This window comes from Heyndrickxia sp. FSL W8-0496 (assembly GCF_038007825.1).
GTDB lineage: Bacteria > Bacillota > Bacilli > Bacillales > Bacillaceae_C > Heyndrickxia > Heyndrickxia oleronia.
This window is the reverse complement of sequence record NZ_JBBOXX010000001.1, coordinates 4,767,501-4,857,500: the sequence shown is the minus strand read 5'-3', so window position 1 is coordinate 4,857,500 and position 90,000 is coordinate 4,767,501. Positions and strand designations below refer to the sequence as shown.

Sequence of the window (90,000 nt, the reverse complement as noted above, 5' to 3'; positions counted from 1 at the left end):
GCGGGGTGGAGCAGTCTGGTAGCTCGTCGGGCTCATAACCCGAAGGTCGCAGGTTCAAATCCTGCCTCCGCAATAAGTGCCTAAAACGAAACTATGTTTCGTTTTTTTGTTTTTCTTATAGAAAATTTTTTGTTCCTGCAATGTTTTAGCTCTATTTGTTAATAAGGTTCTTATGCTTTTGCTCATTTTAATAAAATGATGTAAACTACCATTAGATAGATTTTCCTTAGGATTGTTATCCTAGGGTTTTTTTGTATAGAACATGGAGCATTGTTGTGAATACTATTTATGTATGAAATTGTTGATAGAGGAGATTGTTATGAAAGTATATGAGTGGGTTTCAAATGGGACTGAGGAAACCTCTTCTTTTGCTCAAGCAATAGCTCGGAAATTACAAGCAAAAGATGTTCTCCTTTTAGAAGGAGACCTAGGTGCTGGGAAAACTACCTTTACAAAAGGAATTGCATTAGGATTAGGAATAAAAAGAACGGTTAGTAGCCCTACTTTTACCATAATTAAAGAATATCATGGAAGACTGCCTTTATATCATATGGATGTGTATCGTTTACAGGATTCAAGTGAGGATTTGGGCTTTGATGAGTATTTTGAAGGTGAGGGTGTAACCATTGTAGAGTGGGCACACTTAATTGAGGATCAATTGCCATATGAATATTTATCTATTTCCATTTATCGAATTGGAGATGAAGAACGGAAGTTTGAATTAAAGCCATTTGGTAAACGCTATGAATTATTGTGTGAGGAGCTATTTGTATGAAAGTACTAGCAATTGATACATCTAATAATCCTCTAGGGATTGCTTTATTAGATGAAAATAAAGTAATAGGAGAATATATTACTAATTTAAAGAAAAATCACAGCATCCGGGTGATGCCAGCGATTCAACAACTGATGACTGACTGTGAAATAGAACCATCACAATTAGATAAAATCGTTGTTGCAAAAGGTCCAGGCTCCTATACGGGAGTAAGAATTGGTGTAACCATTGCAAAAACATTGGCATGGAGTTTAAATATCCCATTGGTGGGAGTATCAAGTCTTAAACTCTTAGCTGCTAGTGTTCGTTATTTCCCTGGGGTTGTGTCTCCTCTATTCGATGCACGTAGAGGACAAATTTATACTGGTCTTTATCATTATAATGGTTCAACTCTTGAAACGGAAATAGATGATTGCAACGTATTAACAGTTGATTGGGTTGACAGGCTTGTAAAACTAGACTCTCCAATATTATTTATTGGAAATGATGTTTCTTTACATAAAGAGATATTAAGCGATAAGCTAGGAGATAAAGCAGTCTTTGCTGAATTTACAGAAAATAACCCTAGACCAAGTGAACTAGGTTTATTAGGGATGAACATAGCTGGAGAAGAAATTCATACCTTTGTTCCTAATTACATCCGTTTAGTGGAAGCTGAAGCAAAATGGTTAGATTCCCAAAAAAGTGATGGGAAAAAAGAATGAGAAAAAGTATGATGGATATTCAATTAAGAAAAGCGACATTAGCAGATTTAGATGGAATTATGGAAGTAGAGGTACAATCATTTACCTTACCTTGGTCAAGAGAAGCTTTTTATAATGAATTTGTAAAAAACCATTTTGCTGTTTATTTTGTACTTGAGGATAAAGAAAGAATTATAGGCTATTGTGGAGTCTGGCTGGTTGTTGATGAAGCCCATATAACAAATATAGCTGTTCTACCGGAGTATCGGGGGCAACAATTAGGAGAATTATTATTAAGAAGTATGATGGAATTCGCTAGTGAATCTGGAGCAAAGTCAATGACATTAGAAGTAAGGGTAAGTAATACAATTGCTCAATCCTTATATAAGAAATTGGGATTCTTCGAGGGTGGAATAAGAAAGAACTACTACTCTGACAACCAAGAGGATGCCTTAGTAATGTGGGTGAATTTATAATGAAAAAAGACTTAATTATTTTAGGTATAGAAACAAGTTGTGATGAAACAGCGGCGGCAGTAGTAAAGAATGGACGGGAAATTGTATCAAATGTTATTGCCTCACAAATAGAAAGTCATAAGAGATTTGGGGGAGTTGTTCCTGAACTAGCTTCACGACATCATGTGGAGCAAATTACTCTTGTAATTGAAGAAGCTTTGAAAAAGGCTGAACTATCCTTTGAGGATATTGATGCAATTGCAGTGACAGAAGGACCTGGGCTGGTTGGTGCACTGCTTGTTGGTGTGAATGCTGCTAAGGCTATTGCCTTTTCGAGAAATATTCCGTTGGTTGGTGTGCACCATATTGCAGGTCATATATATGCAAACAGACTGGTAAAGGAAATGAGTTTCCCACTGCTATCACTCGTCGTGTCTGGTGGTCATACGGAATTGGTGCTGATGAAGGAGCATGGAGATTTTAAAGTCATTGGTGAAACAAGGGATGATGCAGCAGGAGAAGCATACGATAAAGTGGCAAGAACACTTCATCTTCCTTATCCTGGTGGCCCACATATTGATCGCCTTGCGCATGAGGGGGCAGCAACAATTGATTTACCAAGAGCATGGTTAGAAGATGATTCATATGACTTTAGTTTTAGCGGTTTGAAATCTGCCGTCATAAACACGTTGCATAATGCAGAACAAAAAGGGATATCTATCGATCCAAAAAATATGGCGGCTAGCTTTCAGGCGAGTGTGATTGATGTACTAGTGACAAAAACCTTAAAAGCTGCAAAGGAATTTAAGGTGAAGCAAGTTTTATTATCGGGCGGCGTAGCGGCAAATAAAGGTTTAAGAGAAGAATTAGAAAAAGCGTTCGCTACAATAATGGATATTGAATTAGTTATTCCTCCTCTAGTCTTATGTACTGATAATGCAGCCATGATTGCTGCAGCCGGAAGTATACTTTTTGAAAAAGGAAAACGAAGCCAGTATTCTTTAAATGCAAATCCAAGTTTAGATATAGAACATTTTTGAGGCATGTGACCACATGCTTCTTTTTTTAGTTCTTTTCTCAAATTTGTTGCTGTTAACTGCAGGTGACCAAAAGCCAGTTGTTCTTTTATAAAAGGAACAGTACGAAAACAGCCTTTTTAAATAATGTATAAGTAAATATGGTAAAAATTATCCACATGTGAATAAGTGGGATGCGAACAGTTGTTGTTGTGCACATTATGTGGATATCTTGTGTATAAGTTAATTGGCATGTGAATAAATAATTAACAAAATAGTATGTTTTCTGTGGATAATGTGTATAAGTCTGTTGATAATCTGATGAAACTACAAATAATAACACTTTTATATAAGAATAAATAATAAAAACCTGTGGACAATCATGTGGAAAAAGATATAGAGACGAGTTGTTAAGGAGAAATAATCGTTAATCTTTTTAGGAACTATGGTTCAATTTTAAGTAGTATGTATGATTGTTTAATTGTTAAAGATAGGGTATAAAACAAGGATGTCTATATGGAATAAGTTCCTTTAGACACCCTTTGTTTTATGTCTCCTCAATATCTATTCATTACTTTCTTCTATTTCGGCCCACTCAGACATTAATTCATCAATGTCGGTTTTGAGTTTTTCAATTTCATCGTTTATCTCAGTAACTTTTTCATGATCCTGATATATGTTAGGATCACATAATAATTCCTCTTTTTGTTGCAACTCATTTTCATATTGTTCAATCGTAGATTCGATTTCTTCAATTCTTCTTTTACGTTGTCTTTCTAGTTTTTTAGCTTCTTTATCTAGCTGATAGGATTGCCTTGCAGTATTCGGTTTATCTTCTACCAGTTTCTGACCTTCGTATTTAAGTCTCTTTAATTCCAATAATTCCAGTTGCTTTTCAATATAGTAATCATAATCTCCAAGAAACTCTGTTGTACCTTCCTTAGAAAGCTCAATCACTTTGGTTGCTAATCTGTTAATAAAATAGCGGTCATGAGATACGAATAGGATGGTTCCAGGGTAATCAATTAAGGCATTTTCGAGTACTTCTTTACTATCTAAATCCAGATGGTTGGTCGGTTCATCAAGAATGAGGAAGTTTGCTCTTTGCATTAAAAGCTTGGATAATGCAAGTCTAGCTTTTTCTCCACCACTTAAGCTGGAAACCGTTTTAAGTACATCGTCTCCTGTAAATAAAAAGTTGCCTAATACAGTACGTATTTCTTTTTCATCTTTCAATGGATAGTCATCCCAAAGTTCATTTAACACTGTTTTATTGGATGTCAGATTCGCTTGTTCCTGATCATAATAACCAATTGTTACATTGGAACCATAAGAAATATTCCCCGATAATAGCGTTAGTTTTTTAATGATACTTTTTAGAAGAGTTGATTTCCCGACACCGTTAGGACCAACTAATGCAATACTATCGCCTTTTTTGATTGCAAGCTGGATCCCTTTAGCGATAATGTTGTCTTCATAACCAATTACACCGTTTACCAGGTTTAATACCTCATTTCCACTTTGTCGTTCGATGTCAAATGTGAAATTAGCTGATTTTTCATCACCGAGAGGTTTATCCAGTATTGTCATCTTTTCAAGCTGTTTTCTTCTACTTTGAGCTCTTTTAGTTGTAGATGCTCTTGCTAGATTTCGTTGTATAAAATCTTGAAGTTTCGCAACTTCTTCTTGTTGTTTTTCATATTGTTTGAAATCACGCTCATACTGTTCTGCTTTTTGAACTAAGTATTGACTGTAATTACCGTGAAATTTTTGTATAGAATGGCGTGAGAGTTCATAGACTTGATTAACTACTTTATCTAAGAAATAACGATCATGAGAAACAATTAGAATGGCACCGTCATATCCTTGTAGATACTGTTCTAACCAAGAGAGTGTATCAATATCCAAATGGTTTGTAGGCTCGTCCAAAATCAATACATCAGGTTTCGTTAAAAGTAGCTTGGCAAGTGCTAGACGAGTTTTTTGACCACCACTTAGTGTTTCAATCATTGTCGAATAGTCAAAAGTATCAAAGCGTAAACCATGAAGCACAGAACGAATATCTGCTTCGTATTGATAACCACCAGAATCTTTAAATTTAACCTGTAAACGATCATATTCAGATAGTATTTTTTGATGGAGATCAGGGTTTTCATAGTAGGTAGGATCAGCGATTTTTTGTTCCAGTTCTCTTAATTGAGTCTCCATTTTTTGCAAATCTTTAAAAACAGTTAACATTTCATCCCATATTGATAATGATGATTCCAAACCTGTATTTTGAGCAAGATATCCGATTGAAACATCTTTTGGTTTCATGATCTCTCCAGAATCAAGAGATAGTTGACCAGAAATAATTTTTAATAAGGTGGACTTACCCGCACCGTTTCGTCCAACAAGAGCAATACGATCTCTCGTTTGAATTTCTAGCTTTATATTCGATAAAATAAGTTCAGCACCAAAATGTTTTGTTAGTTGTTGAACTTGTAATAAAATCATAGTTTTTTCACCTCATCTATATAGGTAGTTTAACTTATTGACGAGTGTTTCGGCAATGAAACACATTAATTAGATGAGGGACAATACCTATAAAATAGTGTATGATGAAGAGAGAGGTGTTTGAAAATGTCCAAGCTTACACATTTTAATGAACAAGGTCGAGCGAAGATGGTTGATGTAAGTGCTAAGCCTGAAACTATTCGAACCGCTTTTGCTACATCGAGTGTAGAATTAAGCCATGAATTATATCATTTAATTCATGATAATAAAATGAAAAAAGGTGATGTTTTAGCGGTTGCTCAGGTAGCTGGAATTATGGCTGCAAAAAAAACATCGGATTTAATTCCAATGTGCCATCCGATACTAATAAATGGAGTAAACATTGAGTTCGCTTGGGAACAGAAAAATGAACTTCAATATATCCTAAAGATCAATGCCACTGTTAAGACAAAAGGAAATACCGGTGTTGAGATGGAAGCATTGACAGCAGCATCCGTATCAGCTCTAACGGTATATGATATGTGTAAGGCGGTAGACAAAGGAATTGTCATTGGACCAACATTTTTAGTAGAGAAAACTGGTGGTGTATCAAGCGCTGATTTTCAAAGGAATAGGTGAAACACTGAGCAAGTGAACGGTAAATTTACATGATATTTCCTTTTCGCTTATGTACTAGAGACTTATGGGGGAGTGCGTATGAATGAAGAGCAAATAAAGATACCTCAAGCAACGGCAAAAAGATTGCCACTTTATTATCGATTTCTGAAAAATTTACATTCATCCGGTAAACAGCGTGTATCATCTGCAGAATTAAGTGAAGCGGTAAAAGTAGATTCCGCAACGATCCGCAGAGATTTTTCCTACTTTGGGGCTCTTGGAAAAAAAGGATATGGCTATAATGTAAATTATTTATTGTCGTTTTTTAGGAAAACATTAGATCAGGATGAAGTAACAAAAGTAGCGTTAATTGGCGTGGGTAATTTAGGTACTGCTTTTTTAAATTATAACTTTATGAAGAATAATAATACAAAAATAGAAATTGCATTTGAGGTCGATTCTGATAAGGTGGGTAAAAAAGTAGGACAAGTACCTGTCTATCATTTAGATGAACTTGTTCCACGTTTGATCGAGGAAGACATCAGTGTCGTTATACTTACTATACCAGCAGAGGTTGCTCAAGGGGTTACTGATGAAGTAACTAAATCCAATGTAAAAGGTATATTAAATTTTACACCGGCTAGACTAAATGTACCTTCATCAATTCGGGTGCACCATATAGATCTAGCTGTTGAGTTGCAATCATTAGTTTACTTTTTAAAGCACTATCCAAATGACACGGAAAATTCACAAGACTAACTATAATTAATAATGGATTCTCGTCACGAATTGCTTTATGATGATACTAAGAGGAGGTGGGCTTGATGGGACCAGGAATTGGGAGTATTATTCTCATTGTCATTATAGCCTTACTAGTTTTCGGACCAAAAAAATTACCCCAATTAGGCAGAGCTGCAGGGGATACATTAAAAGAATTTAAAAATGCTACAAAAGGCTTAGCAGATGAAGAAGAAGATAAGCCAAAAACAGAAAGTAAAGATCAAGTAAAATAAATCTCGTTTTCTTAATACTAGGTTTTGGCATCTTTTCATTACAACAGAAATGATAGTAAGGAAAGAGTCTAAGTAAATGTTAGGATGAAATTATATGAGTCAAAAAGACATGACGATTTTTGAACATATATCTGAGTTAAGGAAACGACTGTTTGTTATAGTCGTTTTCTTTATCTTGGCTGTAATAGTGAGCTTTTTTCTATCACAACCACTCATACGCTATCTTCAGGAATCAGATTTAGCAAAAGAAATAACGATGAATGCTTTCCGATTAACTGATCCATTTAAAGTTTTTATGGAGATGACATTATACTTGGCGCTGGTAATTATTTTGCCTGTCATTCTCTATCAGTTATGGGCGTTTATTAGTCCTGGTTTGTATGAGAAGGAGCGAAAAGTTACATTAAGCTATATTCCCGCAGCGGTGCTGTTGTTCTTAGGTGGAATAGCTTTTTCATATTTTATTTTATTTCCGCTTATCTTAAAATTTATGATGCAGCTTTCATCACAAATGAATATAAACCCAGTTATCGGTATAAATGAATATTTCTCGTTCTTATTTCAGATTACGCTACCTTTCGGGCTTTTATTTGAACTGCCGATTATTATTTTATTTTTAACACGTTTAGGTATAATTACACCGATGTTTTTAGCAAAGATACGAAAATATGCCTACTTCTTATTAATCGTTCTTGCTGCCTTTATTACTCCACCGGATGTAATGTCACAAATTATTGTAGCAATACCTTTAATGATTTTATATGAAATTAGTATTTGGCTTTCAAAAATAGGCTACCGTAAATCAAAAGCGGCTGAATTGCGATATGAACTTGAAAGAGATTCTGAATAAAAAGAGATGTTCTTAAGTTTGATACTTATGAACATCTCTTTTTTAATTACTCTTGTAAAATCCTAACTGCATACATTAACAATTAGCGAGCAGTGATCATTTCACCTGCTTTTTATTTTTTCTGTTGGCTTTTTAGCTTAAAGTGCAAGGTGATTAGTCGAAATCCAGAGCCATAATCAATGGTTGCTAAAAAGATAAGCATATACGCAAAAAAAGACCAACCATTTATATTCACTTGCTGAATAGCAAAGAAAGTGAACAAAGTGCCTAAAAGGCAATATACTACCCCGGATAATAATGGTCTCATGTGAAAAATCCTCCAATAAAACTTTGATTCTCAATTAATTTTTGTATTTCTTCACGATTAGCAATTTGTGCAATGACAACTAGTGTATTCATCATAACATGAGCGGTAATAGGAACGATGATCCGATTCGTCATTTTGTAAAGAAATGCGAAAGTAAATCCCATGGCAGTATATAAAAGCAAATGAGTCATTTCCATATGGGCAAGTCCGAAAATAATGGAACTAATTAGAGCCGATAGAAAAAAGGATAATCGTTTATGTAATGATCCAAAAATCACCTTACGAAATACAATTTCTTCTAATATAGGACCAATTATAGAACTTACTAGGACAACAATTGGAAAGTTTTCTATAATCGTAACGATTCTTTGCGTATTTTCAGAACCAACCTTAATTCCAATCAACTGTTCTACAATGGAGGCGATTGCTTGAGCAAAGAAGGCTAAAAAGATTCCACCCACAGCCCATAGGATTGATTTCCCAGCAGACAGCTGGTCCTTTCTTTCAGAACGCTCTTTTCTTTCTGATTTCCTCAATAGGAGTAAAACAACTAAAAGACAGGCAAGAAAACTAAATACCATCCAAATGATTGGGGCCATTTTGATCATATAAGCTTTTGAAGCATGAAATCCGTTTACACCAATCTCATACACAATGGGGTTACCGATATAACCAGATAATTGCATGACAATATAAGCGATTAAGATAAATGCATACTCTTTTTTCACATTCATATATCCTTTCATGGTCTGTCCTAGTATCATAATTATCATTCTACTATTGAATATATATACGTTCAAATGTAAGACCTTTATTCTAGTATATGTAAAAAACTTTTTAATCTATGAATAGAAAGTAAATTAGTACATAAACTTAACTGTTTACATTTCTCAATAAAAAGAAATTTATAAAAAACTTACTCTTGAGACTTGCAAAAAGGCTTTAAATTAATTATTATAATAATTGTGTTAGCACTCATGAGTGTTGAGTGCTAATAATCATAAAAATCTACATAAATTTTTAAGGAGGTTGTTTCACTTGTTAAAACCACTTGGAGATCGCGTCGTAATTGAACTAGTAGAAACAGAAGAAAAAACTGCAAGCGGTATCGTTCTTCCTGATTCTGCAAAGGAAAAACCGCAAGAAGGTAAGGTAGTTGCTGTAGGTACTGGACGTGTTTTAGATAGCGGTGAGCGTGTTGCTCTTGAAGTATCTGAAGGCGATCGCATCATCTTCTCTAAATATGCTGGTACAGAAGTGAAATACCAAGGTAACGAATATTTAATTCTACGTGATACAGACATTTTAGCTATTGTACAATAGTTATTAACCATTTTCGTAAATAAATACTTCTTTTGAAAAGCCATGGCGCCCATATTGATAGGCGCCCTGACCGAGTAAAACTAATTTAAGTCTGAAGACTTTATTGAACTTCATAAACTTTTAAGAAAGAATCAAGGAGGTAATTTCAGATGGCAAAGGAAATTAAATTCAGTGAAGATGCACGTCGTGCGATGCTTCGCGGAGTTGATAAATTAGCAGATGCTGTAAAAGTAACACTTGGACCAAAAGGACGCAACGTGGTACTTGAGAAAAAATTCGGTTCACCACTAATTACAAATGATGGTGTAACAATTGCAAAAGAAATCGAATTAGAAGATGCATTCGAAAACATGGGTGCGAAGCTTGTATCTGAAGTAGCTAGCAAAACAAATGATGTTGCTGGTGACGGTACAACAACTGCAACTGTTTTAGCTCAAGCGATGATTCGTGAAGGCTTAAAGAACGTAACAGCTGGTGCAAACCCTGTCGGCATTCGTAAAGGTATCGAAAAAGCTGTACAAACAGCGGTTGAAGAACTTCAAGCGATTTCTAAACCAATCGAAGGAAAAGAATCAATCGCACAAGTTGCTGCTATTTCTGCTGCAGATGATGAAGTAGGACAATTAATTGCAGAAGCAATGGAACGTGTAGGTAATGACGGTGTCATTACAATTGAAGAATCAAAAGGCTTCACAACTGAATTAGATGTTGTAGAAGGTATGCAATTCGATCGTGGATATGCATCTCCATACATGGTAACTGATTCAGATAAGATGGAAGCAGTTCTTGAAAATCCATATATCTTAATCACTGATAAAAAAATTACAAGCATTCAAGAAATCTTACCAGTTCTAGAACAAGTTGTTCAACAAGGTAAACCATTATTATTGATTGCTGAAGATGTTGAAGGTGAAGCTCTTGCTACATTAGTAGTAAACAAACTTCGTGGTACATTCAATGCAGTAGCAGTTAAAGCTCCTGGCTTTGGTGATCGTCGTAAAGCAATGCTAGAAGATATTGCTGTTCTTACTGGCGGTGAAGTAATTACTGAAGATCTTGGTCTTGATCTTAAAACTGCAACAATTGATTCTTTAGGACGCGCAGCAAAAGTTGTTGTTACAAAAGAAAACACAACAATTGTTGAAGGATCTGGAGATTCTGCAAACATCTCTGCTCGTGTAAATCAAATCCGTGTTCAATTAGAAGAAACTACTTCTGAATTTGACCGTGAAAAATTACAAGAGCGTCTTGCTAAGCTTGCTGGTGGTGTAGCAGTAATCAAAGTTGGTGCAGCTACTGAAACTGAATTAAAAGAACGCAAGCTTCGTATTGAAGATGCACTAAACTCTACTCGTGCAGCAGTAGAAGAAGGTATCGTATCCGGTGGTGGTACAGCTCTTGTAAATGTATATAACAAAGTTGCTTCTGTTTCAGCAGAAGGTGATGTAGCTACTGGTATCAACATCGTTCTTCGTGCATTAGAAGAGCCAGTTCGCCAAATTGCACACAATGCAGGTCTTGAAGGTTCTGTCATTGTTGACCGCTTAAAGAAAGAACAAGTGGGTGTTGGTTTCAACGCAGCAAATGGTGAGTGGGTAAACATGATCGAAGCTGGTATCGTAGACCCAACAAAAGTAACACGCTATGCTCTTCAAAACGCAGCATCTGTAGCAGCAATGCTTCTTACAACTGAAGCAGTAGTTGCTGACAAACCAGAAGAAAATGCTGGTGGCGGAATGCCTGATATGAGTGGCATGGGCGGAATGGGCGGCATGATGTAATCATCGCCTGAAACCCCAGTCTTATAAGGGTTTTGAATGATGGTGTTATTCTAAGGGTAACAAAAGAGTAACATCAGGTAACAAAAAATTAGAGGTTTTTCATTAGTTGAGCAAACTTTTGGGAAGCCTCTTTTTTCATGCTCTTAGTAATGTGAAGATAAACATTTTTAGTTGTATCATCATCAGAGTGACCTAATCTTTCCATAATCTGTTCTAATCCTACTCCGGCTTCAGCAAGTAATGATGTATGAGTATGTCTCAATGAATGTGGAGTGAGATCTTGATTAAGTCCAGCAAGTTTTAATAAACGATTCATTCGGTTTTGAATTGTTTTTATCAACTCTGGGTAACCTGGATTCTTGTCATCCATTTTTGCAAAAACAAAACCTTTATCATGGTACGTTTTTCTATGTCTCATTCGAACCATATTTTGTGCAACTTTATGTTTTTCAAGCAAATCTAAAACAGACTTATCTACGTCAATTTCCCTTTTACCTTTTTGCGTCTTTGGTGGAACTAGCTGATACTTTCTAATATTATTTATTGGATTGTAATATGTTTTTGTAATAGAAATCGTTCCCTCTTCGAAATCGATATCCTTCCACATTAATGCACACAATTCTCCTACACGAATCCCTGTGTAAGCTAAAAGCTTGAAAATTGGATAATCACGTTCCATACCTTGTTCTTCTGCAGTTTTTAGGAATAACAATAACTCATTTTTTTCTAAGTACTTAGGTACTTCATTCTGTTCAACTTCTTCGATTGTCTTTTCATCTTTAGGAACATAAGCAAATTCAGTTGGATCTTTTTTAATCAATTCTAATTCAATAGCTTTCTTAAAAATCATTCTTCCAGTTCGATGTGCACCATCTAAGGTGTTCTCAGCGAAACCACGTTTTTTTAAGTCATTTAAAGCATCTTGATACATTTTTCTAGTTATATCCTTTAATTTTAACTTAGCGAAGTAATCTAATAATCGTTTAATCTCATGGTTGCGGATACGAATGGTACCTGGTTTTTTTGGCTTTCCAGAAGTTTTGTATATATCTAACCATTCATAAGCGAATTCTTCAAATAAAATATTTTTTTCTTCCACATATGTTCCTTGAGTTAATTCTGCAATTAGAAGGGCGGCAGCTTCTTGAGCTTCGGTTTTGGTTTTGAATCCACCTTTCTTTTTTTGTTTTCTTTTACCTGTTTTTGGGTTAGTTCCGATGTCGATAATATAGGACCAACTTGCACCACAAGAGCATTTTTTGGTTTTCTTGCTTTCACCCTTTGAATCAACACATTTACAATGAGGTTTGTAAAAATGTCCTTTCATAAAAAATCCTCCTTATTTATTTGGCCAGAATTTAACTTCAACTACTTTACCAATTATATGAACATCTTTTGCAGGGACCAATTGCGGTTCCATTGTTGGGTTAGATGGGATCAACATACACATATCGCCATGCATTTTAACTCTTTTTAAAGTAGCGTGATCACCATTGACAGCTACGACTGCAATTTCGTGAGGATATACTTCCTCTTGTTTTGCAACAATCACTATATCTCCATCATGTATACGATCCCCAATCATGCTGTCACCTTTTACCTTAAGAGCAAACCCTTGTTTCCCATGTAAAATATCTGGATCAACTAATGTATATCCTTCGTTATTTTCAATCATTTCAATTGGTTTACCAGCTTGTACACATCCTAGAATTGGAATTTTAATCATAGCTTCCACATTATAAGCAGCTGTCTCATAAACGTGATCATCCGTTTTTTGAGATTGCTCATAAATATAATTGTCCAGTGGGGTTTTTTCCTTTTTCATGGATTTCCCTAATGAATCCCAAAAGTCAATAACATCTGGCTCATTTTCAAATTCTTCCTGTTCTTCATCAGATAAATTAAAATATCCAGGATATTTTTTCATTAGATTCATTGCTTTAATAATTACTTCATCATCTATAAGCATAAGAATGTCCCTAACACTTGGATGAGATCCGTAAATTAAACCTGCCCAAACTAGACGGTTTGGATCACCACCAGTGACTTCTGCAAGAGCCTGATTTATTTCTTCTGAAGCTGCGTATTTTGGATTATTTCTCAGCTTAGATATATAAGTTCGATCTACTTTAACTCCTTTTTCGTTTTTCATCCTTTCTGCAATTTCAGCTAAACTCATGCCACTTTGCTTAATGTAAGAGTTAATCAACTCTGAATAATCCATAATTCATCCTCCATTATTTGTATTCATCAATAATATTATCATATTGTTGACTTTTTAATCAACGTTTTTTTAAATAAGTGACTTTTTCGTCATTGACATTATGAAACGGTCGTTGTTAATATAAATGTACAGGGTGACGAAATAATCAACAGTAGATTTTTTCGTCACATGGTAATGTGTGGGAGGTGAAAAAATGGATTATCAAACATTACTAAAACGGGGGATAACAAAAAAAGGTTTGTCTCTAACTCAAATCTCTTTTCGATTGGCAAAAAAGGATATTTGTTTAGATAAATCAATCCTTAGTAAATTACAAAATGGAAAAATCCCTCCAGCAAAGGATGAAATTAATATTGCATTGGCTGAGATTCTAGACATAGATATTAATCAATTTAGATTAGCAGCAGCAAAAGAAATTTTGCCAAGGGAATTATTTGAATTGATAAAAACAGCCGGCTAAAAAATTTTGGAAAAGAAAGGGTGCAAATGCATGGGGAAATCGTTAGAGGAATATCCGGAAATAATGACTGCAGCACACATCTCAGAATATCTACATATTTCACGAAGAAGAGTTTATGAATTGTTTAAATTATCGCCATCTCATGGAGGTATTCCTTGTATAGCAATAGGCGCTTCAAAAAGGGTGAGGAAAGAAAGCTTTAATCATTGGCTTAATAGATGTGAAAAGGAGGTGATCTGAATCAAATGCCAATAGAAGCACTACCATTTTTTACAGCACTGGTAATTTTAGTTGGCATCATGATTGGCGACTTTATGGCAGATAAATAAGTAATATCGTTAGCTTAACAAAGGAGTTGAATGCATTGGATAAAGAGTGTTACGTGAAAATAAAAACTGAATTGGTTGAAGCTGAGTTTATAGGAGTTTATCAATATTCAGGAGTTATAGAACCTTCACCAATGATTGGTGGTCATTCTGGGGGAGTAATTGCATATCCGATAGCAGTAGTAAAGTTAAACGGAAAACTAAAGGAGGCTAAGTTATCGGAAATAACATTTAAACAAGCCTAACCAGGCTTACTTTTTAGCCACATGGCGAAAATTGATGAACGAATTTGGTTCTATCTTGAGGGGAGGTGAAAACAGTGGAAATGGGAGTAGCAGGAACTATTGCAGTAAAACAAATCATTGGTGAGGATATCACTGAACAGGTTAATAGATGGTTAGGTCATAATCCTGATTTAGAAGTCATCGATATTAAATTCAGTACAAGTGCTATAGAGGATTCATGGAGTTCTGATGTACTAATTATTTATCGAAAAGATGAACAAAAAAATAATCCCACCAGCTGCAACTGATGGGAACAAAACAAATAAAAGTTAACTTCAGTTTATGAAAAATTGAATAAAAAATCAACTGGAGGATGTAAAATGCCATATTTTGAATCGAAAGATCGTACTGTTTTCAGTCCACAAAATGATAAGTTGCTACCATTCTATAAATTTTTAGAGCAATATAATCAATCCCTTGGTGGCAGTAACTTATTTGAGGATTTAGTAGAAACATATGAATATCTTGATTTTGTATTTAAGGAGGGAAAAGTAGATGAATGCACTACAACAAAATGAATTATTGGAAATTGATGAAATTGAATCACAGGAGCAAACACAGTTTGAAATTACTGATCTCGATAGCCTTAACTGGGCATTTCGTAAACTATCAGCTTTGAAGTCTAAGGAAAAGGAAATCAAGCAATTAGCAAATGTTGAACGTGATCGTATCGCTCAATGGGAGCAAAGTGAGCTTTCCACAATTGAAAATAGTACAAGCTTTTTCGAAAGTTTGATTCAACAATACCATGCTAAACAACTTGCTGAGGATCCAAAGGTAAAAACAATTAGCACTCCATACGGTAAGTCGAAAACTCGTAAGAGTAAAGAAGCACCTGAAAAGGCTAACGAAGATGAACTCCTTGAATATGTTCTTGAAAATGAAATGCTCGATTTCATTAAAAATAGTGTGAAATGGTCTGATTTTAAAAAGACACTTAAGATTGTTGAAATCAGTGGTGAGAAGGTAGTTGTGGATGAAAATGGTCAATTAGTTAAAGGTGTGACTGTTAAGCCTGAATCAATCTCTTATAGTGTGGAGGTTTAAGGAAATGAGGTGGCATGAAACGCACACTGGAATGTTTGGGATATGGAGTGATGTATCAAAACAATTTGTTTTTGGTATACAGGAACCGAGCAAAACAAAAGCATGGAATGCTCTTTTTAATAAAATCGGCAACAATGCCCGCAAATGGCGTTTTAATGTAAGGCCAATTAGAAAAAGAGATGCCCACATGTTTAAACAAGGCTTGATTGTTAATGAAAAAAGGAGTGAGCTAATTGGAAATAACAAACGGTGCTGATATCACTTCGGATAACTCAACGTATTTGATATATGGTAATCCAGGAATGAGAAAGACATCCACAGCTAATTATTTAGAAGGTAAAACACTTTATGTACCAATTGATAAAACACAAGCACCTTTAGCTGGTAATTCAAATATCGATATTGTTCAATTCGATACTTATGAAGCGTGGACAAATTGGAATCAACTTATGAAAGATTTAGCCACAGCTGACTTATCAAAATATGACACACTCTTTTTCGATAACATTTCAGAATTAAATAGATCCATGCTTGCTAACTTAGGCCGTGAAGGTAATAACAATCGTGTTCCTTCACAAGCAAACTATCAACAAATTGATTTTTTCATCATTGACAGTGTTCGTTTTATACAAACATTAGGAAAACGTGTCGTATTTACCGCATGGGAAATCACGGATAAATGGGAATTACCTAGTGGTCAAGCTGTCAATCGTGCTTATCCCGATATTCGTATTAAGATTTTAAACAACTTTATGGGACTATGCCAAGTAGTTGCCAAGTCAGTTATCAATGAAGAAACAAAAAATTATGGGTTTATTCTAGAGCCTTCACCTTACATTTTTGCAAAAAATCAACTTGATAAACGTAAGGCTTGTGCTCATGAAGATATTTTTAAAATTGGTTACACACAGGATAAACAAGGAGGAAATAAATAATGTCATTCTTTAAATTTGATGAAGAAAATGCAAGTGCAGGATTTGAATTAGTAGCAGAGGGTAAATATGAAGCCGTTATTGTAAATGCTGAAGCAGGTAAAACACAAGCAGGTAAACCAAAGTTATCAGTAGATTTCGAGATTCGTAGTGATGTACCACAAAATCATCAAGGTGCAAAGGTGCTTTATAATACATTCACCTTTGAACATGAAGTTTCTATAAGAATTGTTAACTCATTAATTAAAGCATGCGGTTTTCCTAATGGTCATCCATTTGAATCTCCAGAAGATATGGCTAAGCAGCTGATTAACAAAAATTTAAAAATCACTGTTAAACATGAAGAATATGAAAAAGTGGTTGATGGAGAGAAACAAAAACGTACTGCTGCAAAAGCAAAATATTATGATGTTACAGATGTAAAACCAGTAATGGAAGCTGGTGGAATAAACATCGGTGACGATGATCTTCCGTTTTAAGAAACTAAATAGAGAAGTTGGTATTTTGCTAGCTTCTCTTTTTATACCCAAAAACAGTGAATGATCAATAGAACTATTATCCACATCGAATTTCGTCATAGAACTAAAGAAATCTTGACTAAATTAAATATAAAAAAAGAAGCCTTTTAAGACTCCTTTGTTTTAGTTCGTTTGTACTTTACTATGTCGTAAATTGCTCTAAGGGTAAGCAAGAGTATGCACAAAACAATAACCCAAACGTCCACAATACGAGAAAGACGAATTTGTAAAATAATAAGAATTGCATAGGTTACTAGGCTGAAAATTAAATTTGCAAATTCTGATTTGAACATTAATATCACCGGCTTTTGTTTATTTACTAAAGTAATACGTTCCAAAAATAAATAAGTTCCACTCGAGGTAAATTTTAGCAGAAATGCGAAGAATGAAATGTAGCTTTACAAATACTAAGTGAACTAATAAAAAATGGAGGGCAAAATGAAGGAAAATCCATACAATTTCAACGAAATCCCTGCCGAACTAAAAGCCCTTCCTCAATGGATTTTGTGGAAATCGGAAAAGCGAAATGGTAAGCCAACAAAGGTTCCTTATCAAGCAAATGGAGAAATGGCACAAGCAAATAATAGACGCACCTGGAGCACTTTTGCTACTGCGGTTAAATTTTATTTACAAGGCGATTATGACGGCATCGGATTTGTGTTTAGCCGGCAAGATAATTACATCGGGATCGACATTGATAAGTGCGTTACAGACGAAAAGCCTAATACATTTGCAACGGAAATTATCGACATGCTTGATAGTTATACGGAGTTTTCACCGTCTGGTAAAGGCATCCACATCATTGTTAAAGGAAATCTTCCACAAGGAGTTATTGGAACAGGTCGTAAAAACACAAAGCATGGTTTAGAACTATATTCATATGGTCGATATTTTACCTTTACTGGAAATAAGGAAAACTCAAACGACATATACGAACGCTCGGATGAATTAGCAGAGGTATTTGAACAATATTTCGATGATAGCGACATTCAAGGACGTATTAACCTAGCTGAATTTGAAAAAGATGAAATAAAAATTTCTAATGACGCTCTTTGGGAAAGAATATTTCGTTCTAAAAACGGTGATGAAATTCGCTCATTGTATAACGGTCATTTAATCAATGGAGATCATTCAGCAAGTGACCTTGCCTTATGTAACCATCTAGCATTCTGGACAGGTAATTCTGCAACACGAATGGATGCAATGTTCCGAGAAAGTGGACTTATGCGTGATAAATGGGATGTTATCCATTTCAGAGATACAAATGAAACCTATGGTGAAAGAACAATAGCAACTGCTATTTCTTCAACTTCCACAACTATATTGGATAACAAGGAGCAATTCACTGAATTCTCTTTTGACTTCCTCAAAGGTGATGCTGCAGAAGTTGTGGAGGAAAAGCCTAAAAAGAAATTTCGTTTAACTGAGCTTGGAAATGCTGAACGAATTGCTTATGAATATGGCCATGTTATCAAGTATGTATCGGACATGGGTTGGCTAATATGGGACGGCAAACGGTGGAAAATTGACACGAAAAAAGAAATCGAAAGAATCACAGCAAAGGTCCTTCGAAGTCTCTATAAGTCAGAGGATGAAGCAGAAACTAAATGGGCGAGAATGTGTGAGAGAAGAAACATACGTATGAATAGCATTAAGGACCTCATGCCATTAGTTCCAGGAGAACGTGAGGACTTTGATAGACATAAATATTTGTTCAACGTGGAGAATGGCATTGTTGATTTAAAAACAGGTAAGCTGCAGCAACATGATAGAGATCTTAACCTAACTAAAATCACAAATGTTGAATTTGATGAAAACGCAAAATGTCCAATATGGTCAAATTTCTTAGAACAAATATTCAAAGGCGATAAGGAATTAATCGATTATATGCAAAGGCTTGTTGGTTACTCACTAACAGGGGATATTTCAGAGCAATCGATGTATTTCTTAGTCGGTGGTGGATCAAACGGAAAATCGACTTTTATAAATACAATTAAAAAATTAATGGGCGATTATGGAGCACAAACAAAATCAGATACGTTCATTAAGAAAAAAGATACTGGAGCAAATAACGATATTGCTAGATTGGTAAATTCGAGATTTGTTTCTGCAGTGGAATCAGAAGAAGGGGAAAAATTACAGGAATCACTTGTTAAGACGATTACAGGTGGTGAACCTATTTTAGCTCGATTCTTAAGACAAGAGTACTTTGAATTTATTCCAGAATTTAAAGTGTTCTTTACGACAAATCATAAGCCGATTATTGGTGGTGTAGATGATGGTATTTGGAGACGTGTAAAAATCATTCCATTTACTTTAAATCTAAAACCACATGAGCGTGATAAAAAGCTTGAAGAAAAGCTATCACTCGAAATGCCTGGAATCTTGAATTGGGCAATTGAAGGATGTTTGAAGTGGCAGAAGGATGGATTAAAAGAGCCGAAAGTTGTTGTGGACGCAACAGGAAATTACAAAGAAGAAATGGATATATTAGCTCCATTCTTAAGTGAAGTTTGCTACATCGATGAGCCGAAAAATGAATCTATCAGAATCGAAGCTAAAGAATTGTACAACGTATACGACAATTGGTGTTACAAGTCGGGTGAACGTACTTTAGGGAATAGATCGTTTTATCGAATGTTGGAAACGAAAGGTTTCGGAAAAATGAAGGGAGCAGGTAATAAAACATTTCTTACAGGAATTACCTTAAAGGAACGTAAACCAGTTACTAAAGGAGTTACTGAAAACGAGCAGAACGGCTTTTTTAAACTAGTTCAATAACTTAAAACACGTTCAGTAACTTTTTATGGTTTATCAAAAACCCAACAGTATCAAGGGTTTAAGTTAACTTTTATAGTTATTTAGTTACTTTTGTTATTGGGATTTTATATAAGTAAAAAAACAAATAAATATATAAGTATATTAGGAGTGGTAATACCTAAATACCAGTAACTTAAATAACGAAAACTCGCAACCCGTTGGGGCTCTAGGGTTGAAGTGAGTTACTGAACAAATATTTCAGTAACTCGTTCGATAATTTCGCTTGATTCAGTAACTGAATAGGAGTGATTTTATGTTTGAAGAATTCATTGATGAAAATTTAATAAAAACTGAATCTTTCATAAAAATACATTCAAAAGAAGTTTACGAGAGATTTTTATTATTTTGCAAACACAATGGTTTCGTTATGAATATCAGTAACAGAAGCTTTTATTCCCAACTAGAAATGTTAGGAATCGTTAAGGGAGAACACGGAGATAGAAAATATTATTGGGGATGGTACTTAAAAAAATGCAAGTATTAATGATACTCAGCCAAATTTGGAAATCAGGTGCAGATATCTATATCGATAAAGAAGATGATCGGATTGCGATAAAAAATCAAAATTTAATTCCTAAGCCAGTAATGGAATCAGCAGAACATAATTTTCAAAAAATCGATGAATGGTTTAAGTCTTGGAAAAGTGCAAATGGAGAGAAACTCACACTTAGGAAAATGGTTCATCATATGTGCGGATGGCAGCACAATGAGCACATAGAAAAATGGTTTTGTGAAGAAAATGATTCTCTAATTCTATTTGATGATTGGATGGTAGTACTTGCTAAGAACGGTTGGAATGATATTTACGAAGATTATCGTCAATTTGAGAATGATGAATCAAATAAAATGGCTCACGAATTATATGTACGTGCTGTTAATTTTGCAAAGAAGGGAGTATGAGAAATGAGGGAAATTAAATTTCGTGGTTATGCAGTAGAAGAAATGGTGAATAGCCAATGGGTTGAAGGTTTCGGTGTTTATGAGATAAAGCTTGCGGAACATTATGTTAAAGAAGTAGGACGTGATTCCGATTGGGTTTTATACACCTATAGTGGGGATTATCGAGTTGATCCTAAATCAATAGGACAATACACAGGCCTTAAAGACAAAAACGGTAAGGAGATATATGAAGGGGATATTGTTCGAAATGGCAGGGGCACTTTACTAAAAGTTTTCTTTGATAATGGCTGTTTTGTAACTGAAGGAATTGATGCTTTATCTGGTGATCCAGTTTTTAGAAGTTTAGTTACTTTTGCAAATTGGTCGGAAGTTATCGGTAACATTTACGAAAACCCTTCTTTATTGGAGGAATCTGAATGATTCATTTTCATTACACAGATGCAGAATTAAATAAAATACTCAAAACACTCACGATTGTGATAGATACTCGAGAAAATGTAAATGGACACATTCTAAATTATTTACGTCAAAAAGATATACCAATAAAAATTCAAAAATTAGATACCGGTGATTATGGTTGTATGATCCCTAAAAATGAAGAATTAGGAATAGCAAGGGATATCTATTTGGATAGTCGAGTTGAACGAAAAGCACACATGGATGAAATAACAGGTAACTTACAAAAAGATACGGCAACGGCATTTGAAAATGAATTAATCCGTGCAAAGGACATTCCATTTACTTTGATTGTGGAAGATCTCAACGGTTATGAAAAAATGCTCAAGGGTGAGTATCGTTCTAAGTACAATCCATTAGCATTGCTTGGAAGGTTAAATACATTCAAAGCAAAATACAATTTTGAAATTGTGTATTTAGACCAAAAATATAGTGGCAACTGGATATACCATCATTTTTATTACCAGGCTAAACATTATCTAAAAACAGGGATTTTTTAATAAAAACATCATGAATCTACATAAAAGCAAAAACAAATTGAAAGGTTGATTTTATGGAACAAACATTATTGGATTTATCAAAGCATGCTGTTTCTGATAAATCATTAGAAATATTAAAAGAAGTCATGTATCAGCAAGATGATTTCGGAGTTAAAAAATATGGTGTAGCTTTAGATCATTCCCATAAATACGATTGGTTGAAAATGCTACAAGAAGAGTTAGCAGATGGTTTGAAATATCTTCAATGTGAAATGGAACGAAAAGAATATGTTATCAGTCTATTAAAAGTTGGTTTACGATCTGATGAACCAAAGACATTCATAGAGGTTGCTCTTGAATTATTAACTATGGAGGGGACAGGTAAATGAATCTATCAAATTTATTTGAAATACAGAGAACATTGGATTATCACATCATGGACGAGCATCCAGAAATAAGAGATCAAAATAATTTAGATTGGAAAATACTCGCTTTACAAGTTGAGATAGGCGAATGTGCTAATGAATGGCGAGGTTTTAAGAAGTGGAGTAAGGACAAGGAGCCACGAACATTTATAAGAATCAATTGTCCTGATTGTTTAGAAAAAGGATTTACCCCATACAATAGACCTGCACAAAGTGAATATTATTGCAAAACTTGTGCCGGATATTTAACTATCGATACTAACCCACTCCTTGAAGAATATGTGGACGGATTACATTTTGTTTTAAGTATTGGACTTGAAAATTATAGTTGGTATAACGAATTATTGCCAGTAAATCAAGGTTTAAGAAAAACAGATCCAATAAAATATGAAAATACTATTAAGCAATTTAACTATCTATTTGAAACTCTAGGATATTTTATGGATTGCTGCCTTGATCATGAGATTGGAACGACTTCAGAGGTTGAAGAACAGTATGAAAATATCGTCAGAATGTATTTAGGTCTAGGTGAAATGCTTGGTTTTTCTTGGGAACAAATTGAACAAGCCTACATGGAGAAGAATGCAATTAATCATCAAAGACAAAACGAGGGATATTGATATGAAATGTCCATCTTGTGGAGGGAAAACCAAAGTTAGTTACTCTAGGCCAGTAGGGAACATGGTTCAAAGATGGAGACATTGTTTAACATGTGATACTCGATTTGTTACGTATGAACAGTTTACTTATGTATATAAAGAGCCTACAGATAATAGTTTAAAGAAACATTTTAGCAATTAAGTTTGATAGAAAGGAGGAAATATTATTGCCGAAGATTCCAAATATAAAAATCCCTTTGTTATCAGATTTATGTCATTACTGTATGGGATCAGGAAAACTTAAAGCTATGCAAAACGCAAAATTACTTAACTTAAATAAATCGATAAGAGTACAAGATACAGAAGTGGAATGTTCCCATTGCAATGGTACTGGAAGACACTAATTACAAATGTCAAAATTACGAAGATTAAGCCAAAACATACTAGCAATTAAGCTTGGAAAAAGGGTAAAGCATTAATGGAATGAACAAATAATTTATTTCTTATCATTCTTTTTAATACTGGTTTTGATTGCTGCAGCTATTATTATCAAAAAGATTATCCCAATCCAGGTTGCAACATTTATAAGAAAATCCATTGTATAAACACATCCTTAAGTTATTTATTAGAATATAACAACATTTGGAAATAGAATCAAACCTACGTTTAGAAATAGGATTTTATCAGCAAATATTGTTTTAGGAACAAATTGATAGATCAGTTTAACAAATTCACTTAAAAGGAGCCAATCAAATGACAACAGTAAAATTAAACGTATTATTCAAGAAAATGCAAAAGGATGATAAGAAAGAGGTATTAATGTTCCATGTTGTAAGTGATGAATTACCGCACGCTGACGAGCTTTTAAAGATGCCGGGAACAATTACTCTCCTAACTGTGGAAGAAAGCCAGGTCGAAGCGCTAGGGGCTGAATTCGTATCCATCCAAAGGGATAATAAGAAAACAGTTCTTAAATTCAATGTTAAACGTGATCCAGACGGGAAAGTAAACCAATTATATCCGTTTGCAGGTGGGAATGTTTCTCTTATTCTACAACCTTCTCAAATGAGTATTGAAGAGTTCTATGAGGAACCTCATGAAGGTGTGAAATATACAGTTGATAATGGTGGACAAGTTGATGTTCCCGAAGGTCAACTAAGTATTGATGATGAAGAGACAGTGACACATTAATAAATTACCCTGAGCTAGTCTCAGGGTGTTCCTTAGAAATGGGGGAATAAAATGGGGTTTGAATTACCAGAGTTAGATAGAAAAGCGACACAAGCAAAAGTTGAAGAATACCTAGAGAGGTACCGTTTATTTAAGTATTTAACTTACGAAGAAAGAGAAGCATCAACAACATCTCATATGGATGATATTGGGGGTGGGAGAAGTAATCTTACGGGTGATCAGACAGGATCAATTGCTATTTATAATGTCGATGAGCAACAATATCGTAAAAACTTTTGTGAACGCATGGAAAGAGCTGTTAGAAGATTACCTAAAATGGAACGTTTTTTGATTGAAGAGCGTTATATGGTTGAGGATAGTGAATATATAACTGATTATAAAGTTTATTGTTTTAAATTTCAGCCTGCTATTAGTGCAGTAACCTATGACAAAATAAGATGGAAAGCTTTTTATAAATTAGCTTTAAATTTAAATATTGCAATATTAAAGATTCAATAGTTAGTTAACTTTAAATAAACATTAAGAAAGCATAAGCTTTCTTTTTTTTTTTTTTTTTTGAATAGTACATAATTACCATTTTTGAAAATTTTTACTTTTATACTTATTTTTCGGGGATTAATTTGATATTATTCCCTTTAAAGGATGGAAAATACAAAAAATGAAAGGGTGGATTAAAATGAAAAAGGTTACAAGATTTTTTGGAGTTTTAATTGCATTACTTTTAATTTCAACGAATTTTTTTATCCAGAAGGAAGCTAATGCCTCACCTATTGTCTGCGGTATAAGAGGTGCGGATCCTTCAATCGGTATTCATAATGTAGTAGATGATGTATCTATACAATGTTCTGGAACGCAAACTTGGGGAGCAATTAGATCAACAGCAAAGTTCACAAATTCCACAGGGAGAGTAAATAATTATGATAATACTGGTGGTTATAGTAGGGCACTTGAACATTTTAACCAAATGCCAGGTAAAACAGAAGTAAAATCAAATGGTACTAAAACAAAAACTTCTGAAGGTAAAACGGTTGCTCTTTATCGAAGTACTACTACAGATCAGTGGTCTCTTAGTTATCCAAATGGATCAATGACTGACAAAATAAGATATTATTAATAAAATTTTAGTAGACTAATTTTATCTGGAAAGTAGTTGATTGAATGGATCAAAGAAAATTACATGTATGGCAACCAGTTAAAAATTTAGTAAAAGGAAATATTACTGAAGCCAACTTTAATTTTTCTGATGAAAATGGATTGTGTATAAGATTAATTGATATTAAAGGGAATTCAGTAGACATCATTTACGATAAAGTTTCTAATATACAGGATTATGTATGGTCATTTCGCTATGCTGGGGAGATTCCAAGAAGTGACTTAACTCCAGCTGTACAGGAAGCATACAAACGAGCGTCAAATATAGATAAAACTGCTGCTTGCTTTTTTAAGATGACTAATTCAGACCTCATAGAATGGTTTGATCAATTAGGATGGTTGGGGAGTAATGAAATTCCAAATGTAGAACATCATTTATATATATATAATGATGGTGTTTTTGAAGTTATTAGTGATTATGAACCAAAGTTTGTTATTAATAAAAAATAAATAATTGTTTTATGCAAACCACTAGTACAGTGGTTTTTTTTTGTTATACTATCCAAATTCATATGTTTGAATAATAAAAACTATAGAAAAAACTTAATAAAAAAATAAAAAAATAATTTAAAAATAAAATGTGTTGTTTTGTTTTTAAGGTGTTAAATTTATATCATAGATAATTTATCAAAGGGGCCAGCAATCGTTGGTTCCTTTTTCTTTTACTCCATTCCTGGTTACAATCTGAGTTGCCATGACCACATTGTAACTTTGCTACCTTTCAGCGTGGTGATCCTAGCCACTAAGGAATGGATCAGGACGGTTTGCCATTCACCGAAGTAAGGAATGGCTTTAATATTTATTTGAAGGATTTTCCTGTTTTTTATCGAAGTATGTAGGTAAAAAGGAGGAGATGTAATTGAAAAGATATTCTGTATATGTTCTATTCAAAAATGGTCAAGACATGCAGTTTGAGACAGACACGAATGTGAAAATGGCTCAACCAGTGAAGATCAATGGAGGAAGGTTCATAATTACAGAAAATAAAAATCTTATCAATGTAGATTACATCAAGGAATTAGATATGGTAGAACTAAGGAAATGATATGTGACTATTGTAGCAGGAATATACCTTCTTTTGTCGAATTGAGTAGATGAAAGGAGGAGGTTGAAGTGAAAGTAGAAATTAACAATGTGGTGTTTAATGCTTCAGTAGATGTATTAGATATAGATAACAAGAATGTAAAAGTTGAGTTCCAAACCATCGGAAGTAATGAATACCATCTCTATTCTGGTCTATTAAGTAGCAACTCATTAAATGTTGTTATTGATGAGTTAGGGTTAGATTTCAAAGCAAGAGTCCGTAATTACAGTAGATCATATCAAGATAAGTTAGAAGAAAATACTCTTGCTAAATTCTCATTTGAGTTATTTGAAGAGAAGGAAGAAGAGTGGAATACTTTGGCTGGTGTTGGAATTACTGCTATGAAAAACTGGACCAGAACAAGGGCGATATCCGAATTATTGATAGAAAAGGGATATTTCAGCAACGATGAATATAAGTCTAAGTTAAAAGAAGTGACCAGTAGAGATAGTGAAGAAATGTTAAGATATATCAAAACAGGTAAATAACTGATAAATATTTAAGACATCCATTCGGGTGTCTTTTTAATTCTATGCGGTGGCGGAAAAGGTAGACGCAAAAGATGTGCCAAGTGACGCGTCAGTTATAGCTGATAACCACAGGTATGTAGGGTGCAAATCCTTACCCGCATTTTATTTTGTAGAAGGAATTAATACTATATTGTCGAATAGAGTAAGTAAGTGAAAAGGAGGTATGTAATATGTTTGATCCAGGTGTAATCGGAAATAATCCAAAACAAAAAGACCCAGGAGGTGGCGGCCGTTTGTGTGATCCAGGCGGAGGTGGTTTTGCTTCTAAAGATCCTGGTGGCGGTGGTAGACCTACTGGAATTTCCAAAGATCCGGGTGGAACAGGTTATTAATAAGCACTCACTTTTTAAGTGGGTGTTTTTCTTTGCAACTTTTTCATCCAAATCCCTTGATTTTGTCAACTGAATAGATGATAAAAAAATAATTAAAGGAAATTATTTCTTTTTGTCGAATAATAGGCAAAAAGGGGGAGATAGAATGGCAAAGAGAGTAAGATTTGACTACTTTAAGGTTTATGCTAGAAGCTTTAACGAAGAAGATAATGTAATGGAAGAAGGACTTTGTAATATTAGTGAAATTATTAGTCAATCAAGAGAAATAGAGGTAACCCGTAGAGTTTTTAGTGTAGGTGATGATCAAGCGAGACTACAAAATATTACGTATAATAATAATAAATGGGAAATGCATTTTTTAAGAATAAGAAAAGATAATTTCCCATTGAGAACACATGATAATGGTGATTTCGGATTTTTTGATGATCTTACCGATGAAGAAGGATTTGGCGAAGAAGTTTCTGCGTTATATGATCCAGAAAATATGACTATAATGATTAGAAGGAATTCACATAGTTTATCACCTTCTTCTATTTCAGATTTTTTTACTACATTGATTAACAGACCTGGGTTTACTGTTTTCTTTAAACCATTAGTTCATCCAAGAGCGATTGAGTTATTACGTAGAGAGCATTTAATAAGAGGAGCAGAAGTAGCAATAGCTGATGTTAAAAATGCTTCGCAAAGAACTAAGAGATCACTTGGAAATGTTATTCGATCAACAGAGGAAATGGATGAATCTGTTAATATAATTTTTAAAATTGGATTAGAACCAAAAGGATCCAAAAAATCAAGCAGAATTCCGATATATGAGGAATTAGAAGCTTTTGCTAATGATGAAAAGGTAAAAAAAGTTGAGGTTAGAATGAAACCAGACGAGGATTCAAAGGTTGAGACTGTCGATTTAATAAAAAATCGTTTATTTGATTATCATTTGTTTTCAGATGAGGATATAAATATAGAATCAAGGAATATTCTTCACGAAACTGTAATCAGCAGAATGCATCAACTATATAGAGTAAGATTGAATGACATAAATAACATTTATGAATAGGGAGTTTAACAAATGAGAAAATGGGAATTGAGTTACCCTTATATCTTTGCGTTATTAATGTTCATTGTAGTATTTTATTTTAAATGGGACTTAAAGGATGTCAATAATCTTCCGGCGATACTAAGTTCAGCTGTAACAATAAGTTCAATAATTATTGCATTTTTGGCTACAATGATTTCTATTCTCATTTCTTTAGGTAATTCTACTGTAATGAAAAGAATAAATAACAATGATTCAGAGGGATTACTAATTGGTTATAATAAAACTTCTATAATTTCAGGGTTTTTATTAGCTATTTATTCGATGATTTTAAATGTTTTTATAGGTTTAGATGGGCTGATATCAAATATTCTGTTGGCGGCTTTGGTAGCGTTAATAGTCCATTTTACATTATCATCATACAGAATTGTAAATCTGGTATCCTCAATATTAACCCAAGTATTAAAAGAAAATAAGACTGAAGATAAGAAAAAGAAAGTCTTTACTCCGAGCATTAGTGAAAGTGAATGAAATAAAGTCATATTAACTATTAAACAAGCATCCAATATGGGTGCTTTTTATTTACAAAAAAACCAATAATTTCACATAAAATCATTTACATATGTAAATGGTCGTGTTATAATTAATATATAGAAGGGAGGGAGAAACAAGTGGCTAAAACAGCGATCATACTAGGAATAATACTTACATCTCTAACCATCATCGAAAAAATCCTAGTTATAAAAGAAAAAATAAAAAGCCCAAAACCTAAACGCCGTCGAAAGCGAAAATGATTTTGAGCGAGGGAGAGAAGCCCTAACTTCTCTTCCTTAATAAAATTATAACAAGAAGCCACTTGTTTTACAATATTATGAAAAAGGTTAGAACGTCAAACAGTATTACAGTTCTTTTGATTTTAGCGTATATTGTATTTTTTCAAGAAAAAGTCCCTAACGGAACATTAAAAACAATCTTTAGTATTGTCCTCATTATTTTGATGATACTAATGATAATTGAAACATCTTTATCATTGTATGAACGTTTTCGGGATAGAGGAGAGTGATAAATAATGGATGACAAACAATCGTTTCACTTTAAAAGTGTGGAAGAACTCAAAGCTTTCCTTCAGGAACAAGTAGTCAACACAAAGCAAGCTGCGGAAATATTAGGTTGTACAAGGCAAAATATAAAAAGAATTGTGGACAATGGGAAATTAGTACCCATAAAAGAAATGGAAAAGGATAGATTGTTTTTAAAAGCTGATGTTCTAAAAAGAATAGAAAATAAAAATAGTTAAAGCATCCAAATTGTTGGGTGCTTTTTATTTTGTCTAAAAGAGGGTGAACTAAATGAAACTTGCTGATCATTTAAACCATAAACAAAGAAAGCAGTTGGAGAAAATGGGGAAGAGAAATAAACCTCCATCTAAGAAGAAGCGTAAAGGGAAAATGAAGGAAGAAAAGATTAATTGGCATGACATCATGGGAACTAATCGTGACACGTTTAAAAGAATAGGAGGAAGGGTGAGAAGGAAGTGAGTTTATTTAAATTATTTCAATCAAAAAGGTCTAATATTCCTGAATTAGATCCACTAAGCATCACCTGCTACCCATCATCTAACATACAATTAGAAATCTTTACCCATTTATTAGATGCAGATGGATCTAGACAAATGCAGAAGTATATTGAAAAATTCCCAGAAACACATGGTGATATAGTAAATACACAAGTAATAAACAAAGGGAATCACGCTTACGTCTATGTGTGGTATTTACCAAGTAAGAAATGGTGAATAAGTAATGCCTGAATATAAATCACGTGATCAAAAGCGAAAGTTCTACGATGGGAAGGAATGGAAACATAAGCGTAAAGAGATTAAGGCGAGAGACAACTATGAATGCCAGGAATGTAAACGACAAGGGAAAGTATCCATAGATACAAATGAATACAGTAAACGTGCTAAGCGTAAGAAGATTCAATTGGTTGTGGATCACATCAAAGAGTTAGAGGAATATCCAGAGCTTGCGTTAGAGGATGATAACCTGGAGACACTTTGTGTTAACTGTCATAACAAAAAGCATGGAAGGTATTTTAGAAATGGTTTTATCCGCAAGGAAAATAAATGGGCGCATGATGAAAAATGGTAGTACCCCCCGGGTCAAAAGGTTTTGCAAAAATGCTCATTAGGGGCACCGGTAAGGGGGACTCAACTCTCTGAAAATAATTAAAAATAAGACCTTCACATTAGGGGTGATGGGGGGAGGGGTAAGATGAAAAAAGTTAATTTTGATGAATTAAGAAAACAGTTATTAGCACGTATTGATACTGAAGATTTACTGGAAGTAAAGAAAGTAAATGATTTAATTCGCCTACATGAATTAGACTTAGAATGCGATAAAGTGATTGATCGTGATGGAGTCAGTATCACCATTGAAAATGGGTCGCAAAAATTTATAAAGAGTCATCCTAGTATGAATGAGAAAATGAAAATCAACGCTCAAAAAATTGCATTGGAGAAATCAATTAAATTTAAATTAAAAACAACTCCTGCCCCTGCATCAACTGTGGAAGGCAAACCAAAGCGTGGTAGTTTAATTTGATTAGTTATCCATACATCGATGAATATATTCGCCAGTGGCGGGATGGCGAAATCATTTTAAATAAGAGACGTATTAAATTGCTTGAATTGATTGAACGTGACATATTAACTGCCAATGATATGTATTTTGATAGTGAGCAAATTGAAAATTATATAGCTTTTACAGAAAAGTATTATTTTCCTTTAACGCTCACTCAGAAATTTAAAACTTGTTTCATTTTCTTGTATTACGAAGATGGTTCTTTAGTATTCGATGAACATTTAGACTATGAAGGCCGTGGTGGCGGAAAAACCGGACGTATTTCTACTCTTGCGAATTATTTCATTAGCGAGCTTCACGGCATAGATAGGTATAATGTGTCAGTTGTGGCAAACAGTGAAAAACAAGCCAAGATGTCATTTACAGAAGTGTTTAACACGATTGATAAAGACGATAGATTAAAAGCACACTTTAACCATAAAAAAGCTTTAATTGAATCACGTATCACGAAATCAGAGTTTCAGTATCATACGTCTAATGCAAATACAAAAGATGGGCTGCGAGACGGTTGCGTTATTTTCGAAGAAATACATCAATATGAAAACTCATCAACAGTTGATGTATTTACATCTGGACTTGGTAAAGTGCCTAATCCAAGAATATTTTATGTCGGTTCGGATGGTTATGTTCGTGAAGGTTTCTTAGACAAATTATTAGAACGAGCAGATAATTTACTGGATGGATCTGTGAGTATTCGTGATGATGGCTTATTTCCATTTATGTGCTGTTTAGATGATGAAGAAGAAATGCATAATCCTAAAAAGTGGCAAAAAGCTAATTCACAATTTCATCCACCACTAACGAGTTATGCAAAGACACTTTTAAAAACTGTGATGAAACAGTATAACAAATTAGAACATAATCCAGATGGTTATGAAGAATTTGTTACAAAACGTATGAATTTACCAAAAGTAGATTTAGAAAAAAGTGTAACTTCTTGGGAAAAGATTAAAGCAACTAATCAGGATTATGATTTAGACGAATTAAAAAGACGCGAATGTATTGGATGTTTAGATTATGCAGCTGTTCGTGATTTTGTTGCAATGGGATTGTTATTTTTGAAAAATGAAAATTACTATGTACCAAAGGAACTCACGCATTCATATATTTGTAAGCCATTTGCTGATAAGCATTATGCCTATAGCAAGAAAAAAGCCGAAAATAACAATAAGAAAGACCATCGTAAATTCGCACCAATACGCGAATGGGAAAACGATGGTCTTTTGTCTGTTTTGGACATTGAAACAATGGATCCTCACCTTGTTGTTAAATGGTTTGTCAATAGACGTGAGGAGGGATGGAACATTAAAAAGATAATCGGTGATAGCTTTAAAATGGATATTTTAAAACCATTATTTGAAGCAGCAGGCTTTGAGGTTGAAGTTATACGAAATCCCGATGCTGCCAGTGGTCTTTTAGCTCCAAGAATAGAAATTGCCTTTGAAAATGAGCAAGTTGTATTCGGAGATAATCCTTTAATGCGTTGGTATACAAATAATGTACTTGTTAAGCGACTGCCTAATGGAAATAAAGTTTATCGTAAGAAGGAAGAAGTTAAGCGCAAGACTGATGGCTTTATGATGTTTTTATATGGTGTGTGGGGATCTAGAGATTTAGAGGATTATGATGTTACAGATACACTAGATGTATTAGATGCTTTGAACTTTTAGGGAGGGGGTGATTATGTAAATGGGATGGTTAAGTGATGTATTAAAGCGAAATAGTGAGCTTGAATGGATGTTTGATTTAGACCTGACTTATGAAACATCTCATCGTGCTTATTTGAAAAAAATGGCTTTAGAAACATGTATAAATTTTATTGGCCGTACGATTAGTCAGTCTGATTTTAGAATCGTGAAAAATGGTAAACGGCAAATGAATGATTGGCATTATTTATTGAATGTAAGACCTAACACTGACCAAGCGGCAGCAGACTTTTGGCAAAAATTCATTTATGAATTGATTCATGAAAATGAAGTCTTGGTGATTCTTACTGATAATAATGATCTGTTAATCGCTGATAGTTTTACTCGTGTAGAATATGCAGTTTATCCAGACATTTTCAAAGATGTAACTGTTAAGGATTATACATTCCAACGTTCATTTAATATGGATGAGGTAATCTATCTCACATATAACAATGAAAAGTTATCAAAGTTTATGGATGGTATGTTCGATGATTTTGCAAACCTTTTTAGTCGAATGATAGAAGTTAGTTTAAGAAAAAACCAAATTCGTGGAAAAGTTGGCATGGACTCCACTCAAGATCTTACAGATAAAAACAGAACCAAACTACAAAACTTTATTGATAAGCTATTTAATTCGTTTAGAAATAATTCTGTTGCACTTGTTCCCATGCTAAAAGGTTTTAACTACGAAGAGGTTTATAGCGGAGAAAACAATGGTCAATCTGTGGAAGAACTAACAAAATTAAAGAGGTCATTGGTAGATGATGTGGCTAACATTCTTGGGATTCCTAATGCATTAGTTCATGGAGAACTAGCAGAATATGAAACTAGCATTAAAGCATATATAAAATTCTGTATTGGTCCTTTGATCAAAAAGATAGGTGATGAATTGAATGCTAAGTTGATTGATAAAGAGAACTATTTGAAAGGCGATAAAATTCAAATACGTGGTATCGCTGAATTGAACCCACTTGAAGTTGCTAACGCCGTCGATAAATTGCGAGCAAGCGGGGTTTACAACGGTAATGAAATCCGCGAGAAGTTAGGGGATGAACGAGTGGATAATCCATCACTAGATGAATATGTAATAACGAAAAACTATCAATCTGCAGATTCTGTTGAAGGAGGTGAGAGTGAATGAGAGGAATGACAAAAGAAGATTTCTTTAAGATGTTTAAAAACCAGTCGTATGTTGAGCAGTTGAAAGAGATTCCTCAAAAATTTAATGTTGTCCATGATGAAGAGACCAAAACTACCAATATTACTATTTACGGTGTCATTGGTTATTCTTGGTGGGGTGAAAGTTTTTCTGCAACGGATATTGATAATGCTCTAAATGAAGCTGGAAGCAATGATGTTGTTATTAATTTAAATAGCCCCGGTGGAGACGCGTATGCAGGGATAGCTATTTACAATCGTTTAAGACGTCATGAAGGTAAAGTGACAGTTCATGTAGATGGATGGGCTTGCTCAGCAGCATCTTTATTCCCAGCGGCAGCAGATGAAACAATAATGGGACTTGGCGCAATGATAATGATCCACCAAGCTTCTTCTGTTGTGTGGGGAACTAAAACTGAAATGAAAAAAGAAGCTGATGTACTCAATGAACTGGAAGAAGGTATCATCGATATTTACATGACCAAGGCGAAGTTAAGCCGTGAGGAAATTCGTGAAATGGTAGATGCTGAAACTTGGTTCAGTGCTAAGAAGGCTGTTGAGATTGGCTTTGCTAGTAAAGTAGAAGGTACAGAAGCTGAAGAATCACCAGAACCAAGCGATACTGTTTTAAATGCGGAGCAGAAACGTCAAATCCTTAATGAATTAAATGGTATTTTAAAACCAAATAATCAAACTAAGGAACCTTCTCCATCCCCTGCAATTGTAGGAGCAAACGAGAAAGGTTCTTTTAATTTACTTAAAAAATGGAGGTAACAAATTATGACAATGAAATTAAAAGGTACAATGGAAAATTTCGAAACTAAAAAACAAGCTTATATGGATGTAATGAAAGATGAAAATTCAACACCAGAGCAATTAGAAAATGCATTTAACGCTATGTTTACAGCTCTTCAAACGGATTTAACTGAAAAAATTACATCAGAAGCAAAAAACGAAGTGCATGACGCACAAATCTTAGCAGCACGTGGTCAAAATGTATTAACATCTACAGAACGGAAATTTTTCAATGAAGTAATTGCAAGTGGTGGATTTGCTGAAGATACTATTTTACCTATCACTACTCAGGAGCGTGTATTTGAGGATTTAGTATCTGAACATCCATTACTAGATGCTATTGGTTTAAAAGACTTAGGTGCAGTTACTCGATACATTTATTCTGATGCAAATAAAGCATATGCCTGGGGTGCGTTGTTCGGGGAAATCAAGGGGCAAATTTCAGCAGCATTTCGTGAAGAAAAAATTGAACAATTAAAACTTACGGCTTTTGCAGTTATTCCAAAGGATATGTTGGAATTAGGCCCAGAGTATGTTGAACGATATGTACGAACAGTATTAGTTGAATCATATTCTGTAGGTTTAGAATATGGGCTCGTAAATGGTCGTGGTCCTATTCAAAATGAGCCGGTTGGGTTAATGAAAGATGTTAACGCTGAAACAGGTGCCGTTACGGATAAAACATCAAGCGGTACTTTAACATTTGCTCCTTCAGAAAAAGGAGAAGTTATTGCTAAAGAATTAGGTGGTGTGGTAGTTGCCTTATCTAAAGACGCAAAAGGCAAAGCACGTAAAGTAGCAAATAAAATTGTAATGGTTGTTAATCCTGTTGATGCCATCAAGGTTCAAATTGGTAACACTATTCAAACGTCAACCGGTCAATGGGTGACAACTTTACCTTACAATATCTCTCCAATAGAGTCGGAGGAAGTGGCAGAAGGTAAAGCACTGTTCTTTGTTAAAGATGCATACTTGGCTGCTATAGCAGGTGGATATAAAATTAATAAATTTGATGAAACATTGGCAATTGAAGATGCACGTTTATACACAATGAAACAATTTGCAAATGGAAAGCCAAAAGACAACAAAACTGCACTTGTGTATGATCTTGATATTTCCTTTGCTCCTGCTGCACCAGATACTCCATCAGTTTAATGAAAGGATGATGTATTATGCCATATCAGGTAATTAATGATTTTAGAGATAAAGAGAATAATAATATTGTTTATCGTAAAGGTGATGAATATCCTGTTGAAGGTTATGAACCCACTAAAGAACGCATAGAAGAATTGTCTGCAGAACATCCTAAACATAAACGGATTTTTATAGAGAAAGTAGAAACAGAGGAAGAAAAAGCGGCTCGTGAATTAAAGGAGAAAGAAGAAAAAGAAAAGGCGGAAGAAGAAGAGAAATCCACTATCAGGAAAGAGTTGGAATCGTTTGGTGTTACAGTACATCCTAACACTGGCCTTGAAAAGCTAAGGGAAAAACTTGAAGAAGCTAAAGTGGCTAAAGAAAATAAGGAATGATGTCAATGAGCATCACCGATGATATTTTAAAAGAATTTAAAGAAAGGATGCACTTGGGGGACGGGGAAGATGATAACCTAAGACGCATCCTTTCTGCGTCTGTTAAAGCCTTAAATAAAAGATGTGGTAATTATGATATTAATAATGATGCTGATTTTAAGGAATTAGTTTTTGAACGTTCCAGGTATGTTTATAATGATGCTCTAGAATTCTTTAGCACAAATTTTCTTACTGAAATTAATAACTTAGCAATTGATAAAGCACTTGAAGAAATTGTGTTAGAGGATGATACAAATGCGACCATTTAAATATAATCCAAATAATAATTCAGGATCTTATAGACACCGAATCACTTTTTTAAAGCCTGTTTCCATTGAAGATGAACTTGGACAAAAAGAAGTTCAATGGGTGGAATACAAAAAGGCTTGGGCAATGATCAAAACGTTAAAAGGCTCCGAGTATGTAAATGCAGGTTCTGAACGTACAACAATTACTTCCCGATTTGTTATTCACTACACTGAGGGAATTACAGCAGAGATGAGGATTAAATATAACAATCGTATATTTGACATTATCGAACCGCCAATTAATGACGATGAAGCGGACAAAACATTGACCATCCTTGTAAAGGAAAAAAGGTGATCAAATGGTTAAGGTCAAAGACCTGTCAAAAGAAATTGCTAGACAACTATCTTTATATACAGAGTCTGTAAAAGAAGAAGTTGAAGTAATAAAAGAAGATGTTACGAAGGAAGCAGTGTCACTTTTAAAGCAAAAAAGTCCAAAGGATACAGGTAGTTATGCAAAAAGCTGGGCTCGAAAAAAGGTCGGTAAAAATATTGTTATTTACAATAAGGCTCCTAATTATCGACTCGCACACCTTTTGGAAAATGGGCATGTTAAACGTGGTGGTGGCAGGGTGGCAGCGAGGGTTCATATACGACCAGTTGAAAAGAAGACTGTGGATGAATATGTGAATAGAGTGGAAAGGGCGATTAGACAATGAATCTAGTTCAATTAAAAAAAATACTCAATGAAACGGGTTATCCAGTCACTTATTCACATTTCACACCAACAGATAATAATCCAGTTCCTGATCCACCTTATATTTGTTATTGGACACCGTATTCTTCTCACTATATTGCTGACAATAAGGTCTATCAAAAGATAGAAAATGTTCAAATTGAACTTTATACCTTAAAGAAAGACTTATCAGCAGAAGCTAAGCTTGAATCAGTACTAGATAAATATGAAATACCCTACCAAACTACTGAAACATTTATAGAATCAGAAAATTTATTTCAAAGAATATATGAAGCGAGGTTGATTTAATATGCCAGAAAATAAAGTAACATTTGGTTTAAAAAATGTTCACTATGCTCCTTACAACGTAGTAAATGGAAAGATCACTTTTGAAACTCCTATTAAAATGCCGGGTGGTATTGAATTATCCTTGGAACCACGTGGGGATATGATCGAGTTTTATGCAGATGATATGCTCTTTTATTCTGCAAGTAATAACCAAGGGTACGATGGTACATTATCAATTGCCAATATCATCGAACAATTTGCCATTGATGCTTTAGGTGAACAAAAGGACGAAACCGATAAGGTATTGAATGAATTAGCGGATGCTAAAGGGAAACCATTTGCACTTTTGTTTGAATTTGATGGTGATGTAAAAGCTACTCGCCATGTTCTATACAATTGCACAGCTAACCGTCCAACAGTAGGATCAAAAACAAAAGAAAGCTCAGCTGAACCAAATCCAAATGAACTAACATTTGTAGCTAGTCCTCTAGAAATCGACGGTAAATTAATGGTTAAAACAAAGACTACAGCTGAAACTCCTGCAGCTATTTATGATGCTTGGTATACAAAAGTCTATGAAAAAACTCCGGCAGCATAAGGGTGTCTGAATGAATTCAATGAGGTGATTAAATATGGAAAAAACAGTTACTATAGATGGTAAAGAAATAAAGTTTAAATCAACAGGGGCAACACCTATTCGATTCAAGTCTCAATTCGGAAAAGATTATTTTACAGAAATCATGAAACTAGGTGTACTTGATAAATTAAACAAAATACAAGATGATGATTTTTCTGCTGAAGACCTTGAAGGACTAGACTTTGAGGTCTTTTATAATATTGCTTGGGCCTTTGCAAAAACAGCCAATAATGAAATCCCTGATCCACTTGATTGGTTGGATTCATTTGATGAATTTCCAATACTTGATATTGTTTCAGAACTAATGGAAATGATAACGAAAACTATTCAATCTAAAAAAAAATAAACGATGATGGCCAAGGAACGGACAACGATGGAGAGTTTTCCACTGAACTGTTCCTTGCTCTTTGTTATAAATGCAAGTTAACTAGAAACGATCTAGAAGATATGACAATTGGAATGTGTATGGACTATATTCATGAATTTATAGACATGCAAAAACCACCAAAGAAAAAGGCTAGAAAAGCCACACAATCCGATTTTGATTCATTTTAAGCACTCTTTTATAGGGTGCTTTTTTCTTTGTTTGAAAGTGGGGTGAGGATATGGCAGGTAGTAATAAAATCAAAGGTATTACGATAGAAATAGGGTCTGATACAGTAGGTTTGGAGAAAGCTCTATCAGATGTAAATAAGCAAAGTACAAAGCTTCAAACTGAATTAAAAGACGTGGAACGACTTCTAAAATTTAATCCTGGTAATGCAGAATTGTTAGCACAGAAACAAAAGCTTTTAGCTGATCAAATTCAAACTACAACTCAAAAATTAAATCAGTTAAAAGAAGCTCAGTCCCAAGTTGATCAGCAATTTGCACAAGGGAAAATATCTGAGGAGCAATATCGTGCCTTTAATCGTGAACTTGTTGCAACACAAAGTGTGCTAGATGGTTTAAAAGGGAAATTATCTTTCGTTAATCAAGAACAAGATAACATTGCTAAATCTACTAGACAATTAAACACACTTTTTGAAGCCACAGGGACTAGCGTAGACAATTTTTCAAGTGCTTTAGGCGGAAGGCTTACAAATGCTATCAAGAACGGTACAGCATCTTCCAGACAGCTTGAGGATGCTATTAATAAAGTTGGGGTAACTGCCCTAGGTACAAATGCAGACTTGGATAAAATGAAACGATCTCTATCCAAAGTTGATGACGGTGGTTCTTTAAAGTCTGTAAGGAAAGAATTAAGTCAGGTTGCTAAAGAAGCTGAGAATGCAGAGGATAAAGTTAACGGTTTTGGTGCTGAACTTTCAGGGGTTGTTGGTGCTCTTGCTGCAGGTGGTGGAATAGCTGCAACAATTGAAAAGGCTCTAGATACCTCATCGTTAAAAACCAAAGTTGACATTACATTTGAAGTTCCGGAAGAATCTAAAGAATCTGTTCGCGAAGCTATAAGATATATTGAAGCATATGGTGTGGATGGAGAAGCAGCACTTGAAGGGGTTAGACGTCAATGGACACTTAATAAAACTGCAAGTGATACTGCTAATAGTACAATTGCAAAAGGCGCAGCTGTCATTTCTGAAGCTTATGCAGGAATTGACTTTATTGAACTAATCCAGGAGATCAATGAAATATCTGGTGAATTAAAAATAACTAACGATGATGCCATTGGATTGGTTAATTCTTTATTGAAATTAGGTTTCCCACCTGAACAATTAGATACCATTGCTGAATATGGACAACAACTCCAGCGGGCTGGATATGATGCTCAAGAAATCCAAGCAATTATGGCTGCAGGGGTAGATACAAAAACTTGGAATATTGATAATCTTTTAGATGGTCTTAAAGAAGGCCGTATTAAAATGGCTGAGTTTGGAGCTGGAACTGACAAGGCAACTAGACAAATTATTGTCGGAGCAGGATTATCTATTGAAAAGTTTGAAGAATGGGGTACCGCAATAGCCAAAGGTGGAAAAGAAGGAAGCCAGGCTATGGTAGAAGCAACAAAGGCTCTAAATGGTGTAAAAGACGCAACAGCAAGGAATGAACTTGGAGTTAAGATGTTTGGAACCATGTTTGAGGATCAAGGTCAAAACATTATTAACACAATTCTAAATGCACAAAATGCAACTGTAGATTTAAAGGCTAATCAAGATCAACTAAACGATGCTATTTCTAAAATGAATGCTGATCCAGCGATTCAATTGAAACAAGCATTTGCTGATTTAAAAACGGCTGCTGAACCATTTTTATTAAAGGTTGCAGAGCTAGTTTCTAAAATAGCTGAATGGGTAAAGGAAAACCCTACATTAGCTGCTACAATTGCAGCAGTCGGCACAGCACTTGGTGTATTAATGGGTATTTTTATTGCTTTAGGCCCGATTTTAACAGGATTATCTATAGCTGCAGGTGCTTTAAGTTTAAGCCTTGGAGCAATGATAGGAATTGCAGCAGGTATAGTTGCTGGCATTGCCGCACTAATTGCTGCAGGTATAGCAATATATAAAAACTGGGATGAAATTAAAGCGAAAGCCATTGAGGTATGGGGAGTTATAAAAGACTTTTTATCCTCCACATGGGAAGGAATAAAAAGTACTGCTGAATCAGTATGGACAGGCATTAAAGACTTCTTTTCTGGAATATGGGAAGGGATTACAACAGCTGCCACATCAATATGGGATGGAGTTACATCGGTATGGACTTCAACCGTTGAAACATTAAAATCTATTTTTACTCCAATAGTTGATTTTTTTACTAGCACATGGGATTCAGTTTCCAGTGCTTTTTCTAATGCCTGGAATAATATTAAAAGAGTTTTAGAAACATCATGGAATGCAATTAAAACAATGGCGCAATCATCATGGGAAATTATCAAGAATGTTATCCTTGGTCCTGTTTTATTATTAATAGATTTATTAAAAGGTGATTTTGACGGATTTAAAAGTCATTTATCACAGATTTGGAACAACATTAAGACTGCTGCTTCAACTGCTTGGAATGCAATTAAGACAGCAATTTCCACAATCATCAAAGCCTTTGTGGACGGTGCTAAATCCATATTTGAAGGATTTAAAACTGCAATTAGTACAATTTGGAATGCAATGAAAACAACTGCTTCAACAGTGTGGAATGGAATCAAGAGTGCTATTTCAAGTATTGTTAATGCCATAAAAACAACTGTTGTAAGTGTTTGGAATGCGATTAAAACAGCTATTTCAACGATTATAAATGGGATTAAGTCAACAGCTACTAGCATTTGGAATGGGATTAAATCCTCAATAACTTCTATTGTTAATGGAATGAAAACAGCTATTACAAATGTCTGGGAAAACATTAAGTCTGCTACTAAAACGGCTTTTGACCAAGTTGTTAAGTTCATTAAGGACCCTTTAAAAGCAGTTGATCTATTTTCTATTGGAAAAGATATCATTCAAGGTTTACTAAATGGTATCGGTTCACTTGCTAAGTCTGTTTGGGATAAAGCGAAGGACATAGCAAACGGAATAGGAGATAGCATTAAAAAAGCCCTTGGTATCCATTCTCCATCTAGGGTTACAACAAAGCTTGGAGAGCACACTGGTGAAGGTTTTGCCAAAGGGATATCCAATAAACAAAAAGAAGCAGAAAAGGCAGCTAAAAAGAATGCTCAGGCAGCAGCTAAAAACTTTAAAGAAGCTTTAGATAAAGAAAATTACCGTTTTAAAATGGGTGAGGTAGATGCTCAAGCACATATAAAGTCTTTAGAAAAAATAAGAGCTCAATATGCTAAAACCCCTGAACAAGTAAGAAAAATCAATCTAGAGATTGAAAAAATCAGACAGGATTCAGTGAAAAAGCAAGCTGAATTATTAAAACAGCAATTTGAACAATCCAAATCATACATCGAAAAGAAAAAGCAAATGAATGAACTTTCTCTTGCTGACGAACTTGCTGCATGGGAACGTGTACAAGCAAGATATAAAGTTGGATCAAAAGAGAGAGAAGAGGCTGAACAAAATGTTTTCCGTGTAAAAAAGGAAATTCATGATAAATTAACATCTTTGAATGAAGAGTATGTTACAAAGGTTCAAGAGATTAATCAGAAGTTAATTGATGAAGAGAATGCCCTAAATGCTGAATATCAAAAGGCGGTTGAAGATCGTACAAAATCATTGTATTCATTCGCAGGGATATTTGATGAAGTCTCTCAAAAGGCTGATGTTACAGGGGATAAACTCCTTAAAAATCTTGAAGATCAAGTATCTATCTTTAGCGAATGGGCTACAAATATTCAACAACTAGCTGAAAAAGGGATAGATAAAGGGTTGCTTGCGGAACTTCGTGAAATGGGTCCTAAAGCGGCTGCAGAAGTTTCAGCTTTAAACAGTATGACTGATTCACAATTACAGGATTTTGTTCGATTGTGGAAGGTTAAAAATGAACTTGCTCGTTTACAGGCCACAAGTGAATTAGAAGGACTTAAAACTGATACCAAAAAGAAAATAGATGAATTGCATAAAAACGCTAATTCCCAATTGGAGCAACTTAAAACGGATTGGACTAAAAAGGTTAAGGATATTCGTTCTGGAACTACAGCTGAATTTAATGCTATGAAATCAAGTATGAATAGCATTGGTCAGAATACGATTAAAGGTTTAATGAATGGATTATCTTCAATGACAGGTCCTTTATTACAACAAGCTAGGGAAATTGCAAATTCTATTTCTTCCACAATCTCTAAAGCATTAGATATTCATTCACCATCTAGAGTAATGATGAGACTTGGAGAATATACAGGGCAAGGGTTAGCTGAAGGGATGAAAAACAGTATTAGGGGAATAACCTATCAAGCGAATGAATTAGCAAGAGCTGCTGTTCCAAGTGTACCAGGTTCTGATGTTTTAAATGGTTCCGTACCAGGTTCTCAATTGCCAGCCATCGAACAAAATTTTAACTTTTACCAACCTAATCCATCACCTTATGACGTATCAAGAAAAACTAAACAGGCAATGGTCCAATGGGGTATGGAATTTAATTTAGGAAGGTGATCAAGTGGCTGAAAAAGTAACTTTTATCAATTCTAGAGGGCAGTCTATTGAAATAAGTAATAGACTTCCTTTTTTATTAGAAAATATTGATGGAAAAGGTGATGTGCAAGCTGATATTCAAACGTCAAAGGCTCCCTACCAAGATGGAAATACCTTTATTGATGCTCGACTTCAACCACGTCCAATAACTCTTTATATTTCAATTATTGAATCTAGTAGAAATGGATTATTAGAAAAACGTCAATTGTTATCTTCTATCTTTAACCCTAGTTTGGGTAAAGGAAAATTGATTTATGAGAATGGAAATACAAAACGAGAAATATGGGCTGTTTCAGAAAATGTTCCAACATTTCCTTTGGGTTCTGATAATAAAGGACAGTGGTATCAAAAGTCTATTGTTAATCTCTTATGCCCTGATCCATACTGGCAGGATACTAATCCAACGAATATAAAATTGGAGGACTTTGTTTCACATTTCCGTTTTCCTTTTCATTTCCCAGTACGTTTCGCATCAAGGGGAGATTCAAGGGTATTAGTTAACATTGGTGATGCACCTGCCCCAATCAAAGTTACCTTTAGAGGTGAGGTGGTAAATCCGAAGATTACCAATTTAACAACTGGAGAATTTATTTTGATAAATTATGCAATACCAGAAGGATATAACTTAATAATCACAACTGATTTTAATGGAAAAGATGTGAACATCGTTGCTCCCGACGGTGTAGAAACTAATGGAATGGGGTTTATAGATTTAAGCAGTGAGTTTTTCATGCTAAGGCAGGGAGAAAATGCAATATCGTTTCTTTCAGATGGTGGAAAACCAGAGGTATATGTTGAATTTAGAAATCGTTATGTAAGTGTGTAAGTAATTGGAGGTGCTGTTATGGCAGAGAATTTTAGTTTTTTTGATCCAGTTGAAGTTGCTCCAGGAGTTTGGGATCGTGAGTATTTTGCACAACAATTTACTGATTATTTCCGAAGGTTAGTTACGACTGGAGTTATGAAAGGTGAGAGTGGTGAACTGAAAGTTTCTACCGAAGGAAATTCAATGATTACGACTCTTAATACAGGAGTTGCTTATGTTGTAGGTAGGAGTTATGAGAATACTAGTCCTTTATCTCATACGCATGATACTGAAGTACTTGGGAAAAATCGTATTGATAGAATTGTAGTAAGGTTAGATTTAAGAACTGAATCTCGATTTGTAAAATCTTTTATTAAAAAAGGTGTAGCATCTACTATTCCAGTTCCCCCTGCATTACAAAGAGATCAATTTGTTTATGAAATCTCTTTAGCACAAGTAAAAATTGTCGGTGGTCAAACCTATATTAATGTAAATGATGTGATTGACGAAAGAGGGAAAACAGATATATGCCCTTGGGCAGGTTCTAAGATTCTTCCAAACTTTGATAACAATGCTCTATTAGAACATGTTCACGATTTTACAGAACATATACCCTATGCAATAACAACTGGTGATGGTAGTGTATACAACGTTGAAATAGATCAATCCATCACAGAGTATAAAGAAGGATTAGCGTTAGCAATAAAAATACATTTAACAAATAATCGTTATCCTAAAATAAATGTAAATGGAATAGGCGAAGCATATATAGCTAATCCAAGTAGTGGTTTGTTAATAGCTGGTTTATTACAGAAGGGGAATGTTTATACATTAAGGTTTAATGGTAATGCATTTATAATTCAAGGTGAAACCGAATATAAGACGTCTTATTATTTTATTAATCCTTGGTCGGGTTGGCTTGCTGAAGATAGTTCAAAAAATGCTGTAAGAAGGGTGGATGATATTGTTTATGGTTTTGGAATTATGAAAAAAGAAGGTGCGAATTCAACACCGATTATTGCACAATTACCACAGGGATTTAGACCGACCTTTGATGCACCTTTTAATTTGTATGGTGGTGTTAATGGCACAAACCAAGTTTTTAATGGATTGATAACTACACAGGGTTATTTAATGATAGATCCTAAAACACCAGTCAGTCAGATAAATAATAACAATGAAATAACGTTTATTTTTTCATTTATGCTCAAGTCTTAGGAGGGATAAATGGTGAATCAAGTTTTAACGTATGCATACAAAGTAAATGAAGAGGGGTATATTATAGATGCACTACTTGTTAACCCGAATGATACATTAGATGATAGTATAGTCATAACCCCTATTCCCCCTGGACTCTTTGAACCAGTTTGGGTGAATGGTAAGTGGATAAGCAGTATGACTGAAGAGGAATTTGTAAAGAAGCAACAAGAATATGAGAGTGCTAATAAGCCTGATAATATTATTCTCGGTCAGCAATTAACTGAACGAGAGTTAGAAGCAATGGTTCATGGTCAGCAAATTACTGATTTGGAATTGAGAATGCTAATGATTGAAATGGGGGCGAGTAAATAATGACACTATTTGAATCATTGAAAGAACGCTATGCAAAGAACTGGTGCAGAAAAGATCAATTAAAACGATATGTACAATTAGAAGCAATTACACCTGAACAATACAAAGAAATAACTGGTGAAGATTATAACGCTGAATAGGCGTATTTTTTATGCTCTAAAAAGGCGGTGACTAGATGCAAAAACCAATACGGATTTTATCTGCAGACATGGATATATTAGGTGAAACAGAAGCCTATGAATCTATGTTTTTTACTAGACGTTTCCACACATTTGGAGACAATGAATTACAAATAAATAGGTACAAAAAACATGCTGATAAACTTCTCAAAGGAAACCTTATTTTAGTTGGTAAAGACCTGAATAAGGTTTTTATTATTAAACATCGTGAAATTGAATTAGATGAGCAAGGAAAGGCAACAGAAAATTGGATTATTAGAGGGTTGTCTTTGCAATCTGTAGTTGCCCAAAGGATCACCATTCCACCTGCATACACAGCTTATGACTATAAGAGTGGTAATGCTGAAACAGTTATGAAACATTACATTGAAAGGAATATTGTCAATCCAGTAGACCCAAGGCGAAAGATTCCACAACTTGTAATTGCACCGAATAAGAATAGAGGACCATCTATTTCCTGGCAATCACGTTATAAAAATCTTGCAGAGGAAATGACAGAAATCAGCTTAGCAACTGGATTAGGTTGGGATGTCATACTTGATTTAAAGAATAAACAATGGGTCTTTGATGTTGTGGAAGGAAAAGATGTATCTGTAAATCAATCCGTCCACCCTCCTGTTATTTTCAGTCCACAGTTTGAGTCTTTACAATCCCTACACTACACAGAGAGTGAATTAAATTATAAAAACTCTGCTTATGTAGCTGGTCAAGGCGAAGGTGTAGAAAGACGTATAGTTGAGGTTGGGAAAGAAGTTGGATTATCTCGACATGAGATATTTATCGATGCAAGGGATATTCCAGAAACAGAGGATATAGAAGTTCCTGATGGTGATGGTGGAACAACTAATGAAACTATTCCTAGACCGGTTGCAGACATCATAAAAGACCTAACAGACAGAGGAAATCAACAATTGGAACAACTAATTCAAGAGCATTATCTTGAGGGACAGATATTAACTTATAGTCCTTTTAAATATGAAAAGGATTATAATCTTGGCGATATTACAACCATTCAAAGTAAGGATTGGGGAGTAACATTAGATACCAGGATAACGGAAATCAAAGAAATTTATGAGGAAAATGGATTCCGAATCGAAGGAACATTTGGAAATAACAGGCCCACTTTAACTCAAAAGATTAAGCAGGAATTGGCTCAAATGAGTGGGGAAGTAAGGAAATAACACTTTTTAGAAGGAAATAGCAATCCATTAATTGAATACCACATTTAAACAAAATGTTTAGGAGTGGTATTGTAATGGATTCTATTTCTTTAAAAAGACTTGAAAATAATCGCTATGCGCTTAAAAAAGCATACGAAAGGTTAAAAAATGCAATCAAACAAAGAGATGAACAGGAAATTTACTCAGCAATTGGAGAGACTCTTCTATGGTTTTTAACAACTGAAGAATGGCATAAAAAGCATAATAGAGGTTACAAGAAAAGGAAAGAGTCAAATGAAAATGGGAAGATTTTATTTGGACTAAAGCACGCATATAACTCGATGAAGCATAATATGGAATTCATGACAATTCATAAACGTCAAGGTGGCTTTCATTTTCCAATGGTCTTTCCAGTAAGTTTTCCACCTATTACAGTTCATTGGATTAAAGCAGAAGGAGTTTTGGAAGGAGATCGAAAAGCTCAAAAGGAAAATTATGAGCAATACATCGAAGGTAAAGAAATACTAAGTACCTTTGAATCTGCTTTAGAATTTTTAGAAATGGAGTATCAAAATATTAATGAGGTGTGACCTTAATGAATCGAAATGAAGAATTGAATGTATTAGCTAAAAAATTAGGTAAACTTGAAAGTGATTTTAAAGTAAAAATCATATCAAGTAATGGCTATACCGATGCAATAATTGTAGATCAGATAAACGGTAAAGGCTATGAATACCAAAGAGGAACAATGATATTGGCAGAGGATGAATAATTTTACTCATAGAGCAATGTCTTGAACTGATCAAGGCTATTTTTATGTAGGCGGTGTTGCTTATGGATGCAAATCTTGCACAATATTTTTTAACCCAAGGACCCTTTGCGGTTCTTTTTGTTTGGCTTTTTTATTCTTCAAGAAAGGAAAGCCAAGAAAGAGAAAAACAACTGTATCAAACGATAGATGATCAGAATGAGATCATTAAAAGGTTTAGTACGAAATACGATATCATCATTACTAAATTAGACGATATGGAAGAACGATTACCACCTAGGTAGTCGTTCTTTTTATTTTCTAGAAGGGAGGTGAGATTTATGGATAAGGGTACTGTTATTAGAACTATAGTTTTGGCTATTGCTTTAGTGAATCAGTTCCTTGTAGGATTCGGTCTTTATGAAATACCGGGTACAGAGGAAGAACAGACAGCAGTGATTTCTTCCACATTCACATTTGTAACTGCAACAATTGCTTGGTTTAAAAATAACTATGTAACAGCAAAGGGGAAAAAGCAAAAAGAAGTGTTGAAAAAAGAAGGTTTAACGAAATCTAAGTAAGAGCAATGACTAAAAGATTACTTTTTTCTAAATAGCCTTTCCGAAAAAGGACAGGTTAGCATAACAATAGATTAAGAAATAATTATTTCTTTTGAAAACTGTAGCCAGCTATGTACCGATCGTATTAATATCTTTTAGGTGGTGCATTATGGAAGAACGAGTATCGAAACTTGAAAGTGATATTTCAGATGTTAAAACAAGGCTTGCAGTAGCAGAATCAAACATTAAAGACATAAAAGAAGATATCGCAAGTATAAAAAGCAATACGACTTGGATTTTGAGAATTGTTATTGGTGCAGTTGTTTCTGCGGTTTTAGGATTAATAATTAAAGGAGGAATGTAAAAAGTATCGTAAAGAGCGACAGCAATTAGTTGTTGCTCATTTTATTTTAAAAGGAGTTTTGTAAATGAAAATAGCAATCGATGCTGGACACGGAAAAAATACTCCAGGTAAACGTACTCCTGATAATTCCTTACATGAATGGGAGTTTAATAGTGGAGTAGTAACGAAACTAATAAATAAGTTAAATACGTGTGAGAATGTTTCAATATTAAGGACTGACGATCCAACAGGTAAAACAGATGTTTCTTTGAAATCCAGAACAGACAAAGCAAACAAATGGGGTGCTGATGTATTCTACTCTCAACACGGAAACGCTGCATATAGTTCATGGAATAGCGCAAACGGTCTTGAAACATTTGTATATACTTCATGGCCAAAGGATTCATTAGCATTCGCTAAAGTAGTACAAGAATATGTTGTTAAAGCTACAGGGTTACGTGATCGAGGAGTAAAAGCTAAAGACCTTCATGTACTGCGAGAAACAAATATGACAGCAATCCTACAAGAAGGCCCATTTATGAGTAATAAAAAAGAAGCGGAATTATTAAAATCAGAGGAATTCCGTGAGAAGTATGCAGAAGCAGTATTTCAAGCTTTTGTATCTCACTTTAAATTAAAAATCAAAGAGGTATCTAAATCAAATGTAAAGGATGAATCCAAAGTGGAAAAGAAAATTTCTTTTTATACTGGTGGATATTCGGGAGATTCGCTTGTAAAGATTCATAATTTCCTTATTCAAAAAGGATATTATTATAAGCCAATGCGTAATGATGGTGGATCTCTTTCATTTGAAATTGGACAGTTTACAGAAGGATCACCAAAAGCTAAAGAAATGGAGAATTTCTTAAAAGGTATTAATGCTTGGTATCAAATTAGATAGTTTTAAGGGGGAAGTATGGTTACCTAGAGTACGTACTTCCCCCTTAAACGGAACACCAAAAGTAATCTCTTGGGTAAAAATATTATTTGTTAGTGAAATAAAATTTATACAGATTGTGTAAATAAAAAATATGTGTATAATTTTGTTTTTGATTACCCATACTATAAATAATCCTGATATTGTTGAATCATATTGATAAAGCTCTTTCTCAGTTTGAGTGGGAGCTTTAATCATTTTGTGAGACAACCCAATCAAAAACACTTAATCATAATAAAATGTATTAAGCAGTTTATTATCCAGCTGGGGGCTTTTTTGTTTGAACACACAACATTGAAAGTAACTATTCTGGTTTATTTCCTTCTGCTACATCAATTAGCTTTTGAATATATTTATTTCTTTTTTGTTCGGGAAGCATATCCAACAGTTCCACGAATCTCTCATAGAGTTTCATGTCTTCTGGTGCTATACTTTCATAGAATTCTAGATCTTCTTGTTCCTTATTTTTGCGAATTTTAACTTTAATTTCTTCATATTTATTTTTTCTACTGATTTTCATAATGCACCTCTTAGAAAAATTGATCCATTTATATTAGTTTCTACAAGATGGTTCAATTTTCCTACAAAAAAATAATTATAGTACAAAATACACATAAAGATATTATTTATTTCACTTTTAATATAAGTAGTACTTCAATAATTCCTCGGTCCGATTTAATGAGATATTAAATGTAACTGTAATAGATTAAAAAACCGCCCATATGGACGGTTATTTTTTATACAGCTTTTTGCTTGAAAAAGTTCTTATATTCATTGTAAGTTTCCTTTGTTACTCTAAATCCTCTTTTGCAATCTTGACAAACGAATCTCTTTTCTTTTTTTACAGCATATATGACTCCTAAAATAAGAAATAATGGCAATAAAATAAACCAACCTAGAAAAGGGATCCATCCAGTTAGTAATGCTAATAAAAAGAAAATTCCTGTGAAATCATTTTTTTGAACATGATTCCCTTCACATTGCGGACATTTAACTATTTGCTGTCCTTTCATTCCTCTTCCTCCTTAAATTTGTATAGATCCTCTACTTTTACGTCTAAGATTTCGCAAAGTTTCAATAGTTGTGGAACATTAGGATAAGTTTTTCCTGTACACCAATTTGATAAAGTATTTTGAGATACACCTAATATTTTACATATTTCTGGTCTTTTGTATGTCGATTGTTTAATCCAATAACTCAATAGACTAATATACATTCCCCATCACCTATTATATACATTCGTTAGAGACTTCATGAAAACCTTTCACAAAAAAATATGAAAATCACAATTTTTTGTGATAGACAGGCAAGTCTTTGGGCGTACAGTCATAAGAATAGAATTAAGAAACGAAAAGGAGGATGAAGATGAAAGGAAAATTCACTTGGTTTCCAGATTACTCTAATTGGTGTGAAGGGGAAGTGGATGGAGTTCAGTTCCAAGCTAAGTTATTTGATGAACCTTCTGTGTTCGGTATCAATGAGGGAAGGGTTAGTAAATTATCTATTCCCGGTGCCAGTTATGATAGGGGCTGGGATTACAGAGAGGATAATGCAAAAGTTTCAAACGTTGTTGAATTTTTGGAAAACGCACCTTTCCGATTTAAAGGAAAAGAAGAAAAAAGCTATTCAATGGACGAATATAGGGATTTATTAAGGAGGGATGGCAAACTGTGAATTTTCATACCGAAATCGAAAAGGCATTTAAACCAATGTCTGATTATTTATCTGACCATAATGAGGAAGATAAGGGTGGAATTATGAGCCAGTACATGTACATGTTCCATGATGATAAGGATACCTACCATTATAAACACTTTGCAACAAGGGGTTATTTTAAAATCAAACCTGATGGTTCCACAGAAGGGAAAATTGAAAATTGGAGGGATTGGAAGTGATTATTTTTATGTTGGTATCTTCATCACTAGCGGCTTATATTTTGGGGCATTCCAATGGTTATGATTTGAAGGGAAAAGACATGAAAGATTCCGCAGCTTTTGTTAATTCACTTGTGGGTGAGCGCTATGAAAATTGAGAATATACCTTTTGATGTTTTCTTGTCTGGATCTTCTTATACAAGTGTCCTGGATGGAGGATTAACCTTTTTTGGAGGTCTAGGAGTAGCGGTGCTTGGCATAATTGTTCTTGAAAAGCTAGGATTTCGGATTGATGATACGAAAGTACGATGGCTTATGTGGTCGGGGGTTCTATTGTGCTTTGGGGTATTTATTCTTAAGAATCCTCTATGGTCCTTGTTTTAAGCAGAAATTTCTTAAGTAATTACTGATAGGTTAATATTATTAGGATTGGGGTTGTATATTTTATAGCGGATGGAGGGTAATGAAATGCTCGAATTTCTCGCATTCCCACTTGCTATTTTTGCTATCGCAACTATACCAAGTGCAGGACCAAATGATAAGAAAAAGATTAAAGAAATTTTTGAGAATGTAGGATATGGTATTAAAAAAAAGGATCAATTTATTACACCTAAATTTATGAATAAATATCCAATTAAAGATGGTGAGGAAACGATTGGAGTTAGGTATTCGTATTCCGTTCCGAGAGGGTTGCCTGCAACTAAAATGAAAAAGTTTGAAGAGGAAATGAATATATTTTCTGATGGATTACAAAAACCAGTAATAATTGAATTTAAGCAGTTTTTGAATATTAAAGTTTATGATAAAGAGATTCCAGCAATGTTTCCTTATGCTGATGTACCTGATAAAAGAGGTTGGGTTATTCCATTAGGGAAATCTCTTGAAGGATTCGTTTGGCATAATTTTGACCATACTCCCCATATGACTGCAGCAGGTACTACTAGATTTGGAAAAACTGTCTTTTTGAAAATGCTGATGACTTATCTAATTGAGCATCATCCTAACGATGTAGAGTTTTATATCATTGATTTAAAAGGTGGGTTGGAATTTGGTCCCTACAAAAATTTAGAACAAGTTAAAGGTGTTGCTTCAGATGCTTATGAAGCAGCAGAAATGCTTGAGAAAATTATGGGAAAGGAAGTAAAAAAAGATTACACTACCTTTAAAAAAAATTACTGGACCAATATCGTTGATACTACACTGAATAAACGAAAATTCATTATTGTAGATGAAGCTGCACAATTAGCTCCAGAAAAATGGATGAGTAAAAACGAAAAAGCTTTGTTAGGGTATTGTCAACATGCTTTAGGGGAAATCGCACGTGTTGCAGGTGCATTAGGTTATAGATTAATTTATGCTACTCAATATCCAACGGCTGATACATTACCTAGACAAATCAAACAAAATTCAGATGCTAAGATTACTTTCCGTTTGCCTTCTGGGTATGCATCACAAGTCGCTATAGATGACAAAGGGGCAGAGGAATTGCCAAGCAACATAAAAGGTAGGGCCCTATTTAAAACCCATGAAATTAAAGAATTACAAGTTCCATACATCTCTAATAAAGAAATGTGGGAACGATTAGGGAAATACCAAATACCAATACCTTTAGAAGGAGAGGTTACAAATGTCGTGGAAGAAAAGAATTCGTCAAGAACAGATCTTGTCGAGTTTAGATAAATTGGGATTTGCTACTCGTTCTCAATTACAACAGATTCATAAATTAGGCACCGACAGAAATGCTTTAACTGTTTTAAGTAACATGGGTGAGTATTTACATGTAAAACGTCATGCAGAGCGCAATAATGAGAATGTGTACTATCTAAATCAAAAAGGAAGGGAACTCATAGGAAGTGAAAAAGAACGTAAATATAAAAATGATGTTGAACATTACCTTCTTAGAAATGATATGTATATTCATTATAATTTTCCTAACGATTTTACTATTGAAAGGGAGATAGCATTTAAAAGTGGTTTAACACAGAAGATCATCAGACCTGATGCAACTTTTCAAAAAGATAATGTGTATCATTTTTTAGAAGTGGATCGTACTCAGAGTATGATAGAAAATAAAAAGAAGATTGCCTTGTATGCAGAACTTTCCCCACTAATTTCCACACAATTCGAACATACACCTGTTTTAATATTCTATACTATAATTTCGTCAAGAAAAAAAGTAATTGAAGATTTGTGTGTTAAAAGTAGATTGAAAATAGAGGTTAAAACCTTAGAGGAAATAAAATAAATCTGATGTTATGTAATTTATTACCATTGTAAAAATTTATAAAAAATCCGATATAATAAGTAAATACTTGCCATATAGGCAAGGTTCTCCTCAGGGAGGGTGGTTATATCCACCGTTATTATTGCCGTTTGCCCTTTGGTACCTCAATCCATTCGTAGAAATCTTCTGCATGGCAGTCAAGAATTCTTGCGGCTAATACTGCGTTTTCATATGTCATTTCTCGAGTGTTATTTATCCATCTCGATACAGTAGATTCCGCAACTTTCATTCTTCGAGCAAATTCTGCTTGGCTCATATCACTGAGGATTTCAGGCAAACGGCATCTCCCTTTGCGGAGAGCCATAAGTAACCTCCTTATAATGGTTGATTAAATTATAGACATGAATAGGCAAACGATTCAATAACAAAGGGGAGAAAAAAATGCCAGAACCTCAGCTACCAATTTTTTTAAATGCTTATCACATTAAAAATCTACTTAAAATTTCTTATTCTGAAGCAACAGAGATCCTGGAACAAAATTCGCTACCAATATTTATTATCGGCCAAACTCAAAGAGTGTTAAATAAAGATTTTTTTAAATGGCTTCAATTAAATAAAAATCTATATAATAAGGAAGAAAAAATTCAATAACGAGTAACAAATGGGTAACGAAAGGGTAACGCAAGTACATGAAATATTGTATTTTTAAGTTAAGAATGTTACAGGTGAAGGTAACAAAAATCCTTATATATCGCACTTTCGTGAACTATTTTCATAAATGTTACAGTTTAAAACGTCATGGGCGGCATGATGTAATCTGCCCCTCGACCCTTTGATATATCAAGGTTTGTTGGTAAAGTGAGAGTGGTTTAAAAACATTTTGCAAACATTGAGGAAATTAACGGAAGCCTCTCAAAAGTTCATTGAACTTTTGAGAGGCTTCTTTTTTATTTTTTGTTCCCCATGTTATAAATGGCCCAACTACATTCCTATTGTCTTCTAGTCATCCATACCGACATTTGTTGTGCAATAAATTCAGAGCTATGTTGTTTTCCGTCACGAATCCACCACATTATTATCCCTAGAATGGATGAGGCAATAATATCTTTTGAAACAGCATCTTCTGTTACTATTTTTTGAAGATCGCGTCTTGATTGAACGATATCCACAATAAAGTTATGGAGCTTTTTCTGAAATGCCTTCTCTTCGAATAACACTGCTAGAAACTTTCGATGTTGATAAAAATAATCCAAAAAGGCAAGCAACTGTTCATCTAAATCTACAGGTTGTAGTTGCAAAAGTGGTAATAATTTCTTTGACAGGTCGTCTAAAATATCATAAACGATATGCCTCATTAAATCTCGCAAATCTAAATAATGTAAGTAGAATGTGGCACGATTTAATTCAGCTTTTGCTGTAACTTTTTGAACCGTTAAATCCTGTAAATTTTGTGTTTCAACTAATAATGATATAGCAGCTTCTTTTAATAAACGCTTGGAACGAATGGCCCTGGGATCTTCTTTTTTTGCAGACATTTTTACACCTTCTTTGTCTATTAAGCTAAGAATTTTACAACACAATAATAGAAATTGTTGCATAATTGACATTACATTAAAAAATGTTGGTGGTTTCTGGATATAAAAGTTGTTACAATCAATTTTATCGTCAGAGTGTTGATAAAGTAAAGGGGAGGTCTATATGGTTCAACAAATAAATAAGAAAGTATTACTTTTCGTCTTGTTGCTCGGGGGGTTTTTATCCATTTTAAACCAAACGCTATTAAATGTTGCATTAAGTGAATTTATGAAGATATTCGGTGTTGGTCCAACAACTGTGCAATGGCTAGCAACAGGATTCATGCTCGTTAACGGTGTATTAATTCCTGTAACAGCATTTTTAATGAAGCGTTTTTCAACACGTCAATTATTTATTAGCTCGATGCTATTATTGCTTTTTGGTTCTGTATTTTGTGCGATTGCAACAAGCTTTTCAGTATTATTAATTGGACGGATGATCCAGGCTGCGGGTGCAGGTATAATCATGCCGCTCATGATGAGTGTCGCTATGTTTATCTTCCCACCTGAAAAAAGAGGAAGCGCAATGGGTCTATTAGGGCTAGCAATGATTTTCGCACCTGCAATAGCACCAACATTATCTGGCTTCGTGATTGAATATGTATCATGGCGTTGGTTGTTTATTGGACTAATCCCACTAGTCGGGATTGTCATTCTATTAGCATTCAAATATTTAATCAATGTATCTGAAGGGTCGAAAGCAGATTTGGATGTACTTAGTGTCATTCTATCAACAATTGGTTTTGGGCTAGTTTTATATGGATTTAGTAAAGCTGGTAGTAACGGCTGGGGCGATGCGCTGGTGTTAACAACAATTATTGTAGGTATTATTGTGTTAGTGCTATTCACCATCCGTCAATTACGCTCAAGTGATCCATTCTTAAATGTACTTGTATTCAGAAACAAGACCTTTACAATGACGTCTCTCATTAATATTATTGTAACGATGATGTTATATGCTGATATGATTTTACTCCCTATCTATTTACAAGACGGTCGAGGATTTACAGCATTTGATGCGGGACTCCTCTTATTGCCAGGAGCCATCGTGAATGCGTTCCTATCTCCTGTTACCGGAAAATTGTATGACCGATATGGAGCAAAGCCACTATTTATTATTGGGTTAATTTTTGTCATTCCTTCAATGTGGGTGGTAACCGACTTAACAGAAACAACGACATATACTTTCTTAATGATTCGGACGATTTTCTTACGTATTGGTTTAAGCTTTATTACAATGCCACTGAACACAGCAGGTTTAAATGCTTTGCCACAAAAACTTATTACACATGGAACGGCTGTAAACAATACGGTTCGACAAATTGCAGGGGCAATTGGTACAGCGGTTGTCGTTACGATTTATACATCGAAAGCGACGGAATATGCTGGCAGTTTAGTTAACCAAGGTGTGACAGAGAGAATTAAGGAATTAGCTTCAATTTTTGCTTCGGGTGAATCCTACTACTTCATGATGGGGTTAGCCATTATTGCTTTAGTGTTAACTTTTCTTACACCGATAAAAAGACCTATATCTGAAAAAGTAGAAGAGATATAAAAATAAATAGAAGCTTAAAATGATATCTAAAATTAAATTGACACTTGAATGTACGTCAAGTGTCAATTTAATACAGGGTTAGTACTTTCTATTTTAAATGTAGTAACATAAAAAATTGAGATCAAAATATATCTTTATGTATTTAATAAGATAGATTTTCCTATTAAATATTTGCTTAGCAATTCTTATTTGTTAATAAGGGAGCTATAATACTTATTAATCATACATCTACGTTAAGTCATTTCTATCAGCTGCTTCAGGTGGTCTTTCCATCCAATCATTTTCAATCATGATACTCATCGCATCCTCAACATAAAAGCCAACATCAAGAATAAAACGAGAATACATCGCGGCTAAATCTCTTCTTCCGTTTACTGAAATAGAATTCGCATAGGATCTTATTTTCATAGCAAACATATCGATCTTATGGAATAACATTAATCTGTCAGAAAACGGTGCATATGAAGAAGTACTAACTAAATGATCCAATAATGAAGGTGACGGTAAGTGATCCTTTGATAATTTTTGCGAGCATTTTTCAATATGTCTGTGTGTTAAATCTCTTCCTCGAATAAAAAAATCTTTTACCTTTTCATTTTTAGCTACCTGACTAAACCCAATCAGAAGGGCTTTACTTGCTACATCACTTTCTATATTATCATTTAGATGCGCTATCTCTAACGCATGAAGATTTCGCACACCTCCAAAAAATCCATTTAAATAATCATTAGACTTAATAATTTTAACTTTTTCTGGATTTGGAATAATGGAGGGCTTCATTAATAGCCCTTTCATATTTAGAATATTATTTACTTCAATTAACAGCTTTTCTGTAGAGTTAAGACAGAAAGAAAAAAAATCTCTCACATCCTGCCTTATTACCATAGGTATTGCAATAGAATAGAGGCTAAGGCCCGCTTTACCGGCATATTTCAAATAATAAAGATAAAATTCATCCTCAAATAGCTTGGGGGCACCTAAATTTACATCTTGTTCACCAAACCCCATAGGTACTGGGAAGTTATCCTGTATAAAAATCTTTTTACTTCTTTTTACCATTGTTTCACTTAGATTCAATGCATGATTTAGCACCTTTTTTATTTCTTTATCCTTCGTATGTAAAAGATAGTAAGTGAGGACCCTTATAGACATCGAATTTCCCATATATGTCGCCCACAGTTTTCCCATTTCAGCAGATGTTAATTTCTCATTTAAAGAGTTATCTCTTAACATTGTCATACACCACTCCAGGTAGAGTATTTTTAGTATTGTTTTTATCCATTTTAGTGAACACATGACGCTGTATGAATAATATGCACCTATAAGAATTTATTATACGATTTTTTAAATGAGGAATTATCTGCAATGCAGAATATAAGGCATACAAAAAATAACCAGATGGGTTAGGTGAAAATTCATTGTAAGATCAGTTAGAATATTAAGCTCGTAGGTGGAACAATATATTTCATTCTAACTATAAGACCATTCTTTTGACGAAAAGTGTAAAGGGATTTTTTAGCTTTTCTTAGAAGTTCCTCATTCTTAAAGTAACAATATAGTAAACAAAAAAACAGTAGAATTGTACTATAATTTGTAATATTTGAAATATCAATTCCGTAATTTTCCTTTTTTCCTCTCCGTAGTACCTAGTTACTTTATCTTTGTCCCATCCATTTCACCTAGTAAAAAATCCTAGTTTCGAAATACCCTTAGAAAAATAGTACCAGACACCATTCGACACCGTTTTTAGTGCGATTGACCGCTACAAAAACAGGTGGTAAATACTTATATATAGGAATATACTTCCACATAAACTATTAGCTAGTAGAAATTACAGTAAAAAAGACTTTCCTTATATATACCTATTATTTAAAAAATATCGCTAAAAGTTAGGATTCTTCTCGAAGAAAGGAATGTAAAAGCAATGGTAGTAGTTTGCTTTTTCCTTCATGATTATAAAAATCTATCATTACATATTCAAATGCGGTTTACATTATTTAGGGAAAGGGAATGAGGTACGAGGATGTTGGAGTCAAAGAGAAGAGCCATAATATTTTTTATTTTATCTTTATTATTGGCATTAACAGCGGGTTTACTTGTGTTAAAAAAGGTTCAGGCAATAAATGATAATTTAGGAACAATGGTAAAAGTATATGTAGCAAAAGGGGACATCTCATCGCGCGCAATCATTACTCCTGAAAATGTAACCACAGATGAAATCCCAAAGAAATATTTAAAAGATTACCATGTGACAAAAACTGAAGACTTACTTAATAAAGTTGCTGTAGTGCCTTTATCCGATGGCGATATGATTACGAAAAATATTCTAAAGCAAGCATCAGCGGTAGTTGAGGAAAAAAATAGATTAGTCACTTTGATGCAATCAGATCGAGTCTATTTTGATGAACCATTAGAGGCTTTAGATCGTGTAGACATCATTGTATCAGAACGATTTTCTGGAAAAGAAGAAACAAAGTTCTTTATGAAGGATGTAAAAGTAGCAAGAGTTGCAAAAGAAAAAAGTAAATTTAAAGGGATTCAAGTAGAAATTTCCCAATCACTAGTCCCCGAATTAATACATATGCAGAATTACGCGGACAGTGTACGTATCATTAAGTCGAATGTAGGACAATCCAATGAAGCCGTACAAAGTCAATTGGAAGAGAATCAAGAAGAAATAAAAGAGAACCAAGCTTCTACTGAAAATGAAGCGAAGGATGAAAAAGATAGTAATGAAAAGCAGCAAAATAATCAATCATCAACAACTAAAGAAGATTCAAAAAAACAAGACCAATCTTCAAAGGCTAATATTCCAAATGAACAGGGGCAAAAATCTGAAAAAGGCGATGAAAAAAAATAATTTCAGGGTTATGAAGAGGACTGGGGTAAGGAGAGCAAAAGTATGGAGAAATCACAAAGAATTGTCATTATTGGAGAGGAAAATGATCAATATAAATTAGTAGCAGAAAGTATTACTGAATCCTTTGAAGTTCAATTAATTGAAACACGCTATGTTCGGAATGAAGTTAAAAAGCAGGAATTAAATATAGCTATATTATTGAATAGCAAAACAGAAAATCCGATAGATACAATTCACTATATGCGAAAAGAAAATCCTAACTTAACGATTCTTTTTATTCATGATTCACAAGACTTTGAATTATATAGAGATGTAATAAGAGCAGGGGCTACAGATTTTTTAGTTATCCCTGATGAATTGCCTTTATTGAATGATAAATTAAATAGCATGTTTTTACAAAGAAAGACAATGACAGAACTAGCTGCTACCTCGGGAACATTTCAGAGGGGGAGCGGTCAAGTCTTTGCATTCTATAGTGGAAAAGGTGGAAGTGGTAAAACCTTTTTAAGTTCATTGTTTGCTCAAACATTGAAATTAGAATCAACTGCACAGGTACTATATATAGACTTAAATCTTCAATATGGAGGAGCGGAAACGTTTCTTGGTATGGAAAGTAGTCGCTCAATCATTGATTTGAAACCAGTTATTCGAGAAATAAATGAGCATCATATACGCAATGTAGCAGAAAAAGAAACGCATTCAAAACTTGATGTACTATTAAGCCCACGTGATGCGGAATTAGCAGAAAGTATAGATTCAGAATTCATTGAGAGCCTATTAAAGGCATGTCGTAGGAGCTATGATTTTGTCATTGTTGATATTCCTTCATATATGGATGAGGTAGGGGCAGCTGTTTTAGAGGATGCTGATCGAGTATATTATGTGATGACTTTAGATACACCGGCAATCAAGGGATTAAAACATGTAGAAGTACTATTTCAACGATTAGGTATTATTACAAATGATCGCATGGATATTGTGATTAATAACTCAGGTAGTGAAAACGAGTTAACAAAGAAGGATTTAGAGAAGTTTGTTAAATATCCTATAACTGCTCAAATACGCAGAGATGCAAAAGGCGTTCTTTCAGCAATAAACCAAGGGAATCCTATACGTAAGGAACCAAAGGAAAAGAAGCTGATTCCTGCTGCAAAGGACATACAAAAATGGGTAACCTCGATGTTGAAATAATGGCCAATTTCTTTATAAGAAGGGGGAAATGAACATGTCTTTATTTCGACGGAAAATCGATCGGCCAGAAGTAGAGGAAGCTATATCCGATGTGAATGTTCAACCATTTAACCCATATATTGATCAGTTAGTGGAACATTATAAATCTAGGTTATTGACAGAAACGAATCTAGAAACACTAATTAGTCTAGCAGAAGGTGAGAAGCGGTTAACTATTGAAAGATTGATTAATCAGTTTTTATCGGAGGAAAAAGTAGTTATTCCACGTACAGATAAGGAACTACTTTTAACTAGATTAATAGATGAAAGTGTGGGCTTTGGTCCACTTGAACCCTTTTTAAAGGACGATGAAATTACGGAAATACTAGTCAATGGACCGGATGAAGTATTTATTGAAAAAAGCGGAAGATTAGAGAAAGCAGGAGTTAAATTTAGAGACGAATCACATGTTAGACATATTATTGATCGCATTGTTGCTCCATTAGGAAGAAGAATTGATGAAAGTTCACCGATGGTTGATGCCCGATTACCAGATGGAAGCCGTGTAAATGCTGTTATCCCACCGATAAGTTTGAATGGAACCCTAATCTCGATCAGGAAATTTAGAAAAGTACCTTTTGAAATGGTGGATTTAGTTGAAAATGGAACATTAACAGAGGAAATGTCTTTATTTTTAGAAGCCCTTGTTCAGGTAAAAATGAATATTCTTATTTCTGGGGGGACAGGGAGTGGTAAAACTACATTATTGAATGCAGTAGCAAAAGCTATTCCTGAGTATGAACGGGTTATAACGATTGAAGATTCTGCAGAATTAAGGCTAAATCGAGCAAGTGTTGTAGGATTAGAAGCTCGGCCACCCAATGTTGAAGGGAGAGGGGATGTTACCATTCGTCAGTTGGTTAAGAATGCACTTCGTATGAGACCCGATAGAATAATCGTTGGGGAAGTACGTGCTTCAGAAGCTTTTGATATGCTACAGGCGATGAATACAGGACATGAAGGATCATTAACAACTGTCCATGCGAACTCACCAGCAGATGCAATTAATCGTGTAGAAGGTATGGTAGTGATGGCAGGAATGGATTTACCGACACATATTATTCGTGAATACATCGTTGGTGCGCTTGATTACATCATTCAAGCCGATCGTTTAAGTGATGGAACACGAAGAATTACTAATATATCAGAAGTCTTTGTAGATGAGAATAATAAAATACAGGTCCATGATATTTTTAAATTTCAAAGAACAGGCATCAATTCTAAGGGGCAAATTCAGGGGATATTCACTGCAACAGGTACGATTCCTAAATGTCTCGAACGATTTACGATCAATGGTATTCAAATGGATCCAGCTATTTTCGAACCAAAAGGGGGGATTGTTTATGAGTACAGCAGTGTCCATCCTGTATAGCTTGGCTGTCTTATTCCTCTTGTGGGCATTTTATATTTTTCTAGGATATCGTTCAAAAAAGCGTGCATGGGGAAATAAGGTTAATGAATGGTTCCCTGAGGAAAAAAGAAAAAGTTTTATTAGTGTAGTTGGTGACCGATTTGACCAATCAAAACAAGCAGAAGCTTTATCAAATAAATTGATTGGTGCCAATGTACCGCTACTACCATCGGAATATTTAGGGATTCATATTTTAGGTTTTTTTATTCTGTTTATATTATTAGGAAAGTTTTTTAAGACTTCAGCAAGTATAAACATACTTATTTCAATAGGTATTCTAATAGGTGCCCACTTTGTTATGTTCTATATGAGAAAAAATAAGTATGAAGAAAGGTTTAATGACCAATTATCAGATATATGTAGATTATTAGGAAGTGCAGCGAAATCTGGATTGACCATCAGCCAAGGAATCGATTTAGTCTCTAAAGAGATACCAGCACCAGCTGGTAAAGAATTCAAAGGTATATCCAATCAGTTAAAGCTCGGGGTTCCTTTAGAAATTGCTTTACGATCGATCCAAAAAAGAAATAAGTCTCGTGATTTTCAATTATTTATTTCAACCATCCTTATTCAAACGAAAACAGGAGGTAATTTAGCTGCAACCTTGGAAACAATGTCCAATACGTTAGAAGATAGGAAAATACTTAATCAGACTATTAAGACGATGACGTCAGAGCAAAGATATGTATCATTTATTGTTCCTGCTTTGCCAATCTTTATTCTATTAGTAATGAATAATGTGGTGGATGGATTTACAGATCCATTGTGGACATTACCAGGAATTATTATTTTAATCTTATTCCTTTTAGGAATTATCATTTCGTTTATTCTGATAAGAAAAATCTCTGATATAAAGGTGTAAGTGTATGGATGCTCTTATTATATTAATGATCATTTTATTCTGGTTTACTATTTGGATGGCTATTCGTCATTATTACGTATTTTCTAGAGAAAAGCGTGAGCTACTTGAGCATATCTCAGATGTAACCTATACAGATGTTTTTGAAAAGAAAACTAAAAAGAAAAATCGACGAGGCCTGCTAATTCAAAAGCTGACTAAATATGCGGAAGATTTCTCAGATTTAGGACAGAGAGTCAACTTTTTTAGCGAAAATCATGATGTCGAAAATTGGTTGAGAAAGTCAGGTAATTCTTACAATCTAACTGTAGAGCGATTTCAGGGATTGAAAATCTTTTTACTTATCGTTGGATTCTTTGGAGGAGTGTTATCCCTAATCATTGGTTTGCCATTTTCGCAATACTCAATTATATTTCTGCCGATTTTAGGTTATTTTTTACCTATTATAATCGTACGTAATCAAGCAAAAAAGAGGCAACAGTTGATTAGAAAGGATTTACCTGACTTTTTAGATACGATTAGTACTAGTCTTCAAGCTGGTATTAATCTAGATCAGGCATTGAGGGAGGTGATTCGTTTTTTCGATGGACCTCTAAGAGAAGAATTTTCTCGATTTAATTATGAAATTGAGTTAGGCGTCCAGAGAGAAACTGCTTATCGGAATCTGTTATCGAGAAATGATAATACTGAGTTTCAGAGTCTTATTAAGTCACTTATACAAGGTCAAAACTTAGGGGTACCTATTGCTACGACATTTAAAATTCAAGCTGAAGATATGAGAAAACTGAGAGAAGAACAAGTGAAAGAATTAGCAGCCAAAGCCTCACCGAAAGTGACACTAGTAACAACATTTATTGTTGCACCTGTTTCAATATTGATGATTGCCGGACTAATGATATTAAACATGATATATGGGGAAAATAGTATTTTTAATATGCTTCAATAATCTAGCAATCTTATTAAATTGTTGTACTAATAAAATAAAGATAAAAAATGTGGAGGATGACAATATGAAAAAATTAAGGGCTTTTTTATTAAAGACAAATATGAGGTTAAGTAATTTGGTGAATAACCAAAAGGGTTCACAAACACTTGAATGGATTGGTATTGCTGCTGTTGTAGTTATTGTAGTTGGATTAATCTCAACGGCATTCTCTTCAAATACTGAATTTGGAACGACTGTCCTAGATAAATTTAAAGGCTGGATTGAAAAAATGGGAGGGGAATAATTTTTGGTGCAAAGGAAAGTTCAATACAGAAAACTCACTCTACTAATATTACTAATAATCGTTCTAGTATTGGCTGGTTGTAGTCAAAAAAATGTAGATAATAGTAGCGAAGACCATCACGAGAAAAAACAACCTAAAAATGAACAAAGTATAGAAAGTAGCGGGAACGTAAGTAAACAAGAAACTACAACGAAAATATTCGACAACTTGCCAGAACTTCCTACTACTCCGGAGGATTTAATTACACAATCCCCAGGAAAGTTTGCGGATCAAGAAATATTGTCTGACGAAATTGCATCAAAAGTAAAGGAGGAAATTAAGGATTTACCTCCTTTAAACGAAAATCCTAGTGAAGAAGAGTTAAATGAGTATATGAAATATATTTATTCACTTGTTGCTACGGATTTTCAGGACCCCAATGATCTGCTTAATAAATGGGAATTTTCTATGTCAGGAAATCCAGATTTACCTGAATCACGTTTTCAGTTTAAAGACAATTATAATATTGAAATTATTTTAGATTCAAGTGGTAGTATGGCAAATACAATTAATGGAAAAACCATGATGGAATTAGCCAAAGAATCTATCAATAATTTTTTATCAAGTTTGCCTAAAGAAGCAAATATATCACTTAGGGTTTACGGACATAAAGGTTCCGGGGCCGATTCTGATAAAGCACTATCATGTTCAAGTATAGAACAAGTTTATGGTTTCGGTCCGTACAAGCAAACTGAGTTCAATCAATCATTGAATAAGTTTAAACCTAGTGGCTGGACACCTATCGCGAAAGCATTAGAGGAATCTAAGCAGTCATTAGCTAAATTCGATGCTAAAACAAATACAAATCTTATTTATTTAGTAAGTGATGGGGTTGAAACTTGTGATGGAGATCCTGTGAAGGTCGCTAAATCATTTGCCTCATCTAATGTTGCACCTATTATTAATGTCATTGGATTTAATGTAGATTCAGAAGCCCAGAAGCAACTGAAGCAAGTTGCAGAAAGTGCAAATGGAATCTATACCACTGTTACAAGTGGTGATCAATTGAAAAAGGAATTTCAACGTGCAGAAGAGGTACTTAAGAATTGGGAGAGATGGAAAAAAGATTCAATAAGAAGTGCAGAGGCTCTTCGAGTGGATAATAGTTTTGATATTTTAGGACTTACTAATGACTGGGGTTATAGAGCAACTAGGCAAAATTTGAATATTGGTTATATGCTATCCATTCTAAGAGATGAAGGTAAGATTACATTTAAGCAAGAAGATCAACTGAAAAAGATCAGAAAAAATATTGGAGAACTAGTGATTCAAACAAAAAAGGAAATGGAGGAAAATTTAAAGGAAATTAATATTAAAGAAATAGAAGATCTCAAGAAAAAGATCAATGAAAAATATAATACTAATACTCAACAATAATCAGGCAGCGGTGGTGATTGAATCATAAGTGAAATGAGTGGTACAGGTGAAAAAATTTATTGGTAGAATACTAGTTTTTTTTGCTTTAATTCTCGTACTTCTTCAAGCATTTTCTGTCCCGATCATTGCAGCAGCAGCGAAGCCTTGGACAGGAACACCATGGACAGGGAACTCCTGGAGTAGTGAAGGTTGGAGCGCAGACGGTTGGTCAGGAAATTCATGGGAAGGTTCATCCTGGTCAATTCCTCCTTTCTCAGGTAATCCGTGGGACGGAAATGGATGGAATAATAGTGATTGGGACGGATCTTCATGGAGTAGCACTCCATGGTATCTTAATCCATGGATGAATAACGGTTGGAACTCCACAGGTAATCCAAATGGAAATGGCTGGGGAGGTAATGGTTGGAACTCCACAGGCAATCCAAATGGAAACGGCTGGGGAGATAATGGCTGGAACTCCACAGGTAATCCAAATGGAAATGGTTGGGGAAATAATGGCTGGAATTCCACAGGCAATCCAAACGGGAACGGTTGGGGCAATAATGGTTGGAACTCTACAGGTAATTCCAACGGAAATGCGTGGAACTCTTCAAGTAACCCCAATGGGAATGGTTGGAATGGACAGGGTGGAAATGGTAGCCCTTGGAATAACCCCAATTACGCCTATGACCCGATGAATCCATTGGGACCTAATTTTCCATCATATTTTCCTCCATCGGGTAGTAATGCCGGTGGTGGAGGCGGAAGTGGTGGTTTTGGCGACCCGAACTCCATATTAGATATTGATTTACCGTATGGATATGAAGTTGCAAAATATGTTGGTAATGATATTATCGGCGGTCAAATAGGATTGATTGGTGACTTCATGGAAAACCCTAATCAATTTCCAGCAGGATCGGCTGGAAGCTTTTATACTAATTTAGTGTTAAATGGTGTAAAAGTAGGGATGGGGGATAAGACCCCATGGTATATTAATGGTGCCTCCGAAGCGGTGGATGCTTATTCAAAAGTTAAGGATGGTGCCGAGGCATCTCTAAAATTGTTTAATAGGTGGGGTCCAACGGGTACTGTAAGTGGTACTACAGCACGAGGTGCTATTACAGGATTAAATGTGGGCGCAGTTTCTAAGTTTAACGTAGTTACTTCTGCTATCGGTGCGGGTTACGGAGCTTTCGAAACGGGCTTTAAAGGTGCAAAAGCAATAGACGTATTAAAGAGCAATGCTGATTCATCGAAAAAGGTATCGGCTGTTGCAGATGCAACGGCTAGCTTAGGTGAAACTATGATGAATGCAGGAGTCGTTCTAGAATATATTCCAGGTACTCAAGTTGCAGGAACAGTATTGATTGCAGGTGGTGCAGTGATTTGGGGAGCATCTAAATTAACTAAACTAGCTGCAGACAATTGGGATAAGATTGTGAAGGTAAAAGATAAGGCTAAGAATGCAATTAGTAAAGGATGGAATAAAGTAAAAGGTTGGTTCAGTTAAAAATAGGGGCTGTCAACATATAAAGGGGATAGGATGCTAATAGACAGCCCCTTTAAAGAATGAGTAAATCTATTAAATAGGTGATTTTAAATGATGGAAGTCGAAAAGCTAATAAATGAAGTAAAAAAGCATAAAAAAATGTTTGAAAACTATGCACTAAATCCTTTTGCTTATGAAATTAATGAAAATAAATATTATTTTGTTACATATAAAAGGAAGGAAAAGGAAACTGGTTATGCCGTTATCTCATTAGACAGTCCTTTAAAAGATGAATATATGGAAGCATTGCAAAAATTACTTTTATTTTCAGGTGTGTCGCGCAATATTTTTATAGAAATTGGTCCAAGAGCAAGTGTAGGTCCTGAATTTTTTACAAATATTATTAATGCAGTAGAAGATTATTTAAAGCAAGGGGGAGATAAAGAAAATAAAATTTTAATAGAAGGTTTAAATCTATTCGTTAAAATGCGAGAAACTCAAATCAAAACAATCCAATTATATAAAGAGTACGAAAATTATTATGATAATGGAGTTTTAAAAAGAAATATTATAACTGATAACGATATAGACTATACACTAACAATGGTACATCAGTTTGATATGCTATTATTTACCCTTAATTATTTATCTAATAACCATATAGATGCTTTAGAGAGATTTAAAAATGAGATTTTTTCAAAAAATATAGATAGAACGATTGATAAAGAAAGTAAAAAGTTTTTACAAGGATTATTAGCAGAAAAAGAAAATATAGCAAAAGGATCACAGAATTTTATATTTGAGGAAAAAATAAAAGACCTGCCATTAGAAGAACAATTAACAAAAAAGAAAATAGAAGTCCAAAAAAGTGCAACAGAATACCAAAAAAAAGTAATGAAGAATTTAAGGCACCCGTTAAATATATAAGATGAGGGATATTATGGAGAAGCCATTTAAATATGCGATAGCATTATTTACAAGTAAGTACGAAAAAATTCTATTATTAATTGCAATTATCCAAATTCCATTGTTAGTTTTCCATTTGTTTCTTACTAATTTTATTTATGCAGTTACACCTTTTAATGGAACAATGCACTCTGCAGGAGATACCTACTATGGATTTTTAACCTTATTACTCTATTTATATGCTCAAATTCCATTCATTAAGTTAACATATAATGACTACATGGGACATGAGAAGCCTCTGAAAAATGCCATATATACTTTTTTGGTACAAGGCTTTAATATTTTTATATTTGCTATAGTATTGTCTTTTTTGACAACAATCGGTTTTATGTTTTATATATTGCCAGGATTAATTCTCTTTTCAATATTTATACCAGCCCCTATTATTGCAGTGATTGATAATAAATCTGTTTGGAAATCATTGAAAGAAACAATTACTATTTATAAAAAACATTGGCTGAAACTATTACTCTATATTTTGGTGTTTGGGTTATTTGAATTAGCCATTGGAATCGCTCTTAATCAATTGATATTGGGTATAACGACTTCGTATGCTGCATTAGTCATCTCACAAATCTTTTTAAATACCTTATTCTATCCTTTTTTTATCGTTTTACTCACTTCCAGCACCATTAAGTGGAGGGAAAATTTAAATATGCTTAATGTGGAAGATCATAGTACGGCATTGTAAGAAGTTTAAATAAAGGAGAGCTTTGCTATGAGGTTAATGAAGAAAATACTTAAAAAAGAAGAAGGGTCAGCGACCATTGAATTTCTAGGAATGATCCCGTTTGTTTTGATTCTTGTTGCAATTATTTGGCAGTTTGGAGTCACTATACATGCCGTTGTTGTAGCAAAGTCAGCCGCTAATGAGGCTGCAAAAGTTTATTCACTTACACAAGATACAAATGAAGCATCAGATGCTGCTAAGAAAATTGTAGATATGAATGGAGATAACATTAGCTTTCAGGATACTTCAATACCTCCAGGAAAGAAATTCAAAGCTACTGTCAATGTAAAAATAAACTATATATTTCTTCCTAAAAAGCTCTTTGGTGGAAGAACACCATCATATTCCTTTTCCTCAACTGCAAGTGGGAGGACGATTGATTAATGAACAAATTTAATAAAATCATAAAAAATGAAGAAGGAAGTATGACTCTACTCTGGATTGGTGTATTAGGAGGGATGATGGTTTTATTTTTATTCGTTCTTAATTTATCAAAGGTTCTTGCAGTGAAGGAGCATGCAAACACAACCTCACAACAAGCAAGCTTCGCTGCTACTTCAGTTATTTATGATAATCTTAGTCCATCCATAAATAGTTATGATAATTACATCTTAAGTCTAAATCTTGATCCTCTACCAAAATTACTTTCTGAAAAAATAGCTGAAATGGAGTCAAGTATCCGTAGTAATCCTAGATATAGAGATTATAGTAGTAATGAAATCAGTTTAGAAGCAATGGATCGTGCTTTAACAAGTGAATTGAGTGGTGGCTTTGAACCTGAACTTCTAAAGAATTTGCTAGAAAATGCATTACAAAGCGCTGTTCCAACAATGATAAGTGTGGCTAGAGACACTATTGCTGAAAATAAGGGGAATATAGATGAAGCGAAAATTAGATTAAAGGATAATCGGATTTATATAAGAGCCTCTAACGACTTTAATGCTACAGCTTATGATAAATATATCAAGAGGTTTCGAAAAAAACTATTTCAAGAATCAGCTGGACCAGAAATAGGTTTTCTATCCAGTCTGACACTAGGTATTTCTGATAATTGGATCCCTCTGGGGGATGAAGAGATTACATGGGAAGAGAATGATTAATAGATGAGGGAGATTCTTCACTACAGGACTGAAAATAAAATTTTTTAGACCTTCCTCTCGTTTCTATATGTGGTTCTTTTCCAATTGACCAACAAATTAATGATGGGGTAGAACGGATGGAGGAATTAAAAAGGCAAGAAGAGAAAAGTAACAAATAGGTGTCATACGAACAAAGATTTTTTTCTATGTTCTTTTAAAGAAATAGGGATAAGGAACTATTCGGTATAGAACGGGATAGTTCTTTTTTATCGTTTTAAAGAAAAAGGAAACATTCCAATAATTGACAAGGTATAATCATAAATGGAAATATTTATGTTAAATTAAATTGATTTAAGTGGGTGAGTTCATACTCCAAACAAAAAGAATTTAGCCCGAAAACGAACATGAAACAGGAGGGAAATAAAAGTGGAAAATCATTCAATAAAATTTTACAGTCATCGAGTAAAAACAGGAATAATAGGGATCTTATGTTTTGTTATGATATATATCCTTTATACTAAATTGCTGGCTGATCCGTTTGGGCTAACATCCATAGCGATAAGTGCATGCTGGGTAATGCTTGTAATCTTATTTATTTTAGGTGTAGTTTTTTTGATAAAAACCTTTGATCCAAGACCTATAGTAGAGATGATGTCTGAAGGTTTAACCATTAGAACCTTTCTTTTCTTTGAGGACTTTGTCCCTTGGGAAGAGGTAGTTGGTGCCAATCAAGAAAATTATACGAATCGAGTAGTAGGTATGCATGGATATGCAAGAGTGACTACAACTTTCTTAAGAATATATAGACCAAAAGGACGTTCATTAGCAATCAATCTTTCTTTGCTAAATAAGCGTGGGACTGAATTTCATCAGGCGCTGTCTAGATATTTGGCTGCTTAAAGACTGATAGGGGAGTAGAGTATGAGTGATGCACAACTATTAAAAAAACATCATCGATTAGTAATGAAAATTAAAAAGTTAGAGAATGATCGTTTTTCACTATCTAATAGAACCATATCTTTTTTTTCTGTCACTAATTATCTTTTCCTGGTTTTTGTTATATTTTTCAACGTTTGATATTAATCCGATCTCCATCCTTGGATTTATTGTCGTTTTTTTAGTTGCATAGTTTATTTTATTAATAATAGTCGATTTCATTACTACATTCACGAGTTCATCATTGTTTGTAACGAAAGAACGCTTAGAGAATCAAAGAGATCATTATAAAAAACTAATTGCCGGAAGAATCGAACCAGATAATGTTTACTATGAATATATTTTAGGATTTCCTCTTCAAAAGAAAAATGACCGTTTTTATAAGGCTCTTTTACAAACAGTGTTGCTACTTAAGTAAAGCTTTAACTAATAACTATCGGCTGAAGATCACTACACCTATCATTTTACTGAGAAAAGAGCTGCAATCTCCATAAGAACCGCTGAAATATTTTAATGGGTGTAAAAGCCGACAGTTGGGCTTTTACAAAGCACAAACGATACGAAAACAGCCTTTTATAAAGAGGAGAATGGTAATCTCTTCTTTGAAACAAAAACAGAGAATGGGGTTGAATCCATCGTATTGTTAAATAAGCAAATCACTGTCAAATATAATGATGACGATGCAGAATATAGAATATACGCAAAGAGAGTAGAAAGTGGAATATTCTCGGGAATTGTTTGGATGATTATAGAGAATTACATGTTCCTATACAGAAGCAAATAGGTTTTTAAGAGGCTCGTTTTATTTCACCGCTTTAATAATTTAATTTCTGATTTCTTTGAGTGATGTTTACTATATATATGTTTAAAATAAAACAAAGAGCCAATGCTTTTTTTCAAAGGACATTGGCTCTTAATTTTATTTAAATTCATCTACATCAATTTTGCATTCCTGCAGAGGAACCACTTTTGTCTTTTTAATCAATTTATAGCCTAACCACATTACAATAAATAATGGAATTCCTAGATAAGCGGCAATGAGATCCATCCAATCAATTTTATCAGCGAGAAATGCTTGATAGTCTTGAGCTAAGATGACAATTAGTCCAACTAAAAAGGCGAAGATAGGACCAAATGGATAGAGCTTTGCTCGATAAGGCAGCTCCTCTAGTGAATGTCCCTGTGCTAGAAATGCTTTACGAAAACGATAGTGACTTGCAGCGATTCCTAACCAAAAGATGAAGCCTGTAATCCCAGCTGCATTTAATAGCCACATATAGATGGCTCCGTCTCCAAATGCAGAGGCAAGGAAGGCAAGCATCCCTACTAAAGTAGTTGCAACGAGTGCAGCAACAGGAACTCCGCGTTTATTTAATTTGCCGAACAGCTTTGGTGCTTGTCCTTCCTTAGCCATGGCATATAGGATTCTTGTCGATGCATAAAGGCTTGAGTTACCGGCTGATAATACAGCAGTTAAAATGACAGCATTCATTAAAGAGGCAGCAAAGGCTAATCCGGCCTTTTTGAATACTAAAGTGAACGGACTAACCATAATATCATCACTTTGTAATGTTTCAGTTGTATAAGGAATAATTAAACCAATAACAATAATGGCTAAAACATAAAATAAAAGTATTCTCCAAAATACGCTTTTAATTGCTTTAGGTACATTCTTTCTTGGATCTTCGCTTTCTCCAGCAGCTACACCTACGATTTCCGTCCCTTGGAAGGAAAATCCTGCAGTGAGAAATACACCTAAGACAGCTAAAAATCCACCATGAAATGGGGCATCGCCGATTGTGAAATTTTTAAAACCGACTGCTTCACCTTTCATAATTCCAAAAATCATTAGAAAGCCGACGATGATAAAAATGATAATCGTAGCAACTTTAATGAAGGAAAACCAGTATTCCCCTTCACCATAACCTTTAACGGAAAGAATATTAATACCAAATATGATGATAATAAACAATCCACTCCATAACCAGGAAGGACTGTCAGGAAACCAGAATTTCATTACTAATGTTGATGCAGTCAGCTCGGTTGCAAGGGTAATTGCCCAGCTATACCAGTAGTTCCAACCTAAGGCAAACCCGAGTGCAGGATCGATAAAACGAGTAGCATACGTACTAAATGCTCCACTTGTAGGCATGAATGAAGCAAGCTCACCAAGGCTTGTCATAATAAAATACACCATAACACCGATAATAAGATAGGCGAGTAATGCCCCACCGGGTCCTGCTTGATAAATGGCCGAACCGCTTCCTAGAAATAATCCAGTACCAATGGATCCTCCGAGTGAAATCATCATTAAGTGTCGTGCTTTTAAACTGCGTTGCAATCCTCCATTATTGATGGTGTTAGTTTGTTTCCCCATCTATAGGTCCCCTCAATTCTTCTAAATATACGATCTATTTAAAGTGAATAATTATTAGTATGATTTTATATAAATACTATTTAACAATATCATAAATGGTATGAGAAGAAAATGGAAAGCTGTATTTTTTACCATTCCGATGAATAATATTACAAATTATATACTTTTTTAGAATAGTAAAAAAATTCTTTTTATTACTATATTATATCTTTGTTGATTTTTCAATAGGAATCGGAGAGGATTTTTCCCTATTTTATGAATTTGTTGTACAATAGTGACGAGATTGTCTATAGGGGGAGTAGGCTGATGAAAAAGGCTCTGATTAATATCGATTATACATATGATTTTGTTGCAGATGCAGGGAAATTAACCTGTGGAAAACCAGGTCAGGATATTGAAGGTGCGATTGTACAGTTAACCAGTGAGTTTATTCAATCAGGTGATTATGTTGTTTTTGCCATTGATTGTCATCAAGAGGGAGATACACTTCATCCAGAGACAAAATTATTTCCACCGCATAATATAAAAGGAACCGCTGGTCGAAATTTATTTGGAGCCTTACAGAATGTGTACGAACAACATAAATATGATGGAAATGTACATTATATGGATAAGACACGATATAGTGCGTTTGCGGGCACTAATTTAGATATTCAGCTTAGAGAACGAGGAATCGAGGAACTTCATCTTTGTGGGGTTTGTACAGATATTTGTGTGCTACATACAGCGGTAGATGCCTATAATAAAGGCTTTAAAATCGTTGTTCACAAGAATGCAGTGGCTAGCTTTAATGATGCGGGGCATCGTTGGGCATTAGAGCATTTTGAAAATACATTAGGGGCAAAAGTTCTTTCTTAGGGGCGGCAAAAGGAGTGCGTTTTAATGGTAAAACTATATAGTGATGATAGTTTCGGGCTTCATACGGATTTGTATCAAATTAATATGGCAAAGACGTATTGGGACGATGGAATACATGAACGTAAAGTAGTATTTGAAGTATTTTTTAGGAAGTTGCCGTTTGAAAATGGCTATGCTGTTTTTGCTGGTTTAGAGCGAATGGTTGAATATTTACGAGATTTTCATTTTTCAGAGACTGATATTCAGTATTTACGTGAAGAATTGCACTATGATGAAGAATTTTTACAATATTTAAGTCAGATGCGATTTACTGGTACTATTCGTGCTATGCGAGAAGGTGAGCTTGTTTTTGAAAATGAACCGATGATTCATGTGGAAGCACCTTTGGCACAAGCACAAATTATTGAAACAGCTATACTTAACATTGTGAATTACCAAACATTAATTGCGACAAAGGCAGCTAGAATTAAAAATGTAGTTGGAGAAGAAACCGTACTAGAATTTGGTACAAGAAGAGCACATGAGATGGATGCAGCGATATGGGGAACAAGAGCGGCCTATATAGGTGGATTTGATGCAACGAGTAATGTAAGAGCAGGTAAAAGATTTGGTATTCCTGTATCTGGTACTCATGCACATGCAATGGTACAAGCATACAGAGATGATTATACCGCTTTTCATAAATATGCAGAGAGTCATCGTGATTGTGTCTTCTTAGTCGATACATATGATACTTTAAAATCAGGTGTACCGGCTGCAATTCAAGTAGCAAAGGAGCTAGGGAATAAAATAAATTTCATTGGTATCCGTTTGGACAGTGGTGATATGGCCTTTCTATCTAAAGCTGCAAGAAAAATGCTAGATAAAGCAGGCTTCACCAAGGCGAAGATTGTGGCATCCAGCGATTTGGATGAATATACAATTCTCCATATGAAATCCCAAGGAGCGAAAATTGATATATGGGGTGTTGGTACGAAGCTCATTACTGCATATGATCAACCGGCATTAGGTGCCGTATATAAAATGGTTTCTATTGAGGATGAAAATGGAATTATGCAGGATACGATAAAAATTTCCAGTAATGCTCAAAAGGTAACAACTCCAGGTTTGAAAAAGGTTTATCGAATTATTAATACAAACACTTATAAATCAGAAGGTGACTATATAGCTTTACAGAATGAGGATGTTCAAGCGCAAGAAAAGCTGAAGATGTTCCATCCTGTTCATACTTATATTAGTAAAACAGTAACTGATTTTGAAGCAAGGGACCTGCATCACGATATTTTTATCAATGGAGAATTTGTTTATAAATTGCCGGAACTTAAAGAAATTCAAGGGTATACAAAAGAGAGCTTAGGCTTGCTTTGGGAAGAATATAAACGTTCTTTAAATCCTCACGAATATCCAGTGGATTTGAGTCAAAAGTGCTGGGAGAATAAAATAAAAAATATTGAAGAAGTACGTGAAAAAGTATCCAATTTAAAGCAATAGATAGATTCAAGCTTTATGAGTATAAGGAGGTTGGGAAAAATGGATCAGTTGCAAAAAGCAATAGTAAATGAAATGAAAGTGAAAGCAATAATAGACCCTAATGAAGAAATTCGTAAAAGTATTGATTTCTTAAAGAACTATTTAAAAAAATATCCATTCCTTAAAGGGTTTGTCTTAGGTATCTCAGGAGGGCAGGACTCTACCCTAGCAGGGAAGCTTGCTCAGCTTGCTATCAATGAAATGATTGAAGAAACTGGAAATCCAGATTATCAATTTATAGCAGTTCGTTTGCCATATGGGATTCAAAAGGATATGGATGATGTAAATGATGCAATTGAATTTATTCAGCCAACTAGAGCCTTAACGGTTAATATTAAAGCAGCAGTAGATGCGAGTGAAGCATCATTGAAAGAGGTAGGAATCCATTTATCGGATTTTGCTAAAGGCAATGAAAAAGCAAGAGAACGTATGAAGGCACAATACAGTATTGCTGCAATGGAAAATTGTGTAGTATTGGGCACAGACCATTCTGCCGAAAATCTAACAGGCTTCTATACAAAGTATGGGGATGGTGGAGCTGATCTTGTTCCGTTATTTCGTTTGAATAAGCGTCAAGGGAGAATGCTTCTAAAGGAACTTGGATGTCCGGAGCATTTATATATGAAGACTCCAACTGCTGATTTAGAAGACGAACGTCCACAACTGGCAGATGAGAGTGCCCTTGGAGTGACCTACGAAGAAATTGATGATTATTTGGAAGGAAAAGAAGTTTCAGAGCAAGCGAAAAAAACAATTGAAGGCCTTTATGCTAAATCTGAACATAAACGTCATTTACCAATTACAGTCTTTGATGATTTTTGGAAATAATAATAGAAAAGGAAGACGTGAGGAACTTATTTAATATAAGAATTCTCACGTTTTTTTTATCTCAAAAATAAGTTGAGCATGTACATTTGGTAAAACATAGACTCAATTCGAGTGCAAATTTCCTAGACTCTCTTCTTAAACATTCTTGTTGTTTAGACAAGGTTTAATAATATAGGTTGAAGATAGTACCCTTCATCTTCTCTAAGAAGAGGAGCTGAAACCTTTATAACAACCTGGAAGCTTTCAATAAGTGGTTAGAACTATTACAAAAGTATCGAACTAAACGGCCTAGTCATAAGGGGAATGATGTGTAGAGCATCTTCTTTTTTTAGAAATGTATAAAAACGTTAAAAATATATTAAATTTCCTGTTCCGCCCTTTTTCTTAAGTCAGATTCATAGTATTCTAGAAATAATAAAAAATTTTAAAAAATTGTGCATAAAGTTTTGAATACATAATTAGGGGGATTCGAATGACAATTACAGCTATGCATCCAAAGTTACAGCAAGTCTTAAGTAATATTGAAAAAGTAATGATAGGAAAGACTGATATAGCAGAGTTAAGCCTAGTTGCCCTACTTGCAGAAGGACATGTCCTGCTAGAGGATGTACCAGGTGTAGGAAAAACAATGATGGTTCGTGCACTTGCTCGATCTGTAAATGCATCATTTAAAAGAATTCAATTTACCCCAGATTTGCTTCCTTCTGATGTACTTGGTGTTTCTATATATAATCCGAAAGAGTTGGAGTTTCAGTATAGACCTGGTCCAATAATGGGTAATATTATTCTAGCGGATGAGATTAATAGAACTTCGCCAAAAACCCAATCCGCGCTTCTCGAAGGTATGGAAGAAAGCAGTGTAACTGTGGATGGAAATACGAAAAAACTGGAGCGCCCCTTTTTTGTTATGGCAACACAAAATCCGATCGAATATGAAGGAACATACCCTCTTCCAGAAGCTCAGCTTGATCGTTTTCTATTAAAAATGAAAATGGGCTATCCAACAAAGGATGAAGAAATTGAAGTGTTAACAAGAACGCAAAAACAAGCTCCAATTGAAGGATTAGATTCAGTAATTTCTCTTGATGAACTAGTAGAGCTGCAGGATCAGGTGAAAGAGGTTTATGTTGATCACACAATCAAACACTATATTGTCGAGCTTTCTCATTATACAAGAACCCATAAAAGTGTTTATTTAGGGGTTAGTCCGCGTGCATCAATCGCTTTGATGAAGGCATCCCAAGCCTACGCGTTCTTGCATGGTCGAGATTTTATTATTCCGGATGATGTACAGTACTTAGCACCTTTCGTATTTTCACATCGAATTATATTAAAGGCGGATGCGAAATACGGGGGCAAAACCGCTGAAGATATTATTAAAGAAATTTTACATTATGTTCAGGTTCCCGTAAAAAGGGCTGTGAGATAATGTTTAGAGCACAATTAAAGACATGGGGGAAATTTCTTCTTTTAATTCTGTTTCTTCTGTTAACATTCTCCTATGCAATGTTTCAAGGTGGCTTTGTCAGCTGGTTTTTATTTTATAGCTTTACACCGTTTGCATTGTATGCCTTGTTCATTGCTCTCTATCCGTTAAGTGACTTAACTGTGGAAAGGAGATTTAATCGGGATACATATGCTGCAGGGGAACATTTGGACATGGTTATAACGATTGATAGGAACTATCCTTTTCCTCTCTTCTTTCTTATCATAAATAACACTTCTAGTCTTTCAACTAGAAATGGAAAACAAATTTTATTTCCTGGATTTAAAAAGCATATTCAGCTCAAGTATAGCATGGCGAATATTCCGAGAGGGGAGCATTGTTTTTATGACATTTCTATTAAGGTTGGTGATCCACTAGGGTTATTTTCTAAGGAGAAGAGTTTTTCATTGAAAAAAATCATTCTCGTTTATCCTTCCTATACAGACATTATTTATCGTTCAATTGAAAGTAGATATGAACAGGGGGCAACAGCTTCACAAATAAAAATTCAAAATGATACGACTATGGTTAGTGGAATCAGAAACTATGAGCCTGGGGATCGTTTTACCTGGATCGATTGGAAGGCTACGGCAAGAATGAATGAAATGAAAACAAAAGAATTTGAAGAGCGACAATCCAATGATGTAACCATTATTTTAGATCGTTCACCCTCGACCTCATTTGAAACAAATGTAAAATTTGTTGCCTCACTTATTCGTACGATCATACGCCATGGGGGGCAGATCGGCTTTTATTCTATTGGTGAAGATCAATCTATTTTTCCGATTCGTGGTGGTGATGAATACCAGCAACAGTTATTCCATCATCTTGCAAAAGTAAAAGCAAATAGTCAATTACCTGTATCATCGATTTTAGAAGGGGAATCAGTCTTTTATCAACAATCGGCATCATTAATGATTAGTACCTCCAATATAACGGAGGAATTAATAGAGATGCTAAGAAAACATGTGAGAAGAACGGGGATGGTGATTATTTTCGTTATTAAAAATCACAATCAACCATTTAGTGATGAGGAATATCGGTTAGGTTATGCTGCTTCCCAGTTTGGGGTGCATGTGAGCTACCTACATGAAGAAGATTTCCGTTCGGCTTTGACGGGGGTGAAGCATTAATGACTGGAACAAAGGATTATCATCGAATCCTTACACTCACTCTTTATTTCTTTAGTTTTCTTTTATTAATGGAATGGATCTATCCGTTAAAGGAAGTGGCTAATACTGGTAATACGGTTTTGTTTATAGTGTTTATCGCTTTATCATTCCTATTCAACCTTTTTAATGTGCCATTTTTTGCAGTCGTTTTAATGAAGTTAATTTTTATTTTGTTTTCCCTCCATCATATTTTCTTCTTCGAGTACTTTATTTTCGATATCCAATGGATGGGAGTCGTAGTAAAAGATTTAATTAAAAATATAACCTTTTTATTTGGGAGAGAGTGGGATTATCTAACAAATGAGTTTCGGACGATTTTGTTTTTTATTCTCTTGTGGCTCATTACGTATTTGCTTAAATATTGGTTAATTGCTAGAAGAAGTATTTTTTTGTTTTTTATCATGACTATCGTTTATATTACGGTGCTTGATACATTTACAGCATATGATAGCAAAATGGCTATTATTAGAACAGTAATCTTCGGCTTTATATTGTTAGGTATGCTCTTCTTTCAGAGATTTGTAGAAAAAGAAAATTTGGGGAATTCTAGAAAAATGATGGTTAAATGGATGATTCCTTTAGTTATCATGATTATCGGGAGCTCGTTTCTAGGTTGGATTGTACCAAAAGCATCGCCCATATGGCCTGATCCTGTGCCTTTCTTTAAATCATATGCTGGGGGAGATGAAAAAGGAGGAAATAAAAAATCTGGTGTTAGTAAAGTTGGTTATCGGAATGACGACTCTTCACTAGGGGGGCCGTTCATAGGGGATGATACAGAGGTTTTTCAGGTTGTTGCCGAATCTCGACAATATTGGCGTGTGGAAATGAAGGATTTATACACGGGGAAAGGATGGGAAACTTCCAAGCCACCTACAACATCAACCTATACAATCGAGGAGAAACCGCAAATTTCCTTGAATGAAGGAATAGATGAATTTCCTTTTGCTGAAAACGAAGGGCAGGGGGATGAGGAAAAGAAAGTATATAAGGCTGCGAGGATCACGAAGGCAGAGCTTAGTCCTAATCTGGTTCATACCTATGGTTTAGCGAATATTATCTATGGAGAAGTCTCTGTCGCCGGTGGTTCGAAGCAAGTTAATCAATTAATAGTCAATAACGTTACCGAAAAAGTAACAGCAAGCAGAAATCAGGGGCCCTTTTCGATGAGGGAATATGCAGTCATTTACCAACCGCAAAAATATAGTATTAAAAAAATGAGTGAAACAAATGGCCAAGGTGTACAAGTTGATCCAAGGTACACGCAGCTGCCGGATAATTTTCCTAAGCGCGTAAAAGACTTAGCGGCAAGTATCACAAAAGGTAAAACGAATTGGTATGATAAGACGAAAGCCATTGAATCTTATTTCCAAAATGGTCAATTCACTTATGATCAAAAGGATGTTGCGATTCCAAAGGAAAAACAGGATTATGTTGATCAATTTCTATTTGAAACACAAAGAGGATATTGTGATAACTTCTCGACTTCAATGGTAACCATGCTTCGGTCGATAGGAATTCCTTCTAGATGGGTAAAGGGATATTCGTCTGGAACTTATCAGGGTTCTGATGGGGTGTCCGAGAATATATACAAGGTGACAAATAATAATGCTCACTCCTGGGTTGAAGTTTATTTTCCTAATGTCGGTTGGGTACCATTTGAACCGACTATTGGATTTAGAAATACATCCATTTTCAATAATGATGTAGAGCAGACTTCCCAGGTAAATAACACAGATCAAAAAGATGAAACTGAAGCATTGGAAAAAGACAAGAAGGAAACGGACTTAACGTTAGGAACAAGTAGTGAAGATAATTTCTCATTCTCAGAGTTATGGAGTAAAATCACTACTTATTTGAATAAACATTGGCTCCTACTGACATCCATATTATTGATGATTTGTCTTATTAGTTATGTCGCTTATGTCAAGCGTAGTAAGTGGATTCCATATTTACTCATTTGGAAGTACCGAAATAAAAGGGATTCAAACACCTTTATTAAGGCATATCTTTCATTATTAAAGCAATTAGAAAGATATGGTCTTAAAAAAGAAGCTGGACAGACATTACGTGAATACGCAATTCAGGTAGATGGCTTCTTTGGTAGTCAAATGATGGGAATATTAACATTGGAATATGAGAGATCTATTTATCGTCATCAAGATACCTCTATTAACTGGGAACAACACCGCGAATTGTGGGAAAATTTAATTAAAAAAACAACGGGTTGACCATGTGTTTAAACAAGTATAAAATGATGACTATTAATAAAATAGCACTTCATATAATTTTGGTAATAAGGTCCAGAAGTCTCTACTAAATCACCGTAAATGATTTAACTATGAAGGCAGTACTATTCTATCTTTTTGTCATCATTACATTCAAATGGTGTATTTCCGTATGGTTGGATACAAAAAACTAGAATTCTGCCTTCTTAGTTTAGAGGTGGAATTCTAGTTTTTTATTGGTTCTTTTTTCTAAAATATTGCTGTTCTTAAGTTGGAATCTTGAGTCAAAAAATCTTTAGGATTCATAGCAATCTATGTGAAGTGAACCTTTTTATTTTAGCAATGTGTAAAAAGGCTGGATCTAATGCAGAATAATGAACAAACAATTATAAATAGGGGGATATCAGATGACTGAGATAGCACAGGAAATGATTGTTGTACTCGATTTTGGAAGCCAATATAATCAATTAATTACAAGAAGAATTCGTGAGTTTGGTGTGTATAGTGAATTACATCCACATACGATTACTGTAGAAGAAATCAAAAAAATGAATCCAAAAGGAATTATTTTTTCCGGAGGACCAAATAGCGTTTATGATGAAAATTCATTCCGTTGTGATGAAGCGATTTTTGATTTAGGTATTCCTGTGTTTGGAATTTGCTATGGAATGCAATTAATGACAAAACATTTTGGTGGGAAGGTAGAACCTGCTACTCATCGTGAATATGGAAAAGCGAAAATTGAAATTCAGCATGAATCCATGCTATTCAATCAGCTACCTACTGAGCAAGTTGTATGGATGAGTCATGGTGACCTAGTTACTGAAACACCAGCAGGCTTTGTAATAGATGCGATTAGTTCATCTTGCCCTATTGCTGCAATGAGTGATAAGGATAGAGATCTTTATGCAGTTCAGTTCCATCCAGAAGTTCGTCATTCAGAATATGGTAATGATATTCTTAAGAATTTCGTTTTTGAAGTTTGTGGTTGTTCAGCAAATTGGTCTATGGAGAACTTTATTGAAATAGAAATGGAAAAGATTCGTCAAACAGTAGGCGATAAAAAAGTTCTATGTGCTTTAAGTGGAGGAGTAGATTCTTCTGTTGTGGCTGTTCTTATCCATAAGGCGATTGGTGATCAATTAACATGTATTTTTGTAGATCATGGTTTGCTTCGTAAAGGTGAAGCAGAAGGGGTAATGAAAACTTTTGCCGATGGCTTCAATATGAATGTTATCAAAGTAGACGCAAAGGATCGCTTTATGAGTAAACTTGAAGGCGTTTCTGATCCTGAAAAGAAAAGAAAAATTATTGGTAATGAATTTATTTATGTGTTTGATGATGAGGCGACAAAGCTTGAAGGAATTGAGTTTTTAGCACAAGGAACGTTATATACTGACATCATTGAAAGTGGAACAGCGACAGCACAAACAATTAAATCCCATCATAATGTTGGCGGACTTCCTGAAGATATGCAATTTAAACTGATCGAACCATTAAATACATTGTTTAAAGACGAAGTTCGTGCATTAGGAACAGAACTGGGCATTCCAGATGAAATTGTGTGGAGACAGCCATTCCCGGGACCTGGTCTAGGTATTCGTGTGCTTGGAGCTATTTCTGAAGAAAAATTAGAGATTGTTCGTGAATCTGATTATATTCTCCGTGAAGAAATTAAAAAGGCTGGTCTAGATCGAGAAATCTGGCAGTACTTTACTGTCCTACCGGATATTCGAAGCGTTGGTGTCATGGGGGATGCAAGAACATATGATTATACAATTGGTATACGTGCGGTTACATCGATTGATGGGATGACATCTGATTGGGCACGCATTCCGTGGGACGTATTAGAGTTAATTTCTACTCGAATTGTGAATGAAGTAAGTCATGTCAACAGAGTAGTCTATGATATAACTAGTAAGCCACCTGCAACGATTGAATGGGAGTAAAATACGAACGATATAAACATTTTTTTAATTTAATATTCGTATTATATATTGACTAGTACGAAAGATCCGGTTAAGATGAGAATATAAAATCGAAAAAATAACATCGTATAATTTCGGGGATATGGCCTGTAAGTTTCTACCAAGCTGCCGTAAATAGCTTGACTACGAGGTTATGAGAGTAAATAGGATTTCTTATTTTCCCATATACTGATTTTCTCATTCCTTAAAGTCTTTCAAGGCAGTCTATTAAGGGTCTGACCCCCAAGCAAAGTCTAGAAATGTATGAACTTTTACTAGATATTGCTTTGTGGGCCAGACTCTTTTGTTTTGGGCGGCCTTGTTTTTAGCGATAAAAAATAGAAGAGACAAGGGGGAAGAAGTCTATGAAGAAGTATTTTCAATTCGATGAATTAGGAACAAACTATCGCCGTGAGATTATTGGTGGAGTCACTACATTTCTATCGATGGCTTATATACTTATCTTAAATCCGTTAACATTATCTTTATCCTCTGTTAAGGATTTTCCAGATGAATTGAGAATGGATTCTGGTGCTGTTTTTGTTGCTACAGCACTAGCCGCGGCAATTGGTACTCTGATTATGGCGTTTTTAGCTAAATACCCAATTGCCCTTGCACCTGGTGTTGGGTTAAATGCCTTTTTTGCTTATACTGTTTTATTAACTCTCGGGATGTCGTGGCAGCAAGCACTAACAGGAGTGTTATTTTCGGGAATTATTTTCGTAATATTAACATTATTTGGATTTAGAGAGAAGATTATAAATGCTATTCCAGTTGAACTAAAGCTTGCAGTCGGTGCTGGAATCGGATTGTTTATCACTTTTATTGGTTTAAGAAATGCTGGTATTATTGTTGATAATGATGCGACATTAGTAGGTTTAGGGGATTTGACAGATGGTAATACATTGCTTGCGATCTTCGGTATTGTACTTACTATTATTTTAATGACTAGAGGCTGGAAGGGTGCTATTTTCATTGGAATGATCATAACAACCCTTGCTGGTATGATGGTTGGATTAATTGATATTCCTCATAAGATAGTTGGTGCAGTACCTAGTATCGCTCCGACCCTTGGGGCACCATTTGAAACACTTTTTCATCATACAAGTGACCTATTCACTGTGAAGATGCTTGTTGTTGTATTAACCTTTTTGTTTGTAGATTTTTTCGATACAGCTGGAACATTAGTAGCGGTAGCTAACCAGGCTGGTTTGATGAAGAATAATAAATTGCCGCGTGCTGGAAGAGCATTATTTGCAGATTCATCTGCTACTGTGATTGGTTCTATACTTGGGACTTCTACTACAACGGCTTATATCGAATCAACTGCTGGGGTTGCAGCGGGAGCAAGAACGGGATTTGCTAGTGTCATAACAGCTATATTGTTTCTTTTGTCACTATTTTTCTTTCCGGTACTAGGAGTTATTACTTCACCAGTGACTGCTCCGGCTTTAATAGTTGTGGGCGTATTGATGGTGTCAACCTTAAATGAAATCGATTGGAAAAAGTTCGAAATTGCCGTACCTGCCTTTTTTACAATTATCATGATGCCATTAACTTACTCTATTGCTACAGGTATTGGAATTGGTTTTATCTTCTATCCGGTTACCATGCTTCTTAAGGGGAGATGGAAGGAAATTCATCCAGTCATGTATGTGTTCTTCTTTATCTTTATTTTATACTTTATCTTCATATTATAAATTAAGTGGGAACCTAACTAGGTTCCTTTTTGATTTTAATAAATTGATATCATCTAATATTTTATGTAAACTTAATAAAGCTCGAATTAGTTGAAATCTAGGAGAATTAATATGGAAGCGTTTGAAGTTAAAAAGGTACTGAATAATAATGTTTTAATTGCTTCTAATTCAAAATATGAAGAAGTTGTCCTGATAGGTAAAGGGATTGGCTTTAATCGAAAAAAGGGTAGTACTATTTCAAAACAAGAGGCTGAGAAGCTCTTTGTATTAAAAGGCGAAACAGAGCAAGAACAATATAAAAAGCTCCTTCCTTTTATCGATGATGAGACGCTAGAAGTGATTATTTCCGCGATTGATTTAATTCGTAAAAGAACAGCTAAGTATTTAGATGAACATATTCATGTGGCATTAACTGATCATATTTTATTTGCGATTAATCGGTTAATGAAGGGGCTCGCTATTAAAAACCCGTTTAATGAGGAAACGCAAGTATTATATCCTACTGAATATGAAGTGGCGAATGAGGTAGTCGATCTTATTAATGAAATGACGAATATAGAGCTACCTATTGGAGAAGTTGGGTTTATTGCCTTGCATATTCACAGTGCAGTTACGAGTAAAAATCTTTCGGAAATTAATCAAAACTCACAATTAATTGCACAACTTGTCCATACCATTGAAGAACAATTTGAGATAAAGCTAAATAAGAATGAAATAAATTATATGCGTCTCGTTCGACATTTACGTTACACCATTGAAAGGGTTTTAAGTGGTGAAAAGGTAAATGAACCAGAGAAAATTTCATTCTTCTTGAAACAAGAATACCCTCTATGTTACAATCTAGCATGGAAACTAATTAAGATTATGCAACAAACATTGAAAAAACCAGTATTTGAAGCTGAAGCTGTCTATTTAACGATGCACCTCCAGCGTATTCAAAATAAAATAAAATAAAAATAGTCATCATTATAACGTGTTACTGATTCGATCAGGCATGAGTAAAGAAGATAATGAAATGAGTTTTTATGGGGAGTATATCCCATATAACTCTTTTCTATTTTCTTGCTCATGCCTTTTTTATTTGTCTTTTAAAGAATGGTTAAGGAAATATGTTCCCTATTCATCTCTAAAGTATATTCGTTAGGTAATTTTTCAATGGTATGGAGCAAATCTTTAGTTTTAATAGAAGAAGGAGGTTTTATCATGTTTAAGAAAATCTTCGGTGTTTTACAAAAAGTGGGTAAAGCATTGATGCTCCCCGTGGCGATTTTGCCAGCTGCAGGTATTTTACTGGCGGTCGGTACAGCACTGACGAATCCAACACTTGTAGATATAGCACCATTTTTAGATGCATCTTGGGTCAAGCATGTAGCTGACGTTATGGCAAAAGCTGGTGGGATTATCTTTGATAACCTAGCTTTACTATTCGCAGTAGGTGTAGCGGTTGGACTTACTGGTGGAGAAGGTGTAGCGGGATTAGCTGCTATTGTAGGTTATTTGATAATGAATGTAACCATGGGCGTTGCGAAAGGAATTGAAATGACAGATGTAATTGGTGAACATGTCAATCCAGCTCATGCATTAGTATTAGGTATTCCCACTCTTCAAACAGGGGTTTTCGGTGGGATTATTGTGGGGTTAATTGCTGCCTATATGTACAATAAGTTTTTTGAAATTGAGCTACCTTCGTACTTAGGTTTTTTCGCGGGTAAGCGATTTGTTCCTATTGCAACTGCAGCTTCAGCAGTTATTTTAGGATTAATTATGATTATTATATGGCCGCCGATCCAACATGGATTAAATGCATTTTCTAATTATATGCTTGGATCACAACAGACATTGGCCGCATTTATTTTTGGGCTAATTGAACGTTCTCTTATTCCGTTTGGTTTACACCATATTTTCTATGCGCCATTCTGGTTTGAGTTTGGATCTTATACAACACATGCCGGAAATGTGGTTCATGGTGACCAAACGATCTTTATGAAACAAATTCAAGATGGTGTTCAAAATTTAACAGCAGGTACATTCCAAGTTGGTAAATATCCATTTATGATGTTCGGACTTCCAGCAGCAGCTTTAGCGATTTACCATGAGGCGAGACCAGAGCGTAAAAAATTCGTAGCAGGAATTATGGGTTCCGCAGCTTTAACATCATTTTTAACAGGTATTACTGAGCCACTAGAATTCTCGTTCTTATTTGTTGCTCCTGTATTGTTTGGAATACACGCTGTTTTTGCTGGTTTATCGTTTATGGTGATGCACTTGCTAAATGTTAAAATTGGAATGACCTTTTCAGGAGGTTTAATTGACTTCCTATTATTTGGAGTTCTAAATAAACAAACTCACTGGTGGTGGGTAATACCAGTCGGTTTAGTATTTGCGGTTATCTATTACTTTGGTTTCCGATTCGCCATTCGTAAATTTAATTTAAAAACACCTGGACGTGAGGATGTTGAGGACTCTACAGAAGAAACTAGTGCGCAACCTACAAGTGATTTACCATTCGACATTTTAGAAGCAATGGGTGGTCAAGAAAACATCTCCAATTTAGATGCTTGTATTACTCGCCTTCGTGTTCAAGTAAATGATGTGAAAAATGTAGATAAAGATCGTTTGAAAAAATTAGGTGCTGCAGGTGTATTAGAGGTTGGAAATAATATTCAAGCCATCTTTGGGCCAAAATCAGATACATTAAAATCACAAATGAAAGATATTATTTCTGGAAAAAGACCACGAAAAGCTGCGACAAATCCAGATGAAGAAGTACAGCAACAAATTGAAGAGGCACAACCAGATGTACTTCAATCAAAAATAGAGAAAGTAAATGAAAACTTTGTCTCTCCAGCAAAAGGAGAATTAAAACCAATCACAGAGGTTCCTGACCAAGTGTTCTCCGGAAAAATGATGGGCGATGGATTTGCTATCCTTCCATTAGAAGGAACCATTGCATCACCAGTTGATGGGAAAATCGTAAATGTCTTTCCTACTAAACATGCTTTAGGAATAATGTCTGATACAGGTAGAGAAATTCTAATTCATGTAGGAATAGATACTGTGAATTTGAAGGGTGAAGGGTTTGAAACCCTAGTAAATGAGGGAGACCAAGTATCTGCAGGTCAACCTTTACTAAAAGTAGATCTTGCATTTCTAAAAGAAAAAGTTCCTTCAATAATGACTCCAATTGTATTTACAAACCTGAAAGAAGGAGAATCTGTGGTGTTAGAAAAAGAAGGATTAGTTGAGATGAAGGAATCTAATATTATTTCTATTAAGTAAAATGCAATAAGGATTGACCTTGAGAGTCAATCCTTATTTTTTTAGTTAGTGGTTATATAATAGATAAGTTTGGAAAGTGTATGGTTGCTAAAAAAAGGTAATACATTATTTCGATTGTAATAATAGCAATATAAATTTTGAAAAAATAAAGGTTGACCAAGTGTTAAATAGATGATAGTATATAGGAACTGGCGAAATTGCTAGTGAGAAAATAATAAATAACGATTGACAACATAAAAGGTTTTTGATATATTATTAATTGTCGTTTTTAAGACAAGAAAAAATAAATCAAAAAAGTTGTTGACATGATCTGAAAGAAATGATATGATATAAAAGTTGTTTCTTTAAAACAATGATTGATCTTTGAAAACTGAACAAAACGAAACGTCAATGAATTACTTTTATTTTATAAGAGCTATATCAAACATCTTTTTGGAGAGTTTGATCCTGGCTCAGGACGAACGCTGGCGGCGTGCCTAATACATGCAAGTCGAGCGAATCTGATGGGAGCTTGCTCCCTGATGATTAGCGGCGGACGGGTGAGTAACACGTGGGTAACCTGCCTGTAAGACTGGGATAACTCCGGGAAACCGGGGCTAATACCGGATAACTTTTTCCTTCGCATGAAGGAGAATTGAAAGATGGCTCCGGCTATCACTTACAGATGGACCCGCGGCGCATTAGCTAGTTGGTGAGGTAATGGCTCACCAAGGCGACGATGCGTAGCCGACTTGAGAGGGTGATCGGCCACACTGGGACTGAGACACGGCCCAGACTCCTACGGGAGGCAGCAGTAGGGAATCTTCCGCAATGGACGAAAGTCTGACGGAGCAACGCCGCGTGAGTGATGAAGGTTTTCGGATCGTAAAACTCTGTTGTTAGGGAAGAACAAGTATCGTTCGAATAGGGCGGTACCTTGACGGTACCTAACCAGAAAGCCACGGCTAACTACGTGCCAGCAGCCGCGGTAATACGTAGGTGGCAAGCGTTGTCCGGAATTATTGGGCGTAAAGCGCGCGCAGGCGGTTTCTTAAGTCTGATGTGAAATCTTGCGGCTCAACCGCAAGCGGCCATTGGAAACTGGGAGACTTGAGTGCAGAAGAGGAGAGTGGAATTCCACGTGTAGCGGTGAAATGCGTAGAGATGTGGAGGAACACCAGTGGCGAAGGCGACTCTCTGGTCTGTAACTGACGCTGAGGCGCGAAAGCGTGGGGAGCGAACAGGATTAGATACCCTGGTAGTCCACGCCGTAAACGATGAGTGCTAAGTGTTAGAGGGTTTCCGCCCTTTAGTGCTGCAGCTAACGCATTAAGCACTCCGCCTGGGGAGTACGGCCGCAAGGCTGAAACTCAAAGGAATTGACGGGGGCCCGCACAAGCGGTGGAGCATGTGGTTTAATTCGAAGCAACGCGAAGAACCTTACCAGGTCTTGACATCCTCTTGACCTCCCTAGAGATAGGGATTTCCCTTCGGGGACAGGAGTGACAGGTGGTGCATGGTTGTCGTCAGCTCGTGTCGTGAGATGTTGGGTTAAGTCCCGCAACGAGCGCAACCCTTGACCTTAGTTGCCAGCATTCAGTTGGGCACTCTAAGGTGACTGCCGGTGACAAACCGGAGGAAGGTGGGGATGACGTCAAATCATCATGCCCCTTATGACCTGGGCTACACACGTGCTACAATGGATGGTACAAAGGGCTGCAAGACCGCGAGGTTTAGCCAATCCCATAAAACCATTCTCAGTTCGGATTGTAGGCTGCAACTCGCCTACATGAAGCCGGAATCGCTAGTAATCGCGGATCAGCATGCCGCGGTGAATACGTTCCCGGGCCTTGTACACACCGCCCGTCACACCACGAGAGTTTGTAACACCCGAAGTCGGTGAGGTAACCTTTTGGAGCCAGCCGCCGAAGGTGGGACAGATGATTGGGGTGAAGTCGTAACAAGGTAGC

109 protein-coding genes, 1 tRNA gene, 1 rRNA gene and 2 riboswitches (2 of these 113 running past the window's edge) are annotated in these 90,000 nt (G+C 34.9%); of the genes, 99 read left to right on the top strand and 12 right to left on the bottom strand.

The window, feature by feature from the left end; genetic code table 11:
• The 5 genes from NST63_RS24635 to tsaD all read left to right on the top strand — a co-directional run.
• A tRNA-Met gene (locus tag NST63_RS24635) sits at positions 1 to 73 on the top strand (it extends 1 nt beyond the left edge of the window).
• 246 nt (positions 74 to 319) lie between these two features.
• Positions 320 to 775, top strand: coding sequence for a tRNA (adenosine(37)-N6)-threonylcarbamoyltransferase complex ATPase subunit type 1 TsaE (gene tsaE, locus NST63_RS24630; protein WP_341043989.1), 456 nt, complete (start codon positions 320 to 322; stop codon positions 773 to 775).
• Entirely contained in the window at positions 772 to 1,479 is a 708-nt protein-coding gene (gene tsaB, locus NST63_RS24625; RefSeq protein ID WP_341043988.1) for a tRNA (adenosine(37)-N6)-threonylcarbamoyltransferase complex dimerization subunit type 1 TsaB, read from the top strand. Before tsaE ends, tsaB begins: the two co-directional genes overlap by 4 nt.
• 11 nt (positions 1,480 to 1,490) lie before the next feature.
• The gene (rimI, locus tag NST63_RS24620; protein WP_212946583.1) at positions 1,491 to 1,934 is read left to right on the top strand and encodes a ribosomal protein S18-alanine N-acetyltransferase; all 444 of its coding nucleotides are present in this window, start codon (positions 1,491 to 1,493) and stop codon (positions 1,932 to 1,934) included.
• Positions 1,934 to 2,953 carry a tRNA (adenosine(37)-N6)-threonylcarbamoyltransferase complex transferase subunit TsaD gene (gene tsaD, locus NST63_RS24615; protein WP_212946581.1) on the top strand — a complete coding sequence of 340 codons (1,020 nt, stop codon included), beginning with the start codon at positions 1,934 to 1,936 and terminating at the stop codon, positions 2,951 to 2,953. The genes rimI and tsaD overlap by 1 nt, the downstream gene beginning before the upstream one ends.
• Before the next feature lie 540 nt (positions 2,954 to 3,493).
• Here tsaD and NST63_RS24610 read toward each other — a convergent pair.
• Complete coding sequence (locus tag NST63_RS24610) at positions 3,494 to 5,425, bottom strand: ABC-F family ATP-binding cassette domain-containing protein (RefSeq protein WP_212946580.1); 1,932 nt, start codon at positions 5,423 to 5,425, stop codon at positions 3,494 to 3,496.
• Between the two features lie 126 nt (positions 5,426 to 5,551).
• On the opposite strand from NST63_RS24610, the gene moaC reads away from it, so the two are divergent.
• The 4 genes from moaC (at position 5,552) to tatC (ending at position 7,885) form a co-directional block, all read left to right on the top strand.
• A complete protein-coding gene (gene moaC, locus NST63_RS24605) occupies positions 5,552 to 6,043 on the top strand; it encodes a cyclic pyranopterin monophosphate synthase MoaC (RefSeq protein WP_058006447.1) in 492 nt (163 codons plus the stop codon).
• 78 nt (positions 6,044 to 6,121) lie between these two features.
• Positions 6,122 to 6,781, top strand: coding sequence for a redox-sensing transcriptional repressor Rex (locus NST63_RS24600; protein WP_058006448.1), 660 nt, complete (start codon positions 6,122 to 6,124; stop codon positions 6,779 to 6,781).
• Between the two features lie 65 nt (positions 6,782 to 6,846).
• A complete protein-coding gene (tatA, locus tag NST63_RS24595; protein ID WP_058006449.1) occupies positions 6,847 to 7,035 on the top strand; it encodes a twin-arginine translocase TatA/TatE family subunit in 189 nt (62 codons plus the stop codon).
• Between the two features lie 94 nt (positions 7,036 to 7,129).
• Positions 7,130 to 7,885 (top strand): twin-arginine translocase subunit TatC, encoded by a 756-nt coding sequence (tatC, locus tag NST63_RS24590; protein ID WP_071975585.1) that lies wholly within the window; start codon positions 7,130 to 7,132, stop codon positions 7,883 to 7,885.
• A 112-nt stretch (positions 7,886 to 7,997) separates the two neighbouring features.
• Here the strand turns inward: tatC and NST63_RS24585 are convergent, their stop codons facing one another.
• Positions 7,998 to 8,192 (bottom strand): YdiK family protein, encoded by a 195-nt coding sequence (locus NST63_RS24585; RefSeq protein WP_058006451.1) that lies wholly within the window; start codon positions 8,190 to 8,192, stop codon positions 7,998 to 8,000.
• Positions 8,189 to 8,920 (bottom strand): CPBP family intramembrane glutamic endopeptidase, encoded by a 732-nt coding sequence (locus NST63_RS24580; RefSeq protein ID WP_071975592.1) that lies wholly within the window; start codon positions 8,918 to 8,920, stop codon positions 8,189 to 8,191. Before NST63_RS24580 ends, NST63_RS24585 begins: the two co-directional genes overlap by 4 nt.
• A gap of 310 nt (positions 8,921 to 9,230) precedes the next feature.
• On the opposite strand from NST63_RS24580, the gene groES reads away from it, so the two are divergent.
• Together groES and groL are read left to right on the top strand one after the other, a co-directional pair.
• On the top strand, positions 9,231 to 9,515 hold the full coding sequence (gene groES, locus NST63_RS24575) for a co-chaperone GroES (protein WP_058006452.1): 285 nt from the start codon (positions 9,231 to 9,233) through the stop codon (positions 9,513 to 9,515).
• 149 nt (positions 9,516 to 9,664) lie between these two features.
• Positions 9,665 to 11,296, top strand: a complete 1,632-nt coding sequence (gene groL, locus NST63_RS24570) for a chaperonin GroEL (RefSeq protein ID WP_058006453.1) — start codon at positions 9,665 to 9,667, stop codon at positions 11,294 to 11,296.
• Positions 11,297 to 11,384: 88 nt separating this feature from the next.
• On the opposite strand, the gene NST63_RS24565 is transcribed toward groL, so the two are convergent.
• Positions 11,385 to 12,623 (bottom strand): tyrosine-type recombinase/integrase, encoded by a 1,239-nt coding sequence (locus NST63_RS24565; RefSeq protein ID WP_341043984.1) that lies wholly within the window; start codon positions 12,621 to 12,623, stop codon positions 11,385 to 11,387.
• A gap of 12 nt (positions 12,624 to 12,635) precedes the next feature.
• The gene (locus tag NST63_RS24560; protein WP_341043983.1) at positions 12,636 to 13,520 is read right to left on the bottom strand and encodes a LexA family transcriptional regulator; all 885 of its coding nucleotides are present in this window, start codon (positions 13,518 to 13,520) and stop codon (positions 12,636 to 12,638) included.
• Positions 13,521 to 13,713: 193 nt separating this feature from the next.
• Between NST63_RS24560 and NST63_RS24555 the strand changes: the two genes are divergently transcribed.
• The 55 genes from NST63_RS24555 (at position 13,714) to NST63_RS24290 (ending at position 49,179) form a co-directional block, all read left to right on the top strand.
• Entirely contained in the window at positions 13,714 to 13,980 is a 267-nt protein-coding gene (locus tag NST63_RS24555; RefSeq protein ID WP_341043982.1) for an XRE family transcriptional regulator, read from the top strand.
• Positions 13,981 to 14,010: 30 nt separating this feature from the next.
• Positions 14,011 to 14,220 (top strand): helix-turn-helix domain-containing protein, encoded by a 210-nt coding sequence (locus NST63_RS24550; RefSeq protein ID WP_341043981.1) that lies wholly within the window; start codon positions 14,011 to 14,013, stop codon positions 14,218 to 14,220.
• A gap of 124 nt (positions 14,221 to 14,344) precedes the next feature.
• On the top strand, positions 14,345 to 14,551 hold the full coding sequence (locus NST63_RS24545) for a hypothetical protein (protein ID WP_251345437.1): 207 nt from the start codon (positions 14,345 to 14,347) through the stop codon (positions 14,549 to 14,551).
• Positions 14,552 to 14,625: 74 nt separating this feature from the next.
• Entirely contained in the window at positions 14,626 to 14,838 is a 213-nt protein-coding gene (locus NST63_RS24540; RefSeq protein ID WP_251345436.1) for a hypothetical protein, read from the top strand.
• A 72-nt stretch (positions 14,839 to 14,910) separates the two neighbouring features.
• Entirely contained in the window at positions 14,911 to 15,108 is a 198-nt protein-coding gene (locus NST63_RS24535) for a hypothetical protein (protein WP_341043980.1), read from the top strand.
• Positions 15,086 to 15,637 carry a host-nuclease inhibitor Gam family protein gene (locus NST63_RS24530; RefSeq protein WP_341043979.1) on the top strand — a complete coding sequence of 184 codons (552 nt, stop codon included), beginning with the start codon at positions 15,086 to 15,088 and terminating at the stop codon, positions 15,635 to 15,637. Before NST63_RS24535 ends, NST63_RS24530 begins: the two co-directional genes overlap by 23 nt.
• A gap of 4 nt (positions 15,638 to 15,641) precedes the next feature.
• Positions 15,642 to 15,893 carry a hypothetical protein gene (locus NST63_RS24525; protein WP_341043978.1) on the top strand — a complete coding sequence of 84 codons (252 nt, stop codon included), beginning with the start codon at positions 15,642 to 15,644 and terminating at the stop codon, positions 15,891 to 15,893.
• Positions 15,871 to 16,572 (top strand): AAA family ATPase, encoded by a 702-nt coding sequence (locus NST63_RS24520; protein WP_341043976.1) that lies wholly within the window; start codon positions 15,871 to 15,873, stop codon positions 16,570 to 16,572. Before NST63_RS24525 ends, NST63_RS24520 begins: the two co-directional genes overlap by 23 nt.
• Positions 16,572 to 17,048: a DUF669 domain-containing protein gene (locus NST63_RS24515; protein ID WP_341043975.1), complete on the top strand. Its 477-nt coding sequence runs from the start codon at positions 16,572 to 16,574 to the stop codon at positions 17,046 to 17,048. Before NST63_RS24520 ends, NST63_RS24515 begins: the two co-directional genes overlap by 1 nt.
• Positions 17,049 to 17,525: 477 nt before the next feature.
• Positions 17,526 to 19,868, top strand: coding sequence for a phage/plasmid primase, P4 family (locus tag NST63_RS24510; protein ID WP_341043974.1), 2,343 nt, complete (start codon positions 17,526 to 17,528; stop codon positions 19,866 to 19,868).
• A 292-nt stretch (positions 19,869 to 20,160) separates the two neighbouring features.
• A complete protein-coding gene (locus tag NST63_RS24505; protein WP_341043972.1) occupies positions 20,161 to 20,391 on the top strand; it encodes a hypothetical protein in 231 nt (76 codons plus the stop codon).
• Complete coding sequence (locus NST63_RS24500; protein WP_341043971.1) at positions 20,379 to 20,807, top strand: hypothetical protein; 429 nt, start codon at positions 20,379 to 20,381, stop codon at positions 20,805 to 20,807. Before NST63_RS24505 ends, NST63_RS24500 begins: the two co-directional genes overlap by 13 nt.
• A gap of 3 nt (positions 20,808 to 20,810) precedes the next feature.
• On the top strand, positions 20,811 to 21,227 hold the full coding sequence (locus NST63_RS24495) for a YopX family protein (RefSeq protein WP_341043970.1): 417 nt from the start codon (positions 20,811 to 20,813) through the stop codon (positions 21,225 to 21,227).
• Complete coding sequence (locus NST63_RS24490) at positions 21,224 to 21,763, top strand: ERCC4 domain-containing protein (RefSeq protein ID WP_341043969.1); 540 nt, start codon at positions 21,224 to 21,226, stop codon at positions 21,761 to 21,763. Before NST63_RS24495 ends, NST63_RS24490 begins: the two co-directional genes overlap by 4 nt.
• Before the next feature lie 53 nt (positions 21,764 to 21,816).
• On the top strand, positions 21,817 to 22,131 hold the full coding sequence (locus tag NST63_RS24485; RefSeq protein ID WP_341043968.1) for a hypothetical protein: 315 nt from the start codon (positions 21,817 to 21,819) through the stop codon (positions 22,129 to 22,131).
• Positions 22,128 to 22,787, top strand: coding sequence for a dUTP diphosphatase (locus NST63_RS24480; protein WP_341043967.1), 660 nt, complete (start codon positions 22,128 to 22,130; stop codon positions 22,785 to 22,787). The genes NST63_RS24485 and NST63_RS24480 overlap by 4 nt, the downstream gene beginning before the upstream one ends.
• The gene (locus tag NST63_RS27850) at positions 22,750 to 22,968 is read left to right on the top strand and encodes an NrdR family transcriptional regulator (RefSeq protein WP_445663900.1); all 219 of its coding nucleotides are present in this window, start codon (positions 22,750 to 22,752) and stop codon (positions 22,966 to 22,968) included. The genes NST63_RS24480 and NST63_RS27850 overlap by 38 nt, the downstream gene beginning before the upstream one ends.
• Before the next feature lie 25 nt (positions 22,969 to 22,993).
• On the top strand, positions 22,994 to 23,170 hold the full coding sequence (locus tag NST63_RS24475; RefSeq protein ID WP_341043966.1) for a hypothetical protein: 177 nt from the start codon (positions 22,994 to 22,996) through the stop codon (positions 23,168 to 23,170).
• Positions 23,171 to 23,519: 349 nt separating this feature from the next.
• Complete coding sequence (locus tag NST63_RS24470) at positions 23,520 to 23,957, top strand: hypothetical protein (RefSeq protein ID WP_341043965.1); 438 nt, start codon at positions 23,520 to 23,522, stop codon at positions 23,955 to 23,957.
• Between the two features lie 51 nt (positions 23,958 to 24,008).
• Positions 24,009 to 24,455 carry an ArpU family phage packaging/lysis transcriptional regulator gene (locus NST63_RS24465; RefSeq protein WP_180212426.1) on the top strand — a complete coding sequence of 149 codons (447 nt, stop codon included), beginning with the start codon at positions 24,009 to 24,011 and terminating at the stop codon, positions 24,453 to 24,455.
• Positions 24,456 to 24,633: 178 nt separating this feature from the next.
• On the top strand, positions 24,634 to 25,071 hold the full coding sequence (locus tag NST63_RS24460) for a hypothetical protein (RefSeq protein WP_180212427.1): 438 nt from the start codon (positions 24,634 to 24,636) through the stop codon (positions 25,069 to 25,071).
• A 44-nt stretch (positions 25,072 to 25,115) separates the two neighbouring features.
• Positions 25,116 to 25,559, top strand: coding sequence for a hypothetical protein (locus NST63_RS24455; RefSeq protein ID WP_180212428.1), 444 nt, complete (start codon positions 25,116 to 25,118; stop codon positions 25,557 to 25,559).
• Between the two features lie 409 nt (positions 25,560 to 25,968).
• Positions 25,969 to 26,154 (top strand): hypothetical protein, encoded by a 186-nt coding sequence (locus NST63_RS24450; RefSeq protein WP_251345421.1) that lies wholly within the window; start codon positions 25,969 to 25,971, stop codon positions 26,152 to 26,154.
• A 68-nt stretch (positions 26,155 to 26,222) separates the two neighbouring features.
• Positions 26,223 to 26,681 (top strand): DUF3219 family protein, encoded by a 459-nt coding sequence (locus tag NST63_RS24445; RefSeq protein WP_251345420.1) that lies wholly within the window; start codon positions 26,223 to 26,225, stop codon positions 26,679 to 26,681.
• Positions 26,682 to 26,893: 212 nt separating this feature from the next.
• Positions 26,894 to 27,055 (top strand): hypothetical protein, encoded by a 162-nt coding sequence (locus tag NST63_RS24440; RefSeq protein WP_251345419.1) that lies wholly within the window; start codon positions 26,894 to 26,896, stop codon positions 27,053 to 27,055.
• 145 nt (positions 27,056 to 27,200) lie between these two features.
• Entirely contained in the window at positions 27,201 to 28,109 is a 909-nt protein-coding gene (locus tag NST63_RS24435) for a DUF6731 family protein (RefSeq protein ID WP_251345418.1), read from the top strand.
• 12 nt (positions 28,110 to 28,121) lie between these two features.
• On the top strand, positions 28,122 to 28,619 hold the full coding sequence (locus NST63_RS24430) for a hypothetical protein (protein WP_251345417.1): 498 nt from the start codon (positions 28,122 to 28,124) through the stop codon (positions 28,617 to 28,619).
• A gap of 538 nt (positions 28,620 to 29,157) precedes the next feature.
• Positions 29,158 to 29,385, top strand: coding sequence for a helix-turn-helix domain-containing protein (locus NST63_RS24425; protein WP_251345416.1), 228 nt, complete (start codon positions 29,158 to 29,160; stop codon positions 29,383 to 29,385).
• A 52-nt stretch (positions 29,386 to 29,437) separates the two neighbouring features.
• Positions 29,438 to 29,626 carry a hypothetical protein gene (locus NST63_RS24420; RefSeq protein WP_251345415.1) on the top strand — a complete coding sequence of 63 codons (189 nt, stop codon included), beginning with the start codon at positions 29,438 to 29,440 and terminating at the stop codon, positions 29,624 to 29,626.
• Positions 29,623 to 29,880, top strand: a complete 258-nt coding sequence (locus NST63_RS24415; protein WP_251345414.1) for a hypothetical protein — start codon at positions 29,623 to 29,625, stop codon at positions 29,878 to 29,880. Before NST63_RS24420 ends, NST63_RS24415 begins: the two co-directional genes overlap by 4 nt.
• 7 nt (positions 29,881 to 29,887) lie before the next feature.
• Positions 29,888 to 30,235 carry an HNH endonuclease gene (locus NST63_RS24410; protein WP_341043963.1) on the top strand — a complete coding sequence of 116 codons (348 nt, stop codon included), beginning with the start codon at positions 29,888 to 29,890 and terminating at the stop codon, positions 30,233 to 30,235.
• A 123-nt stretch (positions 30,236 to 30,358) separates the two neighbouring features.
• Positions 30,359 to 30,688, top strand: coding sequence for a terminase (locus tag NST63_RS24405; RefSeq protein WP_341043962.1), 330 nt, complete (start codon positions 30,359 to 30,361; stop codon positions 30,686 to 30,688).
• A complete protein-coding gene (locus tag NST63_RS24400; RefSeq protein WP_341043961.1) occupies positions 30,685 to 32,397 on the top strand; it encodes a terminase TerL endonuclease subunit in 1,713 nt (570 codons plus the stop codon). Before NST63_RS24405 ends, NST63_RS24400 begins: the two co-directional genes overlap by 4 nt.
• A 19-nt stretch (positions 32,398 to 32,416) precedes the next feature.
• Entirely contained in the window at positions 32,417 to 33,556 is a 1,140-nt protein-coding gene (locus tag NST63_RS24395) for a phage portal protein (protein ID WP_251345410.1), read from the top strand.
• Between the two features lie 5 nt (positions 33,557 to 33,561).
• Positions 33,562 to 34,347 (top strand): head maturation protease, ClpP-related, encoded by a 786-nt coding sequence (locus tag NST63_RS24390; protein ID WP_440706546.1) that lies wholly within the window; start codon positions 33,562 to 33,564, stop codon positions 34,345 to 34,347.
• 6 nt (positions 34,348 to 34,353) lie between these two features.
• Positions 34,354 to 35,523 carry a phage major capsid family protein gene (locus NST63_RS24385; protein ID WP_341043959.1) on the top strand — a complete coding sequence of 390 codons (1,170 nt, stop codon included), beginning with the start codon at positions 34,354 to 34,356 and terminating at the stop codon, positions 35,521 to 35,523.
• A gap of 17 nt (positions 35,524 to 35,540) precedes the next feature.
• On the top strand, positions 35,541 to 35,897 hold the full coding sequence (locus NST63_RS24380; protein ID WP_341043958.1) for a hypothetical protein: 357 nt from the start codon (positions 35,541 to 35,543) through the stop codon (positions 35,895 to 35,897).
• Positions 35,894 to 36,205 (top strand): hypothetical protein, encoded by a 312-nt coding sequence (locus tag NST63_RS24375; protein ID WP_341043957.1) that lies wholly within the window; start codon positions 35,894 to 35,896, stop codon positions 36,203 to 36,205. Before NST63_RS24380 ends, NST63_RS24375 begins: the two co-directional genes overlap by 4 nt.
• A complete protein-coding gene (locus NST63_RS24370; RefSeq protein ID WP_341043956.1) occupies positions 36,192 to 36,539 on the top strand; it encodes a phage head closure protein in 348 nt (115 codons plus the stop codon). The genes NST63_RS24375 and NST63_RS24370 overlap by 14 nt, the downstream gene beginning before the upstream one ends.
• A gap of 4 nt (positions 36,540 to 36,543) precedes the next feature.
• On the top strand, positions 36,544 to 36,903 hold the full coding sequence (locus tag NST63_RS24365) for an HK97 gp10 family phage protein (RefSeq protein ID WP_341043955.1): 360 nt from the start codon (positions 36,544 to 36,546) through the stop codon (positions 36,901 to 36,903).
• On the top strand, positions 36,900 to 37,229 hold the full coding sequence (locus tag NST63_RS24360; protein ID WP_341043954.1) for a hypothetical protein: 330 nt from the start codon (positions 36,900 to 36,902) through the stop codon (positions 37,227 to 37,229). Before NST63_RS24365 ends, NST63_RS24360 begins: the two co-directional genes overlap by 4 nt.
• A 1-nt stretch (position 37,230) precedes the next feature.
• On the top strand, positions 37,231 to 37,806 hold the full coding sequence (locus NST63_RS24355) for a major tail protein (RefSeq protein WP_341043953.1): 576 nt from the start codon (positions 37,231 to 37,233) through the stop codon (positions 37,804 to 37,806).
• A 34-nt stretch (positions 37,807 to 37,840) separates the two neighbouring features.
• Positions 37,841 to 38,191, top strand: a complete 351-nt coding sequence (locus tag NST63_RS24350) for a hypothetical protein (RefSeq protein ID WP_341043952.1) — start codon at positions 37,841 to 37,843, stop codon at positions 38,189 to 38,191.
• Positions 38,192 to 38,450: 259 nt separating this feature from the next.
• Positions 38,451 to 42,872 carry a hypothetical protein gene (locus NST63_RS24345; protein WP_341043951.1) on the top strand — a complete coding sequence of 1,474 codons (4,422 nt, stop codon included), beginning with the start codon at positions 38,451 to 38,453 and terminating at the stop codon, positions 42,870 to 42,872.
• A gap of 4 nt (positions 42,873 to 42,876) precedes the next feature.
• The gene (locus NST63_RS24340) at positions 42,877 to 43,737 is read left to right on the top strand and encodes a phage tail family protein (protein ID WP_341043950.1); all 861 of its coding nucleotides are present in this window, start codon (positions 42,877 to 42,879) and stop codon (positions 43,735 to 43,737) included.
• A gap of 18 nt (positions 43,738 to 43,755) precedes the next feature.
• Positions 43,756 to 44,934, top strand: coding sequence for a hypothetical protein (locus tag NST63_RS24335; RefSeq protein WP_341043949.1), 1,179 nt, complete (start codon positions 43,756 to 43,758; stop codon positions 44,932 to 44,934).
• A 12-nt stretch (positions 44,935 to 44,946) separates the two neighbouring features.
• Positions 44,947 to 45,288: a hypothetical protein gene (locus NST63_RS24330; protein ID WP_341043948.1), complete on the top strand. Its 342-nt coding sequence runs from the start codon at positions 44,947 to 44,949 to the stop codon at positions 45,286 to 45,288.
• A complete protein-coding gene (locus NST63_RS24325) occupies positions 45,288 to 45,428 on the top strand; it encodes an XkdX family protein (protein ID WP_341043947.1) in 141 nt (46 codons plus the stop codon). Before NST63_RS24330 ends, NST63_RS24325 begins: the two co-directional genes overlap by 1 nt.
• Before the next feature lie 35 nt (positions 45,429 to 45,463).
• Positions 45,464 to 46,648, top strand: coding sequence for a siphovirus ReqiPepy6 Gp37-like family protein (locus NST63_RS24320; RefSeq protein ID WP_341043946.1), 1,185 nt, complete (start codon positions 45,464 to 45,466; stop codon positions 46,646 to 46,648).
• A 74-nt stretch (positions 46,649 to 46,722) separates the two neighbouring features.
• On the top strand, positions 46,723 to 47,217 hold the full coding sequence (locus NST63_RS24315) for a hypothetical protein (protein ID WP_216386509.1): 495 nt from the start codon (positions 46,723 to 46,725) through the stop codon (positions 47,215 to 47,217).
• A 5-nt stretch (positions 47,218 to 47,222) separates the two neighbouring features.
• Entirely contained in the window at positions 47,223 to 47,399 is a 177-nt protein-coding gene (locus NST63_RS24310) for a hypothetical protein (RefSeq protein WP_216386510.1), read from the top strand.
• A gap of 62 nt (positions 47,400 to 47,461) precedes the next feature.
• Entirely contained in the window at positions 47,462 to 47,680 is a 219-nt protein-coding gene (locus NST63_RS24305) for a BhlA/UviB family holin-like peptide (RefSeq protein WP_078109218.1), read from the top strand.
• Positions 47,681 to 47,707: 27 nt separating this feature from the next.
• Positions 47,708 to 47,956 (top strand): phage holin, encoded by a 249-nt coding sequence (locus NST63_RS24300; protein WP_209391870.1) that lies wholly within the window; start codon positions 47,708 to 47,710, stop codon positions 47,954 to 47,956.
• Positions 47,957 to 48,104: 148 nt separating this feature from the next.
• Positions 48,105 to 48,299, top strand: coding sequence for a hemolysin XhlA family protein (locus NST63_RS24295; RefSeq protein WP_058006851.1), 195 nt, complete (start codon positions 48,105 to 48,107; stop codon positions 48,297 to 48,299).
• Between the two features lie 64 nt (positions 48,300 to 48,363).
• Positions 48,364 to 49,179 carry an N-acetylmuramoyl-L-alanine amidase family protein gene (locus tag NST63_RS24290; RefSeq protein WP_280616723.1) on the top strand — a complete coding sequence of 272 codons (816 nt, stop codon included), beginning with the start codon at positions 48,364 to 48,366 and terminating at the stop codon, positions 49,177 to 49,179.
• A gap of 340 nt (positions 49,180 to 49,519) precedes the next feature.
• Here the strand turns inward: NST63_RS24290 and NST63_RS24285 are convergent, their stop codons facing one another.
• The 3 genes from NST63_RS24285 to NST63_RS24275 all read right to left on the bottom strand — a co-directional run bounded on the left by NST63_RS24285 (position 49,520) and on the right by NST63_RS24275 (position 50,431).
• Complete coding sequence (locus tag NST63_RS24285) at positions 49,520 to 49,735, bottom strand: hypothetical protein (RefSeq protein WP_341043944.1); 216 nt, start codon at positions 49,733 to 49,735, stop codon at positions 49,520 to 49,522.
• Between the two features lie 217 nt (positions 49,736 to 49,952).
• Positions 49,953 to 50,228: a hypothetical protein gene (locus NST63_RS24280; protein ID WP_341043942.1), complete on the bottom strand. Its 276-nt coding sequence runs from the start codon at positions 50,226 to 50,228 to the stop codon at positions 49,953 to 49,955.
• Complete coding sequence (locus NST63_RS24275; protein ID WP_216385771.1) at positions 50,225 to 50,431, bottom strand: helix-turn-helix transcriptional regulator; 207 nt, start codon at positions 50,429 to 50,431, stop codon at positions 50,225 to 50,227. The genes NST63_RS24280 and NST63_RS24275 overlap by 4 nt, the downstream gene beginning before the upstream one ends.
• Positions 50,432 to 50,580: 149 nt before the next feature.
• On the opposite strand from NST63_RS24275, the gene NST63_RS24270 reads away from it, so the two are divergent.
• The 6 genes from NST63_RS24270 (at position 50,581) to NST63_RS24245 (ending at position 53,334) form a co-directional block, all read left to right on the top strand.
• Positions 50,581 to 50,889, top strand: a complete 309-nt coding sequence (locus NST63_RS24270; RefSeq protein WP_341043939.1) for a DUF7678 domain-containing protein — start codon at positions 50,581 to 50,583, stop codon at positions 50,887 to 50,889.
• Positions 50,886 to 51,110 carry a hypothetical protein gene (locus tag NST63_RS24265; RefSeq protein ID WP_341043938.1) on the top strand — a complete coding sequence of 75 codons (225 nt, stop codon included), beginning with the start codon at positions 50,886 to 50,888 and terminating at the stop codon, positions 51,108 to 51,110. Before NST63_RS24270 ends, NST63_RS24265 begins: the two co-directional genes overlap by 4 nt.
• A complete protein-coding gene (locus NST63_RS24260) occupies positions 51,107 to 51,247 on the top strand; it encodes a hypothetical protein (protein ID WP_341043937.1) in 141 nt (46 codons plus the stop codon). Before NST63_RS24265 ends, NST63_RS24260 begins: the two co-directional genes overlap by 4 nt.
• Positions 51,237 to 51,473 carry a hypothetical protein gene (locus tag NST63_RS24255; protein WP_341043936.1) on the top strand — a complete coding sequence of 79 codons (237 nt, stop codon included), beginning with the start codon at positions 51,237 to 51,239 and terminating at the stop codon, positions 51,471 to 51,473. The genes NST63_RS24260 and NST63_RS24255 overlap by 11 nt, the downstream gene beginning before the upstream one ends.
• A gap of 84 nt (positions 51,474 to 51,557) precedes the next feature.
• Positions 51,558 to 52,769: an FtsK/SpoIIIE domain-containing protein gene (locus NST63_RS24250; RefSeq protein WP_341043935.1), complete on the top strand. Its 1,212-nt coding sequence runs from the start codon at positions 51,558 to 51,560 to the stop codon at positions 52,767 to 52,769.
• Positions 52,717 to 53,334 (top strand): replication-relaxation family protein, encoded by a 618-nt coding sequence (locus NST63_RS24245; protein ID WP_341043934.1) that lies wholly within the window; start codon positions 52,717 to 52,719, stop codon positions 53,332 to 53,334. The genes NST63_RS24250 and NST63_RS24245 overlap by 53 nt, the downstream gene beginning before the upstream one ends.
• A gap of 118 nt (positions 53,335 to 53,452) precedes the next feature.
• On the opposite strand, the gene NST63_RS24240 is transcribed toward NST63_RS24245, so the two are convergent.
• Positions 53,453 to 53,677: a helix-turn-helix domain-containing protein gene (locus NST63_RS24240; RefSeq protein WP_341043933.1), complete on the bottom strand. Its 225-nt coding sequence runs from the start codon at positions 53,675 to 53,677 to the stop codon at positions 53,453 to 53,455.
• Between the two features lie 77 nt (positions 53,678 to 53,754).
• Between NST63_RS24240 and NST63_RS24235 the strand changes: the two genes are divergently transcribed.
• A complete protein-coding gene (locus NST63_RS24235) occupies positions 53,755 to 53,964 on the top strand; it encodes a hypothetical protein (RefSeq protein WP_341043932.1) in 210 nt (69 codons plus the stop codon).
• A gap of 338 nt (positions 53,965 to 54,302) precedes the next feature.
• On the opposite strand, the gene NST63_RS24230 is transcribed toward NST63_RS24235, so the two are convergent.
• Positions 54,303 to 54,848, bottom strand: a complete 546-nt coding sequence (locus NST63_RS24230) for a TetR/AcrR family transcriptional regulator (protein ID WP_212946577.1) — start codon at positions 54,846 to 54,848, stop codon at positions 54,303 to 54,305.
• Positions 54,849 to 55,011: 163 nt separating this feature from the next.
• Here NST63_RS24230 and NST63_RS24225 point away from each other — a divergent pair, with 163 nt between their 5' ends.
• Complete coding sequence (locus NST63_RS24225) at positions 55,012 to 56,442, top strand: DHA2 family efflux MFS transporter permease subunit (RefSeq protein ID WP_341043931.1); 1,431 nt, start codon at positions 55,012 to 55,014, stop codon at positions 56,440 to 56,442.
• Positions 56,443 to 56,670: 228 nt separating this feature from the next.
• On the opposite strand, the gene NST63_RS24220 is transcribed toward NST63_RS24225, so the two are convergent.
• Positions 56,671 to 57,681 (bottom strand): DUF3231 family protein, encoded by a 1,011-nt coding sequence (locus tag NST63_RS24220; RefSeq protein ID WP_242598370.1) that lies wholly within the window; start codon positions 57,679 to 57,681, stop codon positions 56,671 to 56,673.
• Positions 57,682 to 58,465: 784 nt separating this feature from the next.
• Between NST63_RS24220 and NST63_RS24215 the strand changes: the two genes are divergently transcribed.
• The 14 genes from NST63_RS24215 to NST63_RS24150 all read left to right on the top strand — a co-directional run bounded on the left by NST63_RS24215 (position 58,466) and on the right by NST63_RS24150 (position 71,044).
• Positions 58,466 to 59,302 (top strand): flagella basal body P-ring formation protein FlgA, encoded by an 837-nt coding sequence (locus NST63_RS24215; protein WP_341043930.1) that lies wholly within the window; start codon positions 58,466 to 58,468, stop codon positions 59,300 to 59,302.
• Between the two features lie 42 nt (positions 59,303 to 59,344).
• Complete coding sequence (locus NST63_RS24210) at positions 59,345 to 60,493, top strand: AAA family ATPase (protein WP_078110117.1); 1,149 nt, start codon at positions 59,345 to 59,347, stop codon at positions 60,491 to 60,493.
• A gap of 34 nt (positions 60,494 to 60,527) precedes the next feature.
• Positions 60,528 to 61,904, top strand: coding sequence for a CpaF family protein (locus NST63_RS24205; RefSeq protein WP_212946571.1), 1,377 nt, complete (start codon positions 60,528 to 60,530; stop codon positions 61,902 to 61,904).
• Positions 61,876 to 62,805, top strand: a complete 930-nt coding sequence (locus NST63_RS24200; protein ID WP_341043929.1) for a type II secretion system F family protein — start codon at positions 61,876 to 61,878, stop codon at positions 62,803 to 62,805. The genes NST63_RS24205 and NST63_RS24200 overlap by 29 nt, the downstream gene beginning before the upstream one ends.
• Before the next feature lie 4 nt (positions 62,806 to 62,809).
• Positions 62,810 to 63,748, top strand: coding sequence for a type II secretion system F family protein (locus tag NST63_RS24195; RefSeq protein ID WP_212946568.1), 939 nt, complete (start codon positions 62,810 to 62,812; stop codon positions 63,746 to 63,748).
• Between the two features lie 64 nt (positions 63,749 to 63,812).
• Positions 63,813 to 64,031 carry a hypothetical protein gene (locus NST63_RS24190; RefSeq protein ID WP_212946566.1) on the top strand — a complete coding sequence of 73 codons (219 nt, stop codon included), beginning with the start codon at positions 63,813 to 63,815 and terminating at the stop codon, positions 64,029 to 64,031.
• A gap of 6 nt (positions 64,032 to 64,037) precedes the next feature.
• Positions 64,038 to 65,447 carry a VWA domain-containing protein gene (locus tag NST63_RS24185; RefSeq protein ID WP_242598372.1) on the top strand — a complete coding sequence of 470 codons (1,410 nt, stop codon included), beginning with the start codon at positions 64,038 to 64,040 and terminating at the stop codon, positions 65,445 to 65,447.
• Between the two features lie 46 nt (positions 65,448 to 65,493).
• Positions 65,494 to 66,936, top strand: a complete 1,443-nt coding sequence (locus NST63_RS24180) for a hypothetical protein (protein ID WP_341043927.1) — start codon at positions 65,494 to 65,496, stop codon at positions 66,934 to 66,936.
• Between the two features lie 90 nt (positions 66,937 to 67,026).
• Positions 67,027 to 67,842: a hypothetical protein gene (locus tag NST63_RS24175; RefSeq protein WP_341043926.1), complete on the top strand. Its 816-nt coding sequence runs from the start codon at positions 67,027 to 67,029 to the stop codon at positions 67,840 to 67,842.
• Positions 67,843 to 67,855: 13 nt separating this feature from the next.
• Positions 67,856 to 68,572 (top strand): hypothetical protein, encoded by a 717-nt coding sequence (locus NST63_RS24170; RefSeq protein ID WP_212946562.1) that lies wholly within the window; start codon positions 67,856 to 67,858, stop codon positions 68,570 to 68,572.
• A gap of 27 nt (positions 68,573 to 68,599) precedes the next feature.
• A complete protein-coding gene (locus tag NST63_RS24165; protein WP_341043925.1) occupies positions 68,600 to 68,995 on the top strand; it encodes a TadE/TadG family type IV pilus assembly protein in 396 nt (131 codons plus the stop codon).
• The gene (locus NST63_RS24160) at positions 68,995 to 69,711 is read left to right on the top strand and encodes a hypothetical protein (RefSeq protein WP_341043924.1); all 717 of its coding nucleotides are present in this window, start codon (positions 68,995 to 68,997) and stop codon (positions 69,709 to 69,711) included. The genes NST63_RS24165 and NST63_RS24160 overlap by 1 nt, the downstream gene beginning before the upstream one ends.
• 405 nt (positions 69,712 to 70,116) lie before the next feature.
• Positions 70,117 to 70,590: a hypothetical protein gene (locus tag NST63_RS24155; protein ID WP_212946559.1), complete on the top strand. Its 474-nt coding sequence runs from the start codon at positions 70,117 to 70,119 to the stop codon at positions 70,588 to 70,590.
• Positions 70,591 to 70,870: 280 nt separating this feature from the next.
• Positions 70,871 to 71,044 (top strand): hypothetical protein, encoded by a 174-nt coding sequence (locus tag NST63_RS24150; protein ID WP_341043923.1) that lies wholly within the window; start codon positions 70,871 to 70,873, stop codon positions 71,042 to 71,044.
• A gap of 501 nt (positions 71,045 to 71,545) precedes the next feature.
• Here NST63_RS24150 and NST63_RS24145 read toward each other — a convergent pair.
• Positions 71,546 to 73,003 carry an amino acid permease gene (locus NST63_RS24145; protein ID WP_212946555.1) on the bottom strand — a complete coding sequence of 486 codons (1,458 nt, stop codon included), beginning with the start codon at positions 73,001 to 73,003 and terminating at the stop codon, positions 71,546 to 71,548.
• 306 nt (positions 73,004 to 73,309) lie between these two features.
• On the opposite strand from NST63_RS24145, the gene NST63_RS24140 reads away from it, so the two are divergent.
• The 11 genes from NST63_RS24140 to NST63_RS24090 all read left to right on the top strand — a co-directional run.
• The gene (locus tag NST63_RS24140; RefSeq protein ID WP_212946553.1) at positions 73,310 to 73,861 is read left to right on the top strand and encodes a cysteine hydrolase family protein; all 552 of its coding nucleotides are present in this window, start codon (positions 73,310 to 73,312) and stop codon (positions 73,859 to 73,861) included.
• A 24-nt stretch (positions 73,862 to 73,885) separates the two neighbouring features.
• On the top strand, positions 73,886 to 75,352 hold the full coding sequence (locus NST63_RS24135; protein WP_341043921.1) for a nicotinate phosphoribosyltransferase: 1,467 nt from the start codon (positions 73,886 to 73,888) through the stop codon (positions 75,350 to 75,352).
• A gap of 39 nt (positions 75,353 to 75,391) precedes the next feature.
• The gene (gene nadE / locus NST63_RS24130) at positions 75,392 to 76,219 is read left to right on the top strand and encodes an ammonia-dependent NAD(+) synthetase (protein WP_212946550.1); all 828 of its coding nucleotides are present in this window, start codon (positions 75,392 to 75,394) and stop codon (positions 76,217 to 76,219) included.
• Positions 76,220 to 76,691: 472 nt separating this feature from the next.
• Positions 76,692 to 77,648: an AAA family ATPase gene (locus NST63_RS24125; protein WP_071975566.1), complete on the top strand. Its 957-nt coding sequence runs from the start codon at positions 76,692 to 76,694 to the stop codon at positions 77,646 to 77,648.
• Positions 77,648 to 78,838, top strand: coding sequence for a DUF58 domain-containing protein (locus NST63_RS24120; RefSeq protein WP_212946549.1), 1,191 nt, complete (start codon positions 77,648 to 77,650; stop codon positions 78,836 to 78,838). The genes NST63_RS24125 and NST63_RS24120 overlap by 1 nt, the downstream gene beginning before the upstream one ends.
• Complete coding sequence (locus tag NST63_RS24115; RefSeq protein WP_341043920.1) at positions 78,838 to 81,108, top strand: transglutaminase TgpA family protein; 2,271 nt, start codon at positions 78,838 to 78,840, stop codon at positions 81,106 to 81,108. The genes NST63_RS24120 and NST63_RS24115 overlap by 1 nt, the downstream gene beginning before the upstream one ends.
• A gap of 29 nt (positions 81,109 to 81,137) precedes the next feature.
• Positions 81,138 to 81,239, top strand: a riboswitch (purine riboswitch).
• A 273-nt stretch (positions 81,240 to 81,512) separates the two neighbouring features.
• On the top strand, positions 81,513 to 83,054 hold the full coding sequence (guaA, locus tag NST63_RS24110) for a glutamine-hydrolyzing GMP synthase (RefSeq protein WP_341043919.1): 1,542 nt from the start codon (positions 81,513 to 81,515) through the stop codon (positions 83,052 to 83,054).
• An 83-nt stretch (positions 83,055 to 83,137) separates the two neighbouring features.
• A riboswitch (purine riboswitch) is annotated at positions 83,138 to 83,239 on the top strand.
• 198 nt (positions 83,240 to 83,437) lie between these two features.
• Positions 83,438 to 84,772 carry an NCS2 family permease gene (locus tag NST63_RS24105; RefSeq protein ID WP_212946546.1) on the top strand — a complete coding sequence of 445 codons (1,335 nt, stop codon included), beginning with the start codon at positions 83,438 to 83,440 and terminating at the stop codon, positions 84,770 to 84,772.
• A 111-nt stretch (positions 84,773 to 84,883) separates the two neighbouring features.
• Complete coding sequence (glcT, locus tag NST63_RS24100; RefSeq protein ID WP_341043918.1) at positions 84,884 to 85,726, top strand: glucose PTS transporter transcription antiterminator GlcT; 843 nt, start codon at positions 84,884 to 84,886, stop codon at positions 85,724 to 85,726.
• 249 nt (positions 85,727 to 85,975) lie between these two features.
• The gene (gene ptsG / locus NST63_RS24095) at positions 85,976 to 88,051 is read left to right on the top strand and encodes a glucose-specific PTS transporter subunit IIBC (protein ID WP_341043916.1); all 2,076 of its coding nucleotides are present in this window, start codon (positions 85,976 to 85,978) and stop codon (positions 88,049 to 88,051) included.
• Positions 88,052 to 88,480: 429 nt separating this feature from the next.
• Positions 88,481 to 90,000 (top strand): 16S ribosomal RNA (locus NST63_RS24090) (it continues 33 nt past the right edge of the window).

Excerpts from the sequence above, each read along its gene's own strand:
- NST63_RS24215 (WP_341043930.1), top strand. The coding sequence starts at position 58,466 with ATGTTGGAGTCAAAGAGAAGAGCCATAATATTTTTTATTTTATCTTTA.
- NST63_RS24485 (WP_341043968.1), top strand. The coding sequence starts at position 21,817 with ATGGAACAAACATTATTGGATTTATCAAAGCATGCTGTTTCTGATAAA.
- NST63_RS24190 (WP_212946566.1), top strand. The coding sequence starts at position 63,813 with ATGAAAAAATTAAGGGCTTTTTTATTAAAGACAAATATGAGGTTAAGT.
- NST63_RS24120 (WP_212946549.1), top strand. The coding sequence starts at position 77,648 with ATGTTTAGAGCACAATTAAAGACATGGGGGAAATTTCTTCTTTTAATT.
- tatA (WP_058006449.1), top strand. The coding sequence starts at position 6,847 with ATGGGACCAGGAATTGGGAGTATTATTCTCATTGTCATTATAGCCTTA.
- NST63_RS24470 (WP_341043965.1), top strand. The coding sequence starts at position 23,520 with ATGACAACAGTAAAATTAAACGTATTATTCAAGAAAATGCAAAAGGAT.
- NST63_RS24370 (WP_341043956.1), top strand. The coding sequence starts at position 36,192 with ATGCGACCATTTAAATATAATCCAAATAATAATTCAGGATCTTATAGA.
- NST63_RS24290 (WP_280616723.1), top strand. The coding sequence starts at position 48,364 with ATGAAAATAGCAATCGATGCTGGACACGGAAAAAATACTCCAGGTAAA.
- NST63_RS24515 (WP_341043975.1), top strand. The coding sequence starts at position 16,572 with ATGTCATTCTTTAAATTTGATGAAGAAAATGCAAGTGCAGGATTTGAA.
- NST63_RS24525 (WP_341043978.1), top strand. The coding sequence starts at position 15,642 with ATGAGGTGGCATGAAACGCACACTGGAATGTTTGGGATATGGAGTGAT.
- tsaB (WP_341043988.1), top strand. The coding sequence starts at position 772 with ATGAAAGTACTAGCAATTGATACATCTAATAATCCTCTAGGGATTGCT.
- NST63_RS24610 (WP_212946580.1), bottom strand. The coding sequence starts at position 5,425 with ATGATTTTATTACAAGTTCAACAACTAACAAAACATTTTGGTGCTGAA.
- NST63_RS24380 (WP_341043958.1), top strand. The coding sequence starts at position 35,541 with ATGCCATATCAGGTAATTAATGATTTTAGAGATAAAGAGAATAATAAT.
- tsaE (WP_341043989.1), top strand. The coding sequence starts at position 320 with ATGAAAGTATATGAGTGGGTTTCAAATGGGACTGAGGAAACCTCTTCT.
- NST63_RS24490 (WP_341043969.1), top strand. The coding sequence starts at position 21,224 with ATGATTCATTTTCATTACACAGATGCAGAATTAAATAAAATACTCAAA.
- NST63_RS24240 (WP_341043933.1), bottom strand. The coding sequence starts at position 53,677 with ATGGCTCTCCGCAAAGGGAGATGCCGTTTGCCTGAAATCCTCAGTGAT.
- NST63_RS24585 (WP_058006451.1), bottom strand. The coding sequence starts at position 8,192 with ATGAGACCATTATTATCCGGGGTAGTATATTGCCTTTTAGGCACTTTG.
- NST63_RS24245 (WP_341043934.1), top strand. The coding sequence starts at position 52,717 with ATGTCGTGGAAGAAAAGAATTCGTCAAGAACAGATCTTGTCGAGTTTA.
- glcT (WP_341043918.1), top strand. The coding sequence starts at position 84,884 with ATGGAAGCGTTTGAAGTTAAAAAGGTACTGAATAATAATGTTTTAATT.
- NST63_RS24195 (WP_212946568.1), top strand. The coding sequence starts at position 62,810 with ATGGATGCTCTTATTATATTAATGATCATTTTATTCTGGTTTACTATT.
- NST63_RS24500 (WP_341043971.1), top strand. The coding sequence starts at position 20,379 with ATGCAAGTATTAATGATACTCAGCCAAATTTGGAAATCAGGTGCAGAT.
- NST63_RS24140 (WP_212946553.1), top strand. The coding sequence starts at position 73,310 with ATGAAAAAGGCTCTGATTAATATCGATTATACATATGATTTTGTTGCA.
- NST63_RS24250 (WP_341043935.1), top strand. The coding sequence starts at position 51,558 with ATGCTCGAATTTCTCGCATTCCCACTTGCTATTTTTGCTATCGCAACT.
- NST63_RS24235 (WP_341043932.1), top strand. The coding sequence starts at position 53,755 with ATGCCAGAACCTCAGCTACCAATTTTTTTAAATGCTTATCACATTAAA.
- NST63_RS24325 (WP_341043947.1), top strand. The coding sequence starts at position 45,288 with ATGACACTATTTGAATCATTGAAAGAACGCTATGCAAAGAACTGGTGC.
- NST63_RS24410 (WP_341043963.1), top strand. The coding sequence starts at position 29,888 with ATGCCTGAATATAAATCACGTGATCAAAAGCGAAAGTTCTACGATGGG.
- NST63_RS24200 (WP_341043929.1), top strand. The coding sequence starts at position 61,876 with ATGAGTACAGCAGTGTCCATCCTGTATAGCTTGGCTGTCTTATTCCTC.
- NST63_RS24320 (WP_341043946.1), top strand. The coding sequence starts at position 45,464 with ATGCAAAAACCAATACGGATTTTATCTGCAGACATGGATATATTAGGT.
- NST63_RS24345 (WP_341043951.1), top strand. The coding sequence starts at position 38,451 with ATGGCAGGTAGTAATAAAATCAAAGGTATTACGATAGAAATAGGGTCT.
- NST63_RS24530 (WP_341043979.1), top strand. The coding sequence starts at position 15,086 with ATGAATGCACTACAACAAAATGAATTATTGGAAATTGATGAAATTGAA.
- NST63_RS24375 (WP_341043957.1), top strand. The coding sequence starts at position 35,894 with ATGATGTCAATGAGCATCACCGATGATATTTTAAAAGAATTTAAAGAA.
- NST63_RS24175 (WP_341043926.1), top strand. The coding sequence starts at position 67,027 with ATGATGGAAGTCGAAAAGCTAATAAATGAAGTAAAAAAGCATAAAAAA.
- NST63_RS24105 (WP_212946546.1), top strand. The coding sequence starts at position 83,438 with ATGAAGAAGTATTTTCAATTCGATGAATTAGGAACAAACTATCGCCGT.
- NST63_RS24385 (WP_341043959.1), top strand. The coding sequence starts at position 34,354 with ATGACAATGAAATTAAAAGGTACAATGGAAAATTTCGAAACTAAAAAA.
- NST63_RS24310 (WP_216386510.1), top strand. The coding sequence starts at position 47,223 with ATGAATCGAAATGAAGAATTGAATGTATTAGCTAAAAAATTAGGTAAA.
- rimI (WP_212946583.1), top strand. The coding sequence starts at position 1,491 with ATGGATATTCAATTAAGAAAAGCGACATTAGCAGATTTAGATGGAATT.
- NST63_RS24460 (WP_180212427.1), top strand. The coding sequence starts at position 24,634 with ATGAAAAAGGTTACAAGATTTTTTGGAGTTTTAATTGCATTACTTTTA.
- NST63_RS24480 (WP_341043967.1), top strand. The coding sequence starts at position 22,128 with ATGAATCTATCAAATTTATTTGAAATACAGAGAACATTGGATTATCAC.
- NST63_RS24165 (WP_341043925.1), top strand. The coding sequence starts at position 68,600 with ATGAGGTTAATGAAGAAAATACTTAAAAAAGAAGAAGGGTCAGCGACC.
- NST63_RS24435 (WP_251345418.1), top strand. The coding sequence starts at position 27,201 with ATGGCAAAGAGAGTAAGATTTGACTACTTTAAGGTTTATGCTAGAAGC.
- NST63_RS24135 (WP_341043921.1), top strand. The coding sequence starts at position 73,886 with ATGGTAAAACTATATAGTGATGATAGTTTCGGGCTTCATACGGATTTG.
- guaA (WP_341043919.1), top strand. The coding sequence starts at position 81,513 with ATGACTGAGATAGCACAGGAAATGATTGTTGTACTCGATTTTGGAAGC.
- NST63_RS24420 (WP_251345415.1), top strand. The coding sequence starts at position 29,438 with ATGAAACTTGCTGATCATTTAAACCATAAACAAAGAAAGCAGTTGGAG.
- NST63_RS24440 (WP_251345419.1), top strand. The coding sequence starts at position 26,894 with ATGTTTGATCCAGGTGTAATCGGAAATAATCCAAAACAAAAAGACCCA.
- NST63_RS24295 (WP_058006851.1), top strand. The coding sequence starts at position 48,105 with ATGGAAGAACGAGTATCGAAACTTGAAAGTGATATTTCAGATGTTAAA.
- NST63_RS24145 (WP_212946555.1), bottom strand. The coding sequence starts at position 73,003 with ATGGGGAAACAAACTAACACCATCAATAATGGAGGATTGCAACGCAGT.
- NST63_RS24125 (WP_071975566.1), top strand. The coding sequence starts at position 76,692 with ATGACAATTACAGCTATGCATCCAAAGTTACAGCAAGTCTTAAGTAAT.
- NST63_RS24365 (WP_341043955.1), top strand. The coding sequence starts at position 36,544 with ATGGTTAAGGTCAAAGACCTGTCAAAAGAAATTGCTAGACAACTATCT.
- NST63_RS24205 (WP_212946571.1), top strand. The coding sequence starts at position 60,528 with ATGTCTTTATTTCGACGGAAAATCGATCGGCCAGAAGTAGAGGAAGCT.
- NST63_RS24270 (WP_341043939.1), top strand. The coding sequence starts at position 50,581 with ATGAAAGGAAAATTCACTTGGTTTCCAGATTACTCTAATTGGTGTGAA.
- NST63_RS24280 (WP_341043942.1), bottom strand. The coding sequence starts at position 50,228 with ATGAAAGGACAGCAAATAGTTAAATGTCCGCAATGTGAAGGGAATCAT.
- NST63_RS27850 (WP_445663900.1), top strand. The coding sequence starts at position 22,750 with ATGCAATTAATCATCAAAGACAAAACGAGGGATATTGATATGAAATGT.
- NST63_RS24390 (WP_440706546.1), top strand. The coding sequence starts at position 33,562 with ATGACAAAAGAAGATTTCTTTAAGATGTTTAAAAACCAGTCGTATGTT.
- groL (WP_058006453.1), top strand. The coding sequence starts at position 9,665 with ATGGCAAAGGAAATTAAATTCAGTGAAGATGCACGTCGTGCGATGCTT.
- NST63_RS24220 (WP_242598370.1), bottom strand. The coding sequence starts at position 57,681 with ATGACAATGTTAAGAGATAACTCTTTAAATGAGAAATTAACATCTGCT.
- NST63_RS24465 (WP_180212426.1), top strand. The coding sequence starts at position 24,009 with ATGGGGTTTGAATTACCAGAGTTAGATAGAAAAGCGACACAAGCAAAA.
- NST63_RS24565 (WP_341043984.1), bottom strand. The coding sequence starts at position 12,623 with ATGAAAGGACATTTTTACAAACCTCATTGTAAATGTGTTGATTCAAAG.
- NST63_RS24555 (WP_341043982.1), top strand. The coding sequence starts at position 13,714 with ATGGATTATCAAACATTACTAAAACGGGGGATAACAAAAAAAGGTTTG.
- moaC (WP_058006447.1), top strand. The coding sequence starts at position 5,552 with ATGTCCAAGCTTACACATTTTAATGAACAAGGTCGAGCGAAGATGGTT.
- NST63_RS24160 (WP_341043924.1), top strand. The coding sequence starts at position 68,995 with ATGAACAAATTTAATAAAATCATAAAAAATGAAGAAGGAAGTATGACT.
- NST63_RS24505 (WP_341043972.1), top strand. The coding sequence starts at position 20,161 with ATGTTTGAAGAATTCATTGATGAAAATTTAATAAAAACTGAATCTTTC.
- NST63_RS24405 (WP_341043962.1), top strand. The coding sequence starts at position 30,359 with ATGAAAAAAGTTAATTTTGATGAATTAAGAAAACAGTTATTAGCACGT.
- NST63_RS24425 (WP_251345416.1), top strand. The coding sequence starts at position 29,158 with ATGGATGACAAACAATCGTTTCACTTTAAAAGTGTGGAAGAACTCAAA.
- NST63_RS24600 (WP_058006448.1), top strand. The coding sequence starts at position 6,122 with ATGAATGAAGAGCAAATAAAGATACCTCAAGCAACGGCAAAAAGATTG.
- NST63_RS24170 (WP_212946562.1), top strand. The coding sequence starts at position 67,856 with ATGGAGAAGCCATTTAAATATGCGATAGCATTATTTACAAGTAAGTAC.
- NST63_RS24355 (WP_341043953.1), top strand. The coding sequence starts at position 37,231 with ATGCCAGAAAATAAAGTAACATTTGGTTTAAAAAATGTTCACTATGCT.
- NST63_RS24115 (WP_341043920.1), top strand. The coding sequence starts at position 78,838 with ATGACTGGAACAAAGGATTATCATCGAATCCTTACACTCACTCTTTAT.
- NST63_RS24285 (WP_341043944.1), bottom strand. The coding sequence starts at position 49,735 with ATGAAAATCAGTAGAAAAAATAAATATGAAGAAATTAAAGTTAAAATT.
- NST63_RS24495 (WP_341043970.1), top strand. The coding sequence starts at position 20,811 with ATGAGGGAAATTAAATTTCGTGGTTATGCAGTAGAAGAAATGGTGAAT.
- NST63_RS24455 (WP_180212428.1), top strand. The coding sequence starts at position 25,116 with ATGGATCAAAGAAAATTACATGTATGGCAACCAGTTAAAAATTTAGTA.
- ptsG (WP_341043916.1), top strand. The coding sequence starts at position 85,976 with ATGTTTAAGAAAATCTTCGGTGTTTTACAAAAAGTGGGTAAAGCATTG.
- NST63_RS24430 (WP_251345417.1), top strand. The coding sequence starts at position 28,122 with ATGAGAAAATGGGAATTGAGTTACCCTTATATCTTTGCGTTATTAATG.
- NST63_RS24335 (WP_341043949.1), top strand. The coding sequence starts at position 43,756 with ATGGCAGAGAATTTTAGTTTTTTTGATCCAGTTGAAGTTGCTCCAGGA.
- NST63_RS24395 (WP_251345410.1), top strand. The coding sequence starts at position 32,417 with ATGGGATGGTTAAGTGATGTATTAAAGCGAAATAGTGAGCTTGAATGG.
- tatC (WP_071975585.1), top strand. The coding sequence starts at position 7,130 with ATGAGTCAAAAAGACATGACGATTTTTGAACATATATCTGAGTTAAGG.
- NST63_RS24315 (WP_216386509.1), top strand. The coding sequence starts at position 46,723 with ATGGATTCTATTTCTTTAAAAAGACTTGAAAATAATCGCTATGCGCTT.
- NST63_RS24305 (WP_078109218.1), top strand. The coding sequence starts at position 47,462 with ATGGATGCAAATCTTGCACAATATTTTTTAACCCAAGGACCCTTTGCG.
- tsaD (WP_212946581.1), top strand. The coding sequence starts at position 1,934 with ATGAAAAAAGACTTAATTATTTTAGGTATAGAAACAAGTTGTGATGAA.
- NST63_RS24550 (WP_341043981.1), top strand. The coding sequence starts at position 14,011 with ATGGGGAAATCGTTAGAGGAATATCCGGAAATAATGACTGCAGCACAC.
- nadE (WP_212946550.1), top strand. The coding sequence starts at position 75,392 with ATGGATCAGTTGCAAAAAGCAATAGTAAATGAAATGAAAGTGAAAGCA.
- NST63_RS24350 (WP_341043952.1), top strand. The coding sequence starts at position 37,841 with ATGGAAAAAACAGTTACTATAGATGGTAAAGAAATAAAGTTTAAATCA.
- NST63_RS24230 (WP_212946577.1), bottom strand. The coding sequence starts at position 54,848 with ATGTCTGCAAAAAAAGAAGATCCCAGGGCCATTCGTTCCAAGCGTTTA.
- NST63_RS24560 (WP_341043983.1), bottom strand. The coding sequence starts at position 13,520 with ATGGATTATTCAGAGTTGATTAACTCTTACATTAAGCAAAGTGGCATG.
- NST63_RS24255 (WP_341043936.1), top strand. The coding sequence starts at position 51,237 with ATGAAAATTGAGAATATACCTTTTGATGTTTTCTTGTCTGGATCTTCT.
- NST63_RS24535 (WP_341043980.1), top strand. The coding sequence starts at position 14,911 with ATGCCATATTTTGAATCGAAAGATCGTACTGTTTTCAGTCCACAAAAT.
- NST63_RS24210 (WP_078110117.1), top strand. The coding sequence starts at position 59,345 with ATGGAGAAATCACAAAGAATTGTCATTATTGGAGAGGAAAATGATCAA.
- NST63_RS24225 (WP_341043931.1), top strand. The coding sequence starts at position 55,012 with ATGGTTCAACAAATAAATAAGAAAGTATTACTTTTCGTCTTGTTGCTC.
- NST63_RS24360 (WP_341043954.1), top strand. The coding sequence starts at position 36,900 with ATGAATCTAGTTCAATTAAAAAAAATACTCAATGAAACGGGTTATCCA.
- NST63_RS24275 (WP_216385771.1), bottom strand. The coding sequence starts at position 50,431 with ATGTATATTAGTCTATTGAGTTATTGGATTAAACAATCGACATACAAA.
- NST63_RS24510 (WP_341043974.1), top strand. The coding sequence starts at position 17,526 with ATGAAGGAAAATCCATACAATTTCAACGAAATCCCTGCCGAACTAAAA.